The organism is Pseudomonas serboccidentalis, assembly GCF_028830055.1.
Classification (GTDB): Bacteria; Pseudomonadota; Gammaproteobacteria; order Pseudomonadales; family Pseudomonadaceae; genus Aquipseudomonas; species Aquipseudomonas serboccidentalis.
The window spans coordinates 4045019-4158672 of sequence record NZ_CP101655.1; the positions used below are offsets into that span (position 1 = coordinate 4045019).

At 60.6% G+C, this 113654-nt stretch carries 109 protein-coding genes, 2 pseudogenes and 1 riboswitch (1 of these 112 cut by a window edge); of the genes and pseudogenes, 33 read left to right on the forward strand and 78 right to left on the reverse strand.

The window, feature by feature from the left end; translation table 11 throughout:
• Positions 1-150 precede the first annotated feature (150 nt).
• The 3 genes from rdgC (at position 151) to sugE (ending at position 2631) form a co-directional block, all read left to right on the forward strand.
• The gene (rdgC, locus tag NN484_RS18455) at positions 151-1071 is read left to right on the forward strand and encodes a recombination-associated protein RdgC (protein WP_003223096.1); all 921 of its coding nucleotides are present in this window, start codon (positions 151-153) and stop codon (positions 1069-1071) included.
• 150 nt (positions 1072-1221) lie between these two features.
• Positions 1222-2187: a bile acid:sodium symporter family protein gene (locus tag NN484_RS18460; protein ID WP_274657623.1), complete on the forward strand. Its 966-nt coding sequence runs from the start codon at positions 1222-1224 to the stop codon at positions 2185-2187.
• 129 nt (positions 2188-2316) lie between these two features.
• Complete coding sequence (sugE, locus tag NN484_RS18465) at positions 2317-2631, forward strand: quaternary ammonium compound efflux SMR transporter SugE (protein ID WP_215502958.1); 315 nt, start codon at positions 2317-2319, stop codon at positions 2629-2631.
• 97 nt (positions 2632-2728) lie between these two features.
• Here the strand turns inward: sugE and NN484_RS18470 are convergent, their stop codons facing one another.
• The 4 genes from NN484_RS18470 to NN484_RS18485 all read right to left on the reverse strand — a co-directional run bounded on the left by NN484_RS18470 (position 2729) and on the right by NN484_RS18485 (position 7509).
• Positions 2729-4603, reverse strand: coding sequence for an MFS transporter (locus NN484_RS18470; protein WP_215502959.1), 1875 nt, complete (start codon positions 4601-4603; stop codon positions 2729-2731).
• Positions 4604-4700: 97 nt separating this feature from the next.
• Positions 4701-5852 (reverse strand): TDT family transporter, encoded by a 1152-nt coding sequence (locus NN484_RS18475; protein WP_274657624.1) that lies wholly within the window; start codon positions 5850-5852, stop codon positions 4701-4703.
• 105 nt (positions 5853-5957) lie between these two features.
• Positions 5958-6269, reverse strand: coding sequence for a cupin domain-containing protein (locus NN484_RS18480; protein ID WP_027614074.1), 312 nt, complete (start codon positions 6267-6269; stop codon positions 5958-5960).
• Positions 6270-6321: 52 nt separating this feature from the next.
• Complete coding sequence (locus NN484_RS18485) at positions 6322-7509, reverse strand: MFS transporter (RefSeq protein ID WP_274657625.1); 1188 nt, start codon at positions 7507-7509, stop codon at positions 6322-6324.
• A gap of 91 nt (positions 7510-7600) precedes the next feature.
• Here NN484_RS18485 and NN484_RS18490 point away from each other — a divergent pair, with 91 nt between their 5' ends.
• Together NN484_RS18490 and NN484_RS18495 are read left to right on the forward strand one after the other, a co-directional pair.
• A complete protein-coding gene (locus NN484_RS18490) occupies positions 7601-8143 on the forward strand; it encodes a TetR/AcrR family transcriptional regulator (protein WP_274657626.1) in 543 nt (180 codons plus the stop codon).
• A 258-nt stretch (positions 8144-8401) separates the two neighbouring features.
• Positions 8402-11872 carry a hybrid sensor histidine kinase/response regulator gene (locus NN484_RS18495; protein WP_274657627.1) on the forward strand — a complete coding sequence of 1157 codons (3471 nt, stop codon included), beginning with the start codon at positions 8402-8404 and terminating at the stop codon, positions 11870-11872.
• Between the two features lie 82 nt (positions 11873-11954).
• Here NN484_RS18495 and NN484_RS18500 read toward each other — a convergent pair whose 3' ends face one another.
• Together NN484_RS18500 and NN484_RS18505 are read right to left on the reverse strand one after the other, a co-directional pair.
• Positions 11955-13319 carry a DNA recombination protein RmuC gene (locus tag NN484_RS18500; protein ID WP_215502977.1) on the reverse strand — a complete coding sequence of 455 codons (1365 nt, stop codon included), beginning with the start codon at positions 13317-13319 and terminating at the stop codon, positions 11955-11957.
• Positions 13320-13494: 175 nt separating this feature from the next.
• On the reverse strand, positions 13495-13818 hold the full coding sequence (locus tag NN484_RS18505) for an SEL1-like repeat protein (protein ID WP_115987168.1): 324 nt from the start codon (positions 13816-13818) through the stop codon (positions 13495-13497).
• A 1010-nt stretch (positions 13819-14828) separates the two neighbouring features.
• Here NN484_RS18505 and NN484_RS18510 point away from each other — a divergent pair.
• The 3 genes from NN484_RS18510 (at position 14829) to NN484_RS18520 (ending at position 17227) form a co-directional block, all read left to right on the forward strand.
• Positions 14829-15053 (forward strand): hypothetical protein, encoded by a 225-nt coding sequence (locus NN484_RS18510; protein ID WP_108589715.1) that lies wholly within the window; start codon positions 14829-14831, stop codon positions 15051-15053.
• 273 nt (positions 15054-15326) lie between these two features.
• A complete protein-coding gene (locus NN484_RS18515; RefSeq protein WP_127652641.1) occupies positions 15327-15809 on the forward strand; it encodes a hypothetical protein in 483 nt (160 codons plus the stop codon).
• Positions 15810-15955: 146 nt separating this feature from the next.
• A complete protein-coding gene (locus tag NN484_RS18520) occupies positions 15956-17227 on the forward strand; it encodes an OmpP1/FadL family transporter (protein ID WP_215502964.1) in 1272 nt (423 codons plus the stop codon).
• A 57-nt stretch (positions 17228-17284) separates the two neighbouring features.
• On the opposite strand, the gene NN484_RS18525 is transcribed toward NN484_RS18520, so the two are convergent.
• The 15 genes from NN484_RS18525 to cobO form a co-directional block, all read right to left on the reverse strand.
• Positions 17285-18507, reverse strand: a protein-coding gene (locus NN484_RS18525; RefSeq protein WP_425518791.1) for an IS3 family transposase whose coding sequence is annotated in 2 segments (ribosomal slippage) — positions 17285-18156 and positions 18156-18507 — 1224 coding nt in all. Because the reading frame shifts where the segments join, the coding sequence is not laid out codon by codon here.
• Positions 18508-18646: 139 nt separating this feature from the next.
• Entirely contained in the window at positions 18647-19207 is a 561-nt protein-coding gene (locus NN484_RS18530) for a glutathione peroxidase (RefSeq protein ID WP_274657629.1), read from the reverse strand.
• A gap of 53 nt (positions 19208-19260) precedes the next feature.
• Complete coding sequence (locus tag NN484_RS18535) at positions 19261-19386, reverse strand: hypothetical protein (protein ID WP_274657630.1); 126 nt, start codon at positions 19384-19386, stop codon at positions 19261-19263.
• Complete coding sequence (locus tag NN484_RS18540; protein ID WP_274657631.1) at positions 19383-20591, reverse strand: MFS transporter; 1209 nt, start codon at positions 20589-20591, stop codon at positions 19383-19385. The genes NN484_RS18535 and NN484_RS18540 overlap by 4 nt, the downstream gene beginning before the upstream one ends.
• Positions 20592-20644: 53 nt before the next feature.
• Positions 20645-21049, reverse strand: a complete 405-nt coding sequence (locus NN484_RS18545; protein WP_025111987.1) for a MarR family winged helix-turn-helix transcriptional regulator — start codon at positions 21047-21049, stop codon at positions 20645-20647.
• Positions 21050-21222: 173 nt separating this feature from the next.
• Entirely contained in the window at positions 21223-21954 is a 732-nt protein-coding gene (locus NN484_RS18550) for an adenosylcobinamide-GDP ribazoletransferase (RefSeq protein WP_274657632.1), read from the reverse strand.
• Position 21955: 1 nt separating this feature from the next.
• Positions 21956-22531 (reverse strand): alpha-ribazole phosphatase family protein, encoded by a 576-nt coding sequence (cobC, locus tag NN484_RS18555; protein WP_274657633.1) that lies wholly within the window; start codon positions 22529-22531, stop codon positions 21956-21958.
• Entirely contained in the window at positions 22528-23583 is a 1056-nt protein-coding gene (cobT, locus tag NN484_RS18560; protein WP_274657634.1) for a nicotinate-nucleotide--dimethylbenzimidazole phosphoribosyltransferase, read from the reverse strand. The genes cobC and cobT overlap by 4 nt, the downstream gene beginning before the upstream one ends.
• Positions 23580-24101, reverse strand: coding sequence for a bifunctional adenosylcobinamide kinase/adenosylcobinamide-phosphate guanylyltransferase (cobU, locus tag NN484_RS18565; protein ID WP_215502969.1), 522 nt, complete (start codon positions 24099-24101; stop codon positions 23580-23582). Before cobU ends, cobT begins: the two co-directional genes overlap by 4 nt.
• Before the next feature lie 116 nt (positions 24102-24217).
• On the reverse strand, positions 24218-25669 hold the full coding sequence (locus NN484_RS18570) for a cobyric acid synthase (RefSeq protein ID WP_274657635.1): 1452 nt from the start codon (positions 25667-25669) through the stop codon (positions 24218-24220).
• Entirely contained in the window at positions 25666-26658 is a 993-nt protein-coding gene (gene cobD, locus NN484_RS18575) for a threonine-phosphate decarboxylase CobD (RefSeq protein WP_127651537.1), read from the reverse strand. Before cobD ends, NN484_RS18570 begins: the two co-directional genes overlap by 4 nt.
• Positions 26651-27559 carry an adenosylcobinamide-phosphate synthase CbiB gene (gene cbiB, locus NN484_RS18580; RefSeq protein ID WP_127651538.1) on the reverse strand — a complete coding sequence of 303 codons (909 nt, stop codon included), beginning with the start codon at positions 27557-27559 and terminating at the stop codon, positions 26651-26653. The genes cobD and cbiB overlap by 8 nt, the downstream gene beginning before the upstream one ends.
• The gene (bluB, locus tag NN484_RS18585) at positions 27556-28206 is read right to left on the reverse strand and encodes a 5,6-dimethylbenzimidazole synthase (RefSeq protein WP_215502971.1); all 651 of its coding nucleotides are present in this window, start codon (positions 28204-28206) and stop codon (positions 27556-27558) included. The genes cbiB and bluB overlap by 4 nt, the downstream gene beginning before the upstream one ends.
• 47 nt (positions 28207-28253) lie before the next feature.
• Positions 28254-29603, reverse strand: a complete 1350-nt coding sequence (locus NN484_RS18590; protein WP_274657636.1) for a cobyrinic acid a,c-diamide synthase CobB — start codon at positions 29601-29603, stop codon at positions 28254-28256.
• Complete coding sequence (gene cobO, locus NN484_RS18595) at positions 29600-30211, reverse strand: cob(I)yrinic acid a,c-diamide adenosyltransferase (protein ID WP_003223053.1); 612 nt, start codon at positions 30209-30211, stop codon at positions 29600-29602. Before cobO ends, NN484_RS18590 begins: the two co-directional genes overlap by 4 nt.
• Positions 30212-30292: 81 nt before the next feature.
• Positions 30293-30523: riboswitch (cobalamin riboswitch) on the reverse strand.
• A 164-nt stretch (positions 30524-30687) separates the two neighbouring features.
• Here cobO and NN484_RS18600 point away from each other — a divergent pair.
• Positions 30688-31272 carry a hypothetical protein gene (locus NN484_RS18600; protein ID WP_215502973.1) on the forward strand — a complete coding sequence of 195 codons (585 nt, stop codon included), beginning with the start codon at positions 30688-30690 and terminating at the stop codon, positions 31270-31272.
• 64 nt (positions 31273-31336) lie between these two features.
• Positions 31337-32650, forward strand: a complete 1314-nt coding sequence (locus NN484_RS18605; RefSeq protein WP_274657637.1) for a PQQ-dependent sugar dehydrogenase — start codon at positions 31337-31339, stop codon at positions 32648-32650.
• 133 nt (positions 32651-32783) lie between these two features.
• Here the strand turns inward: NN484_RS18605 and NN484_RS18610 are convergent, their stop codons facing one another.
• The 5 genes from NN484_RS18610 to NN484_RS18630 form a co-directional block, all read right to left on the reverse strand.
• Positions 32784-33320: a C40 family peptidase gene (locus NN484_RS18610; protein ID WP_127651543.1), complete on the reverse strand. Its 537-nt coding sequence runs from the start codon at positions 33318-33320 to the stop codon at positions 32784-32786.
• Between the two features lie 220 nt (positions 33321-33540).
• Positions 33541-34158, reverse strand: a complete 618-nt coding sequence (locus tag NN484_RS18615; protein WP_127651544.1) for a C40 family peptidase — start codon at positions 34156-34158, stop codon at positions 33541-33543.
• 225 nt (positions 34159-34383) lie between these two features.
• Positions 34384-35088: a DnaA regulatory inactivator Hda gene (gene hda, locus NN484_RS18620; protein ID WP_127651545.1), complete on the reverse strand. Its 705-nt coding sequence runs from the start codon at positions 35086-35088 to the stop codon at positions 34384-34386.
• A gap of 219 nt (positions 35089-35307) precedes the next feature.
• On the reverse strand, positions 35308-36381 hold the full coding sequence (locus NN484_RS18625) for an AI-2E family transporter (RefSeq protein WP_127651546.1): 1074 nt from the start codon (positions 36379-36381) through the stop codon (positions 35308-35310).
• Between the two features lie 34 nt (positions 36382-36415).
• A complete protein-coding gene (locus NN484_RS18630) occupies positions 36416-37474 on the reverse strand; it encodes a DUF2066 domain-containing protein (RefSeq protein WP_274657638.1) in 1059 nt (352 codons plus the stop codon).
• Positions 37475-37849: 375 nt separating this feature from the next.
• On the opposite strand from NN484_RS18630, the gene purM reads away from it, so the two are divergent.
• Genes purM through NN484_RS18645 form a run of 3 tightly spaced genes read left to right on the forward strand, consistent with a single transcriptional unit; the run spans position 37850 to position 40280 of the window.
• The gene (gene purM / locus NN484_RS18635; protein WP_003223039.1) at positions 37850-38908 is read left to right on the forward strand and encodes a phosphoribosylformylglycinamidine cyclo-ligase; all 1059 of its coding nucleotides are present in this window, start codon (positions 37850-37852) and stop codon (positions 38906-38908) included.
• Positions 38908-39558, forward strand: coding sequence for a phosphoribosylglycinamide formyltransferase (gene purN / locus NN484_RS18640; protein WP_215502976.1), 651 nt, complete (start codon positions 38908-38910; stop codon positions 39556-39558). The genes purM and purN overlap by 1 nt, the downstream gene beginning before the upstream one ends.
• 8 nt (positions 39559-39566) lie before the next feature.
• Complete coding sequence (locus tag NN484_RS18645; RefSeq protein WP_127651549.1) at positions 39567-40280, forward strand: DUF3108 domain-containing protein; 714 nt, start codon at positions 39567-39569, stop codon at positions 40278-40280.
• A gap of 168 nt (positions 40281-40448) precedes the next feature.
• On the opposite strand, the gene NN484_RS27385 is transcribed toward NN484_RS18645, so the two are convergent.
• From NN484_RS27385 to NN484_RS18655, 3 genes and pseudogenes are all read right to left on the reverse strand, one after another.
• Positions 40449-41312, reverse strand: a complete 864-nt coding sequence (locus NN484_RS27385) for a methyl-accepting chemotaxis protein (RefSeq protein WP_425518815.1) — start codon at positions 41310-41312, stop codon at positions 40449-40451.
• Positions 41304-42074 (reverse strand): annotated as a pseudogene (locus tag NN484_RS27390) (MCP four helix bundle domain-containing protein); the annotation flags it as partial. The pseudogene NN484_RS27390 and the gene NN484_RS27385, both read right to left, overlap by 9 nt.
• Positions 42075-42204: 130 nt before the next feature.
• Complete coding sequence (locus NN484_RS18655; protein ID WP_425518792.1) at positions 42205-43260, reverse strand: amidohydrolase family protein; 1056 nt, start codon at positions 43258-43260, stop codon at positions 42205-42207.
• A gap of 128 nt (positions 43261-43388) precedes the next feature.
• On the opposite strand from NN484_RS18655, the gene NN484_RS18660 reads away from it, so the two are divergent.
• Both NN484_RS18660 and NN484_RS18665 read left to right on the forward strand, forming a co-directional pair.
• Positions 43389-43805 (forward strand): OsmC family protein, encoded by a 417-nt coding sequence (locus tag NN484_RS18660; protein WP_025111859.1) that lies wholly within the window; start codon positions 43389-43391, stop codon positions 43803-43805.
• A gap of 61 nt (positions 43806-43866) precedes the next feature.
• Positions 43867-44739 carry a pirin family protein gene (locus tag NN484_RS18665; protein ID WP_274657641.1) on the forward strand — a complete coding sequence of 291 codons (873 nt, stop codon included), beginning with the start codon at positions 43867-43869 and terminating at the stop codon, positions 44737-44739.
• Positions 44740-44825: 86 nt separating this feature from the next.
• On the opposite strand, the gene NN484_RS18670 is transcribed toward NN484_RS18665, so the two are convergent.
• The 4 genes from NN484_RS18670 to NN484_RS18685 all read right to left on the reverse strand — a co-directional run bounded on the left by NN484_RS18670 (position 44826) and on the right by NN484_RS18685 (position 48534).
• Positions 44826-45554 carry a dienelactone hydrolase family protein gene (locus NN484_RS18670; protein ID WP_274657642.1) on the reverse strand — a complete coding sequence of 243 codons (729 nt, stop codon included), beginning with the start codon at positions 45552-45554 and terminating at the stop codon, positions 44826-44828.
• Between the two features lie 68 nt (positions 45555-45622).
• The gene (gene htpG, locus NN484_RS18675) at positions 45623-47527 is read right to left on the reverse strand and encodes a molecular chaperone HtpG (RefSeq protein ID WP_274657643.1); all 1905 of its coding nucleotides are present in this window, start codon (positions 47525-47527) and stop codon (positions 45623-45625) included.
• An 81-nt stretch (positions 47528-47608) separates the two neighbouring features.
• Entirely contained in the window at positions 47609-48061 is a 453-nt protein-coding gene (locus NN484_RS18680) for a PaaI family thioesterase (RefSeq protein ID WP_215501692.1), read from the reverse strand.
• Positions 48058-48534, reverse strand: a complete 477-nt coding sequence (locus tag NN484_RS18685) for a PaaI family thioesterase (protein ID WP_274657644.1) — start codon at positions 48532-48534, stop codon at positions 48058-48060. Before NN484_RS18685 ends, NN484_RS18680 begins: the two co-directional genes overlap by 4 nt.
• A gap of 158 nt (positions 48535-48692) precedes the next feature.
• Between NN484_RS18685 and NN484_RS18690 the strand changes: the two genes are divergently transcribed.
• Positions 48693-48929 carry a hypothetical protein gene (locus tag NN484_RS18690; RefSeq protein WP_008082962.1) on the forward strand — a complete coding sequence of 79 codons (237 nt, stop codon included), beginning with the start codon at positions 48693-48695 and terminating at the stop codon, positions 48927-48929.
• 88 nt (positions 48930-49017) lie between these two features.
• On the opposite strand, the gene NN484_RS18695 is transcribed toward NN484_RS18690, so the two are convergent.
• The 12 genes from NN484_RS18695 to sdhC all read right to left on the reverse strand — a co-directional run bounded on the left by NN484_RS18695 (position 49018) and on the right by sdhC (position 63421).
• The gene (locus NN484_RS18695; protein ID WP_127651556.1) at positions 49018-49419 is read right to left on the reverse strand and encodes an MAPEG family protein; all 402 of its coding nucleotides are present in this window, start codon (positions 49417-49419) and stop codon (positions 49018-49020) included.
• Positions 49419-50156, reverse strand: coding sequence for a DUF599 domain-containing protein (locus tag NN484_RS18700; protein WP_127651557.1), 738 nt, complete (start codon positions 50154-50156; stop codon positions 49419-49421). Before NN484_RS18700 ends, NN484_RS18695 begins: the two co-directional genes overlap by 1 nt.
• Before the next feature lie 198 nt (positions 50157-50354).
• Positions 50355-51668, reverse strand: coding sequence for a branched-chain amino acid transport system II carrier protein (gene brnQ / locus NN484_RS18705; protein WP_215501691.1), 1314 nt, complete (start codon positions 51666-51668; stop codon positions 50355-50357).
• A gap of 388 nt (positions 51669-52056) precedes the next feature.
• Positions 52057-52938 (reverse strand): succinate--CoA ligase subunit alpha, encoded by an 882-nt coding sequence (gene sucD / locus NN484_RS18710; protein WP_007919877.1) that lies wholly within the window; start codon positions 52936-52938, stop codon positions 52057-52059.
• A complete protein-coding gene (gene sucC / locus NN484_RS18715; protein WP_003223015.1) occupies positions 52938-54104 on the reverse strand; it encodes an ADP-forming succinate--CoA ligase subunit beta in 1167 nt (388 codons plus the stop codon). Before sucC ends, sucD begins: the two co-directional genes overlap by 1 nt.
• Positions 54105-54304: 200 nt before the next feature.
• A complete protein-coding gene (gene lpdA / locus NN484_RS18720; RefSeq protein ID WP_127651559.1) occupies positions 54305-55741 on the reverse strand; it encodes a dihydrolipoyl dehydrogenase in 1437 nt (478 codons plus the stop codon).
• 97 nt (positions 55742-55838) lie between these two features.
• The gene (gene odhB, locus NN484_RS18725; RefSeq protein ID WP_274657645.1) at positions 55839-57059 is read right to left on the reverse strand and encodes a 2-oxoglutarate dehydrogenase complex dihydrolipoyllysine-residue succinyltransferase; all 1221 of its coding nucleotides are present in this window, start codon (positions 57057-57059) and stop codon (positions 55839-55841) included.
• Between the two features lie 42 nt (positions 57060-57101).
• A complete protein-coding gene (locus tag NN484_RS18730; protein WP_274657646.1) occupies positions 57102-59933 on the reverse strand; it encodes a 2-oxoglutarate dehydrogenase E1 component in 2832 nt (943 codons plus the stop codon).
• Between the two features lie 259 nt (positions 59934-60192).
• Positions 60193-60897, reverse strand: a complete 705-nt coding sequence (locus NN484_RS18735; protein ID WP_003223007.1) for a succinate dehydrogenase iron-sulfur subunit — start codon at positions 60895-60897, stop codon at positions 60193-60195.
• Between the two features lie 11 nt (positions 60898-60908).
• Complete coding sequence (gene sdhA / locus NN484_RS18740) at positions 60909-62681, reverse strand: succinate dehydrogenase flavoprotein subunit (protein ID WP_025111871.1); 1773 nt, start codon at positions 62679-62681, stop codon at positions 60909-60911.
• A 3-nt stretch (positions 62682-62684) separates the two neighbouring features.
• Complete coding sequence (sdhD, locus tag NN484_RS18745; protein WP_003222999.1) at positions 62685-63053, reverse strand: succinate dehydrogenase, hydrophobic membrane anchor protein; 369 nt, start codon at positions 63051-63053, stop codon at positions 62685-62687.
• Positions 63047-63421 carry a succinate dehydrogenase, cytochrome b556 subunit gene (sdhC, locus tag NN484_RS18750; protein WP_016773673.1) on the reverse strand — a complete coding sequence of 125 codons (375 nt, stop codon included), beginning with the start codon at positions 63419-63421 and terminating at the stop codon, positions 63047-63049. The genes sdhD and sdhC overlap by 7 nt, the downstream gene beginning before the upstream one ends.
• Positions 63422-63784: 363 nt before the next feature.
• On the opposite strand from sdhC, the gene gltA reads away from it, so the two are divergent.
• Entirely contained in the window at positions 63785-65074 is a 1290-nt protein-coding gene (gene gltA, locus NN484_RS18755; RefSeq protein ID WP_003222994.1) for a citrate synthase, read from the forward strand.
• Positions 65075-66110: 1036 nt separating this feature from the next.
• Here the strand turns inward: gltA and NN484_RS18760 are convergent.
• The 3 genes from NN484_RS18760 to NN484_RS18770 form a co-directional block, all read right to left on the reverse strand.
• Positions 66111-67769: a cation acetate symporter gene (locus NN484_RS18760; RefSeq protein ID WP_127651561.1), complete on the reverse strand. Its 1659-nt coding sequence runs from the start codon at positions 67767-67769 to the stop codon at positions 66111-66113.
• Positions 67766-68077 (reverse strand): DUF485 domain-containing protein, encoded by a 312-nt coding sequence (locus tag NN484_RS18765; protein WP_127651562.1) that lies wholly within the window; start codon positions 68075-68077, stop codon positions 67766-67768. Before NN484_RS18765 ends, NN484_RS18760 begins: the two co-directional genes overlap by 4 nt.
• Before the next feature lie 306 nt (positions 68078-68383).
• Positions 68384-69235 (reverse strand): glycine betaine ABC transporter substrate-binding protein, encoded by an 852-nt coding sequence (locus NN484_RS18770; protein ID WP_127651563.1) that lies wholly within the window; start codon positions 69233-69235, stop codon positions 68384-68386.
• Between the two features lie 300 nt (positions 69236-69535).
• Here NN484_RS18770 and NN484_RS18775 point away from each other — a divergent pair, with 300 nt between their 5' ends.
• On the forward strand, positions 69536-71131 hold the full coding sequence (locus NN484_RS18775; RefSeq protein ID WP_215501689.1) for a glycoside hydrolase family 17 protein: 1596 nt from the start codon (positions 69536-69538) through the stop codon (positions 71129-71131).
• A gap of 96 nt (positions 71132-71227) precedes the next feature.
• Here NN484_RS18775 and NN484_RS18780 read toward each other — a convergent pair whose 3' ends face one another.
• Positions 71228-71596, reverse strand: coding sequence for a hypothetical protein (locus NN484_RS18780; protein WP_274657647.1), 369 nt, complete (start codon positions 71594-71596; stop codon positions 71228-71230).
• A 224-nt stretch (positions 71597-71820) separates the two neighbouring features.
• Between NN484_RS18780 and NN484_RS18785 the strand changes: the two genes are divergently transcribed.
• Both NN484_RS18785 and NN484_RS18790 read left to right on the forward strand, forming a co-directional pair.
• Positions 71821-73119, forward strand: a complete 1299-nt coding sequence (locus NN484_RS18785; protein ID WP_274657648.1) for a serine/threonine protein kinase — start codon at positions 71821-71823, stop codon at positions 73117-73119.
• On the forward strand, positions 73112-73900 hold the full coding sequence (locus NN484_RS18790; protein WP_007969640.1) for an MlaA family lipoprotein: 789 nt from the start codon (positions 73112-73114) through the stop codon (positions 73898-73900). Before NN484_RS18785 ends, NN484_RS18790 begins: the two co-directional genes overlap by 8 nt.
• Positions 73901-74074: 174 nt before the next feature.
• On the opposite strand, the gene NN484_RS18795 is transcribed toward NN484_RS18790, so the two are convergent.
• Positions 74075-74989: a DUF808 domain-containing protein gene (locus tag NN484_RS18795; protein ID WP_274657649.1), complete on the reverse strand. Its 915-nt coding sequence runs from the start codon at positions 74987-74989 to the stop codon at positions 74075-74077.
• A 134-nt stretch (positions 74990-75123) separates the two neighbouring features.
• Here NN484_RS18795 and NN484_RS18800 point away from each other — a divergent pair, with 134 nt between their 5' ends.
• Positions 75124-75729, forward strand: a complete 606-nt coding sequence (locus tag NN484_RS18800; RefSeq protein WP_127651570.1) for a TetR/AcrR family transcriptional regulator — start codon at positions 75124-75126, stop codon at positions 75727-75729.
• Positions 75730-75831: 102 nt separating this feature from the next.
• Here the strand turns inward: NN484_RS18800 and NN484_RS18805 are convergent, their stop codons facing one another.
• The 3 genes from NN484_RS18805 to NN484_RS18815 form a co-directional block, all read right to left on the reverse strand.
• Positions 75832-76290 (reverse strand): REP-associated tyrosine transposase, encoded by a 459-nt coding sequence (locus NN484_RS18805; RefSeq protein WP_274657650.1) that lies wholly within the window; start codon positions 76288-76290, stop codon positions 75832-75834.
• 265 nt (positions 76291-76555) lie between these two features.
• Positions 76556-77626, reverse strand: a complete 1071-nt coding sequence (locus NN484_RS18810; RefSeq protein WP_127651572.1) for an alpha/beta hydrolase — start codon at positions 77624-77626, stop codon at positions 76556-76558.
• Between the two features lie 99 nt (positions 77627-77725).
• Entirely contained in the window at positions 77726-78166 is a 441-nt protein-coding gene (locus tag NN484_RS18815) for a GlcG/HbpS family heme-binding protein (protein WP_127651573.1), read from the reverse strand.
• Positions 78167-78435: 269 nt separating this feature from the next.
• Between NN484_RS18815 and gcl the strand changes: the two genes are divergently transcribed.
• The 8 genes from gcl (at position 78436) to NN484_RS18855 (ending at position 88400) form a co-directional block, all read left to right on the forward strand.
• Positions 78436-80211 carry a glyoxylate carboligase gene (gene gcl / locus NN484_RS18820; RefSeq protein ID WP_215501684.1) on the forward strand — a complete coding sequence of 592 codons (1776 nt, stop codon included), beginning with the start codon at positions 78436-78438 and terminating at the stop codon, positions 80209-80211.
• Between the two features lie 155 nt (positions 80212-80366).
• Positions 80367-81149: a hydroxypyruvate isomerase gene (gene hyi, locus NN484_RS18825; protein ID WP_095050211.1), complete on the forward strand. Its 783-nt coding sequence runs from the start codon at positions 80367-80369 to the stop codon at positions 81147-81149.
• Positions 81150-81332: 183 nt separating this feature from the next.
• Positions 81333-82226 carry a 2-hydroxy-3-oxopropionate reductase gene (locus tag NN484_RS18830; RefSeq protein WP_003222962.1) on the forward strand — a complete coding sequence of 298 codons (894 nt, stop codon included), beginning with the start codon at positions 81333-81335 and terminating at the stop codon, positions 82224-82226.
• 207 nt (positions 82227-82433) lie between these two features.
• Entirely contained in the window at positions 82434-83708 is a 1275-nt protein-coding gene (locus tag NN484_RS18835; RefSeq protein WP_127651577.1) for a glycerate kinase type-2 family protein, read from the forward strand.
• Positions 83705-85120, forward strand: coding sequence for a pyruvate kinase (pyk, locus tag NN484_RS18840; RefSeq protein ID WP_274657651.1), 1416 nt, complete (start codon positions 83705-83707; stop codon positions 85118-85120). The genes NN484_RS18835 and pyk overlap by 4 nt, the downstream gene beginning before the upstream one ends.
• A gap of 336 nt (positions 85121-85456) precedes the next feature.
• A complete protein-coding gene (locus tag NN484_RS18845; RefSeq protein ID WP_274657652.1) occupies positions 85457-86371 on the forward strand; it encodes an urea transporter in 915 nt (304 codons plus the stop codon).
• A gap of 21 nt (positions 86372-86392) precedes the next feature.
• On the forward strand, positions 86393-87217 hold the full coding sequence (locus NN484_RS18850; RefSeq protein ID WP_127651580.1) for an ion transporter: 825 nt from the start codon (positions 86393-86395) through the stop codon (positions 87215-87217).
• 184 nt (positions 87218-87401) lie between these two features.
• Complete coding sequence (locus NN484_RS18855) at positions 87402-88400, forward strand: sulfate ABC transporter substrate-binding protein (RefSeq protein ID WP_274657653.1); 999 nt, start codon at positions 87402-87404, stop codon at positions 88398-88400.
• Positions 88401-88480: 80 nt separating this feature from the next.
• On the opposite strand, the gene NN484_RS18860 is transcribed toward NN484_RS18855, so the two are convergent.
• The gene (locus NN484_RS18860) at positions 88481-89101 is read right to left on the reverse strand and encodes a DUF5666 domain-containing protein (protein ID WP_127651582.1); all 621 of its coding nucleotides are present in this window, start codon (positions 89099-89101) and stop codon (positions 88481-88483) included.
• Positions 89102-89343: 242 nt separating this feature from the next.
• On the opposite strand from NN484_RS18860, the gene NN484_RS18865 reads away from it, so the two are divergent.
• Positions 89344-90531, forward strand: a complete 1188-nt coding sequence (locus NN484_RS18865; RefSeq protein ID WP_127651583.1) for an MFS transporter — start codon at positions 89344-89346, stop codon at positions 90529-90531.
• A 51-nt stretch (positions 90532-90582) separates the two neighbouring features.
• Here the strand turns inward: NN484_RS18865 and NN484_RS18870 are convergent.
• A pseudogene (locus NN484_RS18870) lies at positions 90583-90726 on the reverse strand (type II toxin-antitoxin system HicB family antitoxin); the annotation flags it as partial.
• 125 nt (positions 90727-90851) lie between these two features.
• Here NN484_RS18870 and NN484_RS18875 point away from each other — a divergent pair.
• Positions 90852-91571: an SDR family oxidoreductase gene (locus NN484_RS18875; protein ID WP_274657654.1), complete on the forward strand. Its 720-nt coding sequence runs from the start codon at positions 90852-90854 to the stop codon at positions 91569-91571.
• A 257-nt stretch (positions 91572-91828) separates the two neighbouring features.
• On the opposite strand, the gene NN484_RS18880 is transcribed toward NN484_RS18875, so the two are convergent.
• The 10 genes from NN484_RS18880 to ccmA all read right to left on the reverse strand — a co-directional run bounded on the left by NN484_RS18880 (position 91829) and on the right by ccmA (position 99229).
• Positions 91829-92233 (reverse strand): hypothetical protein, encoded by a 405-nt coding sequence (locus NN484_RS18880; RefSeq protein ID WP_127651585.1) that lies wholly within the window; start codon positions 92231-92233, stop codon positions 91829-91831.
• 28 nt (positions 92234-92261) lie between these two features.
• Positions 92262-93464 (reverse strand): c-type cytochrome biogenesis protein CcmI, encoded by a 1203-nt coding sequence (gene ccmI / locus NN484_RS18885; RefSeq protein ID WP_127651586.1) that lies wholly within the window; start codon positions 93462-93464, stop codon positions 92262-92264.
• Positions 93461-93931 carry a cytochrome c-type biogenesis protein gene (locus NN484_RS18890; protein ID WP_127651587.1) on the reverse strand — a complete coding sequence of 157 codons (471 nt, stop codon included), beginning with the start codon at positions 93929-93931 and terminating at the stop codon, positions 93461-93463. Before NN484_RS18890 ends, ccmI begins: the two co-directional genes overlap by 4 nt.
• The gene (locus NN484_RS18895) at positions 93928-94464 is read right to left on the reverse strand and encodes a DsbE family thiol:disulfide interchange protein (RefSeq protein ID WP_127651588.1); all 537 of its coding nucleotides are present in this window, start codon (positions 94462-94464) and stop codon (positions 93928-93930) included. Before NN484_RS18895 ends, NN484_RS18890 begins: the two co-directional genes overlap by 4 nt.
• Positions 94461-96449, reverse strand: a complete 1989-nt coding sequence (locus tag NN484_RS18900) for a heme lyase CcmF/NrfE family subunit (protein ID WP_127651589.1) — start codon at positions 96447-96449, stop codon at positions 94461-94463. The genes NN484_RS18895 and NN484_RS18900 overlap by 4 nt, the downstream gene beginning before the upstream one ends.
• A gap of 3 nt (positions 96450-96452) precedes the next feature.
• Positions 96453-96908 (reverse strand): cytochrome c maturation protein CcmE, encoded by a 456-nt coding sequence (gene ccmE / locus NN484_RS18905; protein WP_064586605.1) that lies wholly within the window; start codon positions 96906-96908, stop codon positions 96453-96455.
• Positions 96905-97081 carry a heme exporter protein CcmD gene (gene ccmD, locus NN484_RS18910; protein WP_003222944.1) on the reverse strand — a complete coding sequence of 59 codons (177 nt, stop codon included), beginning with the start codon at positions 97079-97081 and terminating at the stop codon, positions 96905-96907. The genes ccmE and ccmD overlap by 4 nt, the downstream gene beginning before the upstream one ends.
• Entirely contained in the window at positions 97078-97833 is a 756-nt protein-coding gene (locus NN484_RS18915) for a heme ABC transporter permease (protein ID WP_127651590.1), read from the reverse strand. Before NN484_RS18915 ends, ccmD begins: the two co-directional genes overlap by 4 nt.
• Before the next feature lie 95 nt (positions 97834-97928).
• Positions 97929-98597 (reverse strand): heme exporter protein CcmB, encoded by a 669-nt coding sequence (ccmB, locus tag NN484_RS18920; protein WP_003222942.1) that lies wholly within the window; start codon positions 98595-98597, stop codon positions 97929-97931.
• Complete coding sequence (ccmA, locus tag NN484_RS18925) at positions 98594-99229, reverse strand: cytochrome c biogenesis heme-transporting ATPase CcmA (protein ID WP_127651591.1); 636 nt, start codon at positions 99227-99229, stop codon at positions 98594-98596. Before ccmA ends, ccmB begins: the two co-directional genes overlap by 4 nt.
• Positions 99230-99426: 197 nt before the next feature.
• Between ccmA and fliK the strand changes: the two genes are divergently transcribed.
• Both fliK and NN484_RS18935 read left to right on the forward strand, forming a co-directional pair.
• Positions 99427-101007, forward strand: coding sequence for a flagellar hook-length control protein FliK (gene fliK, locus NN484_RS18930; protein ID WP_127651592.1), 1581 nt, complete (start codon positions 99427-99429; stop codon positions 101005-101007).
• Complete coding sequence (locus NN484_RS18935) at positions 101004-101333, forward strand: EscU/YscU/HrcU family type III secretion system export apparatus switch protein (protein WP_274657655.1); 330 nt, start codon at positions 101004-101006, stop codon at positions 101331-101333. Before fliK ends, NN484_RS18935 begins: the two co-directional genes overlap by 4 nt.
• 94 nt (positions 101334-101427) lie before the next feature.
• Here the strand turns inward: NN484_RS18935 and NN484_RS18940 are convergent, their stop codons facing one another.
• From NN484_RS18940 to flhF, 13 genes are all read right to left on the reverse strand, one after another.
• The gene (locus NN484_RS18940) at positions 101428-101820 is read right to left on the reverse strand and encodes a DUF2802 domain-containing protein (RefSeq protein WP_064586600.1); all 393 of its coding nucleotides are present in this window, start codon (positions 101818-101820) and stop codon (positions 101428-101430) included.
• The gene (locus NN484_RS18945; RefSeq protein WP_003222936.1) at positions 101821-102306 is read right to left on the reverse strand and encodes a chemotaxis protein CheW; all 486 of its coding nucleotides are present in this window, start codon (positions 102304-102306) and stop codon (positions 101821-101823) included.
• Positions 102307-102396: 90 nt separating this feature from the next.
• Complete coding sequence (locus NN484_RS18950; protein ID WP_274657656.1) at positions 102397-103335, reverse strand: CheW domain-containing protein; 939 nt, start codon at positions 103333-103335, stop codon at positions 102397-102399.
• A 117-nt stretch (positions 103336-103452) separates the two neighbouring features.
• The gene (locus NN484_RS18955) at positions 103453-104241 is read right to left on the reverse strand and encodes a ParA family protein (RefSeq protein WP_003222933.1); all 789 of its coding nucleotides are present in this window, start codon (positions 104239-104241) and stop codon (positions 103453-103455) included.
• A 43-nt stretch (positions 104242-104284) separates the two neighbouring features.
• Positions 104285-105175 carry a flagellar motor protein MotD gene (motD, locus tag NN484_RS18960; RefSeq protein ID WP_127651594.1) on the reverse strand — a complete coding sequence of 297 codons (891 nt, stop codon included), beginning with the start codon at positions 105173-105175 and terminating at the stop codon, positions 104285-104287.
• Positions 105176-105190: 15 nt separating this feature from the next.
• The gene (locus tag NN484_RS18965) at positions 105191-105931 is read right to left on the reverse strand and encodes a flagellar motor protein (protein WP_274657657.1); all 741 of its coding nucleotides are present in this window, start codon (positions 105929-105931) and stop codon (positions 105191-105193) included.
• Positions 105931-107079 (reverse strand): protein-glutamate methylesterase/protein-glutamine glutaminase, encoded by a 1149-nt coding sequence (locus NN484_RS18970; RefSeq protein ID WP_215501674.1) that lies wholly within the window; start codon positions 107077-107079, stop codon positions 105931-105933. The genes NN484_RS18965 and NN484_RS18970 overlap by 1 nt, the downstream gene beginning before the upstream one ends.
• Before the next feature lie 49 nt (positions 107080-107128).
• Positions 107129-109405, reverse strand: a complete 2277-nt coding sequence (locus NN484_RS18975) for a chemotaxis protein CheA (protein WP_215501673.1) — start codon at positions 109403-109405, stop codon at positions 107129-107131.
• Between the two features lie 36 nt (positions 109406-109441).
• Positions 109442-110230 carry a protein phosphatase CheZ gene (locus tag NN484_RS18980; RefSeq protein WP_027613919.1) on the reverse strand — a complete coding sequence of 263 codons (789 nt, stop codon included), beginning with the start codon at positions 110228-110230 and terminating at the stop codon, positions 109442-109444.
• An 18-nt stretch (positions 110231-110248) separates the two neighbouring features.
• Positions 110249-110620: a chemotaxis response regulator CheY gene (locus tag NN484_RS18985; protein WP_003183998.1), complete on the reverse strand. Its 372-nt coding sequence runs from the start codon at positions 110618-110620 to the stop codon at positions 110249-110251.
• Between the two features lie 167 nt (positions 110621-110787).
• On the reverse strand, positions 110788-111528 hold the full coding sequence (gene fliA / locus NN484_RS18990) for an RNA polymerase sigma factor FliA (RefSeq protein WP_007920004.1): 741 nt from the start codon (positions 111526-111528) through the stop codon (positions 110788-110790).
• Positions 111525-112355, reverse strand: coding sequence for a flagellar synthesis regulator FleN (gene fleN / locus NN484_RS18995; protein ID WP_003222917.1), 831 nt, complete (start codon positions 112353-112355; stop codon positions 111525-111527). The genes fliA and fleN overlap by 4 nt, the downstream gene beginning before the upstream one ends.
• A 113-nt stretch (positions 112356-112468) precedes the next feature.
• Positions 112469-113654, reverse strand: partial view of a flagellar biosynthesis GTPase FlhF gene (gene flhF / locus NN484_RS19000; RefSeq protein WP_127651598.1) — the 3' portion only. The gene runs 155 nt beyond the window's last position; 1186 of the gene's 1341 nt are visible here — the last part of the coding sequence; its start codon lies off the right edge, out of view; the stop codon is at positions 112469-112471.

Genomic DNA, 113654 nt, shown 5'->3' on the forward strand with positions numbered 1-113654 from the left:
GTGTGGCGCGCATTCTACGGAGCGACCCAACCTCTGGCAAGCACTTTTTTAATTAATTTTCTCAGGCCTTCCAAAGGCTTAGAGAAGGGTTGGCCTATGACCCGGCGAAGACAATAATGCCCCCCTTTGTATAAAGGAGAGACTCACCCCATGTGGTTCAAAAACCTGCTGATCTATCGCCTGACCCAAGACCTGCCTGTCGATGCCGAGGCGCTGGAAACTGCACTGGCCACCAAACTGGCTCGTCCATGTGCAAGCCAGGAGTTGACCACCTACGGTTTCGTCGCGCCGTTCGGCAAGGGCGAAGATGCTCCACTGGTGCACGTCAGCGGTGATTTCCTGCTGATCGCTGCCCGTAAAGAAGAACGTATTCTGCCGGGCAGCGTCGTGCGCGACGCGGTCAAGGAAAAGGTCGAAGAGATCGAAGCCGAGCAGATGCGCAAGGTCTATAAAAAGGAACGCGATCAGATCAAGGATGAAATCATCCAGGCTTTCCTGCCGCGCGCCTTTATCCGCCGCTCGTCGACCTTCGCCGCCATCGCGCCGAAACAGGGCCTGATCCTGGTCAACTCGGCCAGCCCGAAACGCGCCGAAGACCTGCTTTCCACAATGCGTGAAGTGCTCGGCACCCTGCCCGTCCGCCCGCTGACCGTGAAAACCGCACCGACCGCCGTGATGACCGAGTGGGTCACCACCCAGCAAGCCGCCCCGGACTTCTTTGTTCTGGACGAGTGCGAGCTGCGCGACACCCACGAAGACGGCGGCATCGTGCGCTGCAAGCGTCAGGATCTGACCAGCGAAGAAATCCAGCTGCACCTGAGCACCGGCAAAGTCGTGACTCAGCTGTCGCTGGCCTGGCAGGACAAGCTGTCGTTCATGCTCGATGACAAGATGACCGTCAAACGCCTGAAGTTCGAAGACCTGCTGCAGGATCAGGCCGAACAGGACGGTGGCGACGAAGCCCTCGGTCAACTGGACGCCAGCTTCACCCTGATGATGCTGACTTTCGGCGACTTCTTGCCGGCGCTGGTTGAAGCGCTGGGTGGCGAAGAGACGCCGCAGGGGATCTAAATACCTGTGATGTACAAAATGTAGGAGTGAGCCTGCTCGCGATGAGGAACTGACATTCAACGCAAATATTGACTGAACAACCGCTATCGCGAGCAGGCTCACTCCTACAGTTGTTTTGTAGTGTTCATTATTAATAACAAGGAACAAGCCATGCGCGCACTGGCTGCACTCAGCCGCTTTGTCGGCAACACCTTCGCTTACTGGGTTCTGATATTCGCCGTGATCGCGTTCCTGCAGCCGACATGGTTCCTGGGACTCAAAAGCGCCATCGTGCCGTTGCTGGGCCTGGTGATGTTCGGCATGGGCCTGACCCTCAAACTCGACGACTTCGCTGCCGTTGCCCGCCATCCGTGGCGTGTGGCGCTGGGCGTGGTTGCGCATTTCGTGATCATGCCCGGCGTGGCGTGGTTGCTCTGCCAGATCTTTCACCTGCCGCCGGAAATCGCCGTCGGGGTGATTCTGGTCGGTTGCTGCCCAAGCGGCACGTCTTCCAACGTGATGACCTGGCTGGCCCGCGGTGATCTGGCGCTGTCGGTGGCGATCGCTGCCGTGACCACCCTGCTCGCTCCGCTGCTGACCCCCGCGCTGATCTGGCTGCTGGCTTCGGCGTGGTTGCCGGTGTCGTTCATGGAGTTGTTCTGGTCGATCCTGCAAGTGGTATTGCTGCCAATCGTGCTCGGCGTGGTTGCGCAACGGTTGCTCGGCGACAAGGTGCGCCACGCGGTGGAGGTGTTGCCGCTGGTGTCGGTGGTCAGCATCGTGATCATCGTTACCGCCGTGGTGGCCGCCAGTCAGGCGAAGATCGCCGAGTCCGGGCTGCTGATCATGGCGGTGGTGATGCTGCACAACAGCTTCGGCTACTTGCTGGGTTACTTCACCGGGCGCCTGTTCAAGTTGCCGTTGGCGCAGCGCAAGTCACTGGCACTGGAAGTCGGCATGCAGAATTCGGGATTGGGCGCGGCGCTGGCGAGTGCGCACTTCTCGCCGTTGGCGGCGGTGCCGAGCGCGTTGTTCAGCGTCTGGCACAACATTTCCGGGGCGCTGCTTTCGACCTACTTCCGACGCATGAGCGAGAAAGAAGACCGTGAGGCACTGGCGCAGCAGCCAGCCGACTGATTTCGAAACTTGATCCTCAGGTTGATGTTGGGCAACATCTTGCCGGCAACCACACTACGCGGGGACGACCCTGCGGCTCGATCGAGTACTTAATCTGGGGACGACCCCGTCAATCGATGGAGGTCTCTCATGTCCTGGATCATTCTGTTTTTCGCCGGCCTGTTCGAAGTCGGCTGGGCCGTCGGCCTGAAATACACCGACGGCTTCACCCGCCCCCTCCCCACCGTATTGACCGTTGCGGCCATGGCCATCAGCCTTGGCCTGCTGGGTTTGGCAATGAAGGAATTGCCGCTGGGCACGGCCTACGCGATCTGGACCGGGGTCGGTGCCGTGGGCACGGTGATTGCCGGGATCATTCTGTTTGGCGAGTCGATGGCGTTGATCCGGCTGGCCAGTGTGGCATTGATCATCACTGGTTTGATTGGCCTCAAAATTAGCACCTAGGCCTCTACCGCTATCGCGAGCAGGCTCACTCCTACACAGGGACGCATTTCAAATGTAGGTGTGAGCCTGCTCGCGATGAGGTCAGATCAGCTGGCAACTATCGAACGCCGCCGCGCAATTCGCCCACCAAGCCCTGCAACTTCGCTGGCTCCGCCGCTTCAACCGCTACCGCCGAACCCGCCACCAATGTCACCCGCGACCACAACCGCTTGAACAGGCCCTTGTTCGGATCGCGACTGAAGAAACTCCCCCACAACCCTTGCAGTGCCAGCGGAATCACCGGCACCGGTGTCTCCTCGAGAATCCGCGTCAGCCCACCCTTGAACTCATTGATCTCGCCGTCGGTGGTCAGCTTGCCTTCCGGGAAGATGCACACCAGCTCACCGTCCTTCAGGTACTGGGCAATCCGGGTGAAGGCCCTTTCGTAGATCTGGATGTCTTCGTTGCGCCCGGCAATCGGAATCGTCCCCGCCGTGCGGAAGATAAAGTTCAACACCGGCAAGTTGTAGATCTTGTAGTACATGACAAAGCGAATCGGCCGACGCACCGCGCCACCAATCAGCAGCGCATCGACGAACGACACATGGTTGCACACCAGCAACGCCGCGCCCTCGTCCGGGATCGTGTCGAGGTTGCGATGCTCGACGCGGTACATGGAATGGCTGAGCAGCCAGATCATGAAACGCATGCTGAACTCGGGGACGATCTTGAAGATATAGGCGTTGACGCCGATGTTCAGCAGCGAGACCACCAGGAACAACTGCGGAATCGACAGCTTGACCACACTCAGCAGCACAATCGAAACGATCGCCGACACCACCATGAACAGTGCGTTGAGTATGTTGTTGGCGGCAATCACTCGCGCCCGCTCGTTTTCGGCGGTGCGCGACTGGATCAAGGCGTACAGCGGCACAATATAGAAGCCGCCAAAAATGCCGAGGCCGAGAATGTCGACCAACACCGCCCAGGTATGCACGAAGCCCAACACTTCAATCCAGCTGTGGCCGACGACACTTTCCGGGATACCGCCGGAGTGCCACCAGAGCAACAGGCCGAACACGGTCAGACCGAACGAGCCAAACGGCACCAGACCGATCTCGACCTTGCGCCCGGAAAGCTTCTCGCAAAGCATCGAGCCCAGCGCAATGCCGACCGAGAACACGGTGAGAATCAGGGTGACCACGGTTTCATCGCCGTGCATCCATTCCTTGGCGTATGCCGGGATCTGCGTCAGGTAAATCGCCCCGACAAACCAGAACCACGAGTTGCCGACAATCGAGCGCGACACCGCGGGCGTCTGGCCCAGACCGAGTTTGAGGGTGGCCCAGGACTGGCTGAAGATGTTCCAGTTCAGGCGCATTTCCGGCGACGCGGCAGCAGCGCGCGGAATGCTGCGACTGGCGAGGTAACCCAGCACGGCAATGCCGACAATCGCAGTCGACACCAGTGGCGCGTAATGGGTCGAGGACATGATGACCCCGGCGCCGATGGTCCCGGCGAGGATCGCCAGGAAGGTGCCCATCTCCACCAGACCGTTACCGCCGACCAGCTCATCCTCGCGCAACGCTTGCGGCAGGATCGAGTACTTCACCGGTCCGAACAGCGCCGAGTGGGTGCCCATGGCGAACAGCGCCACCAGCATCAGCGACAGGTGATCGAAGAGAAACCCGATCGATCCTACGGCCATGATCGCGATTTCTGCGAGTTTGATCAGACGGATCAGCGCGTCCTTGGCGAATTTTTCCCCGAACTGCCCGGCCAGCGCCGAAAACAGAAAGAACGGCAGGATAAACAGCAGCGCACACAGGTTGACCCAGATCGAACGGTCACCCTCGATGGTCAGCCGATAGAGAATGGCGAGAATCAGCGATTGCTTGAACACGTTGTCGTTGAAGGCGCCCAGCGACTGCGTGATGAAAAACGGCAGGAAGCGCCGGGTGCGAAGCAGGTTGAACTGTGAGGGGTGACTCATCTTCCGTGTTTCCCTGAGGTCGGTAGAGAATGGCCTGGATCTGAATATTGGAATCCCGATCCACGATCCAGGCCACACATTACCTAAACTTTTCAGGTTATTTCTTCAATCCTGCAATACACGGCGAAACAAACAGCTCACCGCGCCACGCGCCTTGCAGGGTGCGTTTACCGACGATCAGCCACATCACCGCCAGCAAGGTCACCAGCACGCAGCCCACCACACTGAAAAACCCGAGGTTCAGCGTGCTGGCGAGCTTGAGGGTCGCCAGCGAATACACGCCCAGCGGGAAGGTGAACCCCCACCAGCCGAGGTTGAACGGGATGCCGTCACGCAGGTAGCGAGCGGTGATCAGCAGCGCCATCAACATCCACCACAAGCCAAAGCCCCACAGGGTGATGCCGGCGACCAGCCCAAGGCCCGCAGCGATTTCACCGATGCCCGGCAGACCGTTGGCGGCGAAGATTGCCGGCGCATCGCTGCCCAACAGCAACATGCCCAACGCGCCGGTGCCGATCGGGCCGAGAGCCAGCCAGCTCGAAGCGGCCATGTTTTCGTGAGGCAGTTTGTGCAAGGCCATACGCAGCAACAGGATGGTCAGGATGCTGAACGCCACGGGCAGGGAAAATGCCCAGAGCACGTAGCTGGTGGCCAGCACCACCAGTTGCGCGTGAGCATCGGCCAGATGCGGTGCGAGCAAGCCACCGCTGGCCGCCGCCACTTCTGCCGCGACCACCGGCAACAGCCAGACGGCGGTCATCTGGTCGATGCTGTGTTCCTGGCGGGTAAACATCATGTAGGGGATCAACACGCCGCAGGCCAGTGACATCGCCACGTCGAGCCACCACAACACTTGCGCGAGATGGATCACGCCCTCGCCCCAGCGTGGCAGGCCGAACAGCAGGAAGCCGTTGATGATGGTCGCCAGGCCCATGGGAATGGTGCCGAAGAACATCGACACAGTGGAATGGCCGAAGATCCGCCGCGCCTCATCGAAGAACAGCACCCAGCGCGCGGCATAAGCGAATGTAAACAAGGTGAACAACAGAATGTTGAACAGCCACAACCCTTCGGCCACCGCGTGCAGCCCGGGAATCGCCACCGGCAGTTGCGCCAGCGCCAGCGCCAGCACGCCAGTGCCCATGGTCGCGGCGAACCAGTTCGGGGTGAATTGACGGATCACTTCACGCGGATGCTGAAGCTGGCTGAACGGCTTGATGCCGGGTTTGGTGCTGTTGGGGCAAGTCATCATGAACTCCTGTCCTCAGGTGAGGTTGAGTCCATGGTAGAACCGAATCGAATATCTATATAACGGGTAATTTCTCTAACTGTTATCTACTTTACAGATAAGCAGTCAAACACTGCCTTCGCTTTCTATCACCAGGATCCGCGCCGCCCCTTGCGGATGCGCCACGTGTTCGGTGCCGACCGAGGCGTAGAAGATGTCGCCGACCTCAAGCAGCACCTGCTTTTCCTCACCCTGTTCGCGATAGCGCATCTGCACCTGACCGTCGAGCACCACGAACACTTCCTCGCCATCGTTGACGTGCCATTTATACGGCTGGTCGGTCCAGTGCAGGCGCGTGGTGATGCCGTTCATGTTGGCGATGTCCAGCGCGCCCCAGGCGCGCTCGGCGGTGAACGACTTGCTGCGGATAATCTTCATGTGTCGATCCGTGAAAATACAGGGCCGGCCAAGGCTAACCCAAACCGCGTGCTTATGGCGCGCGGCAAACCTTGGCCGCGGGTGAACGCAGACTGAGCAACAGCGCGCCGACGGCCAGCACGATCAAAGCAATGCCGTAACCATCGGTGGTCGCCAGCAGGCCAAACGTGCGGGTCAAATGCCCGGCCAACAACGCCGGCAGACAGAACGCCAGATAACTCAGCGCGTAATACGCCGACATCAACCCGGCTCGTTCATGGGGCAAAGCCAACGGCACCAGGCTGCGCACCGCGCCCAAAAAACCCGAGCCAAAGCCACAACCGGCGACCAGGGTGCCGAGGAAAAACAGCGGCAGACTGGCGCTGTGCACGCCGAGCAGAATCAGCAGCAACCCGGCGGGCAGCAGACTGGCACCGATTTGCAGGGCCTTGCTGGCGGGACGATTGCGCAAGGTGAAGATCATCAGCGCGCCTGTCACGGTCAACGCCGAAACGGTCGCACCGCCGATCAGATTCGACGTCGAACCCGTGGCGGTGCGCACCAGCGACGGCGCCAGCGAGGCGTAAAAGCCGCCAAGGGCCCAGGTCGCGGTGTTCAACGGCAGCACGCGCCACAGGGTCGAACGCGCCTGGACCGGCACATGCAGGGTCGGCCGCAACGAAGCCCAGGCTCCGGCCTGCGAGGTGACGCTTTCGGGCAGGCGCCAGACGTACACCGCCTGCAACGCAAACAGCGCGAGCAGCAGCCAGTAAGTCAGTTGCAACGGCGCCGGGGCGAACTCGGCCAGCAAACCGCAACCCATGCTGCCCAGCGCCATGCCGAGCAACGGTGCAACACTGTTGATCAATGGCCCTTGCTGGCGGTCGGTGTCGAGCAGCGTCGCACTCAAAACGGCGGTGGCCATGCCGGTGGCGAAACCTTGCAGCACCCGCGCGCTGATCAGCCAGGCGACACTGTCGGCGCAGATAAACAGCAGCATCGCCAGCGCATTGAGCAGCACCGCGGTAAAAATCACCGGTTTACGCCCAAGATGGTCGGACAGCGATCCGACCGTCAACAGGGCTGCCAGCAGACTCAGGGCATACACGCCGAAAATCAGGGTCAGCACCGCTGCCGAAAAGTGCAGTTGATCCTGATACAGGTGATAGAGCGGGGTCGGCGCTGTGGAAGCGGCGAGAAAACTCAGTAAGGTGATCGCCAGAAAAATCAGGCTGCCACGGTTGGACGCAAGGCTGGTCATGGGCACACTCCGCAAAAGCTAATTTTTTGCTTTTGCGGAGTGTGCACTTGGCTTTGGCTTAAAGCAAATTCTTTGTGTTAAGGTCTGACGCATGGCTATTAAAGAAGGTTTACGCCCCGGCGGCCGCAGTGCCCGGGTGCAAGAGTCGATTCATTCGGCAGTCCGCGCACTTCTGCAAGAACAGGAGCGCTCGACCGTGACCGTGCCGCAAATCGCCGCACGCGCCGGGGTGACGCCGTCGACGATCTATCGACGCTGGGGTGATCTGGCGGCGTTGCTGGCGGACGTCGCCCTCGCCCGTATGCGCCCGGACAGCGAACCGGCCGTGACCGGTGACCTGCGCGGTGACATCCGCGCCTGGGCCGAGCAGTATCTCGACGAGATGAGCTCCGAACCCGGGCGCCACATGATGCGCGACGTGCAGGCCAGCGCCACGCCGGGGTATTGCGTGATGATCCTCGGCGCGCAGTTGCAGACCATCATTGACCGCCACCCGGATGAAGCGGCGCCGAGCGTTGATCGGTTGATCAATCTGGTGGTGGCGCCGGTGGTGTTCCGGATTCTGTTTTCGGCGGCGGCGCTGGAGGTTGAAGAGTTGCATCGGCTGATTGATATCGCACTGCAACAGGGCTGACGCCGCCCCCCATGTAGGAGCTGCGGCACGCTGCGATCTTTTGATCTTGATTGCAAAGATCAAAAGATCGCAGCCTCGTTTCACTCGACAGCTCCTACAGGTTTTTGTATTCGGCAACGTCCCGCAAAAACCACCCGATTTCATCACTGCGACACCCCGCCACGCCGCGACCTTGGTCGACACTGACTAACCGCCGCACTCATGCGAGACTGTCCGCCCGGGCAGGACTGCCGGGGAGTCTTCTGTCGGGAGTGTTGCATGTCGTTGTCCACCGGGCTGATCGCCGCCGTCGCCCTGGCCTATATGGCCATCATGTTCGCCATCGCCTTCTACGGCGACCGTCGCAGCACCCCGTTGCCGCCGCGGATGCGCGCGTGGGTGTACAGCCTGTCGCTGGCCGTTTATTGCACCAGCTGGACGTTCTTCGGCGCAGTCGGCCAGGCCGCCGAACAACTGTGGTCATTCCTGCCGATCTACCTCGGGCCGATCCTGTTGCTGCTGGGCGCGCCGTGGGTCCTGCAGAAAATGGTGATGATCAGCAAACAGGAGAACATCACCTCGATTGCCGACTTCATCGCCGCGCGCTACGGCAAATCGCAATCGCTGGCGGTGGTGGTCGCGTTGATCTGTCTGGTTGGCGTCCTACCGTACATCGCCCTGCAACTCAAAGGCATCGTCCTCGGCGTGAACCTGTTGATCGGCGCCGGTGCCGACGCCATGGGCACCCGCGCCCAGGACACCGCGCTGATCGTGTCGTTGGTGCTGGCGCTGTTCACCATCGTCTTCGGTACGCGCAACCTCGACGCCACCGAGCACCACCGGGGCATGGTCCTGGCAATCGCGTTCGAATCGCTGGTCAAGCTGTTCGCCTTTCTCGCTGTCGGCGCGTTCGTGACCTACGGGCTGTACGACGGTTTTGACGACCTGTTCAATCAAGCGATGCTCGCGCCACGGCTTGAGGAATACTGGAAAGAAACCATCAACTGGCCATCGATGGTGGTGCAGACCGGGGTGGCGATGATGGCGATCATCTGCCTGCCACGGCAGTTTCACGTCACGGTGGTGGAGAACATCGACCCGCAGGACCTGCGTCTGGCCAAGTGGGTGTTCCCGGCCTATCTGGCGCTGGCCGCGCTGTTCGTGGTGCCGATCGCCCTCGCCGGGCAGATGATGCTGCCCAGTCACGTGCTGCCCGACTCGTTCGTGATCAGCCTGCCGCTGGCCCAGGCCCATCCGGCCTTGGCGCTGCTGGCGTTTATCGGCGGTGCATCGGCGGCCACCGGCATGGTGATCGTCGCCAGTGTGGCGCTGTCGACCATGGTCTCCAACGACATGCTGTTGCCGTGGCTGCTGCGGCGCAACAACGCCGAGCGCCCGTTCGAAGTGTTCCGCCAGTGGATGCTCTCGGTGCGCCGCCTGAGCATTGTGCTGATTCTGCTGCTGGCCTACGTCAGCTACCGCTTGCTCGGCTCCACGGCGAGCCTGGCGACCATCGGCCAGATCGCCTTCGCCGCCGTCACCCAACTGGCCCCGGCGATGCTCGGCGCGCTGTACTGGAAACAGGCCAACCGCCGTGGCGTTTTCGCGGGCCTGGCCGCCGGTACGTTCCTCTGGTTCTACACACTGGTCCTGCCGATTGCCGCCCACAGCCTGGGCTGGTCGCTGAGCACTTTCCCCGGGCTGGCGTGGCTGCACAGCAACCCGCTGAACCTGCCGATCACCCCGCTGACCCAAGGCGTGGTGCTGTCGCTGGCGGGCAACTTCACCCTCTTCGCCTGGGTCTCGGTGCTGTCGCGCACGCGGGTCTCGGAACACTGGCAGGCCGGGCGCTTCATTGGTCAGGAAATCAGCGCTCGCCCGAATGCACGCTCGATGCTCGCGGTGCAGATTGATGATTTGCTGCAACTCGCGGCGCGGTTTGTCGGTGAAGAACGTGCGCGGCAGAGCTTCATTCGTTTTGCCTACCGTCAGGGCAAGGGTTTCAACCCGAACCAGAACGCCGACGGCGAATGGATCGCCCACACCGAACGCCTGCTGGCCGGTGTGCTCGGTGCCTCTTCGACGCGCGCGGTGGTCAAAGCTGCGATTGAAGGTCGGGAAATGCAGCTCGAGGACGTGGTGCGTATCGCCGACGAAGCCTCCGAAGTCCTGCAGTTCAACCGCGCCCTGCTGCAAGGCGCAATCGAGAACATCACCCAGGGCATCAGCGTGGTCGACCAGTCGCTGAAACTGGTGGCCTGGAACCGCCGTTATCTGGAGTTGTTCAACTACCCGGACGGCTTGATCAGTGTCGGCCGGCCGATTGCCGACATCATTCGCTACAACGCCGAACGTGGCTTGTGCGGCCCCGGAGAGGCGGAAGTCCACGTTGCCCGGCGCCTGCACTGGATGCGTCAGGGCCGCGCGCACACCTCGGAACGCTTGTTCCCCAACGGCCGGGTGATCGAGCTGATCGGCAACCCGATGCCCGGCGGCGGGTTCGTCATGAGCTTCACCGACATCACCGCGTTCCGCGAAGCCGAGCAGGCGCTGACCGAGGCCAACGAAGGGCTGGAGCAGCGCGTCAGCGAGCGCACCCAGGAACTGTCGCAGCTCAACGTCGCACTGACCGAAGCCAAGGGCAATGCCGAGGCTGCCAACCAGTCGAAAACCCGCTTTCTCGCGGCGGTCAGCCATGACCTGATGCAGCCGCTGAACGCCGCGCGCCTGTTCTCCGCCGCCCTGTCCCATCAGGACGACGGCTTGAGCAGCGAGGCGCAACAACTGGTGCAACACCTCGACAGTTCGCTGCGCTCGGCGGAAGACCTGATCAGCGACCTGCTGGATATTTCCCGCCTGGAAAACGGCAAGATCAACCCGGATCGCAAGCCATTTGCGCTCAACGAGCTGTTCGATACGCTCGGCGCCGAATTCAAGGCGCTGGCCCAGGAGCAAGGCTTGACCTTCCGCGTGCGTGGCAGCCAATTGCGCATCGACAGCGACATCAAATTGCTGCGGCGGATTCTGCAGAACTTCCTCACCAACGCCTTCCGCTACGCCAAGGGGCCGGTGCTGTTGGGCGTGCGGCGACGCGGCGGCGAACTGTGCCTGGAAGTGTGGGATCGCGGGCCGGGCATTCCGGAAGACAAGCAACAGGTGATTTTCGAGGAGTTCAAACGCCTCGACAGCCATCAGACCCGCGCCGAAAAAGGCCTCGGGCTGGGCCTGGCGATTGCCGATGGCTTGTGCCGGGTGCTGGGCCATACGCTGCGTGTACGCTCATGGCCAGGGCGTGGCAGCGTGTTCAGCGTCAGCGTGCCGCTGGCCCGAGCGCAATCGGTGCCGGCGAATGCTGCCGTCGAGTTGAACGGCAAGCTGCTCAGCGGCGCGCAGGTGCTGTGCATCGATAATGAAGACAGCATTCTGATTGGCATGAACAGCCTGCTGACCCGTTGGGGCTGTCAGGTGTGGACGGCGCGCAATCGCGAGGAATGCGCGGCGTTGCTGAACGATGGCGTGCGGCCGCAACTGGCATTGGTCGACTATCACCTCGACCACGGCGATACCGGAACGGAGCTGATGGCGTGGCTGCGCACCACGCTGGGAGAGCCCGTGCCGGGGGTGGTGATCAGTGCCGATGGTCGCCCGGAAACCGTGGCACAGGTGCACGCGGCGGGGCTGGATTATCTGGCCAAACCAGTGAAACCGGCGGCGTTGCGGGCGTTGTTGAGTCGGTATGTGCCGCTCTGAAAAGATCGCAGCCTGCGGCAGCTCCTACAGGATGATTACGATTCCAATGTAGGAGCTGCCGCAGGCTGCGATCTTTTGATCTTCACTCTGGCAGTTCGACCAGACCATCGACATCCGTCATCGCCCGCTCCAGCAAGTCCGCCGGCAGACTCTTGCTCGCCCGCGCCCCAAGCAGCTTGAGCTGCTCGCTACGGCTGACCAGATTCCCGCGTCCTTCCGTGAGTTTGTTGCGCGCCGAGCTGTAGGCCTTGTCCAGCTGTTGCAGGCGATTGCCGACCTCGTCCAGATCCTGAATGAACAGCACGAACTTGTCGTACAGCCAGCCGGCACGCTCGGCGATTTCCCGGGCGTTCTGGCTTTGCCGCTCCTGCTTCCACAGGCTGTCGATCACCCGCAACGTCGCCAGCAAGGTGGTCGGGCTGACGATTACGATGTTGCGGTCGAACGCTTCCTGAAACAGCGTCGGCTCGGCTTGCAGCGCGGCGGAAAATGCCGCCTCGATCGGCACGAACAGCAACACGAAATCGAGGCTGTGCAAGCCTTCCAGGCGTTTGTAGTCCTTGCCGGCGAGGCCTTTGACGTGACTGCGCAGCGACAGCACGTGCTGCTTGATCGCGATCTGGCCGATGCTGTCGTCTTCAGCAGCGACGTACTGCTGATAAGCGGTGAGACTGACTTTGGAGTCGACCACCACCTGCTTGTCGCCCGGCAGGTAAATGACCACGTCCGGCTGGAAGCGCTCGCCGTCCGGGCCCTTGAGGTTGACCTGAGTCTGGTACTCACGGCCCTTCTCAAGCCCTGCGTGCTCCAGCACCCGCTCAAGAATCAGCTCACCCCAATTGCCTTGGGTCTTCTGACCTTTCAGGGCGCGGGTCAGGTTGGTCGCTTCGTCGCTCAGACGCAGGTTCAGCTGCTGCAGACGCTCCAGTTCCTTGGCCAGCGAGAAGCGTTCGCGGGCTTCGGCCTGATAGCTTTCTTCCACGCGCTTTTCGAAGGACTGGATACGTTCTTTCAATGGGTCGAGCAACTGCCCCAGGCGCTGCTGGCTGGTCTCGGCGAAGCGCTGCTCGCGCTCATCGAAAATCTTGCCGGCCAGTTCGGCGAACTGTGCCCGCAGCTCATCGCGCGAACCTTGCAGGTCGTTGAGGCGTTGTTGGTGGCTTTCCTGTTGTTCGCGCAGTTCGGCATTTAGCGAGGCGGCCTGGGCATCGAGACGCCGCAGTTCGGCTTCCTTGTTGGCGCGCTCGATGTTCCAGGCGTGGGACGCATCCCGAGCATCATCGCGCTCGATCTGCAGCAGCTCGACTTCCCGGCGCAAGGCGGCCAGTTCAGCCTGCTTGGCGGCGTTGGCCTGAGCGAGATCGACCGCCTCATCGCGGCTGGCGTCCAGCTGCGCGTTGAGCCCGTCCTGCGCCAGTTGCGCCATGGCCAGTCGCTCTTCGAGCAAGGCGACCTCGGCTTGTCCGTTGCTCGCCCGGCGCTGCAGTTGCCAGGCCAGCGCCAGCAGCGGCAACCCCGCGCCCGCCAGACCGAGCAACACGCTGGTCAAGTCCATAGCCATAGCCACTCCTGCCGATTCGATAAAGCCTGAAGGTTAACCAAGGTGTGGGGCGTTGGACAGCTCAGTCTTCGAGCAGACCGAGTTCCTGTTGCGCACGTCGATCACCGGCCCGGGCGGCCTGACGCAGCAGGTCTTGACCGATACGCCGATCCCGGGCATTGCCGCACTCACGGCACATCAACTGACCGAGACGGCTTTGCGCCGCGACCACACCTTCGCGTGCCGGTTGCTTGAGCAGACGCCCCGCCAGGTGCTTGGCATTGCGGCTATCGCCCAGACGCGGACTGTCGAGCAGCCACTCGGCCACACGTACGGAAAATCGCTTGGGAGAGGTAACACGAGGGTGTTCGGAGGTAACAGAGTCTGATACTGAGCGAAACTTCATAAAACACTGTGGGGCAGATCGGAAGGCGCGCCACTCTACTCTCTTTTTCTTACAGGTAAAGTCGAAAAAAAACCCGGCACGCCCGTCCTAGAGCAAGCGCTAGGGACAATCCACAGAAGCTGTGGATAACTCAGTGGACAACCGCTCTCGAACCTCCGCAAAGCCTTATGGAATGGGGCTCGCAGTCAAACTGACGATTTTTTCACCAACAAAAAAAAGCGATGTTTTTCATTGACTTAAACTTTTGATACAGGCAGTCATGCGAGTCAGGATCGGTATGACAGCGTGGTTACAGCTTGCGCAACTAATGTGCACAAGTACCTGTTACCCGGTTATATCGATGCGCTCTTTCGGGTCGTTTCAGTCCTCAGGCTGGGGATAAGCGGGTTGGCGATGGAGATAGCTGCACGCTTTTGTGGCGACGGATGGTTCATTCGCGAGCAAGCTCGCTCCCACGGTTGGCCATGATCCCCTGTAGGAGTGAGCCTGCTCGCGAAGAGGCCAGTACTGCCACCCCATGCTTGCGCTACCGGTTGTAATTTTTTTTGCCGCAGGGTTTGCAATGCTCAGAACGATCCGTTAGTATCCGCGGCGTTAGTACCAAGCTGAAAGTCAATTCCGGTCGAACACATCCCCACGGTCAATCTTCTTCCCAGAAGCCCTTCACCGAAAAAAGCGGGAACGACCCCTCGATGGTTTCCAGGTAAATCTTGCGCCAGCACTGCCTTTGAATGAATGCAAAGGGTGTTGCGAAGAGCACTTACTCTGACCGAACCAACCTGCAAATTGATCAGGATCTTCACCCCGGGCCCAGAACCTCTGCCCTCGATGTGTTGCCTGTCCTCCTAAGTACCTACCTGCCAGCCCAAGCGCGCCAACTTAATAGCGCTTCAAACTGGCTGCTTTGTTCCAGTCGGGTTCTTCGTACGACCAATGGTGGTCGACGTTACTGGAACGTTTTAACGTTGCACGGTTCTTATCCGTGTCATTTGTAGGAACACCTAATAACTATGTCTACTCAAATCCAGACTCAGGATGCCATTCGCACCCTAACCAATGCTTTTGCTCCGATGAACTGCCTGATCATGGCCGCTCGCAAAGGCTGCTTCAGCTTCACCGTGGTCAATGAACACGGGATCGCCCGCCACAGCGAGCGCCTGTACCCCGATCAATACTCCAGCGCAGAACCGCTGCAGGCCGTGATCGACCGTACACGTCAGGCCCTGGTTGCCTGAAAGCCGAAAAGGCTGCAAAAGCAAAAGCCCCGCACAAAATGCGGGGCTTTTTATTGCCCGATGTTTCGCTTTTAGCCCTGCGCGCCTAAGTACCAACGGATATAACGTTTTTGGCTCGCTGCCGGAAATATTTTAAAAACAGGCCTTTACGTCGCGAATATGACACTACACTTCAACTCAAGCGGCTTGATCCGCTTCCGGCGAGCCTGAGTCGATCCACCGCTGCCAAGGCCCCTTCAGGTTTCGCCGCCCATTACAAGAATCGAGGGCATTATGGGTATCGCTGCCAGCGAACTGTGTCGCTACGTGATCCGTCCCACTCTGATTTATCTGGGACGTCACTGCGCAACGGCCGAATCCCTGTTGCTGGGCATCGCTGCCAGCCAGTCCGCCCTTGGCTCCGCCCTGCATGACCGCCGTGGCCACGGCCTCTACCGGATCGCCGAGCATCGCCACCAGGCCCTTTGGGACCACTATCTGGCACTCGATCCGGAGCGGGCCAGCCTGGTTCGCGGCCTTGCCAGCCAGCATGCTTTTCTCAGCGGTCCGCACCTTGAATTGACCGTCAACCTGCGTTACGCCACTGCCATCGCCTGGCTGCTGGTCGAAGAACAACACCCCACCCTCCCCGACCCGGATGACCTGCTGGGCATGGCGCGAATCTGGCGTCAGACCTTCCAGCCTCAGGGGCGTCTGCGCGACTTCACGTACGCCTGGCAAACATGTGTTTCACCCATGAATCAGGTTGCGTGCTGACCCACCGCTTTTAAAAGATCGCCCAACCGGTCGCGATTCTGGTCGGATTGTCCTACAAAACCGCTCTAACTCAAGGCATAGGGGCTATAGCGCTGGAACGAAAATGTTGGTAATTTTCGCCCCGGTGATCACCAGGAGTTCTAATAATGAAAAAAGTCATGCTCAAAACCACCCTTAGCCTCGCCGTTACCATGGCATCCACCCAGATCTTCGCAGCTGGCTTTGCCATCAACGAACACAGCATCAGCGGGATGGGCACGGGTTACGCTGGACGATCTTCTTCTGCCGACGACGCAAGCACTGTTTATGGCAACCCTGCCGGCATGTCGCGCATCACGCGTGAACAAGTCACTGGCGGCGTTGCATTCCTCGATGCCAAGACCGATATCAGCGACGCCAGCTCCAGCCCTAACGGCGGCAGCAACAAAGGCGACATGGTGCCCTTCACCTCCGTACCTATGGGCTTCTACGTCAAACCGATTGATGAGCATTGGGCATTCGGCCTCGGCGTATACGTGCCGTTCGGCCTGATTACCGACTACGAAAAAGGCTTTGCCGGCCGCTACTTCGGCAGCAAGTCCGAAGTACAAGTCATCACCTTCCAGCCAACGGTCAGCTACAAATTCAACGACGTGGTGTCGATAGGTTTCGGTCCAACCATCAACCGTATCGACGGCACGCTGGAATCCAACCTCTCGATCACCCAGGCCGCCCCGGACGGCAAGGTCAAGATCAAGGGTGACGACACCGCGCTGGGCTACAACATCGGCGTGCTGGTACAGGCCACCGACACCACTCGCCTGGGTCTGACCTACCACTCGAAAGTCGACTACAAGCTCGAAGGCAATACCAAGGTCAACTACGGCGTGCTCGGCGCAGTCGGCCTGGGCGCCCAGCAGAAATACGACGCTTCGCTGAAGATCACCACGCCTGAATCCGTGGACTTCTCCGTCACTCAAGCGATCAACGATCGCTGGAACGTCTATGCCGGTAGCACCTGGACCCGCTGGAGCCAGCTGGAAAAGATCACCGTCAAGAACTCCGGCGTGCAGCCGCTGCTGGCGGGTCAGTTCGGCGAGATCACCGAAGACCAGAACTGGCACGATTCCTGGGCTTACGCCGTGGGTACTTCGTACCAGTTGAACAAGGAATGGGTACTGCGCACCGGTCTGACCTTCGACCAGTCACCGACCAACAACGTCGACCGTTCGCCACGCATCCCGACCGGCGACCGGACCATCTTCAGCATCGGTGCCGGCTGGAGCCCGACCGAAGACCTGACCATCGACGTGGCTTACTCGTACCTGAAGGAAGAGTCGGTCAAAGTCCACAATCAAAACGATCGTGGCCAGACCTACGACGCCAAGTATGAAAACTCGGCAAACGGTTTCGGTGTCGGCGCGACCTATCGCTTCTGATGCTGCACGGCGAGGCTGATCCCTCGTGTCTAGTCCTGAAATAGGTTTACACCTGTTTCACCCTAACGCCCGATGCACCGCATCGGGCGTTTTGTATTTTAAAGAGAGGTGCGGCCGCTCCTGGTTGTAGATCGTGACGGCCTCTCGCACCATCTGTGTGGCCTGCGCAAAATCCGCAGGTCGGTGGATCAAGAACTCTGTTTTCAAGATGCCGTTGACCCGCTCTGCCAAGGCGTTTTGGTAGCAGTCGTAGCCGTCGGTCATCGAGCAGGTGATGCCATGCTTTGCGTGCATTTCTTGATAAAGGGCCGAGCAGTACTGGGCGCCTCGATCCGAGTGATGGACTAGTTTCTGAACGCTTCGACGTCGCTTCAAAGCCATTCGAAAGGCTTGCACCACGGAGTTGGTGTGCAGACTTTCATGCACGTGATAGCCGACTATTTTTCTCGAAAAGACATCCGTCACTAAACTCAAATAGGCAACACCATCACGGGTAGGCAGGTACGTAATATCGGCCACCCAGACCTGTTCTGGGCCAGTAGCGACTATTTGTTCCGGGCTTGGTTTGAGCAGATTGGGGTGTCGGCGGAAGCGATGATGGCTGTCGGTCGTCTTGTGATACGCCCATTTTCTGCGAACCAACTGGCGGCTTTCCCGCAAAACCGCGAACAAACGATCCCGGCCAACATGGAGCTCCTGTTGCTCACGCTGCTCATGCATCATCGAATGCAGCTTGCGAGTGCCGATGCACGGTTGGCGAGCACGGACCTTCTCTACAAACGTTATGACCTGCTGATCCTGGTCGGCCCGAGCCCTGTAGACCCGGTTGCGTTTGTAATAGGCCTGACGGCTTATTCCCATAAATTGGCAAGCCCTGCTGACACTCAGGGTTTGGGTTTGCGCAACGACTTGCCGGGTCGCTTTTTTACGACAGATACGCCGTAGTCATTTTTCAGAACATCGACCACGGCTTCAAAGAATTGGGCTTTCTGAGTTGCCAGCGCCAGTTGTTCCTCGAGTTCTTTGATTCTTTGCTCGGGAGTCAGTGGCAAGGTTGGCTCGTCCATAGGTCTGATCCTCTGGGAGCGAATGGAGGCGCCTAGGCTCCAGTCCTGGCGACCGTGTTTGCGTAACCAAACCAGCACCGTCGACCGCCCCTGAATCCCATAGCGCCGCTGAGCCTCTTTATAACTCAACTCGCCTTTTTCGACCTGGTCGACAACCGATAATTTAAAAGCCAGTGTGTAATCACGCTGACTGCGCTTCGTGCCCGTATCCATTGCACCTTCCTGAAAAGAAGTCAGAAGGTGTAAACCTTATTCAGGACGGGACATCGCCCACAAAAAAGCCCCGTTCTCTGTGCAGAGGCGGGGCTTTTTTGTGGCTGAACGGCAAACCCGTTCCGCAGCGCCTACAGGATCATGGTTGCAGTGGTTTGGTGGCGATAGCCTTCTCGATCGCCGCGATAAATTCCGGATCATCCGGTTTGGTCAGGCTGGAGAAGTTCGCGATTACCTTGCCTTGCCGGTCGATCACGTACTTGTAGAAGTTCCACTTCGGCGCGCTGCTCTGTTCCGCCAGCACCTTGAACAGGTGAGTCGCGTCATCGCCCCGGACTTTCTGCGGCTCGGTCATGGTGAACGTCACGCCGTAGTTGGCGTAGCAGACCTTGGCGGTTTCGGCGCTGTCCTTGGACTCCTGTTTGAAGTCATTGGACGGCACGCCGAGCATTTCCAGACCTTGCGCCTTGTAGCGCTGATTGAGCGCTTCAAGCCCCTCGAATTGCGGGGCGAAGCCACAGAAACTGGCGGTATTGACCACCACCAGCGGTTTGCCGGCGTAGCGCTGGCAGAGATCGATGGATTCCTTGGCGCGCAGCTTGGGCAGCGAACCTTGCAGCGCCTCCGGACAATCAGCGGCCTGGGCCAGTCCGGTCAACGCCATCAGCAACGCGGGTACAGCACACCAGCGCATGAGCATGTCGGGCATCCTTGAGCAGTTCATCAGGCCCCGACGTTACTCGCCATCAAAGCCTACAGGCAAGCGCCCATGCCCAGCTGCATCAGTGCCAGGCCGCCCTGATGCCAGCCCCACCACACCAGCGCCAGCAACGCGGCGCCGAGTGCAGCGAAGGCGAATCGCGGCCATGAACGTTTCATGCGGCGCTCATACCGGATTGCAGACGCGCCACCGGACGCTCACGCACCGGCCAGTTCAGCGCGGCCGCCAGCAGGCTCAAGAGAACCGCCACTTGCCAGATCAAGTCATAACTCCCGGTACGGTCATACACCACCCCGCCCAACCAGCCGCCGAGAAACGAGCCGATCTGATGGAACAGGAACACGATCCCGCCGAGCATGGACAGATTGCGCACACCAAACAAGGTCGCCACCGTACCGTTGGTCAACGGCACCGTCGACAGCCACAGGAAGCCCATTGCCATGCCGAACAGGTAGGCCGAGGTGGTCGTCACCGGCAGCCACAGGAACAGCACGATCACCACCGCCCGCAGCAGGTACAACGCCGTCAGCAGACGCGGCTTGGACATGCGCCCGCCAAGCCAGCCAGCGGTGTAAGTCCCGAAGATGTTGAACAGCCCGATCAGTGCCAGCACCGTGGTGCCGACCGTGGCCGGCAGATGCTGATCGACCAGATAGGCCGGGAGATGCACACCGATGAACACCACTTGAAATCCGCAGACGAAAAAGCCGAACGCCAGCAGCCAGAAGCCGGAATGCGAACAGGCTTCGCGCAGCGCTTCAGTCAGGGTCTGTTCATGGCCCAGCACCGGCAGCGGCTTGTCCTTGAGCATGCTCACCAGCGGCACGATCAGCGCCACCAGCAGGCCAAGCACCAACAACGCTGCCGACCAGCCGAGCCAGCCGATCAAACCCAGGGTACCCGGCAGCATGGCGAACTGGCCGAACGAGCCGGCGGCGCTGGCGATCCCCATGCCCATGCTGCGTTTTTCCGGCGGCACCGCCCGACCGACCACGCCGAGAATCACCGAGAACGAGGTGCCGGACAGGCCGATACCGATCAACAGACCTGCGCTCAACGACAAGGTCAGCGCCGAATCGGACAGGCCCATGAACACCAGGCCCAAGGCGTAGAGTACCCCGCCGATCAGCACCACTTTCGCCGCACCGAAGCGGTCAGCCAGCGCGCCAGTGAACGGCTGCGCCAGCCCCCAGATCAGGTTTTGCAAGGCGATGGCGAAGGCGAACACCTCACGCCCCCAGCCGAACTGTGCGCTCATCGGCGACAGGAACAGACCGAAGCCGTGCCGCACGCCCAACGACAACGCCAGAATCAGCGCACTTCCCAGCAACACCCAACCGCACGTACGCCACATCGATGTCATTGTTATTCTCCAGTCGCGGGTATATACCCGCTTGAATCCGGAAAAACCGGCCCTCAGGCCAGTTCGTCCAACAGTCGCAGCAAGGTTTCACGCTTCTCGGCACCCAGGCGATCGATCAATCGCTGTTGCGCCGCCTCCCAGGCTGGCAGCGCCGCCGCCAGGCGCTGCACGCCGGCTTCGGTGAGCCTGACGATGCGGTTGCGCATGTCCTCGCCCTCGGCCAGCGCCACCAGGCCCTCGCCTTCCAGCACCCGCAGATTGCGCCCCAGGGTGCTGCGATCCAGGCCCATGGCTTCGGCCAGTTCGGAAATGCTCGGTTGATCCAGACGCTGCAGATTGCACAGCAAAGAATACTGGGCAACGTTGATCCCGAAGCCGTCGAGAGCGCCGTCGTAATGCCTGCTGACGCCACGAGCGGCGCGACGCAGGTTGGTACACAAACACTGAGAAGGAAGCATGATGCGTGTATATACCCGCGACTGTGTTAAATCAAGTTACATGTGTTTTTTCAGGGGTGTTTCCGGTGCCTGGCAAACGGCTATCGCGAGCAGACTCACTCCAACAAAGTGACCGCATTCCCCTGTAGGAGTGAGGTGCTCGCGATGAGGCCAGAACAGGCACCAAACACCTATCAGACCAGCACCATTCCAACCAATACCGCCATCTCCAGCAATTCCAGCAACGCCCCCGCCGTATCGCCCGTCGTTCCGCCCAACCGCCGCATCATCACCCGCCGCAGCCAGACAAACCCGACGAACGCGACAACCAGCGCAACAATCGCTTTAACCCCGGCGATCAGCAAACAGGCCAGCACACTCACCCCAAGCATCCACCAACCCGCTCTGCGCGGCAGATGATCAGCCAATGCCTGCCCCAACCCTCCCGCGCGGACATACGGCGTGGTCAGAAACAACCCCAGCAGCGCCGCGCGTCCCAGCAACGGCACGATGATCAGCGTCACCCCATGCTCTTGCTCGATCAGCGCCAGCAACGCGGTGAACTTGAGCAACAACACCAGCACCAGCGTCACCACAGCAATCGGCCCGCTGCGTGGATCCTTCATGATCGTCAGCGTGCGCTCGCGATCACCGAAGCCACCGAGCCAGGCGTCGGCGCTGTCGGCCAGACCATCGAGGTGCAGCGCGCCGCTGAGCAGCACCCACACCGTCAACAGCAGCGCCGCATGCAGCAACAACGGCGCGCCGGCCAACGCCAGGTGCAGCGCCCAGAGAATCACCCCGAACAGCAACCCCACCAGCGGATAAAACAGCAACGAACGCCCGAGCTGTTCCGGCTCCGGCATCCCCGGCAGACGAATCGGCAAGCTGCTGAGAAATTGCAGGGCGATCCACAGCGGCAGCATGTCAGTGACCTTCCTTGAGCGAGCCATCGGCTGCAACCGTCAGGGAAAACCGCGAAGCATGCGCGACTTCGACATTGAGCAACTGCTCGCGCGGCAAGCCACGCGCCTGCGCCAGCAACAGGCGCATCACGCCGCCGTGACTGATCAGCAACACGCGCTCGCCGGCATAGGTCTGATGCAGCCGCGCAACCGCGCCCAGCACGCGCGCAGCAAAATCGCTGACCGGCTCACCCTGCGGCGGCGTAAAGGCATACGGATCGGCCCAGAACAGCCCCAGCGCCTCGGCGTCGGTCTCCATCAACGCCGCAGCGCTCTGCCCTTCCCAAGCGCCGAAATGCAGTTCCTGCAGATCCTTGTCCAGCTGCACCGGCAGATTCAGTTGCTCGCCCAGTTCTGCGGCAAACCGCGCACAACGCTGCAGCGGCGAACTGACCAGCCGATCCCACGGCCCGCCCGCGACCACCGCCGCACGCATCTGCGCCCAGCCGTTTTGCGTCAGCGCATCATCAAGGCTGCCGCGCAAACCGCCGCCCAGTTCAGTCTCACCGTGACGCAGCAGATCCAGGCGCAAGGTCATGCCGGACGATCCGCCACCGCTGCTTCGGCGAAGGTCGCCATCTGCCCGTGCAGGTCGCAGGCCAGACGCAACAGCGGCACCGCCAACGCCGCCCCGCTGCCCTCGCCCAGACGCAAGCCGAGTTCCAGCAACGGTTCGGCATTGAGGGTTTCCAGCACATGGCGATGGCCCGGCTCGGCGCCACGATGACCGAACAGCAGCCACTCGCGGCAGGCCGGATTCAGACGCACCGCCACCAACGCGGCGACCGTGCAGATAAAGCCGTCGACCAGCACTGCAACGCCTTCCTGGGCACACGCCAGATACGCGCCGACCAGGGCGGCGATTTCAAAACCGCCGAGGTTGAACAGGGTTTGCAGCGCATCGCCACGTTGCGCCGCGTGCAGTGCCAGCGCGCGCTCGATCACTTGCGCCTTGTGGCTGACGCCTTCGGCATTCAAGCCGGTGCCGGGACCGGTCAGATGCACCACCGGGCAATCGAGCAAGGCACAGGCCAGCGCACTGGCAGCGGTGGTGTTGCCGATGCCCATTTCGCCACCGATGAACAACTGCGCGCCGGCCGCTTTGGCCCGCAGTACGCTGTCACGACCGGCCTGCAAGGCGAGTTCGCCCTGCGCCGGAGTCATCGCCGCGCCTTTGGCGAAATTCGCCGTGCCCGGGCCGACATTCAGATGCAACACGCCGGGCAGGTTCAACGCCGGCGTCACCGTACCCAGATCCACCACTTCCAGCTGCGCATCGAGCTGACGCGCGAGCACGCTGATCGCCGCGCCGCCGCTGACGAAGTTGAGCAGCATCTGCCCAGTGACTTCCTGCGGGAACGCCGAAACGCCTTCCGCAACCACGCCATGGTCGCCGGCAAAAATCGCGATCCAGACCTGCTCAAGCGTCGGCTTGATCTGCCCCTGCAATCCGGCCAGTTGCACCGCCACGGTTTCGAGGCGACCGAGGGAGCCGGCCGGTTTGGTCAGTTGCTGCTGGCGCGCCGCGGCTTGTTCAACGATCTCGGCATTCACGGGTTTGCACGGGTTCAACCACCACGCTTGAGTCATAACGCAGGTCCTTTCAGGGTCAGGGGCAGGCCGGCGACAGTCAGGACGACACGCTGACAGCGCTCAGCCAGAGCTTGATGCAGCCAACCGGCTGCATCGACGTAGCGGCGAGTCAATTCGCCCAGCGGCACGACACCCATTCCGGTCTCGTTGCTGACAAAAATGATGTCCCCTGGCAATGACGCCAGGCAATCCAGCAGGGCTTCGCGCTCAGCGGCGAGACGCTCGGCGTCGTCAAGCATCAGCAGATTGGTCAGCCACAGCGTCAGGCAATCCACCAGCAGGCAACGCTCGGCGCGGGCGTTTTCACGCAGGACACGGGCCAGTTCCAGCGGCTCTTCGATCAGCGCCCATTCGGCCGGACGACGGGCGCGGTGATGGGCGACACGCTCGTTCATTTCGCCGTCCAGCGGCTGGCTGGTGGCGATGTAGGTGACGGCCAGTTGGCTGTCGCTGGCGAGTTTTTCCGCCAGGCGACTTTTGCCGGAGCGGGCGCCGCCGAGGATCAGTTGGAGCATGGTTCATTCCTTCAAATTGGCGGTGTACCGACTTAAGTCATCGCGAGCAGGCTCACTCCTGCAGGAGATCGCGAATAAGCCACTGTAGGAGTGAGCCTGCTCGCGATGAACCCACCTCAAATCCCACAAAGCTGACGCAATAGCCCGGTATCCAGATGCTTCTCCACCAGATCCGCCAGCCGCTCGATATCGCGCTCGCGCAAGCCGTGGTAGTCCACCTCCTGCACATCGCTCAACCCGGCCCAACGCAGCAACGCGGCACTGGCTTGCGGCGATTCGAACAGGCCGTGCAGATAAGTGCCGAACACTTGCCCGTCGAAACTTTGTGCGCCATCGCAACGGCCGTCATCCAGATGCACCGCCGCGTTCTCCAGCGCCGGGCCCACCGTCACGCCCGCATGGATTTCATAGCCACTGACCTCGGCCTCTTCCAGCGCCAGACGCCCGCGCACGTTGCGCAATTGCTTCTCGGCTTCCAGCGTCGTTTCGAACGCCAGCAAGCCCAGACCGGCACTCGAACCCGGCGCGCCTTCCAGCCCCAGCGGGTCCTGCACCTGTTCGCCGAGCATCTGCAGACCGCCGCAGATCCCCAGCAGTTTGCCGCCGTAACGCAGGTGACGATTGATCGCCGTGTCCCAGCCGTTGCCGCGCAGATACGCCAGATCGCTGCGCACGCTTTTCGAGCCGGGCAGAATGATCAAGTCGGCAGCAGGAATCGCCTGCCCCGGGCCGATGAACTGCAGATCGACCTGCGGATGCAAACGCAGCGGATCGAAATCGGTGTGGTTGCTGATGCGCGGCAGCACCGGCACCACCACTTTCAGCACCTGCTCGGCCTTGTCGGTCTGGCGCTGGTCGATGCCGTCCTCGGCCTCCAGGTGCAGATCCATCACGTAGGGCAACACGCCGACCACCGGTTTGCCGGTGCGCTGTTCCAGCCAGTCGAGGCCCGGTTGCAGCAAGGCGATGTCGCCACGAAAACGATTGATGACGAAGCCTTTGACCCGCGCCTGTTCACTCGGCGACAGCAGCTCCAGCGTGCCGACCAGATGCGCAAACACCCCGCCACGATTGATGTCGGCGATCAGCAGCACCGGGCAATCCACCGCCTCGGCAAAGCCCATGTTGGCGATATCCCCGGCACGCAGATTGATCTCCGCTGGCGAGCCTGCGCCTTCGACCATCACCAGCGGATACGCCGCGCTGAGTCGCTCGTGCGAAGCCAGCACCGCTTGCATGGCGATGGCTTTGTAGTCGTGATAGGCCACGGCGTTCATGCTAGTGACCGCACGGCCATGGATGATCACCTGCGCGCCCGTGTCGCTGTTGGGCTTGAGCAGCACCGGGTTCATGTCGGTGTGCGGCTCAAGATTCGCCGCTTGCGCCTGCACCGCTTGCGCCCGGCCGATCTCGCCGCCGTCGGCAGTCACCGCGCTGTTGAGCGCCATGTTCTGCGGCTTGAACGGCACCACCGCCACGCCTTGACGGGTGGCCCAGCGGCACAGCGCCGTCACCAGCGTGCTTTTACCGGCGTCGGAAGTGGTGCCCTGCACCATCAGGGTGGTCATTGCGATTCCTTGGCAAAGGCTTGCAGCGCCTGTTCGAGGCGCGCTTCTTCAGCCGCGTTGGCCGGCAAGCCGAAACGCAGACTGCTGTTGTGGGTGAAGATGCGCAGGAGGATGCCGCGTCGGGCCATGAATTCGTGCAGCGCAGGCGCGTGCTCGGTGATCAGCCACTGAAACAGTGCGCAGCCGCCCTGGGGTTTGAAGCCGTAGCGTTCCAGCAGCAGCGCCAGACGCTCGCTGGCCGCTTCGCTGCGAATGCGCTGGCGGGTGTGCGCCTCGGTGTCTTGCAGACAGGCCTGCCCGAGCACCCGCGTCGGCCCGCTCACCGCCCATGGCCCGACCTGTTCGGCGAGCAACCTCAGTAGCTTGCGCTCGGCCAGCACAAAGCCCAGCCGCACGCCGGCCAGACCGAAGAATTTGCCGAACGAGCGCAACACGACCAGGCCGACTTGATGGGTGTGCGACGCCAGACTCAGGTGCGGCGTGTTGTCCATGAACGCCTCATCGACCACCAGCCAGCCGCCACGCTGGACCAGCCGCGCGTGCCAGTCGAGCAGCCGCGCCGGCGTCAGGCTCAGGCCCGTAGGATTGTTCGGGTTGACCACCACCAGCACGTCGAGGCTGTCGAGAAAGAACTCGACTTCCTGCTCCAGCACTTCGCGCACGATGTAACCGCTGCGGCGCCAGGCTTCGGCGTGCTCGGCATAACACGGCGACAACACGCCGACCTTGCCAGCGCGGCGCAGACGCGGCAGCAACTGGATCGCCATTTGCGAACCGGCCACCGGCAGCACCTGGGAGGCGCCGTAGTAATCACACGCGGCCCGCTCCAGCCCGTCGTCGGTTTCCGGCAACCGCGCCCAGGCGCGCAACGGAATCTCCGGGACCGCAAACGGCCACGGCGCGAGGCCGCTGGACAGGTCGAGCCAGTCGGCCTCGGCAATCCCGTATTCGAGTGCCGCCTTGCGCAGCCGGCCACCGTGCTCAAGCATAGAATTCAGCCCCCACGCAGAGAATCAGCAGCCATAACCATACCCCGCGCTGGACCAATTGCCAGCCGCGATCAATCGATTCGGCATCCGCCGGCGCGCCTTCGCCCAGTTGCGGACGCTCGTGCAGTTCGCCGTGATAGATCGCCGGGCCGCCCAACTCGACATTCAACGCCCCGGCGCCAGCAGCCATCACCGGACCTGCATTGGGGCTGTCCCATTTTGGCGCCTGGGTGCGCCAGCATTTCCAGGCGAGCCGGGTGTTGCCCAGCAGCGCATAGGTCAGCGCCACCAGCCGTGCCGGAATGTAATTGAGTACGTCGTCGATTTTTGCCGCGCACCAGCCGAAGCGCTCGAAGCGTTCGTTGCGATAGCCCCACATCGCATCGAGCGTATTACTCAAGCGATAGAGCACCACACCCGGCGCACCGGCCACGACAAACCAGAACAGCGCGGCGAACACCGCATCACTGCCGTTTTCCAGCACCGATTCGGTGGCGGCACGGGCGACGGCGGTGCTGTCCAGTTCGCTGGTCTGGCGGCTGACCAGATAACCGACGCGCTGGCGCGCCTCTTCCAGATCATCGCTGCGCAGGGCTTTGGCCACGGGTTCGACGTGTTCGCCAAGGCTGCGCATGCCGAGAGCGCAATACAACGCGAGAATCTCGACGATCCAGCCCACGTACGGCGCCCAGGAAAACGCCGTGGCGAGCAAGGTCAGCGGCAGCACCGCGATCACCCAGGCGGTAACCCCATGACTGCGCCAGCCGCGCCCGCCCGCATTGAAACGTCGCTCGATGCGCCCGGCAAAATTGCCGAACGCCACCAGCGGATGCCAGCGTTTCGGTTCACCCAGCAGCGCATCCAGCGCGACCGCAGCGACACTCAATAACGCCACACTCATTGACTCACTCCCCAATAATTTTCATACAGCAACTCATTGAGCGGGCGCGCCTGCGTCCACCCTTCGAGCACCAGCATCGGCGCCGGATAGAATTCCTTGACCGGGCCCAGGCACAACACCGCCAGCGGCTTGGCCCCGGCCGGCAGTCGCAGCAGATCGGCCAGCGCCTGCGGCTCGAACAGCGACACCCAGCCCATACCCAGTCCTTCGGCACGGGACGCCAGCCACAGGTTCTGGATCGCGCAAGACAACGACGCCATGTCCATTTCCGGCAATGTGCGACGGCCGAATATGTGTTTCTCGCGATCATCCATCAGCGCCGCAACCAGCACTTCGGCGCAGTCGTTGATGCCTTCAACCTTGAGTTTCATGAACTCATCGCTGCGCTCGCCAAGGGCTTCGGCAGTGCGGACGCGTTCTTCTTCGACAAGGTTCTGGATCTGCCCACGCAGAGCGCGATCGCTGATACGGATGAAACGCCAGGGCTGCATCAGGCCGACGCTGGGTGCCTGATGCGCGGCTTCGAGCAGGCGGCGCAGCAGCTGCGGCTCGACCGTGCCACCGGTGAAGTGACGCATGTCGCGGCGTTCGGCGATGGCTCGGTAGACGGCTTGGCGCTCGGCCTCGGTAAATGCGTTGTCTGTCATGGCCTCTTCGCGAGCACGCTCGCTCCCACATTGGACGGGGTGCTTGCTCAAGAAACGCGATCCCCTGTGGGAGCGAGCTTGCTCGCGAAAGCGGCGTCACGGTCTGGCGCAAACAGTGCTGCGATAGCCGCAGGATTCGACGGAAAATAAAAATGCACGTAGGAAGCCGTCATCCGCCCTTCACGATAAACCGCCTCCGCCCCGCGCCCGCCGTTCGGGCTCAGGCCCCGGGCAATCGGCGTCAGTTCGGTGGTGGTCAGGGAGTGGTGATAGGTGTGGCCGCGCAGCGCGCCTTCCGGCAGATCCACTGCTTGCAGCGCCAGTGCCGCCAGCCGTTTTTGCATCACCGCATCACCGCGCAGCAGCCCGACCAGTTCGGCGCGGGTGCCTTCGACATCGGTCAACGAGTCGAGCAGATACAGCATGCCGCCACACTCGGCGAGCAGCGGTTTGCCGGCCGCGTGGTGCGCACGGATCGCGTCGAGCATCGCGGTGTTTTGCGCCAACGCGACGTGGTGCAATTCCGGGTAACCGCCGGGCAGATACAGACTGTCGGCCTCGGGCAATTGCCTATCGCGGATCGGCGAGAAAAAACTCAACTCGGCGCCCATCGCCCGCAGCAGGTCAAGGCTGGCGCCGTAGGTGAAAGCAAAGGCTTCATCGCGGGCGACGGCAATGCGCACACCTTCGAGCAACGGTTCGGCACTGATCACTTCAGGCGCGGCGAATTCCACGGCCGGTGGCAGCGCTACCTCGCAACTGCTGGCCAGCGCTTCGGCGGCCGCGTCGAGACGCAGATCCAGATCATTGAGTTCACTGGCCTGCACCAGACCGAGGTGCCGGCTCGGCAACTCGATCCCGGTTTCGCGGGACAGCGCGCCGTACCAGCGCAAGCCTTCGGTGAGACTGCCTTCGAGCAATTGCGCATGGCGCAAGGTGCCGACGCGGTTGGCCAGCACGCCAGCGAACGGCAGGTCCGGCTGATAGCGCGCCAACCCCAACGCCAACGCGCCAAAGGTCTGGGCCATGGCGGTGCCGTCGATCACACTGAGCACCGGCACACCAAAATGACGCGCCAGATCGGCACTCGACGGCGTGCCGTCGAACAGGCCCATCACGCCTTCAATCAGGATCAGATCCGCCTCGGCGGCGGCTTCCCACAGCAGGCGCCGACTTTCCTGTTCGCCGACCATCCACATGTCCAGCTGATACACCGGAGCACCGCTGGCGCGCTCGAGAATCATCGGGTCGAGGAAGTCCGGGCCGCACTTGAAGACGCGCACCTTGCGCCCTTGATTGCGATGCAAACGAGCCAGCGCCGCGGTAACGGTGGTCTTGCCCTGACCGGAGGCCGGCGCGGCGATCAGCACCGCCGGGCAGTGACGTGGCTGATTCAAAGTTCGACGCCTTTCTGCGCTTTGATGCCGGCCTGAAAGGCGTGTTTGAGCATGCCCATTTCGGTGACGGTGTCACCCATTTCGATCATTTCCGGCTTCGCCGCACGACCGGTGACGATCACATGCTGCATCGGTGGACGCGCCTGCAGGTCACTGAGCACCTGGTCCAGATCGAGGTAGCCGTGCTTGAGGGCGATGTTCAGTTCATCCAGCACCACCAGGCCGATCGACGGATCGCGCAGCAGTTCGCGGGACACTGCCCACGCGGCTTCAGCGGCAGCGATGTCACGCTGGCGGTCCTGGGTTTCCCAGGTGAAGCCCTCACCCATCACGTGAAAGCGCACTTGTTCCGGGAAGCGGCGGAAGAACAGTTCTTCGCCGGTGCTGTTGCGGCCCTTGATGAACTGCACCACACCGCACTGCATGCCGTGACCCATCGCGCGGGCGAGCATGCCGAACGCCGAGCTGCTTTTGCCTTTGCCGTTGCCGGTCAACACCAGCACCAGGCCGCACTCGTCAGGCGAATTGGCAATACGTTCGTCGATCACGGCTTTTTTGCGCTGCATACGCGCCAGATGGCGTTCGTCACGCTCGGGGGAATCGGTCATGGGGGAGCTCTCCGTTGAGGCTGGATAACGGCGGGCAGGCACAAGAATAGACGGCAAAAAGCCTGGCATCGCCCACCGTGATGCCGCTGGATGGATCAGGCCGGTCTCCGGGCTCATGAGCAGCGAATCGCCTGGCTGCGCGCCTTCCCGCTTCTTGCGAGGCAGTGGCTCAAGGCGCAGCTTTTACTCATTTACCGTTGCGGGGGCAGCGCCGGGATCGTGATCGTTCTTCACCTGAAGACAACCCTCACCGGCTTCCCTGTTTCACTCTGTCGACACACGTCACAGAGCACCTGAAACAAGCCGCGAAGGTTAGAGGGTTGGGGGTGGAGCGTCAATTAAAGAGGGGGCCATCGGGCGAATAACTGCCGTCGATCAATTATCTGACGCCAATCTTGTGCCACACTGGAACAAGTGATATCAAAGAGCCATGCTTTTGATTGAAAAAGCACATCACAACAATAAGGATGATGACGATGCAAGGCATGATCATCAGCAACCCGCGCCTGGAATTTCTGCGCCCGGTGCTTGAGCGCTGGTTTGACTGTATCGACCGCTACAACGCCGTACGCGGCGACAACGACACGCCTTACTGGCATGACGAGAAAGCCAATCTCGGATTGCTCTCCGCTGCGGCATGGATGGCCGAACTGGTGACCCTTTGCGACACCGCTACTCGCAAACAGAACGAGGACGGCGAGCGCAATGCCCGCGCCGATCTGTTCCTCGCCGGGGCCGAAGACCGCGCCTATATTCAGGCTACCCAGCGCTGGCCGCGGGTCAGCAACCTGAACCTGACCCAGGCCCTGCTAGACATTACCAGCGATGCCAAACGCATCAGCTTTGCCAGCGATCTCAAGCTCGGCTGCCTGTTCGTCGCGCCGCAAAAGGCTCAGCACAGCGCCAGCCCCGAAGAGCTGCAGGACATGGTCGACGACCTGCAAAAGGAACACACCTGCGCTGTCGCCTGGTATTTCCCCTACGCCTACCGCAAGTTGCGCAGCGAAGCCGGCAACTACCATCCCGGCATCGCCGTGCTGTTCAAAGAGGCCCGTGGCTGAGCGGTTGAACCATCGGGGGCGCAAACTCCTCTATGATGAGCATGCATTCATAGGGAGATCAGTAATGCGCAAAACCCAACTCGCTTTCGTCATCGCCCTCGCCGGAGGGCTCACCGCCTGCGGTGAATCCTCCAGCCTGCAGGTTTCCGACGGCACCGGCCCGTCGCCGAAGCTGCCTGAACCGAACAAAACCCTGATCCCGACGGTTAACATCGCCCCGGCGGTCGGTTGGCCCGCCGGCGGCAAACCGACTGCGGCAGCGGGTACGCAAGTGACCGCATTTGCCGAAGGCCTCGACCATCCGCGCTGGCTCTACGTGCTGCCCAACGGTGACGTGCTGGTGGCGGAGACCAACGCCCCGCCCAAACCCGACGACAACAGCGGCATTCGCGGCTGGGTGTCGAAGAAAGTCATGAGCAAGGCCGGCGCCGGCGTGCCGAGCCCGAATCGCATCACCCTGCTGCGCGATGCCGATCACGACGGCGTGGCCGAAACCCGCACAGTGTTTCTGCAGAATCTCAATTCGCCGTTCGGCATGACCTTGGTCGGCAATGACCTGTACGTCGCCGACACCGACCGCCTGCTGCGCTTCCACTACGAGCCAGGCGCTACCGAGATCAAGACACAACCGATCAAAGTCACCGACCTGCCGGGCGGCACGCTGAACCATCACTGGACCAAGAACGTCATTGCCAGCAAGGACGGCAGCAAGCTGTATGTCACCGTCGGCTCGAACAGCAACGTCGGCGAAAACGGTCTGGATAAAGAGGAAGGTCGCGCCGCGATCTGGGAAGTGGAGCGGGCCACCGGCAATCACCGGATCTTCGCCTCGGGCATCCGTAACCCCAACGGCCTGGCATGGGAACCCACCACGGGTGCGCTATGGACGGCGGTCAACGAGCGTGACGAAATCGGCAGCGACCTGGTGCCGGACTACATCACCTCGGTCAAGGACGGCGGCTTCTATGGCTGGCCATTCAGCTATTACGGCCAGCACGTGGATGTGCGTGTGAAGCCACAAAATCCCGACCTGGTGGCCAAGGCCATCGCGCCGGACTACGCCGTAGGCCCGCACACCGCCTCGCTGGGCCTGACTTTCGCCGAAGGCAACAGCCTGCCGGCGCAATTCAAGGAAGGCGCGTTCATCGGCCAGCACGGTTCATGGAACCGCAAACCGCACAGTGGCTATAAAGTGATTTTCGTACCGTTCGCCGCCGGCAAACCGAACGGAACGCCGGTGGATGTGCTGACCGGCTTCCTCGACAAGGACGAGAACGCCCTGGGCCGCCCGGTAGGCGTGGTGATCGACCAGCAAGGTGGCTTGCTGGTGGCTGATGATGTGGGGAACAAGGTGTGGCGGGTTTCGTCCGCCAAGTAACTTTTGCCTGCCCCTAAACAACTGTAGGAGTGAGCCTGCTCGCGATGACGGTCGATCAATCAACATTGATGTTGAATGTGACACTGTCATCGCGAGCAGGCTCACTCCTACATTGGATTGTGAGCAATTTGAATTACGGGTTATGCGCCAGATGTTCCGGCTGCAGTACCCGCTTGGCACTCAGATACGCTTTCTGCCAATAAGCCTTCGACAGGCTGTCCAGCTTCACCGTGCCGCCAGTTGCCGGCGCATGCACGAAGCGCCCTTCACCGACATAGATCCCCGCATGACTGACCTGCGAGCCGCCATTGGTGGCGAAGAAAATCAGGTCACCGGTCTGCAAGCCTTCCTTGCCGACATTCGGCGCCTGCATCACGATCATCTCGCGAGTCGAGCGCGGCAGGCTGATACCCGCCGCATCGCGGTAGACGAAACCGATCAGGCCACTGCAATCAAACCCCGAGTCTGGCGTGTTGCCGCCCCAGCGATAAGGCGTACCGACCAGGCCGAGTGCGCGAAACAACACGTCTTCAGCCGCGGGCGAGAATGATTGAGAAGGTCCGAACACCACCGGGGCCCGTACCACTGGCGCAGGCGGCGGTGTACGACTGGCGCAGGCGCTGAGCAGCGCTGCGAAGAAGATCAAAGCAAGGCGGGCCGACATCGTCATAAGCAGAACATCCTGATCTGGCTGCGGCTTTCTCTGCCGGATGGACAGAAAACAAAACCGCCTGCGGAGCACGCAGGCGGTTTGCCATCAATATAGATACAGGATTCTAGCGGCTATACGACAAACTTCAAGTAAGACTTTAACTTCACCTTGTAAAGTCTAGGTCTACTCCGTTGCCGAGGGCCGTTTTTGTCGCCACGGACGTGGCGACAACGGGGAATTACTTGCGAGCAGTGACCATGGTCGGGGCCATCGCGAGGGCGCGCTTGGCTTCGATGAAGGTCTTGCTCCAGTAGCTGTCACCCAGGCTGTCGATGCGAACACCGCCGCTGCGACGACTGCTGGAGTGAATGAACTGGTTGTCACCCAGGTAGATCCCGGCGTGACTCACACGACCGCGACGACCATTGGTGGCGAAGAACAGCAGATCACCTGGCTCAAGGTTGCCGCGTGAGACCAGAGGGGCATCCACGTTGATCATTTCGCGGGTGGAGCGCGGCAGATTCATGCCGGCTTCTTCGCGGAACAGGTAACCGATGAAACCGCTGCAGTCGAAACCGGCCTCAGAGGTACCGCCGAAACGGTAACGGGTACCGATCAGGGACATGCCGCGTTCGAGGATGCTGTCGGCCAGAACCGGAAGCTCGTAAGGCTTCTTGCCGTTGAAATCGGCGAGTTCTTTTTCGGTGGCCAGCTCTTCCTGATAAATAACGGAAGACTGGGCAGTGGCAGAATTTTTAACCTGTTGAGGCTGCTCTTGAACTGGAGAATGAGCAGCACAACCGAACAACAGGGTGACAAGTGCGAGAGGCACGAGGGGTGCGAAGCGATTTAGCATGGGCACGACCGTGGCTGAAGTTGTAAAGAAGCCGAGACTATGCCCGCTATCGGCCTCATTTGCAAATTCAATCGATCTTTTTGTGACTTCCCGGTTTCTCGTTTACATCTAAGCGCTTAAGCCCATTTGAATCGATACGCGGTCTGCACACTGTGCGGAAAAGCGGATTTTCTGGCGCCTGAAATATGTCAAAGGCGGCTGCAAGCCCCGTATTTCAAGGGCTGACTACCAACCGAGGGTTTCTTTCAGGAACGGAATTGTCAGCTTGCGCTGCGCCTGCAGCGAGGCCTGATCCAGCTGTTCGAGCAGGTCGAACAATGCACTCATGCTGCGGGTGCCGCGGGTCAAAATAAAATGCCCGACTTCGTCGGTCAGGTGCAGACCGCGACGCGATGCACGCAATTGCAGAGCGCGCAGTTTGTCTTCATCGGAGAGCGGACGCATCTGGAAGATCAGCGCCAGGGTCAGGCGCGATTTAAGGTCGGCCAGTTTGACCGGCAGCTCCCGTGGCGAAGTAGACGCGGCGATCAGCAAGCGCCGACCGCTGTCACGCAGACGGTTGAACAGATGAAACATCGCCTCTTCCCAGTCCGGCTTGCCGGCAATCACCTGCAAGTCATCCAGGCAGACCAGTTCGTACTGTTCAAGGTTGTCGAGAATGTCGATGCCGCGATCCATCAACTCGGCCAGCGGCAGGTACACCGCCGGTTCGCCCATCTGTTCAAAACGCAGGCAAGCGGCCTGCAACAGATGCGTACGCCCTACGCCGTGCTTGCCCCACAGGTAGATCAGGCTTTCGGTCCAGCCGGCGTCGGCTTCGCATAGGCGCTCGACATAGCCGAGTGCAGCGGCATTGGCGCCTGGGTAGTAGTTGATGAAGGTGGCGTCGTCACGCAGACGCACACCTAGGGGCAGCTGAATCGGTTTCATGCTGACTGAACAGTTCTCAAGGAACCGTTAGTGGCCTCTGTGTAAAGTTTGCGAAGTTTATACCCGTGAAGCTGAGCGCACAATGCGACAGACCCCAAGCAAAATCAAAGGTTTGCGTTAACACGCTGGTTTTATGACAGTTTCTCTGACGCGGCGCTGAACAAACCCACCGCAAAACACGGGCCAACCCGGCGCAATGCCGGGCCGCCCGCGACGACGTTACAACTCGGGTTCGTCGACCCCGCTGTAAATGTCGGAGTCCTTGTACAAGTCGTGCACATGGCGCACCAGCACCATGATCACCGCCGCCACCGGCAATGCCAGCAAGACTCCGGTAAACCCGAACAGCTCGCCGCCGGCCAGAATCGCGAAAATCACCGCCACCGGGTGCAGGCCGATCCGGTCACCTACCAGCAGTGGTGTCAGCACCATGCCTTCCAGTGCCTGCCCCACCATGAACACCGCGACAATCCCGATCATCGGATACAGATCGCCACCGAACTGGAACAACCCGGCAATCAGTGCCGCGCCAATTCCGATCACAAAGCCCATGTACGGCACGATCGCCGCCAGACCGGCAATCAGGCCGATCAACAGCCCCAGCTCCAGACCCACGATCATCAGGCCCGCCGCGTAGATCACACCCAGTGCCAGCATGACCAGCAATTGCCCGCGCACGAACGCACCGAGCACCTCATGGCACTCACCGGCCAGCGAAACGATGGTTTCTTCACGATCACGCGGCAACAGGCTGCGGATCTTGGCCATCATCACGTCCCAGTCGCGCAGTAGATAAAAGCTCACCACGGGAATCAGCACCAGGTTCGCCAGCCAGCCAATCAGCGCCAGGCTTGAAGCCGTCGCCTGACTCAGCACCACACTGACGATGTCTGTGGTCTGGCCCATGTGCTCGCTGATCGCAGCCTTGACCTTGTCGAACTTCCAGAAGCCGTCCGACAAGCCCAGCTTCGACTGCGCCCACGGCAGTGCCGTGTGCTGCAGCCAATCGAGCATCTGTGGCGCCAGCTCGTACAGACGCAGCAACTGCTTGGCGAGCATCGGCACCAACACCAGCAGCAACGTGGTGACGATCAGCGTGAACAAGGCAAACACCGCAATCACGCCCCAGGTGCGCGACAGGCCAAGCCGCTCCAGACGATCCACCAACGGATCGAACAGATAGGCCAGCAGCAACGCCACCAGAAACGGCGTGAGGATCGGATGCAGCAACCAGACAAACGCGCAAAGCAGGACTACCCCACCGAGCCAGAACCAACGCCGCGTATCGGCCATGTACCACTCCTGCTTCTTCTATATAAGGAAAGACTTACCAGCGAAACCGCAACGACGGTGCAACAGGGCTTGGGGCCGGGGCTGCAACAGGCGCCGCGCCGGCAACGGCCGGTTGTGGCGCAGGCACCGGCGCCGGTACTTCAGCCGGCACCTCCTGCAACTTCGCCAGCGACAATTGCGCGCGTAACTGATCGGCACTGCCGCTGACCCGATACACGATGCGATCGCCATCAACACTTTGCAGACGCACACCGAACGGCTCGAGTAACCGCAACAGCGCGGCGTAATGCTCCAGATTCATGCCCCGCACTTCCAGTGTCTGTTGACCCGAAGCACCCGGTTTGGCAACAAACCTCGGCGCCAGACGCTCGGCCACCGCCAGCATCACCGCATCAGCGACGGCGGCCTGATCGGCGCCTTGCACGCTGCCGGCTTCTTTCTGTTCGCCCAGCCACAGATGCCATTTGGCCTGCCACTGCCCGCCCTCTTCGTGCGCATGCACCGCCAGCAAGGCATCGGCGCCGTAACGCTCCGAAGCACCGCGCAACGGCGCTGGGTCGGTGCCATCCAGTACCGGCGCAGTGGCCACCAGTTGCTCACTCAGATCCGCCAGCGGCAAGCGCAATGGCAAGCCACGATGCTGGGCCGCCACACGCAACGGTGCAGCAGCGCCCTGGCCGTCACCGACCAGACTCGAACCTTCAGTCGAATCGTTCAGCCACCAGCTCAGAATCGACGGCCGGCTCGCCCCCCACACCGATAGCCCCGCGCGACGCAGCGCCTGCTCGGTGGTGGCCGGGTCGAAATCGACTTTCAGCACTTCCGGCGGCCCGGCATCGAATCCGAACTGGCTGATGATCTGTTGCGGATCCTTGCGAATCGCCGCCAACCCCGGATTCTGCGGGGCCTTCGGGTCGCCGGTCAGACGCAACACCAGCGTATCCAGTGCCGCCTGAGTGGCGCGATCACGCTCTTCCGGTGCCTGGCTGCTGACCGGCTGGCGTACTTGATAGAGACCTTTGAGGTTTTCGGCATGACTCGCCAGGCTGACCACAGACAAACAACCCACAACCAACAATTTACAAAAACGCATGGAAAATTCCCGTCGACAGGAGCGGCTGGAACAGGCCGCGTGAACCGATTAAGCAAGGCTTGTGACAATCTGCCATCGCAAAACATTCACACGGTAGCGGTAAGTTTTTGCACAGTGATAACGATAGACGGTTAATCGGCACACCTTATACAGGCACTCACCCGGCACAATTGCAAAAAATTTCAGTCGATTATGCCCCTGCCCGTCGGCGCGAGGATGGCCGCTGCCCCTCAAGCCTGATAAAATCGCGCGCCTTCGCAGACCGGCAACAGCCGGGCACCCCGAAATTCGCGTGAGGCTATCGCCCCACCGGTTTTGGCGTTCCCGCTGAACTCGGTCGTTACCCCTGAATCCCCTCCCCTAAAGGCCTGGATCATGAGCAAGCAACCCTCCCTGAGCTACAAGGACGCCGGTGTAGACATCGACGCCGGTGAAGCATTGGTCGAACGCATCAAGAGCGTCGCCAAGCGCACTGCGCGCCCGGAAGTCATGGGCGGCCTGGGCGGTTTCGGCGCCCTCTGCGAAATCCCGGCCGGCTACAAGCAGCCTGTCCTGGTTTCCGGCACCGACGGCGTCGGCACCAAGCTGCGCCTGGCGCTGAACCTGAACAAGCACGACAGCATCGGCATCGACCTGGTTGCCATGTGCGTCAACGACCTGGTCGTTTGCGGCGCAGAGCCACTGTTCTTCCTTGACTACTACGCCACCGGCAAACTGAATGTCGACACCGCTGCCCAGGTTGTAACCGGCATCGGCGCCGGCTGCGAACTGTCCGGTTGCTCGCTGGTAGGCGGTGAAACCGCTGAGATGCCTGGCATGTACGAAGGCGAAGACTACGACCTGGCCGGTTTCTGCGTCGGCGTGGTGGAAAAGGCTGAGATCATCGACGGCTCGAAAGTCGCCACCGGTGACGCCCTGATCGCCCTGCCATCGTCCGGCCCACACTCCAACGGCTACTCGCTGATCCGCAAGATCATCGAAGTGTCCGGCGCCGACATCGAAAACATCCAGCTCGACGGCAAACCGCTGACCGACCTGCTGATGGCCCCGACCCGCATCTACGTGAAGCCGCTGCTCAAGCTGATCAAAGACACCGGCGCAGTCAAAGCCATGGCCCACATCACCGGTGGCGGCCTGCTCGACAACATCCCGCGCGTTCTGCCAAAAGGCGCTCAGGCCGTGGTTGACGTCGCCAGCTGGACTCGCCCGGCCGTCTTCGACTGGCTGCAAGAGAAAGGCAACGTCGACGAGACCGAGATGCACCGCGTGCTGAACTGCGGCGTGGGCATGGTGATCTGCGTGGCTCAGGAGCACGTCGAAGTGGCCCTGAACACACTGCGCGACGCCGGCGAGCAGCCTTGGGTCATCGGCCAGATCGCTGCCGCTGCCGAAGGCGCTGCACAGGTCGAGCTGAAAAACCTCAAGGCTCACTAATGCCAAATACCTGTGATGTCGTGGTGCTGTTGTCCGGCACCGGCAGTAACTTGCAGGCTCTGATCGACAGCACGCGGACCGGCGACAGCCCGGTCCGCATCGCTGCGGTGATTTCCAACCGCGCCGACGCCTACGGCCTGCAACGCGCCAGTGACGCGGGTATTGCCACCCGCTCGCTGGATCACAAGGCCTTCGAAGGTCGCGAGGCCTTCGATGCTGCCCTGATCGAACTGATCGACGAATTCCAACCGAAACTCGTGGTGCTGGCCGGCTTCATGCGCATTCTCAGCGCTGATTTCGTGCGTCACTATCAGGGTCGCCTGCTCAACATCCACCCGTCGCTGCTGCCCAAATACAAAGGGTTACACACTCATCAGCGCGCGCTGGAGGCCGGCGACGCCGAACACGGCTGCTCCGTGCACTTCGTCACCGAGGAACTCGATGGTGGACCACTGGTCGTACAGGCAGTAATACCGGTAGAGTTGCACGACACGCCGCACAGTCTGGCGCAGCGAGTTCATGTCCAGGAACACCTGATCTACCCGATGGCTGTACGCTGGTTTGCCGAAGGCCGACTGGCACTCGGCGAACAAGGTGCTTTACTGGACGGCCAGTTACTCGCGGCCAGCGGCCACTTGATTCGACACTAGGAGATTTTATGCGTCGCGCCCTGCTCTTCGCTTGCGCCTTGCTCGCCCTGCCCTTCGCGCAGGCGGCAGACCTTCAACCGTTCTCCGCCAGCTACACCGCCGACTGGAAGCAGTTGCCCATGAGCGGCACCGCCGAACGCAGCCTGACCAAGGAAGCCAACGGCGTCTGGAAACTCAGCTTCAAGGCATCGATGATGATCGCCAGCCTGACTGAAGAAAGCACCCTGACCCTGGACAAGGACACCCTGCTGCCACAGTCCTACCACTTCGAACGCGGTGGTCTGGGCAAGGCGAAAAAGGCTGATCTGGACTTCGACTGGAACAGCAAGATGGTCACCGGTACTGATCGCGGCGATCCGGTCAAGGTTCCGCTGAACCGGGGCATGGTCGACAAGTCCACCTATCAACTGGCGCTGCAGCATGACGTCGCCGCTGGCAAAAAGACCATGAGCTACCAGGTGGTCGATGACGGTGAAGTCGACACTTATGACTTCCGCGTACTGGGGTCGGAGAAAGTCGACACCAAGGCCGGCCAGATCGATGCGATCAAAGTCGAGCGTGTGCGCGATCCGACGCAAAGCAAGCGCATCACTGTCCTGTGGTTCGCCAAGGACTGGGATTACCTGCTGGTCCGCCTGCAACAGGTTGAAACCGACGGCAAGGAGTACAACATCATGCTCCAGGACGGCACGGTCAACGGTAAAACCGTTAAAGGCAGCTGATTCGCCGTTACAAAGAAGAGCCCCGCCAATGCGGGGCTTTTTTGTGCCTGACGTTTCTCCCACATCACAACCCCCTGTAGGCGCTGCGGCACGCTGCGATCTTTTGATTCTGCTTTAAGATCAAGGATCAAAAGATCGCAGCGTGCCGCAGCTCCTACAGCGATATCTTCAGACCGAAAACTTCGCCACCATACTGTTCAAATCCACCGCCAGCCGCGACAACTCCTGACTCGCCGCGCTGGTCTGGTTCGCCCCGGCAGACGTCTGCATCGCCAGATCGCGGATGTTCATCAGGTTGCGATCCACCTCCCGCGCCACTGCCGCCTGCTCCTCCGAGGCGCTGGCGATCACCAGGTTGCGCTCGTTGATCAAGGTGAACGCCGAGGCGATCTCCTCCAGCGCCACGCCCGCCGCCTTGGCCAGCTCCAGCGTCGAATTGGCGCGCAGGCTGCTCTGCTGCATCGAACTCACCGCCGAATCGGTGCCCTGCCGAATGCCACCGATCATCTGCTCGATTTCCTGGGTCGATTGCTGGGTGCGATGCGCCAGCGCCCGTACCTCATCGGCCACCACCGCAAAGCCGCGCCCCGCATCCCCGGCTCGCGCCGCCTCGATCGCCGCATTGAGCGCCAACAGATTGGTCTGCTCGGCAATCGATCGAATCACGTCGAGCACTTTGCTGATGCCGTGCACCTTCTGCGCCAGATCATCCACCTGCGTGGCGTTGGACGTGACATCTTCAGCCAGAGATTGGATTGAAGTCACAGTCTGTCTGACCTGCTCGCGCCCATGCTGGGCAATGCGGTCAGACTCGCGCGACGCCTCGGACGTCGCCACCGCATTGCTCGCCACCTCTTCCACGGCGGCAGTCATCTGATTGACCGCCGTGGCGGCTTGCTCGATCTCCAGGCTCTGTTGATGCAGCCCGCGCGTGGCGTCTTCGGTAACGCAACTCAACTCCTCCGAGGCCGACGCCAACTGGCTGGACGACTCGGAAATCTGCCGGATGGTGTCGCGCAAATTGTGCTGCATGCTTTTCAGCGCCTGCAGCAACCGCGCCGGTTCGTCCTTGCCGGAAATGCTGATGTCGCCCGTCAGATCGCCACCGGCCACCACTTGCGCCACACCCAACGATTGCGCCAGGGGCAAGACGATGCTGCGGGTCAGCAGCAGCGCCAGGCCGATGGTGATCAGCGCAGTGATGCCGATCATGACCCCGACCCAAACCCGCGAATTGATGAACACCAACCGTGCCGCTTCGGTCGCGAGGTTGGCGTTGTGCTTGTTCAGTTGGACCAGGTCGCGCAGGGTGACGGCGATCTCATCCGCCAACGGGCTCATCTGGTTGTTGAGAATCGCCGCCGCCTCCTCCACCCGATTCTGCGCGGACAGCTGCATGACCTGCGCCTGAAACTCCAGATACTTGTGTTCGGCAACCTTGAAGCGATCGAACAAGTTGCGCTCCTCGGGCAACACGATCAACACGTCATAGCGTTGCTGGGCTTCGCTCAATACGCCGCGCAGCTCGTTGAGCTTGGTGACATTCTGCTCCAGCGCCTGCGCGTCGCGATTGAGCAGCAGGCGCATGGTCAGCGCCCGCAGGCGCAGCATGTCCTGACTCATCTCGCCGACCGCCATCACGCTCGGCAGCCAGTTGTTGTCGACCTCATCAGACTGCGCGCGCATGTTCGACATTTGCAGCAGGGCGAACGCCCCCAAGGCAAACACCATCAGCGCCAGCACCCCAAAACCCAGGCCGGCACGCGGTGCGATATTGAGACTACGGATACTCATTACTCTGGCTCCTTCCAAAAGCGCTGCATCAACCCTGCAGCTGGTTGCTCTAGAAGGTATCGGCCCGGCGCCGATTTGCGTAAGACCAAAACGTGATATCAAAAGGCCTTGATACTTCCAACCCTCGGAATTAACGATTCAGCGAGGTTTTCCCGGACTTGGGCGCCGTTCGCGGCAATATCGCCAGGAAGTTGTCCCGGGCGACTTTGCGCGCGACGTCCTCGGGCAAGGCATCAAGGAATGGCGTGAAGCTGTGCATTTCCTTTCCGAGTTTGTTGAATCGGCCTACAACATCCGAGCCGAGCATGAAGCGCTCGGGGTATTTCTCCACCAATGCCAGCCACTCCCGACGGGGTTTGCCCTGCTCATCCAGCAGATACGGCGTGAGCATGCTCCACGACAAATCGATGAACAGATTCGGATACGCCTCAAGCAACCGGCTGACGGTGGGCAGAAGGAACTTCAACTGCGTCTGGTGCCGATGAATCTCCGCACTGGTGCCAGCATGAGCCCAGATGAACCGGGTGTGCGGATGATTACGCAGCGGTTCTTCGACTTCCTTCAGGTACAGCGGATTTTTCTCACGCTTGGAGGTGATGTTGGAATGCAGCATCACCGGCAGATCGTGTTCCGCCGCCAGGTGATAGATGCGTGTCATCGCCTCGTTGTTGGCCCGCGGTGTATCGCCGGCAGTCAGCGCCGTCAGGTCATCATGGCGGGTGAACACTTCGCCGATGCCCTGCCACAACCCCGGATACAGATCAAGCAAGCGTTGGATATGCGCAGCGGAGTTCTTGTCGTTGGGGTTGAACCCAGACAGAAACGGGTGAAAGTGCTGACGCTGCTCCGGGGTCAGTTTTTGCACGGCATCGGCGACGATCATGTCGGTGGCGCTGTACCAATAGGCATCAGCGTCATCGCCGGCGTAATAGCGCGGACGCTTGGGTTCGTCTTCGTGCCATTTCTTCGCCACCGGAATCCCGGAAATCATCACGTGATCGATGGAATTATCCTTCATCGCTGCCAGCAATTTCGTCATGCCGGCAGTTTCCTGGAAGAAATCCACGTAGTGCAGGTGCGCATCGCTGTAGGCGTAATCGCGGGCACTGGCGGCGCCGGCAAATGCCAGCAGGCAGGCAAGACTCAAACGAAACAAGGACACAAGTAATCTCCGGCAGGTAGGCATAGCCTAGACCCTGAGCCGACAACAACGGTTCATCCTGCAGGAAAGTGGAACGCGTGCTTGTGGGAATGCTCTATAACTGCAAGGTCTTTTTTGATCGCACGACTTTTCCTACTGCCAGTGAGGTTGCCATGACTGTTACCGTCAACACCGTCTCCGCCGAGGGTTTTCGTCACACCGTAAAGATCGATGACCACGAATTGTTTGCCGACGTGCCGAAGTCTGCCGGCGGCGAAGGCACCGCCCCGGAGCCGCACGACTACTTCGACGCTGCCCTCGGCGCCTGCAAAGCCCTGACCCTGAAGATGTACGCCAAGAAGAAAGACATCCCGCTGACCGGTGTAGGTGTCGAGGTCAAACGCGACAACAGCGAAGAGCAAAAAGGCAAATACGTGTTGCACGTCACCCTCACGCTCAAAGGCGTGCTGACTGACGCGCAGCGCGAAGAGTTGCTGCGGGTGGCCGATCGCTGCCCGATCCACAAACTGATGACCACCACCGACGTCAGCATCGAAACCCACGCGCCACAAGGCTTCGACAGCCAGTAATCCCTCTCGTGCCAGCGGCGGGTTATGCTTCTGGCATCACCCGCTCAGCCTGGAATGCACCATGGACACGCCACCCCTGATCATCCGCCCACGCGCCGAAGACGTCGAAGGCCAGCCGATCCTGCGCCCGTTGCCGTCGGCCAAATGCCGCAGCGTCGGGCCTTTCGTGTTTTTCGACCACATGCTCGAGACGGTTTATCCGACGGGCAAAGGCATGAACATCCGACAGCATCCGCACATTGGTCTGTCGACCCTCACCTACCTGTTCGAAGGGCAGATCCAGCACAAGGACAGTCTCGGCTCCGATCAAGTGGTCAGCGCCGGTGATGTCAGCTGGATGACCGCCGGCAGCGCCATTGCTCACGTCGAGCGCACGCCCGAACCGCTGTGGGAGCAAAGCTTCACCCTGCACGGTTTGCAGATCTGGCTGGCTTCGCCCAAGGAGCACGAGCAAGGTCCGGGACATTACAGCCATCACCCGGCGGCAACCCTGCCGCTCAGCGATAACCTTGGCGTGCAGATTCGGATGATTGCCGGGTCAGGCTTTTGCCTGGAATCGCCGGTGCAGGTGCTTTCTCCGACGCTTTACGCCGAAGTGAAGATGCAGACGGCGACCACGTTGCTGATTCCCGCCGAACATGAAGAGCGAGCGGTGTATGTGCTGAGCGGGGATGTGCAGTTGAATGGCGAAACCCTCGAACCCCATGCGCTGGCGGTGTTGCCGACCGGTGAGGAGATGAGCCTGTTTGCCGAAAGTGATGTGCACGCGGTGGTGTTTGGCGGCGCAGCGCTGGACGGGCCACGGCGGATCAACTGGAATTTTGTCGCGAGCGATCCGGCGGCGATTGATGAAGCGCGGCGCAAATGGGCGGCCGGGGATTGGCCGACGGTGCCGGGGGAAGTTGAGCGGATTGAATTGCCGGTAAGCCGTTAAAAGCGAAAGATCGCAGCCTGCAGCAGCGCCTGCACCAGATCTATGTAGGAGCTGCCGCAGGCTGCGATCTTTTGATCTTAGGGCAATCAGCCCTTGAACACTTCATCCAGCAAATCATGCATCGACTTGAATGCGCGCCCGGCGGTCTTCGCGTCGTACATCATCTTGCCCGGCACATTGGCGTGCGGATCGGTAAACGAATGCACCGCGCCGCCGTAGCTGAACAACTGCCAATCCACGCCCGCCGCGTTCATCTCATCTTCAAATGCCGGCAACTGTTCCTTCGGTACCAGCGGATCGGCAGCGCCATGCAGCGCCAGCACCGAGCCTTTGATGTTCTTCGCGTCCGCCGGATTCGGTGAATCCAGCGTGCCGTGGAACGACACCGCCGCCTTCACCGGCGCGCCAGTGCGGGCCAGATCCAGTGCACAGCAACCACCGAAGCAGAAACCGAACACCGCCAGTTTCGAGGTATCGACCGCCGCCTCGCCCTGCTTCTGCAGTTGTTCGAATGCCGCCTGCATGCGCTTGCGCAGCAATGCACGGTCGTTCTTCAGCGGCATCATCGCGGCACCGGCCTGATCAGCGTTCTGCGGACGCACCGCCTGGCCGTACACATCGGCGATCAACACCACGTAGCCCTTGGCCGCGACCGACTTGGCGATCTCCTCGGCACCGGCGCTGACGCCCATCCAGTTCGGCGCCATCAGCAGCCCCGGGCGTGCGCCCTTGTGCTCGGCGTCAAACGCCAGACGACCTTCAAAAGGCTGGCCATCAAGCTGATAGACCACAGAACGTACAGTGACTTGGCTCATTTCTGACTCCTGATTTGTTAAACACCAGAATGAAAAAACCCGCCGAAGCGGGTTTTTCTACATCGAGATCAGGCTGACAGCTCAACCAGCAGCTTGTTCAGACGGGTCACATAAGCGGCCGGGTCTTTCAAGCTTTCGCCAGCCGCCAGGGCTGCCTGGTCGAAGAGGATGTGCGACAGGTCGCCAAAACGCTCTTCGCTCTGCTCGCCGTCGAGTTTCTCGATCAACGGGTGGCTTGGGTTGAACTCGAAGATCGGCTTCGAATCCGGCACTTTCTGCCCGCTGGCTTCGAGGATCTGGCGCATTTGCAGGCCCAGGTCCTGTTCGCCGATGGCCAGAATGGCTGGCGAGTCGGTCAGACGGTGAGAGACGCGAACCTCGGCCACGGAATCGCCCAGTGCAGTTTTCAAACGCTCAACCAGACCCTCTTTGGACTTGGCGACTTCTTCTGCGGCCTTCTTGTCCTCTTCCGAGTCCAGGTTGCCCAGATCGAGGTCACCGCGCGCCACGTCGACAAAAGTCTTGCCGTCGAATTCGCTGAGGTAGCTCATCAGCCACTCGTCGATGCGGTCGGTCAGCAGCAGCACTTCGATGCCTTTCTTGCGGAAGACTTCCAGATGCGGGCTGTTCTTGACCTGCGCGTAGGTTTCGCCGGTGAGGTAGTAGATCTTGTCCTGACCTTCCTTGGCGCGCGCCAGGTAGTCAGCCAGACCGACAACTTGCTCGCCGTCGTCGCCATTGGTCGATGCAAAACGCAGCAGACCGGCAATTTTCTCTTTGTTGGCGAAATCTTCTGCCGGGCCTTCTTTCATGACCTGACCGAAGTTTTTCCAGAAGCCCTTGTATTGTTCAGGCTCGTTTTTCGCCAGTTTTTCCAGCATGTCCAGCACACGCTTGGTCAGCGCGGTTTTCATCGAGTCGATGATCGGGTCTTTCTGCAGGATTTCCCGCGACACGTTCAGCGACAGGTCGTTGGAATCGACCACGCCCTTGATGAAACGCAGGTACAGCGGCAGGAACGACTCGGCCTGATCCATCACGAACACACGCTGCACGTACAGCTTCAGGCCTTTCGGCGCTTCACGCTGGTACAGGTCGAACGGTGCACGGGCCGGCACGTACAGCAGCGAGCTGTACTCGAGCTTGCCTTCGACCTTGTTGTGGCTCCAGGCCAGCGGTTTTTCAAAGTCGTGAGCGATGTGCTTGTAGAACTCCTGGTATTCCTCGTCCTTCACTTCAGTGCGTGGACGGGTCCACAGGGCACTGGCGCGGTTGACGGTTTCCCACTCAACGGCCGGCGTCTCTTCGCCTTCGGCAGCGGTCACTTCTTTCGGCAGCTCGATCGGCAGCGCGATGTGGTCGGAGTACTTCTTGATGATGTTGCGCAGACGCCAGCCGTCGGCGAACTCGTCTTCACCGGATTTCAGGTGCAGGACGATACGGGTACCGCGCTCTGGTTTGTCGACGGTGGCGACTTCGAATTCGCCCTCGCCTTTGGACGACCAGTGCACGCCTTCGCTGGCAGCTGTGCCGGCACGACGGCTGTACACGTCGACTTTGTCGGCAACGATGAAGGCGGAGTAGAAACCAACGCCGAACTGGCCGATCAGGTGCGAATCTTTCTTCTGATCGCCCGAGAGATTCTTCATGAAATCGGCGGTGCCCGATTTGGCGATGGTCCCCAGGTGGGTAATCACATCGTCACGGTTCATGCCGATACCGTTGTCTTCGAGGGTGACGGTCTTGGCGTCCTTGTCGAAGCTCACACGGATTTTCAGCTCAGCGCCACCTTCGAGCAACTCAGGCTTGGCCAGGGCTTCGAAGCGCAGCTTGTCTACAGCGTCAGAGGCGTTCGAGATCAATTCGCGAAGGAAAATTTCCTTGTTGGAATACAGCGAATGGATCATGAGGTGCAGCAGCTGCTTTACCTCGGTCTGGAAGCCCAGGGTTTCCTTTTGAGTTTCCACACTCATGGTCATCAAACTCCAATCAGATGGCATTGGCCGCGACCCAAATGGTCGGCGGCGGGTTGTTCACTGAGTTGGGGGCAGCGTTCAGGATTTCAAGGGCTCATCGATTTTGAAGTGCGCACGGGCGGTAGCAATCGGCTCGCTCTCGGTGCTTTGCCAGGCGGTGACAGCGACGTTCGCCACCCGCCGCCCCTGGCGACAGACCTGACACTTGGCCCAGGTGTCGCGAAACTGTCCGGCACGCAGGTAATCGAGGGAAAAGTCGATGATCTTCGGCACTCCGGGCGCACCGGTGAAGATCAGCAAATGCAACGCGGCCGCCAGCTCCATGAACCCGGCAATCACCCCGCCGTGGATTGCCGGCAATAAAGGGTTACCAATGTTGTCCTTGTTCGCCGGTAGCTTGAACAGCAATTCGTCGCCCACCCGCGAGCATTCGACGCCAATCAGCCCGGCGTACGGGATCAGTTTCAGTAACGGCGCGTAATCACCCTGAACGTGAGCGGTGTGCAGTTGTTGTTTCAGGTCGTCATTCACTGCCCCTCTCCTTTTATTTTGCCGCCAAAGCCTTGGGTGCCCTTGAGCCCCTTGCCCATGCGCATGAAGGTGCCAACAACATGGGCAATGGGTTTTTCGGGATCATCCTGATAGGCAAAGCCGCGGGCGAAGATCACATCGGTAGTGACCCGATAGCACTGGGCGAAACCGTAGACATCCTTGTGCGGTTCGGCCGCGTGCATATAGTCGATGCGCAAATCGAGGGTCGGGCAGACTTCGAACTCCGGCAGCACGCACAACGTCGACATGCCACAGGCGGTGTCCATCAACGAAGTGATGGCGCCACCATGAATCACTCCGGTCTGCGGATTACCAACGATTTTTGGGCTGTACGGCAGAATAACGGTGAGCCCTTCGCTGGAGGCGCTGTGCACCTTCAAACCAAGGACCTGACAGTGGCGCAAGGCTGAGAGAAATCGCGTCGCGCGCTCAAAAACGGGGTTTTCAGCCATTTGATAATTACTCTCGATGGAGCCTTTTGCCAGTAGTAGGAAATAGCGCAAAAGTTCCGCTGCAAAACAAACTTATATATCTGAAAGAAATGAGGAACTTAACCCTCACGACCGAGTTCTTAAGGCCAGTAGTTATTTTCCATAAGGAGAAACACCCCATGCGTAAGACTTTAGCTATTGCCTTGATGTTGACCGCTTCCCTCGGTCTCGCTGCCTGCGATAAAAAATCCGAGGACAAAGCTCAAGATGCCAACCAACATGCTGAACAAGCTCAGCAAGACATGAACAAAGCTCAGGATAAAGTGAACGACGCTGCGAAAGAAAACGCCGAAGCCGCCAAAGCTCAGGCTGAATCGAACGCTGCAGCACAAGACGAAGCTGCCAAGAAGCAATAATTGCGACTTGATGCAGAAAAAGAAAACCCGCCAAGTGCGGGTTTTCTTTTGCCCGGGATTTTTGCCAGTACCGGCTTAGAGGCTGCTTTTACAGCAACACAGTTCTAAAAGTCGGACTAATCATCAGCAACAAAGAACAGATAAGGCCGACCAGCCACGCCAGACTGCGCAGCGTTGGCTTATCGGCCAGGTAGAACCACAAGTAGAGAATCCGCGCGATCACAAAGATGATCGCCAAGGCATCGATCAACCAGCCTTGTGTCTGCGTGGTGTGCGCCATCAGCACGCCCACGGCAAACAGGATGAATGCTTCAATGCTGTTCTGGTGCGCCGCCAGCGCCCGCGCGCCATAACCGGTGAGTTGCGCCTGTTGTTGGCGTGGCAGGTGGTTGTTGTACCCCCCCTGCTCTTTCATGGCTTTCCCCACCGGCATACGCGCGATGTAAATCAACAATGCACTGATAAACACACACCAGAACGGAATACTCATCAAGCGGCCTCTTTATTCGCTTCGGGCAACGACGCCTCTGTAGGGGTATAGACCATCACATCGAGAACGTCGGAGTGAAACTCGCGGCGATACAACACCAGCACTACGCCGGCGCTCATCAACATGAACAGCCACGGACTGACAAACCACGCCAGCATGCTCATGCCGAAGTAATAAGAGCGCAGGCCGAAGTTGAACTGGTTGGCCGCCATCGAAATCACCCGCGCCGCCCGTAGTGCGAACGCCTTGCGCTCCTGCTCGGACACCTGACGCTCACCGATCATGGGTGCCGACCCCACCAGCACTGCGGCAAAGTTGTACTGACGCATGCACCAACTGAACGTGAAGAACGCATAGACGAACACCAGCGCCAGACATAGCAACTTGATCTCCGACATGCCCTGCGACGCCTGCTGGACCATCGGAATATCCGCCAGCAACGATACCGCGCGCTCGGACGCGCCCAGCACGGTCAGAATGCCGGCGAGGATGATCAGGGTGCTGGAGGCGAAGAACGAGGCATTGCGCTCCAGATTGCCGATCACGCTGGCATCGGCGATGCGGTTGTCGCGCAGCAGCATGCGGCGCATCCAGTCTTCGCGGTACAGGTGCAGCACACTGGCCAGACACGCGGTGTCGCGGGCCTTCCACGACGCATAACGTGTGTAGCCGCCCCAGCAGATGACAAACCAGAGCGCGGCCAGCAGGTGGATCAGGTTGGCTTGGATGAACGACATGCAATTCCTTGTGATGACGGGCGGTAAATCGGAAACCTGTGGGAGCAGGCTCACGCCTACATAAAATCTGTGCAGTGCTTCGACGTTAGCTCAGGGAAAAAGACACTGCCTGACGCGCATAAAAAATGCCCCGTATCGATTGATACGGGGCATTTCTGTTTAATCACTCAAGACCCGCTTGTGGCGGCTCGGTGAACGTTACGCTACCGCTTCGCTGCGCTTGCCCAGCAGGCGATCGCAGATCACCGCGACCACCAGGGTCATGACGCATGGCACCAGCCACGCCAGGCCCTGCTCGCTCAGCGGCAGGTGGGACAGCTGCGACGGCATCCAGTCGGCCAGGCCGGCGCCCTTGAGGGCGTCGATGGTGCCGAACACGAAGGACACCAGCATCACCGGGCCGATGATGCGGCCGTGTTCATGCCAGAAGTCTTTGCAGAAGCTCAGGCCGACCAACACGATGCACGGCGGGTAGATCGCGGTCAGCACCGGGATCGAGAAGGCGATCAGCTTGGTCAGGCCCAGGTTCGACACCAGCAGCGAGAACGCCGCCAGAATGATCACCAGGGTCTTGTAGGACAGTGGCAGCACGCGGCTGAAGTATTCAGCGCAGGCACAGGTCAGACCGACCGCCGTCACCAGGCACGCCAGCGAGATCAGCACCGCCAGAAAACCACTGCCCAGCGAACCGAAGGTGTGTTGCACATAAGCGTGCAGCACCGCCGCGCCGTTGGTGGCACCGGCCGCGACTTCATGGCTGCCGGAACCGAGGCGGAACAAGCTGATGTACACCAGCGCCAGACCGACACCGGCGATGAGGCCGGCGATGATCGCGTAACGGGTGATCAGCGCAGGTGAGTCGACGCCACGGGAGCGGATTGCGTTGACGATGACGATGCCAAACACCAGAGCGCCAAGGGTATCCATGGTCAGGTAACCATTGATGAAACCCTGGGAGAACGGTGCCGCGACGTATTCAGGCGTTGCCTGACCGATATCACCCGCTGGCAAGGCGAACGCGGCAATGCCGAGCACAGCCAGGGCGATGATCTTCAGCGGCGCGAGGAAACGCCCGACGGTATCGAGCAGGCGGCCCGGGTACAGCGAGATGAAGAACACCAGCAGGAAGTACACCGAGCTGTAGAGGAACAGCGCCAGCGGGCTTTCGCCGGTCAGCGGCGCCAAACCTACTTCGAACGACACGGTCGCGGTCCGCGGAGTGGCGAACAACGGGCCGACTGCCAGGTAGCAGGCTGCAGCGAGTACACCACCGGCGATCTTGCCGATCGGGCTGCTCAGCGTGTCCATCGCGCCGCCGACCTTGGCCAGGGCAACGACGGTGATCACCGGCAGACCCACCGCGGTGATCAGAAAGCCCAGCGCCGCCATCCAGACGTTAGGTCCGGACTGCAGGCCGACGATAGGCGGGAAGATGATGTTGCCGGCCCCGACGAACAGGGCGAATGTCATAAAACCAAGTGCCAGGATGTCCTGACCTTTCAAAACTTTCATTAAGGAAATACCACACTACTGAATCGGAATTTAGAGGGGGATTTCCCTGTGGGGTTAGGGAAATGCTGTCAGTCCGTATAAGACTGACCCGTTTGGCGCGTTGCATGCCTTGTGGGCGGCAGACGCAAAAATGGCTGCTAGCCTAACGAATTTGTCTGACAAACGCACTGTTTGAGGGCGAACTATCCGATACGCGACGTTTCCGTGTCGCGTTTACGTATTTAAATTTCATAAAGAAAGCAAAGATCAAAAGATCGCAGCCTTCGGCAGCTCCTACATCGGGTTATCTGTAGGAACTGCCGAAGGCTGCGATCTTTTGATCTTCAGAAACGACAAAGGCCACCCGAAGGTGGCCTTTGCCTGGTAAAGCGTCAGTCAAGCACGAGGCTTACTTGACAGCCCAACCAGTCAGCTCGGCCAGGGCCTTGCCGATGTCTGCCAGCGAACGCACGGTTTTCACGCCTGCGTCTTGCAGAGCAGCGAATTTCTCGTCTGCAGTGCCTTTGCCGCCAGAGATGATTGCGCCAGCATGGCCCATGCGCTTGCCCGGAGGAGCAGTCACACCAGCGATGTAGGAAACAACCGGCTTGGTCACGTGTGCCTTGATGTAGGCAGCCGCTTCTTCTTCAGCCGAACCGCCGATCTCACCAATCATCACGATCGCTTCGGTCTTCGGGTCTTCCTGGAACAGCTTCAGGATATCGATGAAGTTCGAACCCGGGATCGGGTCACCACCGATGCCGACGCAAGTCGACTGACCGAAACCGGCGTCAGTGGTCTGCTTCACAGCTTCGTAGGTCAGGGTGCCGGAACGCGAAACGATACCGACCTTGCCTGGCAAGTGAATGTGACCTGGCATGATGCCGATCTTGCATTCGCCTGGGGTGATCACGCCTGGGCAGTTAGGGCCGATCAGGACTACGCCCAGCTCGTCGCACTTAACTTTAGCGTCCAGCATATCCAGGGTAGGAATGCCTTCGGTGATGCAAACGATCAGCTTGATGCCGCCGAATGCCGCTTCCAGGATCGAGTCCTTGCAGAAAGGAGCCGGAACGTAGATCACGCTGGCGGTAGCGCCAGTGGCCGCTACTGCGTCTTTAACGGTGTTGAACACTGGCAGACCCAGGTGCTCGGTGCCGCCTTTGCCCGGAGTTACGCCACCCACCATCTTGGTGCCGTATTCGATGGCTTGCTGGGTGTGGAAACTACCTTGCGAACCGGTAATACCCTGGCAGATAACTTTGGTGTCTTTATTGATCAGGACGCTCATTATTTGCCCTCCGCAGCTTTGACAACTTGTTGAGCAGCGTCGGTCAGGCTGGTAGCAGCGATGATGTTCAAACCGCTTTCTGCCAGTACTTTAGCGCCCAGCTCAGCGTTGTTGCCTTCAAGGCGAACAACAACCGGGATTTTCACGCCGACTTCTTTCACGGCGCCGATGATGCCTTCGGCAATCATGTCGCAGCGAACGATGCCGCCGAAGATGTTGACCAGTACTGCAGCGACGTTGGTGTCGGACAGGATGATCTTGAACGCTTCAGTTACGCGTTCCTTGGTTGCACCACCGCCTACGTCGAGGAAGTTGGCTGGCTTGCCGCCGTGCAGGTTGACGATGTCCATGGTACCCATGGCCAGACCGGCACCGTTGACCATGCAGCCGATGTTGCCTTCCAGGGCTACGTAGTTCAGTTCGAACTTGGCAGCGTGCGCTTCACGCGGATCGTCTTGCGACGGATCGTGGAAAGTCTTCAGCTTAGGCTGACGGTACATGGCGTTGGCGTCGATGTTGATCTTGGCGTCCAGGCAGTGCAGATCGCCGTCAGCCTTGATCACCAGCGGGTTCACTTCCAGCAGGGCCAGATCGTGATCCTGGAACAGTTTGGCCAGACCTACGAAGATCTTGGCGAACTGGGCAACTTGCTTGCCTTCCAGACCCAGTTGGAACGCCAGCTCGCGACCCTGGAATGGCTGAGCGCCAACCAGTGGATCGATAGTGGCTTTCAGAATTTTTTCTGGAGTGTCGTGAGCGATTTTCTCGATGTCCACGCCACCTTCGGTGGAAGCCATGAACACGATGCGACGGCTCGAACGGTCAACGACAGCGCCCAGGTACAGCTCTTTAGCGATATCAGTGCACGATTCAACCAGGATCTTGGTGACTGGCTGACCATTGGCGTCAGTCTGGTAAGTCACCAGACGCTTGCCCAGCCACTGCTGTGCGAAGGCCTTGGCGTCTTCTTTGTTGCGAACCAGCTTGACGCCGCCCGCTTTACCGCGACCACCGGCGTGGACCTGGGCTTTGACAACCCACTCGCTGCCGCCGATTTTGTCGCAAGCTTCTGCTGCTGCTTCCGGGGTGTCTACTGCGTAACCAGTGGAAACTGGCAGGCCGTATTCAGCGAACAGCTGCTTACCCTGATACTCGTGAAGATTCATGCTTTTTACCGTCTTCGTTAGGTACTGCGCATTCGGCGCTGCGCTCTTGATGAGTGCCGCGCCACCTGTGACTGCTGCTTGCGTAGCCTTTCCGGGTACCCGGTGCAGCTACGCAAGACTGCGTCCAGCGGACATTCCGCGGTGAGACTTGCTCGCAAGGCTCACGACGGGCCGTTACCGCCGTGGTTTCTTATTATGTCTTAACGCTTCTTGCGGTTGGCAATGTGGATGGCGCCGCCATTCACAGCCAGAGCAGCTTCGTGCAAGGCTTCAGACAGGGTCGGATGGGAGAAAACCATCATGCCCAGGTCTTCAGCGCTGGTGCCGAATTCCATACCGATCGCGCCCTGCTGAACCAGTTCTGCAGCGCTCGGGCCAATCACGTGCACGCCCAATACGCGGTCAGTCTTGGCATCCGCGATGACCTTGACGAAACCACCGGTATCGTTGGCGGCCATGGCACGGCCGGAAGCGGCGAACGGGAAGGTGCCGACGTTAACTTCAACGCCTTCGGCTTTCAAGGCCTGCTCGGTTTTGCCAACCCACGCGATTTCCGGGTGAGTATAAATAACCGAAGGGATCAGGTCATAGTTCATCTGGGCTTTGTGACCCTTGATGCGCTCGACAACCATGATGCCCTCTTCCGAGGCTTTGTGAGCCAGCATCATGCCGCGAACCACGTCACCAATGGCGTAGACGCCCGGTACGGTGGTGGCGCAGTGATCGTCAACGTGCACGAAACCGCGCTCGTCCAGGGTCACGCCGCTGTCGGCAGCCAGCAGATCAGTGGTCACCGGACGGCGACCAACGGCTACGATCAGCTTGTCGAAAGTGATGGTCTGTTCGCCGTTGGCATCGGTGTAGTTCACAACGACTTCGTCGCCATTCACTTTCGAACCGGTTACGCGAGCGCCCAGCTTGATGTCCAGACCCTGTTTGGTCAGGGTTTTCAGCGCTTCCTTGGAAACAGCGGTGTCAGCTGCCATCAGGAAAGTGTCCAGGGCTTCCAGGACAGTCACTTCTGCACCCAGACGCGACCAGACCGAACCCAGTTCCAGACCGATCACGCCAGCGCCGATCACGCCCAGACGCTTGGGTACGGACTGGAATTCCAGCGCGCCAGTCGAATCGACGATGACGTTCTGATCGACCGGAGCCGGTGGAATGTCGATCGGACGCGAACCTGGAGCCAGGATGACGTTTTCAGCTTCGATGACTTCAACCGAGCCGTCCGGCTTGGTGACTTCGACTTTCTTGCCTGCCAGCAGTTTGCCGTGGCCCTGGATCGAAGTAACGCCGTTGGCCTTGAACAGGGTGGCAACGCCGCCGGTCAGGTTCTTGACGATGCCAGCCTTGCGGCCAACCATCGCAGCGACGTCCATTTTGACTTCGCCGGTCGAGATACCGTGAACGTTGAAGCTCTCTTTGGCTTCCTTGTACTTCCAGGAGCTGTCCAGCAGCGCCTTGGACGGAATGCAGCCGACGTTCAGGCAAGTACCGCCGAGGGCTTGCTTGCCTTCAGCGTCGGTGTACTTCTCGATGCAGGCAGTGGTGAGACCCAACTGCGCGGCCTTGATGGCAGCTACATAGCCGCCAGGGCCGGCACCGATCACTACTACGTCAAATTTCTGCGACATTCAAAAAATCCTCTTTAGCGAAAAGCTTCAAGCCGCGCGCTCCAAGCCAAGCTGCCTTTTCTTGCAGCTTGAAACTTGAAGCTCGCAGCTGCTTCTATCAGATATCCAGCAACAGACGAGCCGGATCTTCCAGCAGGTTCTTGATGGTCACCAGGAAGGTCACAGCTTCTTTGCCATCGATCAGACGGTGATCGTAGGACAGTGCCAGGTACATCATCGGACGGATCACGACCTGACCGTTGATGGCCATAGGACGCTGGATGATGTTGTGCATGCCCAGAATCGCTGCCTGCGGTGGGTTGACGATCGGGGTCGACATCATCGAACCGAAGGTACCACCGTTGGTGATGGTGAAGGTACCGCCGGTCATCTCTTCCATCGACAGTTTGCCGTCACGGGCTTTCTTGCCGAAAGTGGCGATGCCGCCTTCGATTTCAGCCAGGCTCATCAGCTCGGCGTTACGCAGAACCGGTACTACCAGACCACGGTCGCTGGAAACGGCAACACCGATGTCGGCGTAGCCGTGGTAAACGATGTCCGCGCCGTCGATCGAAGCGTTGACCGCCGGGAAGCGTTTCAGCGCTTCGGTGGCCGCCTTGACGAAGAACGACATGAAGCCCAGGCGTACGCCGTTGTGGGACTTCTCGAACAGATCCTTGTACTTCGAACGCAGGGCCATGACTTCGGTCATGTCGACTTCGTTGAAAGTGGTCAGCATCGCCATGTTCGACTGAGCTTCAACCAGACGCTCGGCAACCTTGGCGCGCAGACGGGTCATCGGTACGCGTTTTTCAACGCGGTCACCGGCAGCGAATACCGGAGCAGCAGCGGCTGGAGCAGCCGCTTTTGCAGGAGCGGCAGCCGGAGCGGCTTTCTTCGCGGCAACAGCAGCCACCACGTCTTCCTTGGTCACACGACCGCCTTTGCCGGTGCCGGCAACGGAAGCGATGTTGATGCCGTTTTCTTCAGCCAGCTTGCGCGCAGCCGGAGCAGCAACAGGATCGTCTTCGCCTTCGGCAGCAGCCGGGGCAGCGGCAGCAGCGGCCGGAGCAGCAGCGGCGGCTGGAGCGGCAGCAGCGCCGCCCGCTTCGATGGAGCCCAGGACTTCGTCAGACAGAACGGTGTCGCCTTCGTTCTTGACGATTGCGCCCAGCACGCCGTCGGCGGTAGCCAGAACTTCCAATACGACTTTGTCAGTTTCGATGTCGACGATCAGGTCGTCACGCTTGACGGCGTCGCCCGGTTTTTTGTGCCAGGTGGCAACGGTGCCATCGGCAACCGATTCCGGGAAAGTGGGGGCTTTGATCTCGATAGCCATTATCTGTGGTTCCTTAAATTCGGTTTCAGGTGCGCGAAGGCATTAAACGGTAAACGCGTCTTGCAGCAGTTTTTCCTGCTGCTCGGCGTGCATCGATGCGTAACCACAAGCTGGGGCAGCAGAAGCCTCACGGCCCGCGTACTCGAGTACGAGAGACTTGTCGAGGTTACCGATGCTGCGACGCAAGTGGTGCTGGCTGCAGTACCAGGCGCCCTGGTTCATCGGCTCTTCCTGACACCAGACGGCATGCTTGACGTTGGTGTAAGGCGCCAGGACTTCTTTCAAGTCGTCCTCAGGGAATGGATACAGCTGCTCGATACGCACGATGGCGATATCGTCACGGCCTTCGGCACGGCGTTTTTCCAGCAGGTCGTAGTAGACCTTGCCGCTACACAGAACAACGCGCTCGACCTTTTTCGGGTCCAGGGCATCGATTTCCGGGATCACGGTCTGGAACGAACCTTCAGCCAGATCTTCCAGCGTCGAGATGGCCAGCTTGTGGCGCAGCAGCGACTTCGGCGTCAGCACTACCAGTGGTTTGCGCAGCGGGCGAATCACCTGACGGCGCAGCAAATGGTAGATCTGGGCCGGAGTGGTCGGCATGCACACCTGAATGTTGTGCTCGGCGCACAGCTGCAGGTAACGCTCAAGACGTGCCGAGCTGTGCTCAGGACCCTGACCTTCGTAGCCGTGCGGCAACAGCATGGTCAGACCGCAGAGACGGCCCCACTTGTGCTCGCCGCTGGTGATGAACTGGTCGATAACAACCTGTGCACCGTTGGCGAAGTCGCCGAACTGGGCTTCCCAGATCACCAGCGCGTTTGGCGTGGTGGTCGAGTAGCCGTATTCGAAAGCCAGTACCGCTTCTTCCGACAGGAACGAGTCGTACAGGTCAAAGCGTGGCTGACCGTCGTACAGGTTCTGCAGCGGAATGTAGGTGCCCGCGTCTTTCTGGTTGTGCAGCACAGCGTGACGGTGCGAGAACGTACCGCGGCCGATGTCCTGACCAGTCATGCGGATCGGGTGACCTTCGAACGCCAGGGTCGCGTACGCCATGGTTTCGGCGTAACCCCAGTTGATCGGCAGGCCGCCGGCTTGCATCTTCTGACGGTCTTCGTAGATCTTCGCGACCTGACGCTGAACCACGAAGCCTTCCGGAATTTCCAGCAGCTTGGCGGACAGCTCTTGCAGAGTCTTCAGATCGAAACGCGTGTCGTGACGCGCAGTCCAGGCGTGGCCCAGATACGGACGCCAGTCCACGAACAGCTCTTTGTTCGGCTCTTTGACCAGCGATTTCACCACGTGCAGACCGTTGTCCAGCGCGTTGCGGTACTCGTCGACCTTGGCCTGAACACGTTCAGCGTCCAGTACACCGGCCTGAGTCAGACGATCAGCGTACAGCTCACGGGTGGTGCGCTGCTTGGTGATCTGCTGATACATCAGCGGCTGAGTGCCGCTTGGCTCGTCGGCCTCGTTGTGGCCGCGACGACGGTAGCAGACCAGGTCGATCACCACGTCACGCTTGAACTGCATGCGGTAGTCGATGGCCATCTGGGTCACGAACAGCACGGCTTCCGGATCATCACCATTCACATGGAGGATCGGCGCCTGGATCATCTTCGCAACGTCGGTGGCGTACTCGGTGGAACGCGAGTCCAGCGGGTTGCTGATGGTGAAACCGACCTGGTTGTTGATCACGATGTGCACGGTACCGCCGGTCTTGAAACCGCGGGTCTGCGACATCTGGAAGGTTTCCATGACCACGCCCTGACCTGCGAATGCAGCGTCACCGTGGATGGAGATCGGCAGAACCTTTTCACCGGTCGGGTCGTTACGACGATCCTGACGGGCGCGAACCGAACCTTCTACCACCGGGGAAACGATTTCCAGGTGGGACGGGTTGAACGCCATGGCCAGGTGAACTTCACCGCCGGTGGTCATTACGTTGGACGAGAAGCCCTGGTGGTATTTAACGTCACCGGAACCCAGCTCGACCTTCTTCTTGCCTTCGAACTCGTCGAACAGCTCGCGCGGGTTCTTGCCGAAGGTGTTGACCAGCACGTTCAGACGGCCACGGTGGGCCATGCCGATGACGACTTCCTTGGTGCCGTAGGAACCGGAACGCTGGATCAGCTCGTCGAGCATCGGGATCAGGCTTTCGCCGCCTTCCAGACCGAAACGCTTGGTACCCGGGTATTTGGTGCCCAGGTATTTTTCCAGGCCTTCACCGGCGGTCACGCGCTCGAGCAGGTGGCTCTTGATATCAGCGGAGTACGTCGGACGACCACGCACGCTTTCCAGACGCTGCTGGAACCACTGGCGCTGCTCGGAATCGGTGATGTGCGTAAATTCAGCGCCGATGGTGCGGCAATATGTCTGCTGCAACGCTTCGTGAATTTCGCGTAGGCTCGCTTCCTCTTTGCCGATGAACAGGTCGCCGGCACGGAAGGTCGTATCAAGATCGGCATTGGTCAAGCCGTAATGATTGATCGACAGGTCTGCAGGTGCAGGACGCTGCCACAGCCCCAGCGGGTCAAGCTGGGCTGCCTGGTGGCCACGCATACGGTAGGCCTGGATCAATCGCAGCACTTCAACTTGCTTCTTCTCGTGCTCACTGCTCACGCTACCGGCGGAAACCGGCTGGGCGCGGCGCTGGTTCTTTGCCAGCAGCACGAAATGATCGCGAATTGTGGAGTGCGAAACATCAGTGGCAGAGTTGCCGTCGGCAGGCAACTTCTGAAAGTAGGTGCGCCACTCTTCTGGCACAGCGTTAGGGTCGTGCAGGTAGAGCTCATAAAGCTCTTCCACATAGGCAGCGTTTCCACCTGAAAGGTAGGCGCTGTTCCACATGCGCTGCATCACGCTTTCTTGCATGCTTGGTCACCCTCGGTTAGGGGAACACCATCGGCGTCAATACCGAGCAAACTTGCAGAAGTCCGAATGCAGCGACCAAAACAAGCCACTTAGGATCACGCTGATAGTCCGGGTACCAGCCCGGATGCCCCTGCTTGTCTCATTTCTTCAAAATAAGAGCTGCAGCTTGTGGCTACTGCTCTGGTTATAGCCATGACGCGGGTTGAAGCCCGCGCCACAGCCTCTTCGGTACAGCGGTCCTACGGTTACAGCAGCTGAATCACACGCCGCTCGAAAGCAGCATGTTACGGATGTGACCGATGGCCTTAGTCGGGTTCAGGCCTTTCGGACATACGTTGACGCAGTTCATGATGCCCCGGCAGCGGAAGACGCTGAACGGGTCATCGAGTGAAGCCAGACGCTCGGACGTCTTGGTGTCACGGCTATCTGCCAGGAAGCGGTACGCTTGCAGCAGAGCAGCTGGACCCAGGAACTTGTCCGGGTTCCACCAGAAGGACGGGCACGAGGTCGAGCAGCAGGCGCACAGGATGCACTCGTACAGACCGTCGAGCTTTTCACGCTCTTCAGGGGACTGCAGACGCTCGATGGCCGGAGCCGGCGTGTCGTTCTGCAGGTAAGGCTTAACCTTCTCGTATTGCTTGTAGAAGATGCTCATATCGACGACCAGGTCACGGATAACCGGCAAACCTGGCAGCGGACGAACGATCAACTTGTTGCCTTTTACGACAGCGGACAGCGGCGTGATGCACGCCAGACCGTTCTTGCCGTTGATGTTCATGCCGTCGGAGCCGCAGACGCCTTCACGGCAAGAGCGACGATAGGAGAAACCCTCGTCCTGCTCTTTGATCAGGGCCAGCACGTCCAGCACCATCAGGTCTTTACCACCGGTATCGACCTGGAATTCCTGCATGAACGGCGCAGCGTCCTGATCAGGGTTGTAGCGATAAACACTGACTTGCAACATGGCGGTCACCCTTAATAAGTCCGGACTTTAGGTTCGAAAGTCGGAACAGTCTTCGGCGAGAAGTTCACGGCACGCTTGGTGACGCGCTTGTCACCCGGGAAGTACAGGGTGTGGCACAGCCAGTTTTCGTCGTCACGATCTTCGAAGTCTTCACGGGCGTGGGCGCCGCGGGACTCTTTACGTACTTCGGCAGCGATGGCGGTAGCTTCAGCCACTTCCAGCAGGTTTTGCAGCTCGAGAGCTTCGATACGTGCGGTGTTGAACGCCTGCGACTTATCGTTGATCTTCACGTTGGCGATGCGCTTGCGCAGATCGGCCAGCTGGGCAATACCCTTCTGCATGTATTCGCCGGTACGGAACACACCGAAGTAGTTCTGCATGCAGCTTTGCAGCTCGCGACGCAGGGTAGCCACGTCTTCGCCATCGGTACGGCCATTCAGCGCGTTCAGACGCGACAGCGCAGCTTCGATGTCGGCTTCGGTCGCGTCGTCGTATTCGATACCGTCGGTCAGCGCCTTCTCCAGGTGCAGGCCGGCAGCGCGGCCGAATACCACCAGATCGAGCAGCGAGTTACCGCCCAGACGGTTGGCACCGTGCACCGATACGCAAGCCACTTCACCTACGGCGAACAGACCAGGAATGATCTGATCCACGCCTTCGGCGTTCTGGGTGATCGCCTGACCGTGAATGTTGGTGGCAACGCCGCCCATCATGTAGTGGCAGGTTGGAACAACCGGAACAGGAGCAACCACCGGGTCAACGTGAGCGAAAGTCTTCGACAGTTCGCAGATGCCTGGCAGACGGCTGTGCAGCACTTCCTCGCCCAGGTGGTCGAGTTTGAGCATTACGTGGTCGCCATTCGGACCGCAACCGTTGCCGGCGATGATTTCTTTAACCATCGAGCGAGCAACCACGTCACGACCGGCCAGGTCTTTCGCGTTCGGAGCATAACGCTCCATGAAACGCTCGCCGTGCTTGTTGATCAGGTAACCACCTTCACCACGGCAACCTTCGGTCACCAGTACACCGGCGCCGGCGATGCCGGTCGGGTGGAACTGCCACATTTCGATGTCTTGTACCGGCACGCCAGCACGCAGGGCCATGCCAACGCCGTCACCGGTGTTGATCAGGGCGTTGGTGGTGGAGGCGTAGATACGGCCTGCACCGCCAGTCGCCAGCACAGTGGCCTTGGCGCGGATGTACGAGGTTTCGCCGGTTTCGATGCAGATCGCGATCACACCGACGAACTCGCCTTCCTGGTTCTTCACCAGGTCGACAGCGTAGTACTCGTTCAGGAACGTGGTACCGGCTTTCAGGTTGCCCTGATAAAGGGTGTGCAGCAGAGCGTGACCGGTACGGTCGGACGCTGCGCAGGTACGTGCAGCCTGACCGCCCTTGCCGTAGTCCTTGGACTGGCCACCGAACGGACGCTGGTAGATACGGCCTTGCTCGGTACGCGAGAACGGCAGACCCATATGGTCCAGCTCGAAAACGGCAGCCGGGCCTTCCTGACACATGTATTCGATAGCGTCCTGGTCACCGATGTAGTCGGAACCCTTGACGGTATCGTACATGTGCCAGCGCCAGTCATCGTTCGGGTCGGCGGACGCGATCGCGCAGGTGATGCCGCCCTGGGCGGATACAGTGTGCGAACGGGTCGGGAAAACCTTGGTGATCACGGCAGTCTTGTGACCGCCCTGTGCCAGCTGCAGCGCAGCGCGCATGCCGGCACCGCCACCACCAATAATGATGGCGTCGAAAGAAATCGTTGGAATGTTAGCCATGACTCAGATACCCCAGAGAATCTGCACACCCCAGACGAAGTAAGCGAACATCGCAACGCCGCATACTGCCTGGAAAAGGAAACGTATAGCCGTCGCAGACTTGCCGAACGCCATTGGCGTCAGGTAGTCAGTCGCGATGGTCCACATGCCGACCCAGGCGTGAGCGCCGAGGGCAACAAGGGCCAGGAGGCTGAAAATACGCATCCCGTTGTGGGCGAACAGTTCATGCCACTGGGCATACTCGAGGCCTGGGTGGGCCACGACGTATCCGATCAGAAAGATGAAGTAAGCCGCGAGAACGACCGCCGACACACGTTGCGCCATCCAGTCATAGAGGCCCGAACGCGAGAGGTTCGTGACGTTAGTTACCATATCCAAACTCCTGCCAGAACGATTACCACCACGGAAACGGCGATAACGATTTTCGAGCCCAGCTTGCCGCCTTCCAGCGTCTCACCGATGCCCATGTCCATGATCAAATGGCGCACACCGGCAACCAGGTGATACAGCAGAGCGGACAGGATGCCCCAAATCACTAGCTTGGCTAGCGGACTGGTCAGACACGCTTTCACCTGACCGAAGCCTTCCTCGGAGCTCAGCGACTTGTCCAATGCGTAAAGCATGATGGCAAGGCACACAAAGAGGATGACACCGGAGATTCGGTGAAGAATGGACGTGTAAGCAGTGACTGGGAGTTTGATGGTCCTTAGGTCTAGGTTTACAGGTCGTTGGCTTTTCACGGCTTTTTTTTCACACTGAAGAGCCCCTAACAATCAGGGCAAAGTTGTTGGGGAGTGCACTGGTCAGGTAACCACCACCCAGGGATGCGACCCCCAATGAAAGCAAGCCCAAAAGCCCTTGGCGGTCGGTGGCCGAGTATAGACAGTTAGGCTACTAATGACAACGCAATCACCTACCCCAAATAGCTGATTGCACAAGTCGTATAAAAGGCGTAAATGGCAGTCAATTTCGAGGAAAAAGTGCGCTTAAAGCCTTCTGGAGCAAGACTTTAGGCAAATTGACATTCGAATTTATCTCACTATAGTGGTGCGGGCCCTGCGTGGGGGGTCTGTCTGATGGTTCAAGCATAAATAGGAGGCCACATGGCTGACAAAAAAGCGCAGTTGATCATCGAGGGCGCAGCCCCCGTCGAGCTGCCCATTTTAACCGGCACCGTTGGTCCCGATGTAATTGATGTTCGGGGCCTGACGGCCACGGGCCGCTTCACTTTCGACCCGGGTTTCATGTCGACCGCCTCGTGCGAATCGAAGATCACCTATATCGACGGCGACAACGGCATTCTGTTGCACCGCGGCTACCCGATCGAACAGCTGGCTGAAAAGTCGGACTACCTGGAAACCTGCTACCTGCTGCTCAACGGCGAACTGCCGACCGCAGAACAGAAGGCCCAGTTCGTCAGCACCGTGAAAAACCACACCATGGTTCACGAGCAGCTGAAAACCTTCTTCAACGGCTTCCGTCGCGACGCCCACCCGATGGCCGTCATGTGCGGCGTAGTCGGCGCCCTCTCGGCCTTCTACCACGACTCCCTGGACATCAATAACCCGCAGCATCGCGAAATCTCCGCGATCCGTCTGGTTGCCAAGATGCCGACCCTGGCAGCGATGGTTTACAAGTACTCCATGGGCCAACCCATGATGTACCCGCGCAACGACCTGACGTACGCGGAAAACTTCCTGCACATGATGTTCAACACCCCGTGCGAGATCAAACCGATCAGCCCGGTACTCGCCAAGGCCATGGACCGGATCTTCATCCTCCACGCCGACCACGAGCAGAACGCATCGACGTCCACCGTGCGTCTGGCAGGCTCCTCGGGTGCCAACCCGTTCGCCTGTATCGCCGCCGGGATCGCCGCACTGTGGGGCCCTGCCCACGGTGGTGCGAACGAAGCCGTATTGACCATGCTCGACGAGATTGGCGATGTGTCCAACATCGACAAGTTCATCGCCAAGGCCAAGGACAAGAACGATCCGTTCAAGTTGATGGGCTTCGGTCACCGCGTTTACAAGAACCGCGACCCTCGCGCGACTGTAATGAAGCAGACCTGCGACGAAGTATTGAAAGAACTGGGCATCAACAACGATCCGCAACTCGAACTGGCCATGCGCCTGGAAGAGATCGCGCTGACCGACCCGTACTTCATCGAACGCTCGCTGTACCCGAACGTCGACTTCTACTCGGGGATCATCCTCAAGGCGATCGGCATTCCAACCAGCATGTTCACCGTGATCTTCGCCCTGGCACGTACTGTCGGCTGGATCTCCCACTGGAAAGAAATGCTCTCCAGCCCGTACAAGATCGGCCGTCCGCGCCAGCTGTACACCGGCTACGAGTCGCGTGACATTACCAAGCTGGAAGACCGCAAATAAGACTTGTCTTGCGATAACGTCTTGAAGTTGTACCGGGAACGGCCTCTATTTATATAGGGGCCGTTTTTGTTTGTGTGTCGCAGCGGCCTGAGGGCCGACTGGGGTTTTGCGGTTTTGGGTGTATATCCGTTGCTGCGGTAACGGCCTCCTATGGTTTCGCTCTTACAGCGACTCACTTTTCCAGGCGCCGAAAAGTAAGCAAAAGGCTTTGCCCCGGCGTACGGCCCGCTCGCTGGGGCTCGGGGTTCCCTCGCTACGGTGTCCATCAGGGGGCATCGCCTACGGTTTGCTTCGCTGCACCTCCTCTCGATGTATGCGGCTTCGCCGCACGGCGCTGCGCGCCTCCCCCCTGATGAACACCTTCGCTCGGCCTGCCGAAGGGGCAAAAGATCAAAGGCCACATCAAAAGCCACATCAAAAGCCAGAGCCAGAGCCAGAGCCAGAGCCAGAGCCAGAGCCAGAGCCAGAGCCAGAGCCAGAGCCAGAGCCAGAGCAAAAGATCGCAGCCTTCGGCAGCTCCTACAATTGAACCCGGTACCCCCATCAGAAATTGCTCGTCCGACGAGCCGCCATCGCTGGCAAGCCGCTCCCCCAGTGACCGCTCGCCCCCTTAAGGCCGAGTGTCAGCTCGCCTGCTCTTGATCTTGATCCACGGGCGACGTCGGAAGGCTGAGCGGAGGGATTGATCCGGGGGTGGGAGCGCAGCGACCGTTTGGCGAAGCCAAACACAGCGAGAGGAGGTGCAGCGAAGCAAACCGTAGGCGCTGCCCCCCGGATCGATCCCGGAGCGAAGGAACCCCGAGCCCTAGCGAGCGGGCCGAACGTAGGAGCAAGCGTTTTTTTGCTTACTTTTTTTAGGCGTTTGTAAAAAAAGTGAGTCGCCGTAAGGGCGAAACCCTAAGCCGCCGTTACCGCAGCAACGGATATGTACACGACCCGCACAAAAAGCACAGCCTGCCCGATAACCGCCCACAAAAAAATGCCCCGATCTCTCAACCGGGGCATTCAGTACAACGCTTACACAATCATCAAGCAATCAGTGAGACACAGCCCCACTCGCCCCCAACCCAGTCTGCGAACGCACAAACTGCGGGAAGAACAGCGCCCGCTCGTTATCAGCAGCCGCTGACTTGTCGGTGATCGAGAAGAACCAGATCCCGATAAAGGCAATGATCATCGAAAACAGCGCCGGGTACTCATACGGGAAGATCGCCTTCTCGTGATGCAGGATCTGCACCCAGATGGTCGGACCAAGGACCATCAGCCCCACCGCACTCACCAGCCCTAGCCAGCCGCCCACCATCGCACCGCGGGTGGTCAGCTTCTTCCAGTACATCGAAAGCAGCAGGACCGGGAAGTTGCAGCTCGCCGCGATGGAGAACGCCAGACCGACCATGAACGCGATGTTCTGGCTTTCGAACAGGATGCCCAGGCCGATGGCCAGCACGGCCAGTGCGATGGTGGTGATCTTCGACACGCGAATCTCATCCTTGTCGTTGGCCTTGCCCTTCTTGATCACGCTGGCATACAGGTCATGGGACACCGCCGAAGCACCGGCCAGGGTCAGACCCGCCACAACCGCCAGAATGGTCGCGAACGCTACCGCCGAGATGAAGCCCAGGAAAATACTGCCGCCCACCGCATTGGCCAGGTGCACCGCCGCCATGTTGTTGCCGCCGAGCAGAGCGCCCGCGGCATCCTTGAAGGCCGGGTTGGTGCTGACCAGCAGGATCGCACCGAAGCCGATGATGAAGGTCAGGATGTAGAAGTAGCCGATGAAGCCGGTTGCGTACAGCACGCTCTTGCGCGCTTCCTTGGCGTCACTCACGGTGAAGAAGCGCATCAGGATGTGCGGCAGACCGGCGGTACCGAACATCAGCGCCAGGCCTAAGGAGAACGCCGAAATCGGGTCTTTCACCAGACCGCCCGGGCTCATGATCGCCTCACCTTTGGGGTGAACCTTGATCGCCTCGGAGAACAGCATGTTGAAGTCGAAGTTGACGTGCTTCATCACCATCAGCGCCATGAACGAGGCACCGGACAGCAACAGCACTGCCTTGATGATCTGCACCCAGGTGGTCGCCAGCATGCCGCCGAACAGCACATACATGCACATCAGGATACCGACCAGAATCACCGCCACATAGTAGTCGAGGCCGAACAGCAGCTGGATCAGCTTGCCGGCACCGACCATTTGCGCGATCAGGTAGAACGCCACCACCACCAGCGAACCGCAGGCAGACAGGGTGCGGATCTGCGTTTGCCCGAGGCGGTAGGACGCCACGTCGGCGAAGGTGTATTTGCCCAGGTTACGCAGGCGCTCGGCGATCAGGAACAGAATGATCGGCCAGCCCACCAGGAAGCCGATCGAGTAGATCAGGCCATCGTAGCCGGAGGTGAACACCAACGCGGAAATCCCCAGAAAGGACGCCGCCGACATGTAATCACCGGCAATCGCCAGACCGTTCTGGAAACCGGTGATCTTGCCGCCCGCTGCATAGTAGTCGGCAGCCGACTTGTTGCGTTTGGACGCCCAGTAGGTGATGCACAGGGTCGCCCCGACGAACACCACAAACATGGCGATCGCAGAAACGTTGAGGGGTTGTTTGTGGACTTCGCCGGTCAAGGCGTCAGCGGCCCAGACGGCTGGAGCGAACGCTGCGATGCTCAAAAGAGCCAGTAGACGCCGGATCATTGCTGAGCCTCCTTGAGAATCGCATTGTTCAGGTCGTCAAACTCGCCGTTTGCGCGCCGTACGTAGATAGCGGTCAGGACGAAGGCCGAGACAATCAATCCGACACCAATCGGAATGCCCCAGGTAATCGAAGACCCGGGACTGAGTTTTGCCCCGAGCACTTGCGGCCCGTAGGCGATCAGCAGGATGAATCCGGAGTACAGCCCGAGCATGATCGCCGAGAGTATCCAGGCGAACTTTTCTCTTTTTCTCACCAGCTCCTTGAAGCGCGGGCTGTTTTGAATCGAGAGGTAAATGCTGTCGTTCATTGTTTTTATCCTCGCAGCACAGATTATTGTTGGAACGTATCCACTGTATGCGGCTGCGGAACGGCTTCCAGACGACCTTAGTATTAGAACGACATGACATTTTCGCCAATTTTTGGACTGTAAATAGCCGAAAGAAGTGGAAAGAGGCGCTGAAACAGCCGCAAACCCTGTCGGTGAGGGGTGGCCGGAAACAAATGTAGGAGTGAGCCTGCTCGCGATTGCGTCAAATCAGTCGACATCTCTGTCACCGAAAGACCGCTATCGCGAGCAGGCTCACTCCTACAGGGGGTACTGCGTTACGTGTGGTTATTTAGTCCAGTCAGCCACGCGATCCGGGTGCTTGGCGACCCAATCCTTGGCCGCCGCTTCAGGTTTGGCGCCGTCCTGAATCGCCAGCATGACTTCGCCGATCTCGTCTTTCGACGCCCACTGGAAGTTTTTCAGGAACTTGGCGACTTCCGGAGCCTTGGTCTCCAGCGCTTTGCTGCCGATGCTGTTCACGGTTTCAGCCGCGCCGTACACGCCTTTCGGGTCGTCGAGGAAACGCAGTTTCCACTTGGCGAACATCCAGTGCGGCACCCAACCGGTGACGGCAATCGATTCGTTCTTCTTCTCGGCACGGGTCAGCTCGGCAATCATGCCGGCGCCGGAACTGGCCTTGAGGGTGTATTTGTCGAGACCGTAATCCTTGATCGCCTGATCGGTCTTGAGCATCACGCCTGAACCGGCATCGATGCCGACGATACGGTTTTTGAAGCTGTCGTCGGTTTTCAGGTCTTCGATCGATTTCGCTTTGACGTACTCCGGCACGATCAGGCCGATTTTTGCATCCTTGAAGTTCGGGCCGTAATCGACGACCAGATCCTTGTTCTTCGTCCAGTATTCGCCGTGGGTGACCGGCAGCCAGGCCGAGAGCATGGCGTCGAGTTTGCCGGTGGCCACGCCCTGCCACATGATCCCGGTAGCGACGGCTTGCAGTTTCACATCGTAGCCGAGTTTCTGCTTGATCACTTCGGCCGCCACGTGGGTGGTCGCGACGCTGTCGGACCAGCCGTCAACGTAACCGATGTTCAGGGTCTGTTTTTCAGCGCTGGCGAATGTGGAGCTCATCGCAAGCACCAGAGCGGCACCTGCGCCTAAAAGTCGTCGCATCTTCATCGTTACTTCCCCGAAATGCTGCGCCCGACGGATGCCGGGCATCGTCAACGTATTGTTATGGTGCACAGCGCCCCCATCACGCCTGACCGCAAACTCGTCCGAACATCAGTCGTCTTTTCTATAAGGGTACTGACGCTTTCGATCATCGGCCTGACGCCAAACGCGACCTGCTCTGGCAACGACCTCAAGACAACGAGAAACGACATCAGAAAGCCATTAATCGCTTCTGAATAATTGGCGCCAGACAATCCGCCCGAACTTTGCATGGGCAAATCATGCAGGCCACCAACCCGCGGATAAATGCAGGTAACATGCGTCGCTTTGCAGCCACTCGGCCTGACCATGTCCGCGACTTCCCGCTTCCCGTTTATTCCCTATCTTTTCGCCTGCCTGCTCGGCCTGTTTGCCCTTGGCGGCTTCTGGTACGGCCTCGGCAAACCGGTGATCCTGCCGGACGCCGCAACCCCGACGCACAAGTTGCAATGTGCCTCCTATACGCCGTTCGACAAGGATCAATCGCCGTTCGACGTGCCGTTCAAGCTGCGCCCGGAGCGCATGGACGCCGACCTTGCCCTGCTGGCGACGCGCTTCGAGTGCATCCGCACCTACTCGATGACCGGCCTCGAAGCCCTGCCCGAGCTGGCGCGCAAGCACGGCTTGAAGTTGATGATCGGCGCCTGGGTCAACAGCAACCCGGTGGACACCGAGAAGGAGGTCGACCTGCTGATCGCCTCGGCCAACGCCAACCCGGACGTGGTCAGCGCGGTGATCGTCGGCAACGAAGCCTTGCTGCGCAAGGAAGTCACCGGCGCGCAACTGGCCAGACTGATCAATAAGGTCAAAAGCCAGGTCAAGCAACCGGTCACTTATGCCGATGTCTGGGAGTTCTGGCTCAAGCACCCGGAAGTCGCACCGGCAGTGGATTTCCTGACCATTCACCTGCTGCCGTACTGGGAAGACGATCCCTCGAACATCGACATCGCCCTGCAACATGTGGCGGATGTGCGTCAGGTGTTCGGCAACAAGTTCGCGCCCAAGGACGTGATGATCGGCGAAACCGGCTGGCCCAGCGAAGGCCGCCAGCGCGAGACCGCCCTGCCGAGCCGGGTCAACGAAGCCAAGTTCATTCGTGGTTTTGTCGCGATGGCCGAGAAGGAAGGCTGGCATTACAACCTGATCGAAGCGTTCGACCAGCCATGGAAACGCGGCAGCGAGGGTGCGGTCGGTGGCTACTGGGGCCTGTTCGACGCAGATCGTCAGGACAAGGGCGTGCTCGCCGGGCCGGTGACCAACGTGCCGTACTGGAAAGAATGGCTGGGCGTCGGCGGGCTGATTTTCCTCGGTACGCTGCTGCTCGGCGGCCGGGTGCGCACCACGCAATCAGCATTGATCCTGCCGCTGCTGGGCGCGGTGGCCGCCTGTTCGATCGGCGCCTGGGGCGATCTGGCGCGGGTAACCACGCGGTTTGCCAGCGAATGGCTGTGGGTCGGCTTGCTGACCGTGTTGAATCTGTGGGTGCTGGCGCATGCCGCACTGACCTTGAGCGCGCGCCAGGGTTGGCGTGAACGTGCGTTCAATCTGCTGGAGCGCCGCGCCGGATGGCTGGTGGCCGTGGCCGGTTTTGCTGCAGCGGTGATGATGCTGGAGATGGTGTTCGACGCGCGTTATCGCAGCTTCGCCAGCATGGCGTTCATTCTGCCGGCGCTGGTGTACGTGTGCCGCCCGGTCAGCGTGCCGCGTCGGGAAATCGCCCTGCTGGCTTTCATCATCGGCGCCGGCATTGCGCCGCAGCTGTTCGAGGAAGGGTTGCAGAACCCGCAGGCCTGGGGCTGGGCGCTGGTCAGCGGGCTGATGGTGGCGGCGTTGTGGCGCTGCCTGCGGGTTCGCGGTCGTTGATTAAACAGCAAGATCAAAAGATCGCAGCCTCCGGCAGCTCCTACAGGGTGTACACCGCCTCATGCAGGAGCTGCCGGAGGCTGCGATCTTTTTCTATCAGGCGCTTCGGGATTCTCTGACAAGGCGCAATCCGGCAATCACCACCGCAAACACCGCCAACGTGGTGTTGTACAACGCCAGCGCCGGCAGGCCGAACACCAGCGCCAGCACCGCCAGCCACCACCCTGCCCGCCCCGGCACCACAAAACCGAGCAGCGCCGCACCCAGCGCGGACCAGCCCAATACCTTGAAGTGAATCATCAGCCCCAGGTTCGAGCGCACCGAGCACTCCCAACGGCTCGCTTCATCGACGCAGATGCCGACCCACTGCCCGTCCTCCATGAAGCCATAACGCGCGCCATAACTGGCGGCCAGCCATAACGGCAGCAGAACGAGCAACAGGATCACGGGCAAGCGGCGGGACATGAATCACTCCAATCTACGGAAATCGGCGGCCAGCTTAATCTGACTTGCACCGTTGGCAAGCACTAACAACTGTTAACTGGTCATCCGCGCCGTGCAAAGTGTATCGTCCGCCTACTATTACTCCGAATTCTGCCTGTTTGATGCCGTCGCATGGCACTTTGGCGCAAACCCGGTGGTCATAGCCTGCGAACTTCATTCGGCACCTTTCTCTAAGGGATCCAGTCATGCTCCGTTCCTTGCGCTTCGCCGCGCTGTTCTGCGGCCTTATTCTGAGTGCGTCCGCACTGGCGGTGGATATCGATGCCGCCAGTTATGGCTATCCCCTGACCAACCCGTTCGAGGCGACCATCGCCACGACGCCGCCGGACCTGCGCCCGGAATTGCCGTCCAACGACGATATCAACCAGTCCGACCACAGCATCACATTGCGCCCGGAACGGGCCTTCATCCTCCCGGACAATTTCTGGGCGGTGAAGAAACTCACCTACCGCATCGCCGAGCAGGACAAACCCGCGCCGCTGATCTTCCTGATCGCCGGCACCGGCGCCCGCTTTGACAGCACGCTCAACGAATACCTGAAGAAGCTCTACTACAAGGCCGGCTACCACGTCGTGCAGTTGTCGTCGCCGACCAGCTTCGACTTCATCAGCGCCGCTTCACGCTTCGCCACGCCCGGTATCACCAAGGAAGACGCCGAAGACATGTACCGGGTGATGCAGGCCGTGCGCGCGCAACATCCAAAACTGCCGGTCACCGAGTACTACCTCAGCGGCTACAGCCTCGGTGCCCTGGATGCCGCGTTCGTCGCGCATCTGGACGAAACCCGGCGCAGCTTCAACTTCAAGAAAGTTCTGCTGCTCAACCCGCCGGTCAACCTCTACACCTCGATCACCAACCTCGACAAGCTGGTGCAGACCGAAGTGAAGGGCATCAACAACAGCACTACCTTCTATGAACTGGTGCTGCACAAGCTGACCCGCTACTTCCAGCAGAAGGGCTATATCGATCTCAACGATGCCCTGCTCTATGACTTCCAGCAGTCCAAGCAGCACCTGACCAACGAGCAGATGGCGATGCTGATCGGCACCTCGTTCCGCTTCTCGGCCGCCGACATTGCCTTTACGTCGGACCTGATCAACCGTCGTGGTCTGATCACCCCGCCGAAATTCCCGATCACCGAAGGCACCAGCCTCACGCCGTTCCTCAAGCGCGCGCTGCAATGCGACTTCGATTGCTACCTGACCGAACAGGTGATCCCGATGTGGCGCGCCCGTACCGACGGCGGCAGCCTGCTGCAACTGATCGACCAGGTCAGCCTGTACGCGCTCAAGGATTACCTGCATGACAGCCCGAAAATCGCCGTCATGCACAACGCCGATGACGTGATCCTCGGCCCTGGCGACCTGGGCTTCCTGCGCAAGACCTTCGGCGATCGCCTGACCGTTTATCCACTGGGCGGCCATTGCGGCAACCTTAACTACCGCGTCAACAGCGACGCCATGCTGGAGTTTTTCCGTGGCTAAATATCTCCTGCTGATTGCAGCGCTCCTCAGTGCAGGCGTGGCCCAGGCCGACAACAGCAAAGCCAACGCGCCGGTGGTGGTCGACAGCGACGGCTTCAAGGAGCCGCTGTCCAAACTCAAGTTCAACCCGGGACTGGACCAGCGTGAGTTCGAACGCTCGACGCTCAACGCGCTGAACGTCTATGACCCACTGGAGTCGTGGAACCGCCGCGTCTACCACTTCAACTACCGCTTCGACCAATGGGTGTTCCTGCCAGTGGTCGACGGTTATCGCTACGTGACGCCGAGCTTCCTGCGCACCGGGGTGAGCAACTTCTTCAACAACCTCGGCGACGTGCCGAACCTGGTCAACAGCCTGTTGCAGTTCAAGGGCAAGCGTTCGATGGAAACCACGGCGCGCCTGTTGCTCAACACCACCATCGGCATCGCCGGCCTGTGGGACCCGGCGACCGCCATGGGCCTGCCGCGCCAGAGCGAAGACTTCGGCCAGACCCTGGGCTTCTACGGCGTACCGGGCGGTGCGTACTTCGTGCTGCCGATCCTTGGCCCGTCGAACATTCGCGATACCGCAGGCCTGGCCGTGGACTACACCGCCGAATCGGCGATCAACTACCTGAACGTGTCAGAAGTCAGCTCCAACCATCCTGAGATCTGGGCCCTGCGCGCCGTCGACAAGCGCTACCAGACCAACTTCCGCTACGGTCAGATGAACTCGCCGTTCGAGTACGAGAAAGTGCGCTACGTGTACACCGAGTCGCGCAAGCTGCAGATTGCCGAGTAACGTCAGCGGCAACGAAAAAGGGCCATTCGATGCGAGTCGAATGGCCCTTTTTCATGGCACAACCAAGATCAGACTGCAGGAGTGAGCCTGCTCGCGATGAGGCCGTGTCAGTCACCTTTTATGTGGCTGATACACCGCCATCGCGAGCAGGCTCACTCCTACAAGAAACCGTGTTCAGCCTTTGATCGCGCGCCAGATTTTGCCCACGACCGAAACCACCGCCAGCACCACCGCACCCGCGATAATCCCCGCCACGCCATTGAGCAACACCGGCACTGCAAAACCGGCGCTGCCAGCCGCTGCACCCACGCTTTCAATCCAGTGATGCAGCACAGGAATACCGTGGGTGAGGATGCCGCCGCCGACGAGGAACATCGCCGCCGTGCCGATCACCGACAGGCCTTTCATCATGTACGGCGCGGCGCGCAGGATCGCGTTGCCGATGCTTTTTGCCGCCGAACCGGGTTTCTGCGTCAGCCACAGACCCAGGTCGTCGAGTTTGACGATACCGGCCACCAGGCCGTAGACGCCGACGGTCATGACAATCGCGATGCCGGACATCACGATCACTTGCTGGGTCAGCGATGCGCCGGCCACAGCGCCGAGGGTGATGGCGATGATTTCTGCCGAAAGGATGAAGTCGGTGCGGATCGCGCCTTTGATCTTGTCCTTCTCGAAGGCCACCAGATCGGTGGTCGGCTCGGCCACCGCCGCGCTCAGTTGCGCGTGGTCGGCGTCATCTTCGGCCTTGCTGTGCAGGAACTTGTGCGCGAGTTTCTCGAAACCTTCGAAGCACAGGTAAGCACCGCCGACCATCAGCAACGGCGTTACCAGCCACGGTACGAACGCGCTGATCGCCAGCGCCGATGGCACCAGAATCAGCTTGTTGACGAACGAGCCCTTGGCCACTGCCCAAACCACAGGAATTTCCCGCTCGGCGCGCACCCCGGAGACCTGCTGGGCATTGAGCGCCAGATCGTCGCCGAGCACCCCGGCGGTCTTCTTCGCGGCCATTTTGCTCATCAACGCCACGTCATCCAGAACGGTGGCAATATCGTCGATCAGCACCAGCAAACTGCTTCCTGCCATGAATCATGTTTCCTTATGTGAATAATGCCGCGCAGCATACCGCGACTGCAGGCCACACGGGGCATTCTTGAGCCATGCGCGAGGCCGGTGCTACCATGCGCAACCGCCAGAACAGGCAAGGAACCACCGGGTTTATGAGCACAATCCGCGAGCGCAACAAAGAACTGATCCTGCGTGCCGCCAGTGAGGAGTTTGCTGACAAGGGCTTCGCTGCGACCAAAACCAGCGACATCGCTGCCAAGGCGGGATTGCCCAAGCCCAACGTCTACTACTACTTCAAGTCCAAGGAAAACCTCTACCGCGAGGTCCTGGAAAGCATCATCGTGCCGATCCTGCAGGCCTCGACCCCGTTCAACCCGGACGGCGTGCCGAGCGAAGTGCTCAGCGGCTACATCCGCTCGAAAATCCGCATCTCCCGTGACCTGCCCTTCGCCTCCAAGGTGTTCGCCAGCGAAATCATGCACGGCGCCCCACACCTGAGCGCCGACCTGGTCGAGCAACTCAACAGCCAGGCCAAGCACAACATCGACTGCATCCAGAGCTGGATCGACCGCGGTCAGATCGCCCCAGTCGACCCCAATCACCTGATGTTCAGCATCTGGGCCGCGACCCAGACCTACGCCGACTTCGACTGGCAGATTTCGGCGATCACCGGCAAGGACAAGCTGGACGAGGCGGATTATGAAGCGGCGGCGCAGACGATTATCCGGTTGGTGTTGAAAGGGTGTGAGCCCGACTGATAGACCCCGGTGACGCCATCGCGAGCAGGCTCACTCCTACATTTGGAATGCATTCCCCTGTAGGAGTGAGCCTGCTCGCGATCGAGGCAACACGGTTCCAGTTCAAACCCAAATCGCATCCCAAAGCGGATAATTGCCAAGCTTCTCCACAAGTCCAGCACGCAATGGGTTGGCCACAACATACCGTGCCACCGTCACCAAATCCTCCTCCCGTCGCAATGCCCGGTCGTGAAACCCTCTCTGCCAGAGGCCAGTACTTCTGGCGGTAGTCTGATTTACTGCTTTGGTACTCAATGACTTGGTCTTTTGCATCAGTTCGCTCAACGAACCTTTCTGCAATTCAATTAACCAATGAAAATGATCCGGCATGACCACCCACGCCAGTGAGTTCGCCAAGCCGAGATCCTGTGCCCGTCGAAATTGTTGAACAACCAATCTGCCCAAAGCGAAATCGGCAAAGATCGGTTCACGATCAAGTGTGTTGGTTGTCAGTAGATAGATTCGATTGGCTTCAGCATAGCGCCCGGCTCGCAATCGATGAGCTCCAGGTAGATTCGGCATTCCTTTGCCTCCCATGTTCAGTTCAGGAGAAGGCTAGTTCTGTCGATTCAGTAGAACGGGGTTAACTGTTGGCTGGATGTGTCTGGGAGAGAGCTATCGCGAGCAGGGCTCACTCCTACTGGGGGTTTGTGGTGTTCAGACATTTTGTGTCCAACCACGACCCCTTGTAGGAGTGAGCCTGCTCGCGATGACGGTTAATCCGTCACCAAATATTCAATCGGCCCCTGCTGTCGAGGACACAGGCAAAGCCGATAATCGTTTGACTTCAAGCCTCCTCACCCATCAACCAGCGCAAAGCCTGCGGGAACGAAGTCGGCCAGTCGTCAGGGAAAAAGTGCCCACCCTCGTGAGTACGCGACTTGACCTCGTTGCCTTCGCTGAACAGTTTGCGGAAATCGGCGCTCATCTGTTGATTGCCCGGCCCTTCTTTCTCACCATTGATGACAAACACCCGCTTGCCGCGCGCCTTGCTTTCGGTTGGCGTCGGTTGCTGGCCGCCGGGCGACAGCAACAGCGCGCCTGCGTAATCGTCCGGGTGCTGCGCCAACAAGGCGCCGGCGTGTTGCGAACCCTGGGAGAAGCCCATCAGAAAAACGCGCTTACGGTCGATGCATTGCTGGGCTTCCAGGGCTTTGAGCGCCTTTTGCACCGTCTGATGGGTGCCTTCGAAGCCTGGGCCGATCCAGCGGAAGCTATGGACTGAGTTGATCATTTCAGTGCCGTTGATCCCCAGAATGATTGCCCCGGTGTCGGCCAGCGGCTGATAGCTCTCATCCAGCTCGCCATTGATGCCATAACCGTGCAGCCAGACCACGACCGGGCGACAGGCTTTGGGGGCCGGAATGTTCGCCGACGGGTTGAGCACCGAAATCGCGCCGACCTTGCCCGGGGCAATTTTCTTGTAGCGTTTCTGAGCATTGGCCAACACGGTTTTGTAGGTGTCGGACTCGTGCAGATCGGCGAAGTCTTCGTCGCTCGCCATCATTGGGCCGAACCACAAACCGCGATCATCGGCCACGCGCAGAAAGCGCTCGGCCAGTTTGTCATCGCCACGGCGAGCGAACAGCGCCGCAACCTGATAAGGCGCCTGCAACTGATTCGGGTCTTCCCGAGTGGCCGCCAGATACACCGCAATAGCCTGCAACGTATCGCTCGATTCGAGCTTCTCGCCGCGGTCCATCAGTTCTTGTACATCGTCCGCGTTGATTAATGCAGAAACCACCGGGCTCAGTGCCTGGAACGCGATTTCTTCAGCGTCGGGTGTTTCTGTCGCATGCAGGAGGGGGGTGCAGAGGGTCATGGCCGAAGCCAGGGTGATGGCGAATAGCGTCTTCACGCAGATCTTCCTTGATACATAAACGAGAGGGGCGGCAGTCTATAGATACCGCTCCTCTTCGTCATCATTACGCCATCAGTTGTGCGGATCTGTTTCCTGTCAGGCCGCCACCCCCGCATCCGCCCGCAACGCCAGCGCCTCCACCGCCCTGATCGCCACCTGCTCATCAATATCCGACAGATCGCCGCTGATGCCGATCGCGCCCAGCACGTTGCCCGCCTGATCGCGGATCAATACGCCGCCCGGAGCCGGGACGACGCTGCCCTGGCCCATGCTGTTGAGCGCGGCGATGAAGGCCGGGCGTTGTTGGGCATCCAGCGCCAGCAGGCGTGAGCCCTTGCCCAGGGCGATGGCGCCCCAGGCTTTGCCGATGGCGATGTTCGGACGCAGCAGGCTGGCGCCGTCTTCGCGTTGCAGGGTGATCAGGTGGCCGCCGGTATCGAGTACCGCGATGGTCAGCGGCGCGGCGTTGATACCGCGCCCGGCGCTGATGGCTTCGTTGACCAGGTTGACTGCGACTTTCAAGGTTAAAGCGCTCATGGTGCCGTCCTCATTTTGTTATTGGGAAAGTCGTGAAGCTGCGCGTTTGTGCCGCAGCTCAATGCCACAAATAGAACACAATGAGTTATTTTTTTGTATACAATAATTATCGAAAAGCGCCCCATGCGACGAAAAGCCACAGCAATAGCTGGCTTCCGACGAATGAAACAGGCGCTTGAGAAAATGGATTGACCTGCGCCGTCCGCCGTGAATACACTCTGCGCAAAGCCACTTGTATACAATTACAAAACGTAAAGAGGCACAAAACCATGAGCAAAATGAGAGCAATCGAAGCCGCCGTTCTGGTGATGCGCCGTGAAGGGGTTGATACCGCTTTTGGCATTCCGGGTGCTGCGATCAACCCGCTGTACTCCGCACTGAAAAAAGTCGGTGGCATCGATCACGTCCTCGCTCGCCACGTCGAAGGCGCGTCGCACATGGCCGAGGGTTACACCCGCACCAAGGCCGGCAACATCGGCGTGTGCATCGGTACGTCCGGCCCGGCCGGTACCGACATGGTCACCGGGCTCTACAGCGCCTCGGCCGACTCGATTCCGATCCTCTGCATCACCGGCCAGGCACCCCGCGCCCGTATGCACAAGGAAGACTTCCAGGCAGTCGACATCACCAGCATCGTCAAGCCCGTCACCAAGTGGGCGACCACGGTTCTGGAGCCGGGCCAGGTGCCTTACGCGTTCCAGAAAGCCTTCTATGAAATGCGCTCCGGCCGCCCAGGCCCGGTGCTGATCGACCTGCCGTTCGACGTGCAGATGGCCGAAATCGAATTCGACATCGACGCCTACCAGCCACTGCCACTGGCCAAACCAACCGCGACCCGCGTTCAGGTCGAGAAGGCACTGGCACTGCTCGATCAAGCCGAGCGCCCATTACTGGTGGCCGGTGGCGGGATCATCAACGCCGACGCCAGCGATCTGCTGGTGGAGTTCGCCGAGCTGACCGGTATCCCGGTCATCCCGACCCTGATGGGCTGGGGCACCATCCCGGATGATCACCCGCTGATGGTCGGCATGGTCGGCCTGCAGACTTCGCACCGCTATGGCAATGCCACGATGCTGAAATCCGACGTGGTACTGGGTATCGGTAACCGTTGGGCCAACCGTCACACCGGTTCGGTCGACGTCTACACCGAAGGCCGCAAGTTCATTCACGTCGATATCGAAGGCACGCAGATCGGCCGCGTCTTCACCCCGGACCTGGGCATCGTCTCCGACGCCGCCGCCGCGCTGACCGTGTTCCTCGAAGTCGCCCGTGAATGGCAAGCCGCCGGCAAGCTGAAAAACCGCAGCGCCTGGCTGCAGGATTGCCAGCAGCGCAAGGCCAGCCTGCAGCGCAAGACCCACTTCGACAACGTGCCGGTCAAGCCGCAGCGCGTTTACGAAGAAATGAACCAGGTGTTCGGCAAGGACACCTGCTACGTCAGCACCATCGGTCTGTCGCAGATCGCCGGCGCGCAGTTTCTGCACGTCTACAAGCCGCGTCACTGGATCAACTGCGGCCAGGCCGGCCCGTTGGGCTGGACCATTCCGGCGGCGCTGGGCGTGGTCAAGGCCGATCCGAACCGTAAAGTCGTGGCCCTGTCGGGGGACTATGACTTCCAGTTCATGATCGAGGAGCTGGCGGTCGGCGCTCAGTTCAAACTGCCTTACATCCACGTCGTGGTGAACAACTCGTACCTGGGGCTGATTCGTCAGGCCCAGCGCGGGTTCGAAATGGACTACTGCGTGCAGCTGTCCTTCGATAACCTGAACGCGCCGGAACTCAACGGTTACGGTGTCGACCACGTGGCAGTCGCCGAAGGCCTGGGCTGTAAGGCGCTGCGTGTGTTCGAACCGTCGGAAATCGCCCCTGCCCTGCGCAAGGCCGAAGAGCTGATCGAGGAGTTCAAGGTACCGGTGATCGTCGAAATCATCCTGGAGCGTGTGACCAACATCTCCATGGGGACCGAGATCAACGCCGTCAACGAATTCGAAGACCTGGCGCTGGTCGGTAACGACGCGCCAACGGCGATTTCGCTGCTCGACTGATCCGCCAGATTTGATGGCCGCGGTTAGCCTTCTGTAGGAGCTGCCGCAGGCTGCGATCTTTTGATCTTTGTTGCTAAGGATCAAGATCAAAAGATCGCAGCCTGCGGCAGCTCCTACACAGAGCCATCATCACTCATTCGCAACAGGAGACCACCATGCCGCGTTTCGCAGCCAACCTGTCCATGCTGTTCACCGAACAGGATTTCCTTGCCCGTTTCGACGCCGCCGCCAAGGCTGGTTTCAGCGGCGTCGAGTACCTGTTCCCGTACGACTTCAGCTCCGCGGAGATCAAGGCCAGACTCGACGCCAATGGTCTGACTCAAGTGCTGTTCAACCTGCCGGCCGGCGACTGGGCCAAAGGCGAGCGCGGGATCGCGTGTCTGCCGGATCGGGTCGAAGAGTTCCGCGCCGGTGTCGACCTGGCGATTGCCTACGCGCAAGTGTTGGGCAACACCCAGGTCAACTGCCTGGCCGGTATCCGTCCGCAAGGCGTGGACGATGCCACCGTGGAAAAGACCTTCGTCGCCAACCTCAAGTACGCGGCCGACAAGCTGCAGGCGGCGGGGATCAAACTGGTGATGGAAGCGATCAACACCCGCGACATCCCCGGCTTCTACCTGAACAACACGGCGCAGGCCCTGTCGATTCGCGAGCAGGTCGGCAGCGCCAACCTGTTCCTGCAATATGACATCTACCACATGCAAATCATGGAAGGCGATCTGGCCCGCACCCTGCAATCGCACCTGGGCGAGATCAACCACGTGCAGCTCGCGGACAACCCGGGGCGCAACGAACCCGGCACCGGCGAGATCAACTACCGCTTCCTGTTCGAACACCTGGATCGCATCGGTTATCAGGGTTGGGTTGGCTGTGAATACAAGCCGCTGACCACGACCGAAGCGGGCCTCGGCTGGCTGAAAACCCATAACGCAATCTGAGATCGAACCCGGCCCCTTGTGGCGAGGGGGCTTGCCCCCGTTCGGCTGCGAAGCAGTCGTAAAAGCCACTGACCGTGAAAACATTTAGGGCCGCTTCGCGACCCAACGGGGGCAAGCCCCCTCGCCACAAAAAAGCCCATCGGTTCCAAACCGGGGGCAAGACAAAAACAAGAGGATTTTCTCATGGCTAAAATCGGATTTATCGGCACCGGCATCATGGGCCACCCAATGGCTTCGAACCTGCAGAAAGCCGGTCACAGCCTGTTCCTGTCGGCGCACCACGATGCCGCTCCGGCCGACCTGGTGGCCGCTGGCGCTGTCGCCCTGGCCAACCCGCGTGAAGTCGCGCAGGAAGCCGAGTTCATCATCGTCATGGTCCCGGACACCCCGCAGGTCGATGACGTGCTGTTCCGCGCCGACGGCGTTGCCGCCGGCATCGGCAAAGGCAAAGTGGTGATCGACATGAGTTCGATCTCGCCGACCGCCACCAAAGCCTTCGCCAAGAAGATCAACGAGAAAGGCGCGCAGTACCTCGACGCGCCAGTGTCCGGCGGTGAAGTCGGCGCCAAGGCTGCGACCCTGAGCATCATGGTCGGTGGCGATGCCGATGCCTTCGAACGCGCGCTGCCGCTGTTCCAGGCCATGGGCAAGAACATCACCCTGGTCGGTGGCAACGGCGACGGTCAGACCGCCAAGGTCGCCAACCAGATCATCGTCGCGCTGAACATTCAGGCCGTCGCTGAAGCCCTGCTGTTCGCCTCGAAAAACGGCGCAGATCCAGCAAAAGTGCGTGAAGCGCTGATGGGCGGTTTCGCCTCTTCGAAAATCCTCGAAGTACACGGCGAGCGCATGATCAAGGGCACCTTCGATCCGGGCTTCCGCATCAGCCTGCACCAGAAGGACCTGAACCTGGCCCTGCAAGGCGCCAAGGAGCTGAACATCAATCTGCCGAACACTGCCAACGCCCAGCAAGTCTTCAGCACCTGCGCGGCCATCGGCGGCAGCAACTGGGACCACTCGGCGCTGATCAAGGGCCTGGAACACATGGCCAACTTCTCGATTCGCGATAAGAAGTAAGCCGCTGCCCCACCCTGCAGTCAACCTGTGGGAGTGAAGTTGTGGTGAGGGGGCTTGCCCCCGTTGGGCTGCGAAGCGGCCCCAAAACCTCTGGTTTATCAAAGGTCTTGTGAGTGCGGCGCACTCAAACGGGGGCAAGCCCCCTCGCCACAGGGCTCACTCCTTCCGAGTTGCCCTTTCGAATAACAAGAATTCCGGGAGCCCGCCATGTCGGTCGATCCGCAACAACTGCTGCGCGAGCTGTTTGCCACAGCCATCGACGCGGCCCATCCGAACCAGGTCCTCGAAGCCCATCTGCCTGCCGATCGCACTGGCCGAGTCATCGTCATCGGCGCCGGCAAAGCCGCCGCCGCGATGGCGCAAGTGGTCGAGCGCTGCTGGCAGGGTGACGTCTCTGGCCTGGTGGTGACCCGTTACGGTCACGGCGCCCCGTGCGAAAAAATCGAAGTGGTCGAAGCCGCGCACCCGGTGCCGGACGCCGCCGGCCTGGCCGTGGCCAAACGCGTGCTGGAACTGGTCAGCAACCTGACCGAAGACGACCGCGTGATCTTCCTGTTGTCCGGCGGCGGCTCTGCCCTGCTCGCCCTGCCGGCCGAAGGCATCACCCTCGCCGACAAGCAGTCGATCAACAAAGCCCTGCTCAAATCCGGCGCAACCATCGGCGAGATGAACTGCGTGCGCAAGCACCTCTCGGCGATCAAGGGCGGCCGCCTGGGCAAGGCCTGCTGGCCTGCCACTGTGTATACCTACGCGATTTCCGATGTCCCGGGCGACCTCGCCACAGTCATCGCGTCCGGCCCGACCGTGGCCGACCCGAGCACTTCGGCCGAAGCGCTGGCGATCCTCAAACGCTACGGTATTGAAGTCCCGGCCTCGGTACGCAACTGGCTGCAAAGCCCTGAGTCGGAAACGGTCAAACCGGGTGATCCGAGCCTCGCCCGCAGTCATTTCCAGTTGATCGCCCGCCCACAGCAATCGCTGGACGCGGCTGCAGTGAAATGCCGTCAGGCCGGTTTCAGCACGCTGATCCTTGGCGACCTGGAAGGTGAATCCCGCGAAGTGGCGAAGGTCCACGCCGGCATCGCCCGCCAGATCATCAACCATGGCCAGCCACTCGCTGCACCGTGCGTGATTCTCTCCGGCGGCGAAACCACTGTGACCGTGCGCGGCAATGGCCGCGGCGGACGCAACGCCGAATTCCTCCTGAGCCTGACCGACAGCCTCAAGGGCCAGCCCGGCGTCTATGCGCTGGCCGGCGACACCGACGGCATCGACGGCTCCGAAGACAACGCCGGCGCGATCATGACCCCGGACAGCTACGCCCGCGCCGCCGCCCTCGGTTTGAGCGCCAGCGACGAGCTGGATAACAACAACGGTTACGGCTACTTCGAGGCGCTCGACGCGCTGATCGTCACCGAGCCGACCCGCACCAACGTCAACGACTTCCGCGCCATTCTGATCCTTGAGAACTGCAAATCATGACGCCTGATAAAAAGGTCAAAATCCTCGCCACCCTCGGGCCTGCCGTCGACGGCATCGAAGACATCCGTGAACTGGTCGAGGCCGGGGTCAACATCTTCCGCCTCAACTTCAGCCACGGCGATCACGCCGACCACGCCAAGCGCTATCAGTGGATCCGCGAAGTCGAGCGCCAGCTCAACTATCCACTGGGCATTCTGATGGACCTGCAAGGGCCGAAACTGCGCGTCGGCAAGTTCGCCGACGGCAAGGTGCAACTGCATCGCGGTCAGGCGTTTCGTCTGGATCTGGACGCGACACCGGGCGATGAACGCCGAGTGAACCTGCCGCATCCGGAGATCATCGCCGCGCTGAAAGCCGGCATGGATCTGCTGCTCGACGACGGCAAACTGCGTCTGCGTGTGGTGACCAAATACAACGACGCGATCGACACCACCGTGCTCAATGGCGGCGAATTGTCAGACCGCAAAGGCGTGAACGTGCCGCAAGCGGTGCTCGATCTCAGCCCGCTGACCGCCAAGGATCGCCGTGACCTGAGCTTCGGTCTGGAGCTGGGTGTGGACTGGGTGGCGCTGTCGTTCGTGCAGCGTCCGCAAGACATCCTCGAAGCCCGCGCACTGATCGGCGACAAGGCCTTTCTGATGGCGAAAATCGAGAAGCCGTCGGCGGTTGAACAACTGCGCGAAATCGCCGAGCTGAGCGATGCGATCATGGTGGCTCGCGGTGATCTCGGCGTGGAAGTGCCGGCCGAAAGCGTGCCGCAGATTCAGAAAAACATCATCAGCACCTGCCGCGAACTCGGCAAACCGGTGGTGGTGGCGACGCAGATGCTCGAGTCGATGCGCTTCTCCCCGGCACCGACCCGTGCTGAGGTCACCGACGTGGCCAACGCCGTGGCCGAAGGCGCCGATGCGGTGATGCTCTCGGCGGAAACCGCGTCCGGCGAATACCCGCTCGAAGCGGTGCAGATGATGAGCAAGATCATCCGCCAGGTGGAAAACGGTCCGGACTATCAGACCCAGCTCGACGTCAGCCGGCCGAAAGCCGAAGCCACCGTTTCCGATGCGATCAGTTGCGCGATCCGCCGCATCAGCAACGTGCTGCCGGTGGCGGTGCTGGTCAACTACAGCGAGTCCGGTGCATCAACCCTGCGTGCGGCGCGGGAACGGCCGAAAGCGCCGATCCTCAACCTGACGCCGAACCTGCAGACGGCGCGGCGTTTGAGCGTGGCGTGGGGGATTCACTCGGTGGTCAACGATCGCCTGCGTCAGGTCGATGAGGTCTGTTCAACGGCGCTGGAAATCGCCCAGGCGCAAGGCATGGCCGAGCGTGGCGATACCTTGCTGATCACCGCCGGCGTGCCGTTCGGGCAGCCGGGATCGACTAACTCGCTGCGGATCGAGACGTTGATTTAAAGATTGCGATAGAACCTGTGGCGAGGGAGCTTGCTCCCGCTTCGGCTGCGCAGCAGTCGTCGTGTTTAGGGCATGACGGTTTTCATAGAAAAACCGCATTCGCCCGGATTAAGGCCGCTTCGCGACCCAGCGGGAGCAAGCGCCCTCGCCACAGGGATTCATATAACAAAGAGATTGTTTTTGCTGGCCTCTTCGCGAGCAGGCTCGCTCCCACGATTGATTTGTGTGCACCACAAACTCAATGACTGAACAAAGATTCAGTGTGGGAGCCAGCCTGCTGGCGATCAGCCGGAGTCGCGCTCGACCAATCCGGTTTCACTGACTTTCAGAACTGCCATGCCTGCCAATCATTTCAACACCCACTGCCCCGACTGGGCCGAGGCTTTGCTCAACGGTTTCAGTCAGATATTCCTCCAGCGCCATCCGCTGTGCGGCCTGCTGTGTCTGCTGGCGATCCTGCTCACTGCGCCCGTGCTGTTTGCCGGCGCACTGCTCGGTGCCGTCGCCGGACTGCTCACCGCGCAACGGCGCAACTACGCCAAGGCTGATCGCCAGGCCGGGTTGTTCAGCTACAACGGCGTGCTGCTCGGTTTGGTGCTGAGCCTGTATTTTCCCTGGTCGCCGATGCTGCCGCCGCTGATTCTGGCCGCGGGCGGCCTGAGCGCGATGGTCACTCAGCAATGGCTCAAACATGTCTACCGCAGTCGATCCATACCGGCCTACACCTCACCGTTCGTGGCCATCAGCTGGATCCTGCTGCTGTTCGCCGAACCGTCCGCGCCGACGGTTCATATCCAGATAAGCACGCTGAACCTGCTCGCCGCTGAACTGCGTGGGTTGGGCCAGGTGATGTTTCTCGGTCATCCACTGGCCGGCGCATTGATTGCCTGCGGCTTGCTGATCGCTGATCGCCGGGCGTTCTGCTGGGCGCTGCTGGCGTCGGCGATCGGCCTCGCATCCAGTGTGCTGCACCACGAAACCAGCACCGCGCTGCTGGGGCTGGGCAGTTACAACGCGGTGCTCGCCGCCCTCGCCTTCAGTGCGCAACGTCAACAGCCGTGGCTGCCACTGCTGGGCATCGTCCTCGCGCTACTGGTCACGCCGCTGTTCGCCGCCATTGGCCTGGCGACGCTGACGGCGCCGTTCATCCTCGCTGGCTGGCTGATTCGCGGCGGCATCCAGATGCTCGACAAAACGGCCGTCGACAGCACGCCTTGCGCACAGGGGGAGAATCAACCTAGGCTGCGCTGATCTTCAATTCAGGCGTTATCCATGGACAGCAGCAACGGTTGGCGTGAACGGCTTTACGTCATGATTTTCCAGAGCGACACCCTCGCCGGGCGGCGCTTCGACGGCACCTTGCTGTTGATCATCCTCGCCAGCCTGGTGGTGGTGATGCTCGACAGCATCGACAGCATTCATCAGAACTACGCTGATGTGCTGGCGTACATCGAATGGGGCTTCACCGTGATCTTTCTCGGTGAATACATCCTGCGCCTGTACTGCTCGCCCAAACCGTTGCGCTACGCCTTCAGTTTCTACGGGCTGGTGGATCTGCTGGCGATCGTGCCCGGGATTCTCGCGCTGTACTACAGCGATGCGCAGTACCTGCTGATCATCCGGATCATCCGGATGCTGCGGATCTTCCGGGTGCTCAAGCTCAGCCCTTACCTCAAGCAAGCCAACTATTTGATGTCGGCGCTGCGTGGCAGCAAGCAGAAGATCGTGGTGTTTCTGGTCAGCGTCTGCACCCTGGTGACGGTGTTCGGCACCCTGATGTACGTGATCGAAGGCCCGGAACACGGCTTCACCAGCATCCCCAAGGGCATCTATTGGGCTATCGTGACCCTGACCACCGTCGGCTTCGGCGACATCGTGCCGAAGACCCCGCTGGGCCAGGTGATTTCCTCGCTGGTGATGATCACCGGTTACTCGATCATCGCCGTGCCCACCGGGATCTTCACCGCGGAACTGGCCAACGCCATGCGCGGTGAACAACTGCAACACGACTGCCCGGTGTGCAAGAAAAACAGCCACGAACATGGGGCGGCGTTCTGCTCCCGTTGCGGCAATGCGCTGTTCAAGAAATTGGAATAAGCACAGAGCTTTTTAATCTTTAAGCGACTATGCCAGCCCCGTTATAGTCAGTGGCAATTGAACATCACCCCCTGTAGGAGCTGCCGCAGGCTGCGATCTTTTGATGTTGTTTTTATAAGCTCAAGATCAAAAGATCGCAGCCTGCGGCAGCTCCTACACATACATAGACAACAAGGAATGCGCAGTGAAAAAACTCTTTGGCGCCTCACTTCTCGCCGCCGGTCTTGCCTTTGGCAGCGTGGCTCAAGCCGCACCGACCCTGCTCAACGTCTCCTATGACGTGATGCGCGATTTCTACAAGGACTACAACACTGCGTTCCAGAAGCACTGGCAGGCCGAGCACAACGAAAACATCACCGTACAGATGTCCTTCGGCGGTTCGAGCAAGCAGGCGCGTTCGGTGATCGATGGCCTGCCGGCTGATGTCATTACCATGAACATGGCGACCGACATCAACGCCCTCGCCGACAACGGCAAACTGGTCCCGGACAACTGGGTCACCCGCCTGCCGAACAACAGCGCGCCGTTCACCTCGGCCACCGTGTTCATTGTCCGTAAAGGCAACCCGAAAGCCCTGAAAGACTGGCCGGATCTGCTCAAGGACGGCGTGCAGGTGATCGTGCCGAACCCGAAAACTTCCGGTAATGGTCGCTACACCTATCTGTCGGCCTGGGGCTATGTGCTGAAGAACGGCGGTGACGAGAACAAGGCCAAGGACTTCGTCGGCAAGCTGTTCAAACAAGCGCCGGTGCTCGACACCGGTGGCCGCGCCGCCACCACCACGTTCATGACCAACCAGATCGGCGACGTGCTGGTGACCTTCGAGAACGAAGCGGAAATGATCGCTCGCGAGTTTGGTCGCGATCAGTTCGAAGTGATCTACCCAAGCGTCTCCGCCGAAGCCGAACCACCGGTGACGGTGGTCGACAAAGTGGTCGACAAGAAAGGCACTCGCGCTGCGGCCGATGAATACCTGAAGTACCTGTGGTCGCCGGAAGGCCAGGAAATTGCTGCGGCCAACTACCTGCGTCCGCGTGATCCGGCGGTATTGGCGAAATACACCGATCGCTTCCCGAAAGTCGATTTCCTCTCGGTCGAGAAAACCTTCGGTGACTGGCGCTCGGTGCAGAAGACCCACTTCAATGATGGCGGGATTTTTGATCAGATCTATACCGGCCAGTAAGGCTTAGGCAGTCACGCAAAGGCGACCCTGCAGGAGCTGCCGAAGGTTCGGCAGCTCCTGCAGGGGCCATGCGGTGGCAGTTACATCGGCGGGGTGACGCCATCCTTGCCGGCGGAAATCGATTGCGCCGTCAACGTGCCGTCCGCCCCCTGCGTCACAAAGGTGACAATCTTCACCCCGACCTTGAGCAAACTGCGATCCCCCGGCGTCAGGTTGACGATCGGCACATCCTCCGGCACCAGAATCTTCTGCTGCCCGCCCTTGTAGTTGACGGTCAGCACCCGGCCGTTGCTCACCACCAGATCACCGACGCTGCCATTGGTCATGCTGCTGCCCTTGGCCAGGTCGAATGGCCGATGGCCGTCGCCGCTGCCGGCCAGTTCCGGCGGGAATACGTGCACTTCCAGCGCCTTGAGCGTGCCATCCTCCTGGGGCATGGCGGCCGAACCGATGTAGCTACCGGGTTTGATGTCCTCGATATTCGCCAGCGTGACGGCACGCACCTTGGTGTCCGCCGTCAACTGGATCACGACGTTCTCGCCGCTGTTGACGTGCACTTTCAACGAGCCGGCGCTGACCCCGGTGATCTCGCCGCGCACGCCGAGCCGCATTCCGGGAGCATCGGCCGCTTGCACCGCGCCGGCGCCAAGCAGACCGATCAGAGCAATCGTGGGGGTGTGACGCAACAGCTGACGCAACATGGCAATCCTCCGGTGATAAACAGTGAGAGCGCTGCGGTAAACATAAGCATGCTATCGAAGAAGATGTAAGCGAATGTATCATCGACGCTCCCCGGTCGGACGCAAAGTTCGCCGATGGACGACACCCTGCTGCAAGCCAATCATTGCGCAACGGAATAACTGATATCGATACAAGGCTTCTACCGCCGCGTCGGTGCGTCCCTTAGCCTCACCGCATTCCCTTTCGCCGGATCGAAAACCTTATGAACGCCACAACTCACGCAATGACCCGAGGCATGGTGCTGCTATTCGCCTTCTGCTGCGGTGCCATCGTCGCCAACATCTACTACGCGCAGCCGATCATCGGCCTGATCGCTCCGGACATCGGCCTCTCCGACACCATGGCCAGCTTCATCGTCTCGCTGACGCAGATCGGTTATGCGCTGGGCCTGTTCTTCCTGGTGCCGCTGGGCGACCTGCTGGAAAACCGTCGGTTGATGATCATCACCACCGTGGTGGCGATTGCCAGCCTGCTCGGTGCGGCGTTCACCAGTCAGCCGAATGTGTTCCTGCTGATTTCATTGCTGGTGGGCTTCAGTTCGGTGTCGGTGCAGATCCTGATTCCCCTCGCCGCGCATCTGGCGCCGGAAGAATCCCGTGGCCGGGTGGTCGGAGGGATCATGGGTGGCCTGCTGCTGGGTATCCTGCTGGCGCGGCCGGCGTCGAGCGTCGTGGCTGACCATTTCGGCTGGCGCGCGATGTTCGTGATTGCCGCAGCGTTGATGGCGGCGATCAGCGTGGTGCTGGCGTTGACCGTGCCCAAGCGTCAACCGGATCACAGCGCCTCTTATGGCCAGTTGATCGGTTCGCTGTGGACGCTGCTGCGCCAGCAGCCGGTGCTGCGTCAGCGGGCGTTCTATCAGGGCTGCATGTTCGCCACCTTCAGCCTGTTCTGGACGGCGGTGCCGCTGGAACTGGCGCGCAACCATGGCCTGTCGCAAAGCGAGATCGCGATCTTCGCCCTGGTCGGCGCCATCGGTGCGATCGCCGCGCCCATCAGTGGACGCCTGGCTGACGCCGGTCACACCCGCATCGCCTCGCTGCTGGCGATGCTGTTCGCCAGCCTGAGCTTCCTGCCGGCCTTCATCCACCCGGCCTACAGCGTGATCGGTCTGGCCGTGACTGGCGTGGTGCTGGATTTCTGCGTACAGATGAACATGGTCCTCGGCCAGCGCGCCGTCTACTCGCTGGACGCGAAAAGCCGCGGTCGCCTGAATGCGCTGTACATGACCAGCATCTTCATCGGCGGTGCCTTCGGCTCGTCGGTCGCCAGTGCGGTGTATGAGCATGGCGGCTGGTTGTGGATCGTGATTGTCGGCAGCGCGTTCCCGTTGCTGGCGCTGTTGCGGTTTTTGAGTGCGTCGCAAGGGCGGGCGTTGGCAACCGCTTGAGTCATCGCAAGCATCGCGGATAAACCCGCGATGCTTGCACATGAATGCCGTTCAATAGCGAACCAGTTTCTCCATCGCCGCATCCGCCAGAAAGGAGGAGCGGCTTTTCACATGGTGCTCACGCACATATCGATCAATGCGCTGGATCACGTAGCCTGGCAACGTCACGTTGACCTTCTCTGTTTTGCCCATGTGCAGAAAGACGTTCGGTTGTTTTGCAGCATGTGAGTGATGGCATCGTCCTCGACGCGGATTACACTCACCGCTCGAATCTGATGCGCTGATCAATGCTGTCCGCCAGACCTCCCAAGGAGCTGCCAATGACCCGACGTACCTTCCTCATCACCGGCGCCAGCAAGGGCATCGGCCGGGCGCTGGCCGAACATCTGGACCGGGCCGGGCATCGGGTGGTGGGGATTGCCCGGCAGCCTGACCTGAGTTTTCCGGGGATTCTGTTTCCGCTGGACCTGAGTGATCGCGAGCTGACCCGCCAGGTGCTGGCGGATCTGGCGCACACTTATGAGTTCGACGGGCTGGTGAACAACGTCGGACTGGTTCGCCCGCAGTCGTTGGGCGATATCGATCTGGATGCATTCGATGACGTGATGCGCCTGAATCTGCATTCGGCGTTGCAGGCCACGCAGGCCCTGTTGCCGGGCATGCGTACGCGGGGCTGGGGTCGGGTAGTGAATATCTCCAGCCTGACCGTGCTGGGCATCACCCAACGGACGGCGTATGCAGCGGCGAAAGCAGCGCTGGTCAGCTTCACCCGATCGTGGGCGCTGGAACTGGCGCAGACCGGGATCACGGTGAATGCGGTGGCCCCGGGGCCGACCGAGACTGAACTGTTCCGCGCCAACAATCCGCCGGGCAGCGAGGGCGAAGCGCGGTATCTGGCCGGGGTGCCGATGGGGCGTCTGGGACAGCCGGAGGAGATTGCTTCGGCGATTGCGTTTCTGTTGTCCGAGCAGAGCGGATTCATCACCGGGCAGACGTTGTTTGTCGATGGCGGCTCGTCCGTGGGCAAAGCCGCGTTCTGAGCAACAGCCCAAATCCCCCGTGGAAGCGAGCTTGCTCGCGAATGCGGTATATCAGCTAAATCCATGTGTCTGAAAGACCGCTTTCGCGAGCAGTCCCGCTCCCACAAGGGGGTTACGACAATTCCCAGATTTGCACAGGAAAACGTTCTGGCTGGTTGAGTCAGTCCGGGTGCTAAGCACCTATCGTGCGATTCTCTGAAAACCCGTTTTATGAACAGCAGACAAAAAAACGGCGATCCGAAGATCGCCGTTTTTCATTACTGCCCGAACTGCTTGCCCAGCCCCGGCGGCACACCGTGGATGTCGGTGTCTTCCCATGGGCCGTTAGGGCTGATCGAGCGGGTCCAGCCGTTGTTCCAGCGGAAGTAGGTGCGCTGGCGGTAGAAGGTGTTGGGCTGGTCGTCGAGGACGTAGACCCCGAGTTTCTGGTCCCAGTGGCTGTTGCCGCCCGGTGGTGGGGCGAAGCTGGCTGAAGTGCGTGGCACCGGTTTGGACGGTTTGGCCGGGATGCTTTTGCCCGGGGTCGGCGAGGTCGACGGGGTCGGGCTCGGTTGCGACGGCGGGATCGGTGGCAGGTTGGTGGTCGGTTCCGGTCGGTGCACCGCACATGCGCTCATGCCCAGGGCCAATGTGATGACGGTGATACGGGCGAGGCTGTGCATGGCGGTGCTTTCCTGTGGGTCCCGGGGGTTATTTGTCCGGGCTGTCGATGGTCAGTGTTTGTAGCGCGGTGGTGCTGCTGGCCAGCGGGCCGCTGCGACCGACCCACTCCCCGGCGGTCGGCTGACCGGCACGAGAGATACGCGCTACCAGTTGGACTTCAGGAAAGTTCGACAGTTTCAACTGCGGCATCATGGCGTCGGCATCGCCCAATTCGACGGTCACCGGCAGATCCGCCACGGTCAGCCGCTTGGCTGCCAACGGTGCCGGTGGACCGGAAACGGCACGGGCGAAGATGAACACGCTGTCGCCCGGCTGCACCTTGCCCTTGAGCTCACGGGCAAGGTCTACGCGCACCTTGAGCAGTGCCGCGACCTTGGCGGCCGGCGCCTCGGCGACCTTGCCGCCACTGGCCTTCAGGCGCTCGGCGGCGCGCTCGATCCCGCCTTGCAGCGCGGCACGGGAGTTGTCGTCGGCCGGCAGTTGCGCCAGCAGGCGGTTCCAGTAATCGATGGCTTGCTGATAACGCTCGCCTTCAAACGCGGCGATGCCGAGCAGGCCGAGGCTGGTGACTTCTTTCGGATCGGCTTTCAGCGCTTCGTCGGTCAGGGCCTGAATCTTGTCCGACCATTTCTTGCCGTCGGCAAAGTACTGCGCCTGTGCCCACTGGCCTAACAGCTCCGGCTGCCGACCCGCGAGGTTGGCCGCACGCTCGAACATCCTCGCCGCGTCCGCCGGACGATCCTGGGCCATGTAGGTGCGACCGAGGAAGTACAGGCCTTCCGCCGAATCCGGCTGCGCGGCAACGGCACGCTCCAGACGTTGGGTCATCTCTTCCATCGACTGCGGCGCCTGGGCGAATTCGCGGGTCAGTTCGACCTTGTCGGCGGCGCCGAAATGCAGGTACAGACCCAGGCCCAACACCGGAACCAGCACCGCTGCCAACAGCGGCAAAGGCTTGCCCAGTTTCGACACGCGCGGCGCGGCAACGCCTTCGGTGTCGGCGAGCAGTTCACGTGCCGCTTCGGCACGACCGCTGTCCATTTGCGCGGCATCGAGTACGCCTTCGGCCTGCTGCGATTGCAACTCGGCCACGCGCTCCTGATACAGCGCGACGTTCAGGGCAGTACGATCCTCTTCCCGCTGAGCGCGGCGGCCACGCAAAACCGGGATCAGCAGAAAACTCAGGGCGACCAGAAGCAACAGCCCTGCGGCAAGCCAGAAATCAATCATTCTTGGTTTTTATCCAACAGTTGGTCGAGGCGCTGACGTTCTTCGATGGACAGCGATTGCGGGGTCTCGGCGCGCTGGCCACGACGGCGGCGCACGATCAGCACGATCACCACCAGCCCCCCGAGCAGCAGCCCGGCCGGGCCGAACCACAGCAGTGCGGTCTTGGCATTGAGCGCCGGTTTGTAGCGGACGAAATCACCGTAGCGATCGACCATGAAGTCGATGATCTGCTGATTGTCCTTGCCCTCGCCGAGCATGCGGAAAATCTCTTTGCGCAGGTCGGCGGCAATCGGTGCGTTGGAATCCGCGATGTCCTGGTTCTGGCACTTGGGACAGCGCAGTTCCTTGGTCAACTCACGGAAACGCTCGCGATCCCCTTCCTTGGCGAACTCGTAGGTGTCGATCGCGGCGTGAGCCACGCCGACCAGACTCAGGCCCAATACCACGGCAGCGAGAAAACGCTTCATGGCTTGGCCTCATCGACCAGCGCCTGATATTTGGCCGCGAGTTTTTCGCGCCAGACCTGCTCGTCAATCACACCGACGTACTTGTCGCGAATGATGCCCTTGGCGTCGATGAAGAAGGTTTCCGGCGCGCCGTAGACGCCGAGGTTGAGGCCCAGCGAGCCTTCGTCGTCACGGATATCCAGCACGTACGGGTTGTGGAATTCGGCCAGCCACTTCAAGGCATCGGCGTTGGTGTCCTTGTAGTTGATGCCGTAGATCACCACGCCACGCTCGGCCAGTTTGTTCAGTACCGGGTGCTCGACCCGGCAGGAAATGCACCAGGTACCCCAGACGTTGACCAACGCCGGTTTGCCGAGAATGTCAGCCTTGGTCAGGGTCTTGTCGCCCTGCACGTTCGGCAGAGTGAACTCCGGGAAGGGCTTGTTGATCATCGCCGACGGCAGCTCCGCCGGATCGAGGTACAGACCGCGATAAAGAAATACCGCCAGCAGCAGGAAAATCGCCAATGGCACCAGCATCAACCAACGTCTCATGCAGCCGCTCCTTGCAGGCCGAGGGCTTCACGCACCTTGGCTTTGACCTTGACTCGATAACGCCGATCCAGCGCCGCCAGCAAACCACCCAGACCGGTGAGCAGGCCACCGAACCAGATCCAGCGCACGAACGGTTTGACGTGAACCCGCACCGCCCAGGCACCGTTTTCCAGCGGCTCGCCCAGCGCGACATACAGGTCGCGGGTGAAACCAGCGTCGATCCCGGCTTCGGTCATCATCGAACTCTGCACGGTGTACAGGCGTTTTTCCGGGTGCAGCACGCTGACTTCCTTGCCGTCGCGGATCACCCGGACGGTGCCCTTGTCGGACGTGAAGTTCGGCCCTTCGAAGTGTTTGGCACCTTCGAAGATGAAGTGATAACCGGCCAGGTCCATCGACTCGCCCGGCGCCAGGCGCAGGTCGCGCTCGGCACTGTTCTGACTCGACAGCACCACGCCGAGAGCGCACACGGCGATGCCCAGGTGAGCGATCTGCATGCCCCAGTAGCTGCGGGTCAGGGTTGGCAGGCCCTTGATCAGGCCTTTGTGGCGAGTCTTGTCGAAAATGTCGCGCACACCGGCCAGCAACACCCACGCGGCGAGCAGGAACGTCGCAATCACCGCCCAGTTGAAATCGCCGTAGGCGACGCCGGCCACCACGGCCAATGCGACGCTGCCCAGCAACACCGGGGTCAGCATGTTCGCCAGCCATTTCACCGGGGTGTCTTTCCAGCGCACGATCACGCCGACCGCCATCACCAGCATCAGCAACGCCATCAACGGGATGAACAGCGCATTGAAGTACGGCGGGCCGACCGACAGCTTGGCGCCGCTCAGCGCATCGAGAATCAGCGGGTACAGGGTGCCGAGCAGAATCATCGACGCCGCGACCACCAACACCAGGTTATTGCCCAGCAGCAGGGTTTCCCGCGACCACAGGTTGAAGCCGACCTGGCTCTTGACCACCGGCGCGCGCAACGCGAACAGGGTCAGCGAACCACCGACCACGAACAGCAGGAAAATCAGGATGAACACCCCGCGCTCAGGGTCCGAGGCAAACGCGTGCACCGAGGTCAGCACGCCGGAACGTACCAGGAAGGTCCCCAGCAGACTGAGGGAGAACGCGGCAATCGCCAGCAACACAGTCCAGCTCTTGAACACGCCACGTTTTTCCGTGACCGCCAGCGAGTGGATCAGCGCAGTGCCGACCAGCCATGGCATGAACGAGGCGTTCTCCACCGGGTCCCAGAACCACCAGCCGCCCCAGCCGAGTTCGTAGTAAGCCCACCACGAACCGAGGGTGATGCCGATGCCGAGGAAGGCCCAGGCAACAATCGTCCACGGCCGCGACCAGCGTGCCCACGCGGCGTCGAGACGCCCACCGAGCAAGGCGGCGATGGCGAAAGCGAACGCCACGGAGAAACCGACATACCCCATGTACAGCATCGGCGGATGCACGATCAGGCCGATGTCTTGCAGCAGCGGGTTGAGGTCACGACCATCCGCCGGGATCTGCGGCAGGATCCGTGAAAACGGGTTGGAGGTGAGGATCAGGAACAACAGGAAACCGGTGCTGATCATGCCCATCACCGCCAGCACGCGAGCGAGCATGACTTGCGGCAATTGCCGGGAGAACACCGACACGGCGAAAGTCCAGCCACCGAGGATCAACGCCCACAGCAGCAGCGACCCTTCGTGGGCGCCCCACACCGCGCTGAACTTGTAGTACCACGGCAGTGCGCTGTTGGAGTTCATCGCCACGTAGCCGACCGAGAAATCATCGGTCATGAAGGCGTAGGTCAGGCAACCGAAGGCAAACAGCAAGAACGCGAACTGGCCCCACGCTGCCGGCTGGGCCAGGCCCATCCACATACGATCGCCGCGCCACGCGCCGAACAACGGCACCACGGCCTGCACCAGCGCAAAACACAGCGCCAGAATCATCGCCAGATGGCCGAGCTCGGGAATAAACAGTGCGGACGTCATCGATCAACCCTCCTTCGCTGGAGTTGGCGCGGACTGGCCACTGTCTTTCAAGGCCTTGGTCACTTCCGGCGGCATGTACTTCTCGTCGTGCTTGGCCAGCACTTCATCGGCCACCACCACGCCGTCGGCGTTGAGTTTGCCCAGGGCGACGATGCCCTGCCCTTCGCGGAACAGATCCGGGAGGATCCCGCGGTAGGTAATGGTCACGGCTTTGTTGAAATCGGTCACGACGAATTTGACGTCCAGCGAGTCTGGCGAGCGTTGCAGCGAGCCTTTCTCGACCATGCCGCCGGCGCGGATGCGCGTGTCGTGCGGCGCTTCGCCGTTGGCGATCTGGGTCGGGGTGTAAAACAGGTTGATGTTTTCCTGCAGGGCGCTCAAGGCCAGGCCGACGGCAGCGCCGACCCCGACCAGAATGGCCAGAATGATGATCAGACGTTTCTTGCGCAGCGGATTCACTTGCCGTTCTCCCGGCGCAGACGACGCGCCTCTTGTTGCAGATAGCGCTTGCGGGCCGCGATCGGCGCCACCACGTTGAGGATCAGCACCGCCAGACAGATGCCGTAGGCCGACCAGACATACAGGCCATGATGACCCATGGCGAGGAAGTCGCCGAATGAAGCAAAACTCATCGAGCGGCCTCCAGACAGTTCTGCACTTCTTCTTTCACCCAACTGGCGCGGGCTTCGCGCTTGAGCACTTCAAGACGCATGCGCAGCAACAGCACGGCGCCGAAGAAGCAGTAGAAACCCAATACGGTCAGCAACAGCGGCAGCCACATTTCAGCGGGCATCGCCGGTTTTTCGGTGAGGGTGAAGGTCGCGCCCTGGTGCAGGGTGTTCCACCACTCCACCGAGTACTTGATGATCGGAATGTTGATCACACCAACGATGGCCAGTACAGCGCAGGCCTTGGCGGCGCTGTCGCGGTTGCTGATCGCATTGCCCAGCGCAATCACCCCGAAATACAGGAACAGCAGAATCAGCATCGAGGTCAGGCGCGCATCCCAGACCCACCACGAACCCCAGGTCGGCTTGCCCCAGATCGCCCCGGTGACCAGCGCTACGGCAGTCATCCATGCACCAATCGGGGCCGCGCATTGTAGGGCGACGTCGGCCAGTTTCATCTTCCACACCAGCCCGACCACGCCGCACACCGCCAGCATCACGTAGATCGACTGCGCGAGCATCGCGGCAGGCACGTGGATGTAGATGATGCGAAAGCTGTTGCCCTGCTGATAATCCGGCGGCGCGAAGGCCAGGCCCCAGATGACGCCAACGGTGATCAGCAGCAACGCTGCAAGGCTCAGCCACGGCAGGAACTTGCTGCTGATGCCGTAGAACCACTTGGGCGAGCCGAGCTTGTGAAACCAGGTCCAGTTCATACTGTTTCCATCACGGGTGCCGCTCATCGTCGTGAGCTGGCAAAGGGTCATGCCTTTCTTAAAAAAGGCGGTTATTTTTTAACCAGACCTCATTATTATTCGCCGACGCTGATCTTCAGGCCAGCAGCTATTGCAAACGGTGTCAGGGTGATCGCCAGGGCAGTCAGGCTACCCAGCCACAACAGATACCCGGTCGCCGGCATGCCTTGCAACGCCGCCTGCAAGGCGCCACTGCCCAGGATCAACACCGGGATGTACAACGGCAGAATCAGCAGCGCCAGTAACAGGCCGCCGCGTTTCAAACCGACCGTCAGCGCCGCGCCCACCGCGCCGAGCAGGCTCAGCACCGGTGTACCCAGCAGCAACGACAACAGCAACACCGGCAGGCAGGCGACCGGCAAACCGAGCATCAACGCCAGCAAGGGCGAGAGCAAAACCAGCGCCAGGCCCGAGAACAGCCAGTGTGCCAGCACTTTGGCCAGCACCAGTAGGGGCAGCGGGTGCGGCGAAAGGACCCACTGCTCAAGGGATCCGTCCTCGAAATCACTGCGGAACAGCCCGTCCAGCGAGAGCAGGACCGACAACAGTGCGGCCACCCAGACTAACCCCGGGGACAGGTTTTGCAAGACTTGAGTTTCCGGGCCGACGGCCAACGGGAACAACGCAATGACGATGGCGAAGAAAATCAGCGGATTGGCCAGCTCGGCCGGGCGACGAAACAGCAGGCGGGACTCACGGGCAACCAGCAGGCCGAACACACTCATACTGCCCAGTTCCCCAGATCGAGATCGCGATAACCGGCCGGCATCCGGCTCAGCGTGTGGTGCGTGGTCAGGACCACCAGACCGCCGCGTTCGCAGTGCCCGGCCAGGTGTTCTTCGAGTTGCGCCACGCCTTGTTTGTCGAGCGCGGTGAACGGCTCGTCGAGAATCCACAAGGGCGGGCTGTCCAGATACAGCCGCGCCAACGCCACACGGCGTTGCTGACCGGCGGACAGGGTGTGGCAGGGAACATCTTCAAAGCCGCGCAATCCTACGGCTGCCAATGCCTGCCAGATCGCCTCGCGCTCGGCAGGCCGATGCAGGGCGCAGAGCCAGGACAGGTTCTCTTCCGGCGTCAGCAAGTCCTTGATCCCGGCGGCGTGGCCGATCCACAACAGGTTGCGCGCCAGTTCGCTCGGCTGCGCAGACAAGGGCTGACCATTGAGCAGGACCTGACCGCTGGTCGGCTGCATCAACCCCGACAACAGGCGCAGCAGACTGGTCTTGCCGCTGCCATTGGGGCCGCTGATCTGCACCATATCGCCACTGGCCAGTCTCATTTCGAGATTTTCGAAGAGCAGCCGCAGGTCTCGCTCACAGGCGAGGGCAACGGTTTGCAGGACAGGACTGGTCAAGGGATCACGGGCCTTATACGGTTCAAGTCGGCTCTGGCGCGGCCGTTAAAGAGATGCAGGATAAATGCAATGACGGTGCGAACCAGAGAGCTGGATCAAACAATTGCTATGTTTTTTGAACGAAGCGCAAGACGCGCGGCATTATACATGCCGTGCCTTACTCCCAAGCGTGCAATTTCCTCAGGTTGTGTCCGCGTATGACAGGCGAAATGAACATCCTCCCGCTCCCGCCCACCACCCCGGCGAACGCGCGTCCGCTGGCGATGAGCGGTGAGTTGCTCAAGCTGCTGACCCCGGTCGAAGGCTTGATCGGTGCCGGGCAAAGCGCCCAGGCCGAGGTGCTGTCGCTCAAGCAGGCGGACCAGACCTTTCAACTGTTGCTCAAGGTGACCGTCGACGGTGGTCGCCAGACCACCGTGCAAGCCAGCAGCAACCTGCCGCTGCCGACCGGTACCAACCTGGCCGTCACTCAACCGTCGGCGGGCAACCTGGCAATTACCGTGCAGCAGGCCATCGCCAGCAGCGTCGCGACCCTCACCCGCATCGATACGGCGCAGTTGCCGGTCGGCACGCTGTTGCAAGGCAAGGTGCTGACCTCGCAAACGCTGCCGCCAGTGCCGGGGCAACCGACGGTGTACCGTTCGCTGGTCAGCCTGCTCAATACCGCGCAGAGCGGCGCCACGCTGGACATCGACAGTCCGACGCCGCTGCGCATCGGCACCCTGCTCTCGGCCCTGGTCGAGGATTCGCAGACGCTCAAGTTCGTGCCGCTGAGCAGCCGTCAGGATCAATTGGCGGTGAGCCAGCAACTGCTCGGCCAACAGAGCCGCCAGGGCTCGCTGGACGGTTTGCTCAACGCCTTGCAAAACCTGCCGAGCGACGACGACCAGACTTCGCAAGACCTGCGCGCCGCCGTGGTCCGCCTGCTCGCCAACCTGCCCGATGTGCAGCAAATGAGCACCGCCAAAGGCGTAGCGCTGGCCCTGGCCAACAGCGGCGCTTTCCTCGAAACCAAACTGCTGACCGGACAGAACCCGACGCTGGCCCCGGACATGAAAGCCGATCTGCTCAAGCTGATCGCGCAACTGACCCCGGGCCTGCCGAGCAGCACCAGTTTCAACGCAATCATCGCCGCCAATACCCTGGCGCAAGCGTTGCCGAGTTTCGTGCGCAACGCCCTCGGCACCCTCGGCCAGGTCAGCGCCAAACCCGTGCCGAGCAGTTTTCCGCTGCCCGACCGCTTGCTGCAAAACCAGGACGGCGAAGGTGATCTGGAGCATCTGCTGCGCCTCGCCGCGGCAGCCGTGTCGCGCCTGCAAAGCCATCAACTGTCGAGCCTGGAACAGACCGGGGTCACCGATGACGGGCGTCTGCTCAGCACCTGGCAGCTGGAAATTCCCATGCGCAACCTGCAGGACATCGTGCCGCTGCAGGTCAAATTCCAGCGCGAAGAAGCGCCGGAGCGAGAACCGCAACCCAACGAACGCCGAGACGAACGCGAGCCCAGGCAACAGTTATGGCGCGTCGATCTGGCGTTTGACATGGAACCGTTGGGGCCGATGCAGATTCAGGCACAGTTGATTGCCGGCAGCCTGTCGAGTCAGCTCTGGGCCGAACGCCCGTACACCGCCGACTTGATCGAAACCAACCTGTTCGCGCTGCGCCAGCGCCTGCTTGATCGCGGGCTGAACGTCGGCGACCTCGACTGCCACCTCGGCACTCCGCCGCAGGGCAACCAAACCCGCCTAGAACACCGCTGGGTCGACGAAACCGCATGAACGATTCCACTGCTCCACGCCAGGCCATCGCCCTCAAGTACGACGGCAATCACGCCCCGACCCTCACCGCCAAGGGCGACGAGGAACTGGCCGAAGAAATCCTGCGGATCGCCCGCGATTGTGAAGTGCCGATCTATGAGAACGCCGAGCTGGTGCGGTTGTTGGCGCGGATGGAATTGGGCGACAGCATTCCCGAAGAGCTGTACCGCACAATTGCCGAGATCATCGCGTTTGCGTGGAATCTGAAGGGGAAATTTCCCGAGGGGCATGATCCGCAGGCGCCGATGGTCGAGAAGGACATCACCGAACGCGGGGATGATTATTAAGCCCTAAAAGCAAAAGATCGCAGCCTGCGGCAGCTCCTACAGGGAAACGCGAATCCCGATGTAGGAGCTGCCGCAGGCTGCGATCTTTTGATCTTCAGCTTCTGTGAAGTTTGCGCATCAACTCCGCCTCAGCCTGGGTCAAGCCACAGGATTGAGTCAGTTCGTCGACGCTCGCGCCCATGCCCACCAGCTTCGCCGCCTGGGCGAATGACAGGCTCGATGGATCGCGCTGTTCCAGCGCAACAATCTTGTCCGGCAACGGACCGACTACCGAACGCAGCTCATGCAGGGCTTCGCCCATGCGCACGTTGCCGTTCTGATAGTCGTCGACGCGCTTGGCCAGGTCCTTGATGCGCTGATCACGCAGCGCATCGCCCTGTGCCTGTTGCGCAGCGATCAGCCGCTGCGCCTTGATGTACGCCAGAAACATTGCCAGCGTGCCTGCCCAGAAGAGGAACAGGACAATGACCGCAACCTCGAGGATCAATCAGATGCTCTCCAGTTCCGACCATTCTTCTTCGCTCATCATCTTGTCCAGCTCGACCAGGATCAGCAACTCGTTGTTCTTGTTGCACACGCCCTGGATGAACTTGGCCGACTCTTCGTTACCGACGTTCGGCGCGGTCTCGATTTCCGACTGACGCAGGTAAACCACTTCAGCCACGCTGTCGACCATGATCCCGACGACTTGTTTGTCGGCTTCGATGATGACGATACGGGTGTTGTCGCTGATCTCGCCGCTGTTCAGGCCGAAGCGCTGACGGGTGTCGATCACGGTGACCACGTTACCGCGCAGGTTGATGATGCCCAGCACGTAGCTTGGCGCACCCGGCACCGGCGCGATCTCGGTGTAGCGCAGCACTTCCTGAACGCGCATCACGTTGATGCCGTAGGTTTCGTTGTCCAGCTTGAAGGTCACCCATTGCAGGATCGGATCTTCAGAACCCTTTGCATTCGTCGCCTGACTACTCATACCCTGACCCCTCGAAAAAACCGCACTGGGCGGTGTGTGTTCTGTGTGGTGGCATTGAAAAATGCCATCGCCTGATTGTTATGTCGGCTGCTATGTCGGTTTATGTAGCGGCTTGTGGCCGCCCAAGTGCTTTGCCCCACCGCTGGCGATCAACTCGGCCAGTGCGGAAACGTCAAGCAATGCACACATGTGCTCAATCACCGTGCCGGCGAGCCATGGCCGCTGACCCCGGTGACTTCTCCATTTGATTTCATTCGGATCCAGACGCAACGAGCGGCTGACCTGATGCACCGCCAGCCCCCACTCGTAACCTTGTACCGAAATCACGTACTGCAGGCCCTGACGGAAGTCATCGCGATAGCGATCCGGCATGACCCAGCGTGCGGTGTCCAACACTTTCAGATTGCCGGCCTGGCTCGGCAGAATCCCGAGGAACCATTCCGGCTGACCGAACAGCGGTGTCAGCTCATGCCCGGCCAGTGAATAGATCGAGCCAAGGCACACCAGCGGCACCGCCAGGGTCAACCCGGCGACATCGAACAACAGGCATTCGAAAGCCTCAGACGCCCAGGCTGGACGCCCCTCGGTCTCTACCGGTGGCGGCGTGTTGCTCGGTGGCAGATGGACTTCCACCAGCGGCGGGACCAGCGTCTGCTCAATCGGCGCGGGCGCAACTGGAGCCGGAGCCGGTTCGACCACCGCGGGTTCCGGCACGGTTTTCAGCAATTGGGTTTGCAGCAACGGTGCCAGTGTCGAGACCGGCGCGCGAACCGGCTCGGCCTCTTCGATCAATGCCACCGGTGCTTTCGCCACCGCCGCAACGGCAGGCGCGGCAGGCCTGGCCGCTTTCTGTGCATCACGGGCCTGCTCTTCCAGTACCGCGGCCTGGAACTCGTCCAGCGCCTGGGCACCTTCTTCGACAGCCTCGATGGGTGTCGGCAACTCGTCAGGCATTTCCTGCAGCAAGCTGTCCAGATAGGACTGCAACGCCAGTTGCGGCTTCGACGTCAACTTCAAAGGCCGATTCATGTGAACGCCCCTGTAGGAGCTGCCGCAGGCTGCGATCTTTTGATCTTTTCAGAAGCGCCAAAAAGCGGGATCAAAAGATCGCAGCCTGCGGCAGCTCCTACAGAGGTCAAAATCATCTCAAGCCACCTGCGGAACAAGTTGTTGCGCCAACAGATGCTTGAGCAGCGCGCGGTAAGCCAGCACGCCACGGCTCTTGCCGTCGAATTGCGAAGGCGTGACACCGGCCCGGCTGGCGTCGCGCAGACGGGTATCGACCGGGATATAACCCTGCCAGATTTCCTCGGGGAATTTGTCACGCAACACGCGCAAGGTACCCAGCGACGCCTGGGTGCGACGGTCGAACAGGGTCGGCACGATGCTGAACGGCAACGCCTGTTTGCGCGAACGGTTGATCATCGCCAGGGTGTTGACCATGCGCTCCAGGCCTTTCACGGCCAGGTGCTCGGTCTGCACCGGGATCACCAGTTGCTGGCTCGCGGCCAGCGCGTTGACCATCAGCACGCCGAGCAACGGCGGGCTGTCGATGATCGCGTAGTCGAAGTCCTGCCACAGCTGCGCCAGACTCTTGGCGATCACCAGGCCAAGACCACTCTGCCCCGGCGACTGGCGCTCAAGGGTGGCCAGTGCGGTGCTCGACGGCAACAGGGAAATGCGTTCATCGCTGGTCGACAGCAGCAGTTGCCCGGGCAAGCCTTGCGGCACGCTGCCCTTGTGCAGAAACAGATCGTAGTTGCTGTGTTCCAGGCTGTCGGGGTCGTAGCCGAAATAGCTGGTCATCGAGCCGTGCGGGTCGAGATCGACCACAACCACGCGCTTGCCCGCCTCCGCCAGCAATCCGGCTAAAGCGATGGAAGATGTGGTTTTACCGACACCACCCTTTTGATTGGCGACTGCCCAGACTCTCATTCGGTTCGTTCCTCCCGGCCGAGATGCTCGACCGAGACATAGCTCAGCGTATTAATGCGGGTGACGGAGAATTGACGGCACTCTCGCGTCCCGGCGTCTTGACCGGGGTCGGTGCAGTTTGTGTGCCAGCGCGCTTCAATGCCGCGTCGGGTTTTGCATTGGCGGTTCCGGTACCGGTCAGACTGCGGCGTACATCGAGGTTGCGCGACACCACCAGCACCACACGACGGTTTTTCGCACGGCCCTCGGCAGTGGCGTTGTTGGCCACAGGCTGGAACTCGCCGTAGCCCACCGACGCCAGTCGGCCAGGGTTCACACCCTGCATCGCCAGCATCCGTACGATGCTCGCCGAACGCGCCGAGGACAGTTCCCAGTTGGTCGGGTACTGCGCGGTGCGGATCGGCTGATCGTCGGTGAAACCTTCGACGTGAATCGGGTTGTCGAACGGTTTGAGGATTGCCGCCACCTTGTCGATGATGTTGAACGCGATGTCGCTCGGCATGGCGTCGCCGCTGCCGAACAACAGGCTGGAATTGAGTTCGATCTCGACCCACAACTCGTTGCCGCGCACAGTCATCTGGTTGGAGGCGATCAGGTCGCCGAACGCGGCACTGATGTCATCGGCGATGCTTTTCAGCGGATCGCTGGCGCCGGCGATACCGGCGTCAACCTGCTCGGCATCCTTGACCAGCGGCTTGGCCGGGGTCACGGTCTTCGGCCGCTCTTCACCAATCGGGATCGGCTTGAGCGAGCGGTCGGAGTCGGTGAAGACCCCGATCAACGCTTCGGAAATGACCTTGTACTTGCCCTCGTTGATCGACGAGATCGAGTACATCACCACGAAGAACGCGAACAGCAGCGTGATGAAATCCGCGTAGGACACGAGCCAGCGCTCGTGGTTAACGTGTTCTTCCTGGTGCCTGCGGCGAGCCATAGTCCATTACCCCCATCAATCCATGAAGCCCTGAAGCTTCAGCTCGATAGAGCGAGGGTTTTCACCTTCGGCGATCGACAAAATACCTTCCAGCAACATTTCGCGATAACGCGACTGCCGCAACGCGATTGACTTGAGCTTGGCCGCCACTGGCAACAAGACCAGGTTGGCACTGGCCACACCGTAGATGGTCGCGACGAAGGCCACGGCAATGCCGCTGCCCAGCTGTGTTGGGTCAGCGAGGTTGCCCATCACGTGGATCAGGCCCATCACCGCGCCGATGATACCGATGGTCGGCGCGTAGCCGCCCATGCTTTCGAAGACTTTGGCGGCCTCGATATCGCGGGCTTCCTGGGTGTAGAAATCCACTTCGAGGATGCTGCGAATCGCTTCCGGCTCGGCGCCATCGACCAGCAATTGCAGGCCTTTGCGCGAGTAGTTGTCCGGTTCGGCATCCGCCACGCCTTCCAGCCCGAGCAGGCCTTCCTTGCGGGCGGTGAGGCTCCAGTTGACCACCCGGTCGATGCCGCCGGGCAGGTCCACCCGTGGCGGGAACAGGATCCAGGTGAGGATCTGCATGGCGCGCTTGAAGGCGCTCATCGGCGATTGCAGCAGCGCTGCACCGATGGTGCCACCGAGGACGATCAGCGCCGCCGGGCCGTTGGCCAGCGCGCCGAGGTGACCGCCTTCAAGGTAGTTGCCGCCGATGATGGCGACGAACGCCATGATGATCCCGATCAGGCTTAGAACATCCATCAGATACACGCCTCGACGATGTGCTTGCCGATGTCGTCCAGCCCGTACACCGCGTCAGCCAGATCGGCTTTGACGATGGCCATCGGCATGCCGTAGATCACGCAGCTTGCTTCGTCCTGCGCCCACACCGAGCTGCCGCCCTGCTTGAGCAGACGCGCGCCTTCGCGGCCGTCGGCGCCCATGCCGGTCAGCACCACCGCCAGAACTTTGTCACCGTAGGACTTGGCGGCGGAACCGAAGGTGATGTCCACGCACGGCTTGTAATTCAGACGCTCGTCGCCCGGCAGGATTTTCACCGCGCCACGGCCGTCGATCATCATCTGCTTGCCACCCGGGGCCAGCAGCGCCAGGCCCGGACGCAGGATGTCGCCATCCTCGGCTTCCTTGACGCTGATGCGGCACAGCTTGTCCAGACGCTCGGCAAACGCTTTGGTGAACGCCGCCGGCATGTGCTGGATCAGCACGATCGGTGCCGGGAAGTTCGCCGGCAACTGAGTCAGCACCCGTTGCAGCGCAACCGGCCCACCAGTCGAGGTACCGATGGCAACCAGTTTGTAGGCCTTGCGTTTCGGTGCTGGCGACGAAGCGCTGGCAGCCGGTGCGCGGCTGGCAACTGGAGCATGCGCAGGCGCTGGAGCAGGACGCGTCGGAACGCTGCTGCTGTGGCTGCTGAAGCTCGATGCCGCCGGAGTTGACGCAGGCGTCGGTGCAGCGGCTGGAGCCGGCGCACTGTAGGCACTGAAACGACGGTTGCTGCGCGAGATGCTGTGGACCTTCTCGCACAGCAGTTGCTTGACCTTCTCCGGGTTACGCGAGATGTCTTCGAAATTCTTCGGCAGGAAATCCACCGCGCCGGCGTCCAGCGCATCCAGGGTTACCCGGGCGCCTTCGTGGGTCAGCGAGGAGAACATCAACACCGGGGTCGGACAGCGCTGCATGATGTGCCGCACCGCCGTGATGCCATCCATCATCGGCATCTCGTAGTCCATGGTGATCACGTCCGGCTTGAGGGCCAGGGCCTGATCGATCGCCTCTTTACCGTTGGTGGCCGTGCCGACCACCTGGATGCTCGGATCCGCTGAAAGAATTTCCGAGACGCGGCGGCGGAAAAACCCCGAATCGTCCACCACCAGGACTTTGACTGCCATAAACACTCCATTAGGCGCAGCGGGACGTCGTCGCCCCGCTGCCCCGGATTCAAATACGCCGTGCGGCGTAACGCTTGAGCATGCTTGGAACATCGAGGATCAGAGCGATGCGGCCGTCACCGGTGATGGTGGCGCCGGACATGCCCGGAGTGCCCTGCAGCATTTTGCCCAATGGCTTGATGACCACTTCTTCCTGACCGACCAGTTGATCGACGACGAAGCCGATCCGCTGGGTGCCCACCGAAAGGATCACCACATGGCCTTCGCGCTGCTCTTCGTGAGCGGCGGAGCTGACCAGCCAGCGCTTGAGGTAGAACAATGGCAGCGCCTTGTCCCGCACGATCACCACTTCCTGGCCGTCCACCACGTTGGTGGTCGACAGGTCGAGGTGGAAGATTTCGTTGACGTTGACCAACGGGAACGCAAACGCCTGGTTGCCGAGCATCACCATCAGGGTCGGCATGATCGCAAGCGTCAGCGGCACCTTGATGACGATCTTCGAGCCCTGGCCCTTGGTCGAGTAGATGTTGATCGAACCGTTGAGCTGGGAAATCTTGGTCTTCACCACGTCCATGCCGACACCGCGACCGGACACGTCGGAGATCTCGGTCTTGGTCGAGAAACCCGGGGCGAAGATCAGGTTGTAGCACTCGGTATCGCTCAGGCGATCGGCCGCGTCCTTGTCCATCACGCCGCGTTTTACCGCGATCGAACGCAGGACGTTCGGGTCCATGCCCTTGCCGTCGTCGGAGATCGACAACAGGATGTGATCGCCTTCCTGCTCGGCCGCCAGCACCACACGACCGCCACGGGCCTTGCCCGAGGCTTCGCGTTCTTCCGGCGACTCGATGCCGTGGTCGACAGCGTTACGCACCAAGTGGACCAGCGGGTCGGCCAGGGCCTCGACAAGGTTTTTGTCGAGGTCGGTTTCTTCACCCACCAGTTCCAGGTTGATCTCTTTCTTGAGCTGACGCGCGAGGTCGCGAACCAGACGCGGGAAGCGCCCGAAGACCTTCTTGATTGGCTGCATCCGGGTCTTCATCACCGCGGTCTGCAAGTCAGCCGTGACCACGTCGAGATTCGACACGGCCTTGGACATGGCTTCATCGCCGCTGTTAAGACCCAGGCGCACCAGACGGTTACGCACCAGTACCAGCTCGCCGACCATGTTCATGATTTCGTCGAGACGTGCGGTGTCGACCCGCACAGTGGTCTCGGCTTCGCTGGCCGGTTTTTCCGGCGGCGGTGCCGCGGCGGCACGGGCCGGGGCCGGTGCAGCCGCTGGCTTCGGTGTTTCGGCCTTTGGCTCAGGCTTGGGCGCAGCTTTCGGCGCAGCCGCCGGAGCGGCTGCAGCCTTGGCGGCAGGCGCGGCCACGGTCGAAGCGGTGCCGGCAGTCGCGGCGCCAACGTCGGTGAACTTGCCTTTGCCGTGCAGTTCGTCGAGCAGCGATTCGAACTCGTGATCGCTGATCAGGTCGCTGCCGGCAGCCACGGCCGCCGGAGCGGCAGGTGCAGCCGGGGCCGAGGCGATCGCCGACTCCAGCGCTTCAACGGCAAAGTTGCCCTTGCCGTGCAACTGATCGAGCAGCGCTTCAAATTCGTCGTCGGTGATGTCCGAGCTGTCGCCCGCCGCCGGTGCCGCAGGCGCGGCCGCTGTCGGTGCAACGGCGTCCGCCGCGAACTGGCCTTTGCCGTGCAACTGATCGAGCAACGACTCAAATTCGGCGTCGGTGATTTCATCGCCGGCAGCTGCTTCGGCAGCCGGCGCAGGTGCAGCAGCGGTCGGGGCTTCGGCTTCGGCCTTGGCGGCGTTCAGCGAATCCAGCAACTGTTCAAATTCGTTATCGGTGATGTCGCCCGAATCGCCGGAATCGCCTTCGACGACCAGCTCTTCGATCATCTCGGCCACCGGAGAAGCCGGGGCTTCGTCGGCCGATTGTGGCTCGGCCAGACGCGCCAGCGCGGCCAGCAGTTCCGGGGTGGCTGCCGTGATCGGTGCACGCTCACGGACTTCGCTGAACATGCTGTTCACTGCGTCCAGTGCTTCGAGCACCACGTCCATCAGTTCTGCATCAACGCGACGCTCACCCTTGCGCAGGATGTCGAACACGTTTTCGGCGATGTGACAGCACTCCACCAGCTCGTTGAGCTGAAGGAAGCCGGCGCCCCCTTTTACAGTATGGAAACCGCGAAAAATTGCGTTGAGCAGATCAGCATCATCCGGACGGCTTTCCAGCTCGACCAGTTGTTCGGACAGTTGCTCAAGAATCTCGCCGGCCTCAACCAGGAAATCCTGAAGGATCTCTTCATCGGCGCCGAAGCTCATTAATGGGGTGCTCCTACAGGTCTAAAAACCTAAAACTCAAAATCCAAGGCTGGATAGCAAATCGTCCACATCGTCCTGACCGGACACAACGTCTTCTCGTTTATCGGCATGAATCTGCGGACCTTCACCCTGCGAGAGATGTTTTTGTGGATCTTTTTCTGCAAGCATCGCGGCGCGGTCATGTTCGATGCCCGCAAAGCGGTCCACCTGACTGGCCATGAGCACGAGTTTGAGCAAATTGCTTTCGACTTCGGTGACCAGTTGGGTCACGCGCTTGATCACCTGACCGGTCAGGTCCTGGTAGTCCTGAGCCAGCAGGATGTCGTTCAGGTTGCTCGACACCGCACGGTTGTCCGTGCTGCTGCGCGAAAGAAAGCCGTCGACCCGGCGCGCCAGTTCGCGGAACTCTTCAGCCCCGACCTCGCGACGCATGAAGCGGCCCCAATCGGTGCTCAGGGCCTGGGCTTCTTCAGCCAGGCCATTGACCACCGGGGTGGCGCTTTCCACCAGATCCATGGTGCGGTTGGCCGCGGCTTCGGTCAGCTTGACCACATAGCCCAGGCGTTCGGTGGCGTCGGTGATTTGCGACACTTCCTCGGCCTGCGGCATGTGCGGATCGATCTGGAAGTTGACGATCGCACTGTGCAGTTCGCGTGTGAGCTTGCCTACTTCCTGATACAGGCCGCGGTCACGGGTCTGATTGAGCTCATGGATCAGTTGCACCGCGTCGCCGAACCTGCCTTTTTCAAGGCTCTCGACCAGTTCGACCGCGTGTTTTTTCAGGGTCGATTCGAAATCGCCCTGTGAAGATTCGTTATGCTCCATAGCTCCCCCGCGCGTTCATCAGCCGATGCGTTCGAAAATCTTCTCGATTTTTTCTTTCAGCGCCTGAGCCGTGAAAGGTTTGACCACGTAGCCGTTCACGCCGGCCTGAGCGGCCTCGATGATCTGCTCGCGCTTGGCTTCTGCCGTCACCATCAGCACCGGCAGGTGCTTGAGTTTTTCATCGGCACGCACGTGGCGCAGCAGGTCGATACCGGTCATGCCCGGCATGTTCCAGTCCGTTACCAGAAAGTCGATGCTTCCGCTGTTGAGCACCGGAATGGCAGTGGTGCCATCGTCGGCCTCGACGGTGTTGGTGAACCCCAGATCACGCAGCAGGTTCTTGATGATCCGCCGCATCGTTGAGAAGTCATCAACGATGAGGATTTTCATGTTCTTGTCCAATTCGACCTCCAAGCAGTCTTAAACGCGCCCAGCACCTGGACGCGCCATTTCAATCAATCCGGCAAAGCACTCGATGACTGTCTGGAGCACAACAGAGCAAGACCGGTGCCGTTCATCACCGCACCAGCCTCGTTCGCAGTGTCCCCACACTGCCTTCAGCGCGCTCGCCACTCCCCCAAACGCCCCCGCAAGCGGGCCGCGCACTGGCTGTGTAACTGGCTGACCCGCGATTCACTGACGCCAAGGACTTCACCGATCTCCTTGAGGTTCAGCTCTTCGTCGTAGTACAGCGCCAACACCAGTCGCTCACGCTCCGGCAAATTGGCAATCGCGTCCGCCAGCGCGGCCTGGAAGCGTTCATCCTCCAGATCGCGTGACGGCTCAAGATGAGCACTGGCGCCATCCTCGTGCAGCCCTTCGTGTTCGCCGTCCTGCAACAGGTCGTCGAAACTGAACAGCCGGCTGCCCAGCGTGTCATTCAAAATCCCGTAGTAATCGTCGAGACTCAATTGGAGTTCGGCCGCAACCTCGTGATCTTTAGCATCACGGCCGGTTTTAGCTTCAATTGAGCGAATTGCGTCGCTGACCATACGGGTGTTGCGGTGAACCGAGCGTGGCGCCCAATCCCCTTTGCGCACTTCATCGAGCATCGCGCCGCGGATTCGAATGCCCGCGTACGTTTCGAAACTGGCGCCTTTGCTGGCGTCATATTTGGTCGAGACTTCAAGCAGGCCGATCATTCCGGCCTGAATCAGATCTTCGACCTGCACACTCGCCGGCAAGCGCGCCAGCAGGTGATAGGCAATGCGCTTGACCAGTGGCGCGTAACGCTCGATCAACTCGTACTGCGCGTCACGTGCCGACTTCTTGTAGTAATTCATACCGCTCGCGGTCATAACACAGGCCCTGCTGTTTGCTGCACGAGGCGCTCGACGAAAAACTCAAGATGACCGCGTGGGTTGGCAGGCAGCGGCCAGGTATCGACCTTCTGCGCGATCGCCTTGAACGCCAGCGCGCACTTGGAACGCGGAAAGGCTTCATAGACCGCTCGCTGTTTCTGCACTGCCTTGCGCACGCTTTCGTCGTACGGCACCGCGCCGACGTATTGTAAGGCGACGTCGAGGAAACGATCCGTGACCTTGGTCAACTTGGCGAACAGGTTGCGCCCTTCCTGCGGGCTCTGCGCCATGTTGGCGAGGACGCGGAAGCGGTTCATGCCGTAGTCGCGGTTGAGCAGTTTGATCAGCGCGTAGGCGTCGGTGATGGAGGTCGGCTCGTCGCAGACCACCAGCAGCACTTCCTGCGCGGCGCGCACAAAACTGACTACCGAGTCACCAATACCCGCAGCGGTATCGATCACCAGCACATCGAGGTTGTCGCCGATGTCGCTGAAGGCCTGAATCAGCCCGGCATGTTGCGCCGGACTCAAGTGAACCATGCTCTGGGTGCCGGAAGCGGCCGGCACGATGCGGATCCCGCCGGGACCCTGCAACAGCACGTCGCGCAGTTCGCAGCGGCCTTCAATCACGTCGGCCAACGTACGTTTGGGGGTCAGCCCCAGCAGAACGTCGACGTTCGCCAGCCCCAGGTCGGCGTCCAGCAGCATGACCCGACGGCCAAGCTCTGCCAGCGCCAGAGACAAGTTCACTGACACGTTAGTCTTGCCGACGCCACCTTTGCCGCCGGTCACCGCGATCACCTGTACGGGATGCATGCTGCCCATGTTATTTCTTTACCTTGTCTTGCATAGACGGAGGCCACATTACTGGCTGCGCGTTCTCAACCGGAACAATGCATGGCAGACCATCGATGTAGGTACAAAAACTGTTCATTACCTCAGCCAACCTGCTTGGTCGGGCTGTGATAGATATCAGCGAACATGTCAGCCATGGCTTCTTCGCTGGGTTCTTCCTGCATTTGCACGCTGACGGCGCGGCTGACCAGTTGATGACGGCGCGGCAGATGCAGATCATCCGGAATCCGTGGGCCATCGGTCAGGTACGCGACCGGCAATTCATGACTGATCGCCAGGCTCAACACTTCGCCAAGGCTGGCCGTTTCATCCAGTTTAGTCAGGATGCAGCCGGCAAGCCCGCAACGCTTGTAACTGTGATAAGCGGCGGTTAGAACCTGTTTCTGGCTGGTGGTTGCCAACACCAGATAATTTTTTGAACGGATGCCACGACCGGCCAGGCTTTCGAGCTGCATGCGCAGTGCCGGATCGCTGGCCTGCAGGCCGGCGGTATCGATCAGCACCACGCGTTTGCGCAGCAGCGGGTCCAGCGCCTGAACCAGCGATTGGCCCGGGTCAACGTGCGTCACCGGCACATTGAGAATCCGGCCCAGGGTCTTGAGTTGTTCCTGCGCGCCGATGCGGAAACTGTCCATGCTGACCAGCGCGACATTCTGCGCGCCGTACTTGAGCACGTAGCGCGCGGCGAGTTTGGCCAGGGTGGTGGTCTTGCCCATGCCGGCCGGGCCGACCATGGCAATCACCCCACCCTCTTCCAGCGGCTCGACTTCCGGTACGGCAATCATCCGCGCCAGGTGCGCGAGCAGCATGCGCCAGGCCTGACGGGGCTCTTCGATGTCGGTGATCATCGCCAGCAGGTCACGCGACAACGGGCCGGACAGACCGATCCGTTGCAGACGGCGATACAGGTTGGCTTGCGCCGGACGGCTGCCCTGCAACTGATTCCAGGCCAGGGTGCCGAGCTGCACTTCCATCAGCTCGCGCAGGCTGTTGAGTTCGAAACGCATCGAATCCAGCGCACGCGGATCGACGCCGCCGGACGCCTGTGCAGGTGCCGGGGCCGGACGCGCTGGCGCAGCGTAAGTCGGTTCGCTCAACGGCTCGGCCGCGGTCAGCGGCAGGCCGGCCGTCAACGGCAGCCCGGTGAACAACTGGCGATTGGTGTTGCCGTCGGCTTCGCCACGCAGGCTCAGCTCGGCCTGGGCGGTGACGATGCGCGACTGGGTCTTGCGCAGCTCGTCTTCGAGTTCCATGTTCGGCACCCGTGGC

Coding starts and splice junctions, on each gene's coding strand:
- rdgC (WP_003223096.1), top strand. CDS start 151: ATGTGGTTCAAAAACCTGCTGATCTATCGCCTGACCCAAGACCTGCCT.
- NN484_RS18460 (WP_274657623.1), top strand. CDS start 1,222: ATGCGCGCACTGGCTGCACTCAGCCGCTTTGTCGGCAACACCTTCGCT.
- sugE (WP_215502958.1), top strand. CDS start 2,317: ATGTCCTGGATCATTCTGTTTTTCGCCGGCCTGTTCGAAGTCGGCTGG.
- NN484_RS18470 (WP_215502959.1), bottom strand. CDS start 4,603: ATGAGTCACCCCTCACAGTTCAACCTGCTTCGCACCCGGCGCTTCCTG.
- NN484_RS18475 (WP_274657624.1), bottom strand. CDS start 5,852: ATGACTTGCCCCAACAGCACCAAACCCGGCATCAAGCCGTTCAGCCAG.
- NN484_RS18480 (WP_027614074.1), bottom strand. CDS start 6,269: ATGAAGATTATCCGCAGCAAGTCGTTCACCGCCGAGCGCGCCTGGGGC.
- NN484_RS18485 (WP_274657625.1), bottom strand. CDS start 7,509: ATGACCAGCCTTGCGTCCAACCGTGGCAGCCTGATTTTTCTGGCGATC.
- NN484_RS18490 (WP_274657626.1), top strand. CDS start 7,601: ATGGCTATTAAAGAAGGTTTACGCCCCGGCGGCCGCAGTGCCCGGGTG.
- NN484_RS18495 (WP_274657627.1), top strand. CDS start 8,402: ATGTCGTTGTCCACCGGGCTGATCGCCGCCGTCGCCCTGGCCTATATG.
- NN484_RS18505 (WP_115987168.1), bottom strand. CDS start 13,818: ATGAAGTTTCGCTCAGTATCAGACTCTGTTACCTCCGAACACCCTCGT.
- NN484_RS18510 (WP_108589715.1), top strand. CDS start 14,829: ATGTCTACTCAAATCCAGACTCAGGATGCCATTCGCACCCTAACCAAT.
- NN484_RS18515 (WP_127652641.1), top strand. CDS start 15,327: ATGGGTATCGCTGCCAGCGAACTGTGTCGCTACGTGATCCGTCCCACT.
- NN484_RS18520 (WP_215502964.1), top strand. CDS start 15,956: ATGAAAAAAGTCATGCTCAAAACCACCCTTAGCCTCGCCGTTACCATG.
- NN484_RS18530 (WP_274657629.1), bottom strand. CDS start 19,207: ATGCTCATGCGCTGGTGTGCTGTACCCGCGTTGCTGATGGCGTTGACC.
- NN484_RS18535 (WP_274657630.1), bottom strand. CDS start 19,386: ATGAAACGTTCATGGCCGCGATTCGCCTTCGCTGCACTCGGCGCCGCG.
- NN484_RS18540 (WP_274657631.1), bottom strand. CDS start 20,591: ATGACATCGATGTGGCGTACGTGCGGTTGGGTGTTGCTGGGAAGTGCG.
- NN484_RS18545 (WP_025111987.1), bottom strand. CDS start 21,049: ATGCTTCCTTCTCAGTGTTTGTGTACCAACCTGCGTCGCGCCGCTCGT.
- NN484_RS18550 (WP_274657632.1), bottom strand. CDS start 21,954: ATGCTGCCGCTGTGGATCGCCCTGCAATTTCTCAGCAGCTTGCCGATT.
- cobC (WP_274657633.1), bottom strand. CDS start 22,531: ATGACCTTGCGCCTGGATCTGCTGCGTCACGGTGAGACTGAACTGGGC.
- cobT (WP_274657634.1), bottom strand. CDS start 23,583: ATGACTCAAGCGTGGTGGTTGAACCCGTGCAAACCCGTGAATGCCGAG.
- cobU (WP_215502969.1), bottom strand. CDS start 24,101: ATGCTCCAACTGATCCTCGGCGGCGCCCGCTCCGGCAAAAGTCGCCTG.
- NN484_RS18570 (WP_274657635.1), bottom strand. CDS start 25,669: ATGACCACCCTGATGGTGCAGGGCACCACTTCCGACGCCGGTAAAAGC.
- cobD (WP_127651537.1), bottom strand. CDS start 26,658: ATGCTTGAGCACGGTGGCCGGCTGCGCAAGGCGGCACTCGAATACGGG.
- cbiB (WP_127651538.1), bottom strand. CDS start 27,559: ATGAGTGTGGCGTTATTGAGTGTCGCTGCGGTCGCGCTGGATGCGCTG.
- bluB (WP_215502971.1), bottom strand. CDS start 28,206: ATGACAGACAACGCATTTACCGAGGCCGAGCGCCAAGCCGTCTACCGA.
- cobO (WP_003223053.1), bottom strand. CDS start 30,211: ATGACCGATTCCCCCGAGCGTGACGAACGCCATCTGGCGCGTATGCAG.
- NN484_RS18600 (WP_215502973.1), top strand. CDS start 30,688: ATGCAAGGCATGATCATCAGCAACCCGCGCCTGGAATTTCTGCGCCCG.
- NN484_RS18605 (WP_274657637.1), top strand. CDS start 31,337: ATGCGCAAAACCCAACTCGCTTTCGTCATCGCCCTCGCCGGAGGGCTC.
- NN484_RS18610 (WP_127651543.1), bottom strand. CDS start 33,320: ATGACGATGTCGGCCCGCCTTGCTTTGATCTTCTTCGCAGCGCTGCTC.
- NN484_RS18615 (WP_127651544.1), bottom strand. CDS start 34,158: ATGCTAAATCGCTTCGCACCCCTCGTGCCTCTCGCACTTGTCACCCTG.
- hda (WP_127651545.1), bottom strand. CDS start 35,088: ATGAAACCGATTCAGCTGCCCCTAGGTGTGCGTCTGCGTGACGACGCC.
- NN484_RS18625 (WP_127651546.1), bottom strand. CDS start 36,381: ATGGCCGATACGCGGCGTTGGTTCTGGCTCGGTGGGGTAGTCCTGCTT.
- NN484_RS18630 (WP_274657638.1), bottom strand. CDS start 37,474: ATGCGTTTTTGTAAATTGTTGGTTGTGGGTTGTTTGTCTGTGGTCAGC.
- purM (WP_003223039.1), top strand. CDS start 37,850: ATGAGCAAGCAACCCTCCCTGAGCTACAAGGACGCCGGTGTAGACATC.
- purN (WP_215502976.1), top strand. CDS start 38,908: ATGCCAAATACCTGTGATGTCGTGGTGCTGTTGTCCGGCACCGGCAGT.
- NN484_RS18645 (WP_127651549.1), top strand. CDS start 39,567: ATGCGTCGCGCCCTGCTCTTCGCTTGCGCCTTGCTCGCCCTGCCCTTC.
- NN484_RS27385 (WP_425518815.1), bottom strand. CDS start 41,312: ATGCAGCACAATTTGCGCGACACCATCCGGCAGATTTCCGAGTCGTCC.
- NN484_RS18655 (WP_425518792.1), bottom strand. CDS start 43,260: ATGCCTACCTGCCGGAGATTACTTGTGTCCTTGTTTCGTTTGAGTCTT.
- NN484_RS18660 (WP_025111859.1), top strand. CDS start 43,389: ATGACTGTTACCGTCAACACCGTCTCCGCCGAGGGTTTTCGTCACACC.
- NN484_RS18665 (WP_274657641.1), top strand. CDS start 43,867: ATGGACACGCCACCCCTGATCATCCGCCCACGCGCCGAAGACGTCGAA.
- NN484_RS18670 (WP_274657642.1), bottom strand. CDS start 45,554: ATGAGCCAAGTCACTGTACGTTCTGTGGTCTATCAGCTTGATGGCCAG.
- htpG (WP_274657643.1), bottom strand. CDS start 47,527: ATGAGTGTGGAAACTCAAAAGGAAACCCTGGGCTTCCAGACCGAGGTA.
- NN484_RS18685 (WP_274657644.1), bottom strand. CDS start 48,534: ATGGCTGAAAACCCCGTTTTTGAGCGCGCGACGCGATTTCTCTCAGCC.
- NN484_RS18690 (WP_008082962.1), top strand. CDS start 48,693: ATGCGTAAGACTTTAGCTATTGCCTTGATGTTGACCGCTTCCCTCGGT.
- NN484_RS18695 (WP_127651556.1), bottom strand. CDS start 49,419: ATGAGTATTCCGTTCTGGTGTGTGTTTATCAGTGCATTGTTGATTTAC.
- NN484_RS18700 (WP_127651557.1), bottom strand. CDS start 50,156: ATGTCGTTCATCCAAGCCAACCTGATCCACCTGCTGGCCGCGCTCTGG.
- brnQ (WP_215501691.1), bottom strand. CDS start 51,668: ATGAAAGTTTTGAAAGGTCAGGACATCCTGGCACTTGGTTTTATGACA.
- sucD (WP_007919877.1), bottom strand. CDS start 52,938: ATGAGCGTCCTGATCAATAAAGACACCAAAGTTATCTGCCAGGGTATT.
- sucC (WP_003223015.1), bottom strand. CDS start 54,104: ATGAATCTTCACGAGTATCAGGGTAAGCAGCTGTTCGCTGAATACGGC.
- lpdA (WP_127651559.1), bottom strand. CDS start 55,741: ATGTCGCAGAAATTTGACGTAGTAGTGATCGGTGCCGGCCCTGGCGGC.
- odhB (WP_274657645.1), bottom strand. CDS start 57,059: ATGGCTATCGAGATCAAAGCCCCCACTTTCCCGGAATCGGTTGCCGAT.
- NN484_RS18730 (WP_274657646.1), bottom strand. CDS start 59,933: ATGCAAGAAAGCGTGATGCAGCGCATGTGGAACAGCGCCTACCTTTCA.
- NN484_RS18735 (WP_003223007.1), bottom strand. CDS start 60,897: ATGTTGCAAGTCAGTGTTTATCGCTACAACCCTGATCAGGACGCTGCG.
- sdhA (WP_025111871.1), bottom strand. CDS start 62,681: ATGGCTAACATTCCAACGATTTCTTTCGACGCCATCATTATTGGTGGT.
- sdhD (WP_003222999.1), bottom strand. CDS start 63,053: ATGGTAACTAACGTCACGAACCTCTCGCGTTCGGGCCTCTATGACTGG.
- gltA (WP_003222994.1), top strand. CDS start 63,785: ATGGCTGACAAAAAAGCGCAGTTGATCATCGAGGGCGCAGCCCCCGTC.
- NN484_RS18760 (WP_127651561.1), bottom strand. CDS start 67,769: ATGATCCGGCGTCTACTGGCTCTTTTGAGCATCGCAGCGTTCGCTCCA.
- NN484_RS18765 (WP_127651562.1), bottom strand. CDS start 68,077: ATGAACGACAGCATTTACCTCTCGATTCAAAACAGCCCGCGCTTCAAG.
- NN484_RS18770 (WP_127651563.1), bottom strand. CDS start 69,235: ATGAAGATGCGACGACTTTTAGGCGCAGGTGCCGCTCTGGTGCTTGCG.
- NN484_RS18775 (WP_215501689.1), top strand. CDS start 69,536: ATGCAGGTAACATGCGTCGCTTTGCAGCCACTCGGCCTGACCATGTCC.
- NN484_RS18780 (WP_274657647.1), bottom strand. CDS start 71,596: ATGTCCCGCCGCTTGCCCGTGATCCTGTTGCTCGTTCTGCTGCCGTTA.
- NN484_RS18785 (WP_274657648.1), top strand. CDS start 71,821: ATGCTCCGTTCCTTGCGCTTCGCCGCGCTGTTCTGCGGCCTTATTCTG.
- NN484_RS18795 (WP_274657649.1), bottom strand. CDS start 74,989: ATGGCAGGAAGCAGTTTGCTGGTGCTGATCGACGATATTGCCACCGTT.
- NN484_RS18800 (WP_127651570.1), top strand. CDS start 75,124: ATGAGCACAATCCGCGAGCGCAACAAAGAACTGATCCTGCGTGCCGCC.
- NN484_RS18805 (WP_274657650.1), bottom strand. CDS start 76,290: ATGCCGAATCTACCTGGAGCTCATCGATTGCGAGCCGGGCGCTATGCT.
- NN484_RS18815 (WP_127651573.1), bottom strand. CDS start 78,166: ATGAGCGCTTTAACCTTGAAAGTCGCAGTCAACCTGGTCAACGAAGCC.
- gcl (WP_215501684.1), top strand. CDS start 78,436: ATGAGCAAAATGAGAGCAATCGAAGCCGCCGTTCTGGTGATGCGCCGT.
- hyi (WP_095050211.1), top strand. CDS start 80,367: ATGCCGCGTTTCGCAGCCAACCTGTCCATGCTGTTCACCGAACAGGAT.
- NN484_RS18830 (WP_003222962.1), top strand. CDS start 81,333: ATGGCTAAAATCGGATTTATCGGCACCGGCATCATGGGCCACCCAATG.
- NN484_RS18835 (WP_127651577.1), top strand. CDS start 82,434: ATGTCGGTCGATCCGCAACAACTGCTGCGCGAGCTGTTTGCCACAGCC.
- pyk (WP_274657651.1), top strand. CDS start 83,705: ATGACGCCTGATAAAAAGGTCAAAATCCTCGCCACCCTCGGGCCTGCC.
- NN484_RS18845 (WP_274657652.1), top strand. CDS start 85,457: ATGCCTGCCAATCATTTCAACACCCACTGCCCCGACTGGGCCGAGGCT.
- NN484_RS18850 (WP_127651580.1), top strand. CDS start 86,393: ATGGACAGCAGCAACGGTTGGCGTGAACGGCTTTACGTCATGATTTTC.
- NN484_RS18860 (WP_127651582.1), bottom strand. CDS start 89,101: ATGTTGCGTCAGCTGTTGCGTCACACCCCCACGATTGCTCTGATCGGT.
- NN484_RS18865 (WP_127651583.1), top strand. CDS start 89,344: ATGAACGCCACAACTCACGCAATGACCCGAGGCATGGTGCTGCTATTC.
- NN484_RS18875 (WP_274657654.1), top strand. CDS start 90,852: ATGACCCGACGTACCTTCCTCATCACCGGCGCCAGCAAGGGCATCGGC.
- NN484_RS18880 (WP_127651585.1), bottom strand. CDS start 92,233: ATGCACAGCCTCGCCCGTATCACCGTCATCACATTGGCCCTGGGCATG.
- ccmI (WP_127651586.1), bottom strand. CDS start 93,464: ATGATTGATTTCTGGCTTGCCGCAGGGCTGTTGCTTCTGGTCGCCCTG.
- NN484_RS18890 (WP_127651587.1), bottom strand. CDS start 93,931: ATGAAGCGTTTTCTCGCTGCCGTGGTATTGGGCCTGAGTCTGGTCGGC.
- NN484_RS18895 (WP_127651588.1), bottom strand. CDS start 94,464: ATGAGACGTTGGTTGATGCTGGTGCCATTGGCGATTTTCCTGCTGCTG.
- NN484_RS18900 (WP_127651589.1), bottom strand. CDS start 96,449: ATGACGTCCGCACTGTTTATTCCCGAGCTCGGCCATCTGGCGATGATT.
- ccmD (WP_003222944.1), bottom strand. CDS start 97,081: ATGAGTTTTGCTTCATTCGGCGACTTCCTCGCCATGGGTCATCATGGC.
- NN484_RS18915 (WP_127651590.1), bottom strand. CDS start 97,833: ATGAACTGGACCTGGTTTCACAAGCTCGGCTCGCCCAAGTGGTTCTAC.
- ccmB (WP_003222942.1), bottom strand. CDS start 98,597: ATGAGTGTGTTCGGCCTGCTGGTTGCCCGTGAGTCCCGCCTGCTGTTT.
- fliK (WP_127651592.1), top strand. CDS start 99,427: ATGACAGGCGAAATGAACATCCTCCCGCTCCCGCCCACCACCCCGGCG.
- NN484_RS18935 (WP_274657655.1), top strand. CDS start 101,004: ATGAACGATTCCACTGCTCCACGCCAGGCCATCGCCCTCAAGTACGAC.
- NN484_RS18945 (WP_003222936.1), bottom strand. CDS start 102,306: ATGAGTAGTCAGGCGACGAATGCAAAGGGTTCTGAAGATCCGATCCTG.
- NN484_RS18950 (WP_274657656.1), bottom strand. CDS start 103,335: ATGAATCGGCCTTTGAAGTTGACGTCGAAGCCGCAACTGGCGTTGCAG.
- NN484_RS18955 (WP_003222933.1), bottom strand. CDS start 104,241: ATGAGAGTCTGGGCAGTCGCCAATCAAAAGGGTGGTGTCGGTAAAACC.
- motD (WP_127651594.1), bottom strand. CDS start 105,175: ATGGCTCGCCGCAGGCACCAGGAAGAACACGTTAACCACGAGCGCTGG.
- NN484_RS18965 (WP_274657657.1), bottom strand. CDS start 105,931: ATGGATGTTCTAAGCCTGATCGGGATCATCATGGCGTTCGTCGCCATC.
- NN484_RS18970 (WP_215501674.1), bottom strand. CDS start 107,079: ATGGCAGTCAAAGTCCTGGTGGTGGACGATTCGGGGTTTTTCCGCCGC.
- NN484_RS18975 (WP_215501673.1), bottom strand. CDS start 109,405: ATGAGCTTCGGCGCCGATGAAGAGATCCTTCAGGATTTCCTGGTTGAG.
- NN484_RS18980 (WP_027613919.1), bottom strand. CDS start 110,230: ATGGAGCATAACGAATCTTCACAGGGCGATTTCGAATCGACCCTGAAA.
- NN484_RS18985 (WP_003183998.1), bottom strand. CDS start 110,620: ATGAAAATCCTCATCGTTGATGACTTCTCAACGATGCGGCGGATCATC.
- fliA (WP_007920004.1), bottom strand. CDS start 111,528: ATGACCGCGAGCGGTATGAATTACTACAAGAAGTCGGCACGTGACGCG.
- fleN (WP_003222917.1), bottom strand. CDS start 112,355: ATGGGCAGCATGCATCCCGTACAGGTGATCGCGGTGACCGGCGGCAAA.